Source organism: Pseudomonas sp. B21-035 (assembly GCF_024748945.1).
GTDB lineage: Bacteria > Pseudomonadota > Gammaproteobacteria > Pseudomonadales > Pseudomonadaceae > Aquipseudomonas.
Genome location: NZ_CP087179.1, coordinates 3797558 through 3911824 on the forward strand (window position 1 = coordinate 3797558; position 114267 = coordinate 3911824).

Consider the following 114267-nt stretch of genomic DNA (forward strand, 5'->3'; position numbering starts at 1 on the left):
ATGATCGCCCCCGGCGCGATCAGGTCGCCGTCGAGCGCCAGCTTCACCCCGGTAGCGCGGCTCAGAGCACTCTGGAACGCCGCATTGCGGCTGGCGTACCAACCGGCATTGAAGTCGCCGAAGCGGTACAGCTGACGGTCATAGTGGGTGGGGTAACCGAGCAGGTGGGCGATGCCGAAATACATGCCGCCACGGCGGCTGAAGACCTCCTGGCGAATGGTTCCGGCATAGGTGTAGGGATAACCCTTGGCATGCTGCTCGGCAAAGTCGATGCTGACCTGCATCGGCCCGCCGGTACGCACCGGGTTCAAACCACCGAGCAGGGTCTTGCCCATGGGCAAGGCGCCGATCAGTTCGTCAAACAGGTCACTGAGCTGTTTTTCGCTGCGCACCGCATCAAGGCGCTGGCCGTAGGTTTTGCCACTTGCCGAGCGGGTCTGCAGGGTGGCGTCGATCAGCAGTTTGGGAATGTGCAGGCTGGCGGCGCGGCGGTCGATCTCTTGCCGGGCGATGCGACCCAGGCCCGGTACTTTCGGGTCGGCCTGGAAGGTTGATTCCTGCTCGGTGACCGCCAGTACCGCGCACAGGTTGCTCTTGCTGGCGCTGAGCTGCTGCGCGGCGAAGGCGCCCTGGATATCCCGCGCCCAACCTTCACGGTCGTTGGCGCTGGCCGGCAGCAGGCGCACGATCTGCGCGCGCACCTTGGCCGGGTCCTGCTCAGGGGCTTCACCCTGGGTGACGCAACCCTGAAGCGCCAGCAGCGCGCTGATCACAACCAGCCAACCAGTTACCTGCATAAGCCCTCCCGCCGCATCGGGCAATAGCTGCACAGTAGCGGCGCGCGGACACGACTGCAATCAGCAGCCTGGTTTGCTCAGTTGCGTGCCGATGGTCACCGCCGTGATCGCCACCGGCTTGAAGCTCTGCAGGGCAGCCGGATCGAAGCTGCGCTCGCAGTTGTATTGGTTTTCCATGACGAAGTCTTCGCCCTTGTGCTTCTTCATCTCGTCTGCCCACTTGCTCGAGGCGGCGATGGCTGCGTCGTCGGTGAGCATGACCTCGGCCAGGACCTGGGTGAAGCCCACCGCATGCGGCCCTTCCCACAAGGCATACACCGACGGGTCGGCGGCGTTGCCACACATCTCCAGGCAGTCGGCGTAGAACTCCAGCGGGCCACCGGTGGATTCATGCAGGGCGGCGATGGTCAGCGGCTGGTTGGCCGCTGGCGCGAAGGTGCCGATGAACGAGCTGAGGTCGGCCTTGCAGGTCGGCGACAGCTGCAGGCGCAGGTCGTTGATGCTGCCGCCGGCGGCGTCGGCAGTAATTTCGCAGCCCTGTACCTTATAGGTGTGCTTGTCACCGAAGCTGGTGCGGGCAATGCCCGCGACCGACTCGAAGTACTTGAGGTTGGTGCCGAGCATTTCACCATTGAAGACCTGGGCAACGGTGGCCTGGGCCTGGGCAAACAACGGTAGGCAGGCCAGGGCCAGGGTCGAGCCGATAGTCAGCAATGCACGCGGTTTCATCTGAACATCCTGTAAGTAATGAAGTGGCGCGCACTGTAATGCACAGCAGCGCGCAACACCACCACCTGCGGCTCAGGACAGGATGAGGTAGTCGCTGTACTGGGCCAAGGCTGCGTGCGGCCCCGGCTGCAGCGTCACATAGCGCCCGCCGACCTGGTCGACCGCCACGCAGTCGTCGACATCCAGCAACGCGTCGGTGTGCGGTTTGCTCCAGTGCCGGGCCATCTGCTGCTTGCCCTTGGCCTTGGCTTGCTCTTTGTTGCTGGCGACCACCAGCAGGTAGTGATGCGCCTCGCCAAAGCAGCCCGGCTCGTAACCGCCAAGGTTGATGAAGTACAGGCGCGGCTCGCCCGGCGCCGGTTGCAGGTCCGACCAGCCCAGCTTGAAGCTCTCTACCCCGTCGACCTCAAGCCAGGAGTCGATATGCAGGCCCTTGGCGCTGCCGAACCACTGCTCGCGCAACTGCGGGTAACAGGCCGCCAGCGACGGCCCGACGACAAAGGCCACATCGTGCACCTCGATCCTGGCCCGCGGGTGCTTGCCGCCGAGCATCACCACATACAGCATCGAAGGTGTAGCGCTCACGGCTGTTCGCCCACCATGTAGGTCTTGCTGATGTGGCGAAACTGTTCATGGGCCGAACTGCCCATCAATTCGAACACCACCATCTCGCGGGTGACGATCTGCGCCCCGGCGGCGCGCATGCGGGCAATGCCGGCGTCACGGTTGTGGGCACCGCGACAGTCGCAGGCATCCTCGACCACGAACACCTGCTTACCCAGCTCAAGCAGGCCGAGCACGCTTTGCAAGACGCAGATATGGGTTTCCATGCCGCAGACGATCACCTGCTCGCGGGCCAGCAGCGCTGCCGGCAGGCACTCGGCAGCCACGCAGGAAAAGTGCAGTTTCTCGACCACCGCAGCGCCGGGCGAAGCCTCCTTGAGCTGCGCCACGGTCGGCCCCAGGCCCTTGGGATACTGTTCGGAAAACACCGTCGGCAGGCCCAGGGTAGCGGTCGCCGCCAACAGCCAGCGGGTGCGTGCGAGGGTGCCGGCCGGGTCGCTGACCGCGCCAATGAGTTTTTCCTGAACATCGATGACCAGCAAGCTGGCCTGATTCGGCTTGATCAACATCCTCTGCCCCTGGGTTGCGGGTAAAGCCCAAGGCTCGCCCATCAGACCGCGCTGCGTCAATGCTCAAGCCGACAGCCGATGGGGCTCCAGGGCAGCGCTGAGCACGCCGAGCACGCGCGCTTCATGCTCGTGAATGAAGAAGTGGCCACCGGGGAAAATCTCCAGCGAGAAGTCGCCGACACTCTCCTGGCGCCAGGCCAGCAGTTGCTCTTCGCTGGCCTTGTCGTCTTCCCCGCCGAGCACATGCACGGGGCAACGCAGCGGCGGGCGCTGGCGATACACGTAGCGCCCGCACAAGAGGAAATCGGCACGCAGCACCGGCAGGGTCAGGCTCATCAGCTCCTGATTGGCCAGCACCTCTTCCGGCGTGCCTTGCAAGGTGCGCAACTCGTCGATCAATACTTCATCGCTCTTGGGCTCGCGCCACTTGCCGCCGTCGTAGTCTTCACGCCGGGTGGGCGCGGCCGTGCCGCAGGCGAACAGCGCCACCGGCGGCGGACAGCCCAGCGCCTGCAGCTCGTGGGCCAGCTCGAAGGCCAGCAAGGCGCCCAGGCTGTGGCCGAGCAAGGCATACGGCTGGCTGGCCGCCAGCCGTTGCTCGCTGGCCAGCTGGCGGGCCAGCACCTGCATGTCGGTCAACAGCGGCTCGCCCAGGCGCGCGCCGCGCCCGGGCAGCTCCACCGGGCGCACCTGCAACCAGGCCGGCAGCTTGCGCCGCCAGCGGCTGTAGACCATGGCACTGGCGCCGGAATACGGCAGGCACAGCAGGGTCAATGCAGACACGGCCGCCCCTTACTGCGCCGCAGCGGTTTCGGCCATCTTCTGGCGCAGGCTCAAAGGACGCATATCGGTCCAGACTTCGTCGATGTAGGCCAGGCATTCCTTCTTCAGGCCGCTTTTGCCCACGGTCCGCCAGCCCGCCGGGATCGCCTTGTAATCGGGCCAGATCGAATACTGCTCTTCGTGGTTGACCACCACCTGGAACACGATGTCTTCGCGGTCGAATACCGATGTCATTGCCTGTCTCCTCGATTGATTGGGCCCGTCACGCCAATGGCGTACGGTGGCTTTCAAGAGAACGAACGACAGGTGCAATAAATTAATCCGCGGTCACCAGCACACTGACCAGCTCACAACGCTGGAACGGTCCCGAAGCCTGGCTTTCGCCGCTGACCACTACCTGCACGCTGTAGGAGCCCGGCACCGGGGTGTCGAGCCAGGTACCGAGTTGACCGGCGCCGCTGCCCAGGTGCACCACCCGTTCCTGATGGGCGAGGATGTCCAGTTCCGGCAGCAAGGTATGACGCAGCGCAGCCAGGCGCGCCAGCGGTTCGGCGATGCCCTGGGCGCGGTCGAACGGCAGCGCCTGCACGGTGTAGAGCTGGTCGTCGTATTTGATCAGGGCGTCGGCCAGGCTGATGGTCGGCCCCTGCACGATGGCATGGGCGCGGACATTGCTGAGCACTTCGCCACCGGCCTCCAGGTGCACCGTCAGCGGCAGCGGCTGGCCGGCCGTGTGCCGCGCGGCCATCTCCACGCTCAGACGGATGTCGGCCAGGCCGCTGCGCACCGTTGCCCCGTGCTGCAACGCCCCGGCGGTGCAACTGATCGATTGCCCGCTGCCGGCGAACTCGACCTGCAGGTACCACTGCCCCGGTGCCGGCTGGGGAATATTGAAGATGACAAAACCGGCACCGATGATGCTCGGCGCCCGCGGGCTGACGGCGCCGCTGGGGTCGACCAGGCTTACTGAGAGCTGATTGCCGCGCGGGCTGGCGCTGGTGTAGCTGACTTCGCGGCGCGACCACACCAGCGACAACTGCGCAGCACCCGGGCGCTGGCCGATCACCACCGGAATCAACTGGTAGCCATGCTGGGCGATATCGCACAACTGGTTGTTCAGTAGCGCCGCCCTGGCACTGGAGGCGCGGATCTGGTTGTAGACCTTCATCAAGTCCACCGCCCGCGGCGCATAGAAGTAGCGACCACCGGTGCGTTGGGCAATCTGCTGCAACAGGTGTTGGTCTGCCTGCGGGCCGAGGGCGCAGGCCATCACCGGGTAGATCGGCAGCACCTCCAGCGGTGGAGGCCCGTCATTATGCTGACCGTCGCTGAGCAGCACGCAGGCGCGGGACAGCCGCGAGGCGTCGAGAAAACTGCGACTGTGCTGCAGGCCCAGGCCGATGGCGCTGGACAGCCCGTCAAAGGCCAGCCCGGCGACCGCAGTGGCGGCGCTGGCGGTGATGTTGAGCAACGGGTCGACCGTGGCCAGGCCGCCGTTGCCGGTGAACACTGTGCGCGCCTTGTGGTCACAGGCGACCACCGCGAGCTTGTCGCCGGCCTTGTGCAAGCGCAGGAACGCCTGGGTGTCGATCAGCGCCTGCTCGACGTGCCCATATTGGCTCATGCTTTCCGATATATCGATGATCGGCACAACTGAAACGGTGCTCATGCCCTGTGCTCCCTGCTCATGGGCTGTTTCTGGATCATAGCCACGGTGAATACCCTGTCAAACCGCTTAACTGACATAACGCCACCATTGGTCGCCTGAGGCTACGGCCGGCAAAAGTCGCCCGGGTAGCTATATTGAAGCGCTGAGCTTGCCCTCCGTCCGCAACCTTCAGAGGTGCCTATGTACACCATCGGATATGCAGCGCAACGGCCCGACGCGCCCCTCGCCCCCTTCCCGTTCGAACGCCGCGAACTGCGCGCCAACGATGTGGCCATGGAGATCCTCTACTGCGGGGTGTGCCACTCCGACCTGCACCAGGCCCGCAACGACTGGGGCATCAGCCGCTACCCGATCGTGCCCGGGCACGAGATCGTCGGCCGGGTCACGGCAATCGGCAGCGCAGTAAAACGCTACAAGGTCGGCGACGCCGTGGCGGTGGGGTGCATGGTCGACTCCTGCCAGCAGTGCGACCAATGCCGCAAGGGCGAAGAACAACTGTGCCGCGAGACCAACACCCAGACCTACAATGGCCTGGACCGCATCACCAGGGCGCCGACCTACGGCGGTTACTCCAAGCACCTTGTGGTGCGCGAGGAATTCGTCCTGCGCGTGCCCGAAGGCCTGGACCTGGCCAAGGCAGCGCCGCTGCTGTGCGCCGGGATCACCACCTACTCGCCGCTGCGCACCTGGAATGTCGGCCCCGGCAGCCGGGTGGCGGTGCTGGGCCTGGGCGGCCTGGGCCATATGGCGGTGAAACTGGCTGCTGGCATGGGCGCCGATGTCACCGTGGTCAGCCGCAGCGCCGACAAGCTCGCTGACGCCCTGGCCCTGGGTGCCGACCAGCTGCTGGTGTCTGCCGACGCCAAGGCCATGGCCAGCGCCCGTTCAAGCTTCGACCTGATCATCGACACCATCCCGGTGCGCCACGACGTTTCGCCCTACATGGCCTTGCTCGATATCGACGCCACCCTGGTGATCGTCGGCCAGGTCGGGCCGATCGACGAGCAACAGACCGTACCCTTGATCCTCGGCCGCCGGCGCCTGGCCGGCTCGCCGATTGGCGGGATTGCCCAGACTCAGGAAATGCTCGATTTCTGCGCCAAGAAGAACATCCTGCCCGACTGCGAAATGATCCGCATGGAGCAGATCAACGAGGCCTTCGAGCGCATGGAGCGCTCCGATGTGCGCTACCGCTTCGTCATCGACATGGCCTCATTGCAGGCGCCTGCCAAGACCTGACAGCGCCTCGGGGGCTCAGGTGTTGGACTTGAGCCTGGTCCACAGCCGTGTGCCCAGGCGGGCGATGGCCGGCGGCAGGTCTTCGACGGTGAAGAGTTTTTCCATCACGCGCTTGGGTGGGTAGATCGCCGCATCGTCCTTGACCGCCGGCGCCAGGAACGCATCCGCCGCGCTGTTAGGGTTGGCGTAGTGGATGCTGTTGCTGACGTTGGCGATCACCTGCGGGTCGAGCAGGTAGTTGAGGTAGGCGTAGGCGTTTTTCTCATGGGGCGCGCTCTTGGGGATGACCAGCATGTCCATCCACAGGGTCGAGCCCTCCTCCGGGATCGAATAGGCGATCTCGATGCCATTGTTGGCTTCCCTGGCGCTGGCCGCGGCCTGGACCACGTCACCGTTGAAGCCGATCACCGCGCAGATATTGCCGTTGGCCAGGTCACTGATGTACTTGGAGGCATGAAAGTACTGCACATAGGGGCGGATCTTCAGCAGCGCCTGTTCGGCCTGCTTGTAGTGCGCAGGCGTGTGGCTGTGGTGCGGCAGGGCCAGGTAGTTGAGGGTGATCGGCAGGATCTGCGTCGGGTTGTCGATGATCGCCACGCCGCACTGGCTGAGCTTCTTAATGTTCTCAACGTCAAACAACAGCTTCCACGAACGGGTGACGTCGGTACTGCCGAAGATCGCCTTGATCCTCTCGACGTTGTAGCCAATGCCGGCGGTGCCCCACATATAGGGGAATCCATACTGGTTGCCCGGGTCGTTGACCTCGAGCTTTTTCATCAGCAGCGGGTCGAGATTCTGCCAGTTGGGCAACTGGCTGCGGTCCAGCGGCTGGATCGCCCCGGCCTTGATCAGCCGCGACATGAAGTGGTTGGAGGGGCTGACCACGTCATAGCCGGTGTTGCCGGTCATCAGCTTGGACTCGAGCACCTCGTTGCTGTCATGAATGTCGTAGGTGGCCTTGATACCGGTCGCCTTGGTGAAGCTGGGCAAGGTGTCGTCGGCGATGTAGCCGTTCCAGTTGGAGATGTTCACTTCTTCCACGGCCTGGGCGGCAGTGGCACAGGTGGCGAGCAAGGCAACCAGGGGCAGGGTTTTGCATGACATGATCAATCACCTTTTGGCGAGCTTTGTTTTTGTTGGGCTAGGTGGGGTCAGATTTCAGTCCTGGCTCGCAGCGCTTCCACGCGCATACGCAGCATGGCACCGATGTCGAGCAGCGGCTTGGGCGGTAGCCAGCCGGGTTGCGCGCGGGCCATGACCGAGGTCAGCAGCGGTGAGCTTTGGCCGCTGGCAAGCTCTGCCAGCAAGCGCCCCCACAGGGTGCCGCGGGCGACACCCGAACCATTGCAGCCGGCCACGGCAAACACGCCCTCCTCGACCCGGGCGAAATACGCCTGGCCGGAGCGCGAGGCGCTGAGGTGGCCGCTCCAGGTGAACTGGATATCTTCGGCGCCAAACCACGGAAAGCGCCGCTGCAGGCCGCGCAGGTGGTGCCGCTGACGCTGGGCCAGTTCACTCGGGTTGAGGTCGCGGGCACGGTATTCGGCAGTGTTGCGGATCATCACCCGGCGGTCCGGGGTCAGGCGTACTGTGGCGCCCAGCGGCCGGGTCGAGAGCACGCCCCAGGGCTCGACGTTGCCGATGGCGCGGAACTCGGCGTCGGTCATCGGCCGGGTGAGGCTGGCGCTGAGCTCCATGGCAAAGGTGGCGCTGTGATCGATGCCGGCACGCGGGATAAAAGCGTTCAGGCACACCAGCACCTGCTTGGCTTCGATACTGCCATCGGCAGTATTGGCGCGAATCCCGCCCTGGCCGAGGCGCTCAAGGCCGCTGATATCGGTGTCTTCGTACAGCGTGACACTGGCTGGCAATGCATCGAGCAAGCCTTTCACGTACTTGGCCGGTTGCAGCAAGGCATTGCCGTTGCCGCACCAGATCGCAGCCTGGTAATGACCGCTACCAAGCCTGTGCTTGAGCGCCGCGCCTTGCAGGAACTGCGCCTCGGCACCCACGGCACGCAGGGTTGCCAGCTTGGCTTCGACCTGGCTGAGTTTGTCTGGGTCGTTGACCGCAAAAAAGTAGCCGTCGTCACGAAACTCGCAGTCGATGTTGTGGCGCGCGATGCGCTGGCGCACTTCGTTGCTGGCGGCCTGGCCGATCGTGGTGTCGATTTCGTAGTCGGCAAAGCCCGGGCGCCCCAGTAGTTCGCTGTCTGTCGGGTGCTCATGGGCGACGACAAAACCGGAATTGCGCGCCGACGCGCCTTGCGCAGCGCTCTGGCGATCGACCACGACAACCCGCGCCTGCGGGTGCATCTCGGCCAGGGCATGGGCGGCGCTGAGCCCGGTGATGCCGGCGCCGATCACCAGCCAGTCGGCTTTTTGTGCGCCGCTCAGCCGAGCGCGTGCCGGTGAACTGCCCGCCAGGGCAATCCAGCCACATTGGTTTTTCATGCATTACCTCTCGACCTGTATGCACACAGCGCATGGACGTTTTATGCTGGTGGCGGTTGCCATGGCCAGAATTTAAAAGGTCTGTGCCGATTCAACCAACGTTATAAATTCATCGGGGCATTCGAAAAACGCATGGATAAAGTTCGCCACCTGCCTTCACTGCAAGCCCTGCAGGCGCTGGTCGCCGTTGCCGATGCAGGCAGCTTCACCCAGGCCGCGCACCGCCTGTGCCTAACCCAGAGCGCGGTGAGCCGCAAGATTCAGTTGCTGGAGAGCCACTTTGGCGTGGCCATGTTCGTGCGCAGCAGCCGCAGCCTGCAGCTCACTGCCGAGGGCGAGCAGGTACTGGCCAGCGCGCGGAGCATTCTCGAGCAACTGCAAAGCCTTGAACAACGCCTGTCGCCGCAACAGCGCCCGTTCCGCATCCGCATGCATGTGTCGCTGGCGGTGCGCTGGCTGCTGCCGCGGCTCAACGAGTTCTATCGCTTGCACCCGGACATCTCGCTGGCGATCGAGACCGTGGCCACAGAGCTTGTCGAGCCGGGCAGTGAAAGCGATGCCTACATCGTTTACCTGCCGGCGCCATCCAGCGATCCTGCCTGCACGACGCTGTTCGAGGAAACCCTGGTGCCGGTGTGCAAACCCGGCCTGGGGCTGGGCTCAGAGGCCGGCCTGAGCCGCTTCGCCTTGCTCCATGGCTCCACCGACCAGCAGACCTGGAGCCAATGGCTGGCGGTGCGGGGTAACAAGGCGCTGGCGGATTACCGGCACCTGCCCTTCAACCTCGACGAACTGGCCCTGGATGCGGCAGCGCGTGGCCTGGGGGTGGCGATGACCGACCTGACTCTGGCGCAGGAGTCGATCGATCGTGGCGTGCTGGTCGTGCCGTTCGGCCAGCCGCTGAAAACCGGCGGGGTCTATTCGTTGTGCCTGCAGGCGGCAGGGGCCGGGCATCCGGCGTGTGCGCTGGTGATGCAGTGGTTTGCCGAGCAGAGCGGTGGCTGATCCTGTTACATTCTGTGCCTACTCCACCTTCTAGAGCCTGAAAATGGATCTTCACGCACTGCTTGCCTTCACCCTGGTTGCCGCGATTGCCATCGCCAGCCCTGGCCCCGCCACGCTGATGGCGATCAACAACAGCCTGGCCTATGGGCCGCGTTTCGCGGTGTGGTCTTCACTGGGCAATGCCAGCGGGCTGTTCTGCCTGTCAGCGGCGGCCATGCTCGGCCTCGGTGCCCTGCTGGCCAGCTCCGAATGGCTGTTCAACGCGGTGAAGATCCTCGGCGCCGGCTACCTGTTCTACCTCGGTGCCAAACAGCTGATGAAAAAGAGCCCGATGCTGGCGAGCGACGTTGCCGCAGGCCAGGAACAGGTCAAGCCATCGCGCTTGAAGCTGTACAAATCGGCGTTCCTCACCGCTGCCACCAACCCCAAGGCAACGATGTTCTTCACCGCGCTGTTCCCGCAGTTCATCGACCAGAGCGCCGCGCTGCTGCCGCAGTTCCTGATCCTCACGGCGATCTTCATGGCCTTGTCGCTGACCTCGCTAAGCCTGTACGCCGCCCTCGCCTCGCGGGCCAAGGGCGTCCTGACCCGGCCGGCGTTCTCACGCTGGGTCAGCCGGGTGGTGGGTTCGACGTTTATCTGCTTTGGCGCGGCGATCCTGACCATGCGCCGTCAGGGCGCTTGATCCGCAGAGCAGCGTAAACCTTGTGGGCGCTGGCCTTGCCAGCGATCGAACGGGTAGCGGTCGCAAATCGGGCAATAATTGATGTGTTGACTGAAACGGCCGCATCACACCACGCTGGCGCGCTGCAGGCTGCTGACATGCCCCACTCCGGCCGCCTGTAGGCGGCTGACCAGATCGGCACGAGCCGCGCCGCCGCCGGCGCGGATGTATTCAAGCTCCGCCGCGGTGATCAGCACCACCGGTACCAAGGTGACGGGCGATAGCGGCATGTCTTGAAGGCGGGTCGGGAAGTCTGGCGCCGGGCCGCCCAACAGTACACCGATGCTGTCGTCGTCGGTGACGAAGTGTTTGGGCACCTGACTGGCTATGTGGTGCGATTCACTGAACCCGGGCAGTTCCAGGGACAGCGCGCCGTAGCGCTCCAACTGCTGGGTGATGCCACCGGCATCGGCCACGGTCTTGGCGATGTTCTCGATCAGCTCGAAGGCCCAGCTGCCCTTGAACGGGTCGACTTCGCCCAACGGCCCACGGGCATGTTCGGGAATGTCCGGGGTTTCGACGAACAACTCCATCTCGAAACCATTGCCCTGCCCCTGGTCATCGTCGAAGGGGTCGGACAAGCCTTCGGTTGCCAGGATGATCGAGTCGCCACGGCGCACCACGCGGTAGGCCTGGCGGGTCGAGGGCCAGTGCGGGCCACCGGCAAAGCTGGGGCTGATGAGGTAGGCCAGGACATCGCGCTCCACTGTGCCGACACTGCTCCAGTGACGATCCAGGCAGGCTTCGCTGGCAAGCCTGGCGGCCTGGTTGTCGGCTTCAGCTTGCAGGATTGGCGGGGTTTCCTGGGACGCTGGCTGTTTAAATGCGTCGAGCAGTTTTTTGAAGATGTTCATCGGCGATCCTTGCGAAGTGGACAGCAATGCTAACCACTCACTAGCATCCGTACTACCCTTGGCCAACCAGCAAACCGATCTGATGCCTCCTTCGCTGAAAACCTGCTGGCCCTCAAGCTGGCGCAACGTGCCCGGCATTGACTACAGCGCACCGACCCTCGACCTGCAGGCCCTTGTGCCGAAAGCCGGCGACAAGACCTGGGCGCAGTTCGACCGGCACGATGCTGTGCAGGCTGGCGAGACCGTGCAACTGCTATGGTGCCCGCCGCTGTCCGCCGTCAATGGCTGGAGCGAACAGCCTTCGGAAATTGCCCAGAGCTACTTGCTTAAGGCAAAGGTGCTCTGCAGCAGGGGCGACAGCCATGAACTCGACATCCTTGGTAGCGAGCAACTACTGCCCATGCTCAGGTCGCTGCCACGCGAGCAGAGCGCCTGGTCGCTGGGGCAAATCGCTACTGAACAAGGGCCGATCATTGCCCTGGAGGAAGCCTGCTGGAGTGCCAGCGCGGTGGTCGGGGGGCTGACCTACCTGAGTGCCTGCACGCCGTTTGAAGCGCATATGGAACTGCTGCTCGAGGTGACAGGCGATGAGGTTTTCGGGCTGTTCTCGGCGCATGTCGACCCGGGCGGCGCTTTCTATTCGTTTGGCCGGCGCACGCTGGAAGGTCGGGAGCTCATGGCGGTTGAGCAGGCGCTGAAGGTTGCTCGGCCACTCAAAGACCTACACGACAACTACCTGCGAAGCTAGGGTTTGTACGAAAAGTCGCCGAGCGGCGATCAGGCAAGGCGAAAACAGGCGAGGAACGGCCGGGGTCGCGCACGACTTTACGAGTTGTAAATGAGCATTCCGAGCCTGTTTTCAACGCAGCATGATCGTCGCGCAGGCACTTTTCGTACAAAGCCTAAGGGCCTACTGGCCAAGCAACTCCCGCGACATCAACCACTGCGCCTTGCCCCACGCCTCGAACTGCTCGCGCACGCTCCAGCCGCGTTTGGCGTAGTACGCGCTCTGGTCATGGGTGTGCAGGTACAGGGTGGCCACGCCGCGCTCCCGGGCCTGCTGGCAGATTCCTTCAATCAGTTTTTCCGCCAGGCTTTGCCCGCGCGCTTGCGGTTCAACCAGCACACACGCAAGCCAGGGCCCAAGCTCCGGGCGCCCGGGCAAGTCGTCGCGAGCCAGCGCGGCACCGCCAAGCAAGCGGCCGTCTTGCAGCGCCACCAGGCATTGCCAGTCGCCATTGCGCTGGCCCTCGGCAAACTCGCGCTGCCATTGCTTGAGCGGGATACCGGCGTATTCGTAGCTGAATTGTCGGTACAGCCGCTCAGCGAAGGTGTCGCAGTGCTGCATGTGCTGTTCAAGCCATTCCAGGTTCGGCATGTGATGTCCTTTTTTGTATTTTGGCTCAGGCGCCAGAGCGCTCGGGCAACAGGCTACGGTCAAACACGAACGGCGTCTCGGCTTTTGGCGTGTGTTCGAACAGTTGCTGCGGCCGGCCCATTTTCGGGAAGTTCTTTTCGCCGGTGTCGCGAATCCAGCCTTCGTCCTTCATGCGCTCCAGGCGCTTGCGCAGGGAGGTGTTGTTGACCGGGTGACCCAGGCAAGCCTGCACCGCGTTCAAGGCATCGAGCACGGTGAATCGCTCCGGCGCCAGGTACAGCGGCAGGTTGGTGTACACCGCCTTGGAGGCCAGGCGCTCGCAGGCCAGTTGCACCAGCAGGTTGTGGTCGAACGGCAGTACCCGCTTGCGGCCGATGACGCTGGCGACGTCGACAAAGCACAGCTGCTCGCTGCCGGCCTCGACCTGCGGGCCCAGCAAGGCCAGGTAGTAGGTGCTCATCGACCAGCCGCGCGGGTCGCGAAAGGCGTTGCCTTCGGTGCCCACCTGTTCCAGGTGACGCGGCAAAATCCGCGCTTTTTCGCTCATCGCCCGGTCCGCCGCGGCCGCCAGGGTGTTGTCCGGGGTGCGGCCGTTGACGATCACCCCCGGCAGCGCCCATTCACCTTCGTGGGGCGCGCGCTCGCGCCGGTACAGCAACACTTGCAGCTGTTTGCTTTCGGGATGCAGGCGCAACGCGACGATGTCGACGCTGGCCAGTACTTCTGCAGCACTCACTGTGGACTCCTATACACCTCAAACTCGTCAACGATGTCGGCCAGGCACCAGGCCGCCGGCAGCGCCTGGCCACTGCGCAGGCCGGCGCGGATCGCCGAGCTGTGCACGCCCAGTTGCTCCTCGGCTACCAGCAGGCCGAAGTCCGCCAGCAGTTCCTGGCCTCGGTAAAAGCCCGCGACATTGGCCTGGTTATCCTCGCCGATGACCAGGGCGATATCAGCGCGGGCAATACCGCTGCGCTCGCTCAAGGCACAGAGCAAATCATAGCTGTACACCGCCCCGCCCTCGCCGCCCAGCTCTCGCTCCACCGCCGAGCAACTGACCCGCGGGTTATCCAGGCGCGCGATCAGCCGTTGCAACCAGCGCCAGCGCAGGTCGAAGTCGACCATGCGCTTGCCATGGGCATGCCGGTAACTGGGCACCACGAGCACCTGCTCGGCCCACTGCAGCGCCCGGGTGATCACGCTCAAATGCCCGGGGTGCGGCGGGTCAAAGGCCCCACCGTAGACCGCCAGGCGAAACCGCACCGGAGCCGACTCATATATTTCACTATGCATACTATATCCACCATGATTGCTTGTGAAAAAGAAAAAGCGGTTGACATACATATTACACCTAGTGAATTATGTGTCCACACCCAGCGCAGGAGGCACCGCATGAAAATCGCCAGCTTCGATGTCGACGCCCAGAACGGCTTCACCGACAACGCCCCCAATGAGTTACCGGTACCCGGCGGCGCCGAGATCGCCCCGGCCCTCAACGCCATGGCCGAACGCGCCAGCCTGCGCATCGGCAGCAAGGATGCGCACACGCCAAAAGCCGCCTGGGTGGTCGGCAGCCACGCCGAGATGCTGCAGCCGCTGGGCATGGCCAACGCCGACCTGACCTGGGTCAGCCACTGCGTACCGGGCACGCCGGGCTTCGAGCTGCTGGCCGGCCTGCCCGCGCCAATCGACTACGACTTTTTCGTGTGGAAAGGCATCGAGCCCGACCTGCACCCTTACGGCGCCTGCTACCACGACCTGGCCAACCGCCGCTCCACCGGAGTCATCGAATACCTCAAGGTGCACGGCGTGCAGGCGGTGATCGTCGGCGGCCTGGCCCTGGATTTCTGCGTCAAGAACACCGCCCTGCAATTGCAGGCTGCAGGCTTGCAGGTGTTCCTCTATCAACCGGCGTGCCGGGCGATTTGTGCCCTGGGCGGCGCCGAGGCCCTGGCCGAGATGACCGGGCACGGCGTGATCGCCTGCGCCGACCTCGCCAGCCTCGACCAGCAACTGAACGCATTCAAGGGAGCATGAACATGAGCGAGAGCGTCTTCGGCCCAAGCATCATCCAGAACCTGCTGGACACCGACTTCTACAAAATCACCATGATGCAGGCGGTACTGCACAACTACCCCAACGCCGAGGTGGAATGGGAGTTCCGCTGCCGCAACAGCGAAGACCTGACCCCGTACCTGGCCGAGATCCGCTACCAGATCGAGCAACTGGCCGAGGTCTCGATCACTCAGGATCAACTGGCGTACCTGGGGCGCATCCCCTTCATCAAGCCGGACTTCATCCGCTTTCTCAGCCTGTTCCGCTTCAACCTGCGCTACGTGCACGCTGGCATCGATGACGCCGGACAACTGGCAATCCGCCTGCGCGGACCCTGGCTGCACGTGATCCTCTACGAGATCCCGTTGCTGGCAATCGTCTCGGAGGTGCGCAACCGCTACCGCTACCGCGAAGTGGTGATGGAGCAGGTCGGCGAGCGCCTGTACCAGAAACTCGACTGGCTCAAGGCCGAAGCGTCGCCTGCGGAACTGGCCGGCCTGCAACTGGCTGATTTCGGCACCCGCCGGCGCTTTTCCTACCGGGTCCAGGAGCACGTGGTACACACCCTCAAGCAGGATTTCCCGGGGCGTTTTGTCGGCACCAGCAACGTGCACCTGGCCCGCGAGCTGGACATCAAGCCGATCGGCACCATGGCCCACGAATGGTTCATGGCCCACCAGCAACTGGGCCCGCGGCTGATCGACAGCCAGGTCGCCGCGCTGGAATGCTGGGTCAAGGAATACCGCGGGTTGCTGGGCATCGCCCTGACCGATTGCATCGGCATGGACGCCTTCCTCAAGGACTGCGACCTGTACTTTGCCAAGCTGTTCGACGGCCTGCGCCACGACTCCGGCGACCCGTTGCTCTGGGCCAACAAGGCCATCGCCCACTACGAAAAACTCGGTATCGACCCCAAGAGCAAGACCCTGGTGTTTTCCGATGGCCTGAACTTCGCCAAGACCCTGCACCTGTACCGCGAGCTCAGCCCGCGGATCAACGTCAGCTTCGGCATCGGCACCAACCTGACCTGCGACATTCCAGGTGTTGAGCCGATGAACATCGTGATCAAGATGACCGCCTGCAACGGCGCGCCGGTGGCGAAGATCTCCGACAGCCCGGGCAAGACCCAATGCCGCGACGAGAACTTCGTCAGCTACCTCAAGCACGTGTTCAAGGTCGAAGGCCAGTGAAGGAGCAGCACATGAACAGTCGTCAGATCGAGATTGCCCAGGCCCTGGGCGTGGTGGCGCCCTTCGCAGACGGTGCTGCAGTGGCGAGTGAGATCCGCCAGCGCATCGACTTCATCAAGCAGACCCTGCTCGAAGCGCGCCTGAAAGTGCTGGTGCTGGGCATCAGTGGCGGCGTCGACTCGTCCACCGCCGGGCGCCTGGCGCAGTTGGCGGTCGAGCAATTGCGCAGCGAACAGGCCGACAACGGCTACCGCTTCATCGCCATGCGCCTGCCGCACAACACCCAGCATGACGAGCCCGATGCCCAGGCGGCCCTGGCCTTTGTCGGCGCCGATGAGTGCGTGACGGTGAACATTGCCGATGGCGTTCAGGGCCTGGCCGGGCAACTTCCGCAACTGGCCACACTGGCTGACAGCCAGCGGGATTTTGTCCTCGGCAACGTCAAAGCACGCCTGCGCATGCTCGCTCAGTACACCCTGGCCAATGCCCGCCATGGCCTGGTAATCGGCACCGACCATGGCGCCGAAGCGGTGATGGGGTTTTTCACCAAGTTCGGTGACGGCGCCTGCGACCTGGCGCCGCTGAGCGGGCTGGGCAAAGGCCAGGTGCGGGCCATCGCCGCCGCCCTCGGTGCGCCTGAACACCTGGTACACAAGGTGCCGACCGCCGACCTTGAAGAGCTACGCCCGGGCCTGGCCGACGAGCAGGTCTACGGCGTCAGCTACGCGCAGATCGATGCCTTTTTGCACGGCGAAGAGGTCGATAACGCCGTGGCCACAACCATCATCAGTGCCTACGACAAGACCCGGCACAAGCGCGAATTGCCCAAGGCACCCAAGACAAGTTTCGCTACAATGCCGCCACCTTGAATGGACTCACCGGAGCTTGTTGTGCAACGTCTGATCATCACCACACTGGCAGCCGCGGCCCTCACGGGCTGCGCGACGCCTTCCAAGGACAGCCTCGACCAGTACATCGGCAACATGCTCGCCCAGCCGCTGTCGGCCAACAGTTTGTATCGCGAAGGCGATGTGCTGAGTTTCCAGATCAAGGTACCGGCCAACAACGGCCTGAGTGATCGCAGTTTCCAGCTCGAAGCCTCGTGCATCGAGCCGAACGTGGCGATCATGTACCTGGACGCCGACCAGCGTGCCTACTTCAAAAGCACCAGCGGCTATGCCCCACCGCAGCCGATGCCGGCTCGCTACCATGCCACCCTGCTGAATAACCCCAGCTTCGCCCAGGCCTGCAAGGCTCAAGCAAAGCCCGACTGGCGCAAGCTTAAAGGTGAAGAGGGCGAGCCATGGGTGCTGGTCGAGCGCAACAGCATCGCCAAAATCGGCGACGAGGTCAGCCTGTGGGCCGCCTTCGACCAGCCGAGCATCCTCCTCGACCTGCCGTACAACGCCCCCTACGCGCAAAAGCGTGAGCATCACCGCTTCAACTGCAGCACCGGCACCTACACCCTGCTGGCCGGCTACGATGTCGATGCCGACAACCGGGTCACCGACGGCATGGTCCCGTCACTGCCCAAGCCCGCGCCTGTGGCTGGCAGCAACGCCGATTACCAGGCGCTGTACGATCTGGCCTGCGCAACGCCGGACAAACTCGCGCAACTGGCGCTGTTCAGCCCGCGCTTCAAGGCACCGATCGTCACCGGGGTGATGCCGCCGGTCAGCCCGTCGGTGATGGTCGCCCTCGAGCGCCTGCAACTGCCCACGCCGGTGCAGCCGCTAACCTACCTGGAAACCGTCGGCACCTCGACCATGAAAGGCAAGACGTCGCCCATGCGCGAAGAGCACTTTCTCTCCGTCGATGCCAACAGCCGCCAGCAAGTGCTGATCCTGCGTGGCAAAGGCTATGAGGCGCAAAAGGTCACCTGGCGCGGATTGATCCCGCTGGTAAGCAAAAGCGACTTTACCGGCATGAGTGAAAGCAGCGCGCTGACCAGCCTGAGCTTCAAGGGTGACTGGAAGACCATGGCGGTGGGCAGCAAACTCAGCTATTCACAGCAAGGTGTGACCAACAACAGCGTGATTGGCCAGTACGACAAGGATCTGAAGATCACCGAGTGCACCGTGCAACAGCAACTGCCGGCCAACACCCTCAACGCCAGCTTGAGTGGCAATGCCAAGGCACTCGACTGCAGCGTAAAGGGTGACGAGTACAAACGCGTGAATCACCTGTTCTACCTGGAAGACTACGGCTACTTCTTCAATGCCAGCACCGACAAGAACGCCTTTTACTACAGCGACCTGCGTCTGCAGACGGTGAAGTGAACCCCTTGGGGCCCTCTCACCTCCAAGGCACGAGTTGATCACAACCCTGGCACAATGATTTGCACCGACGGCGATCCTTGTACAGAATCGCCGCCTTTGCCTCGAAAGGATGCGTGCAATGAAGTTCGAAGGGACTTTCCAATACATGGGCCAACACGGGATCGTCTTCAACGTCTCGCAGATCACCCTCACCGACAGCGAACGCGGGCGCCTGCGTGAGCTGCATTTTGGCGAAGCGAAAAGCGCTCACTATGAAGTGAACAGCAAGGTGGTCGAGGTCTACGACAAGATGCTCGCCAAGAACCTGCCGTGCACCATGATGATCGGCATCTCCAAGCCGTTGACCCGCCAGCAGGGCGACGTGCTCAATGCCCAGCGCACCAAGGTCGCCAACCTCGCCGCCTCGGCCTTCGCCGGCGCCGCCAGTTCCGTCGCCTCGCCCTATGTCGGCGTCCCGGTGGGTGCCGGTGTGCGCATGTACGCCAACGAAATCCTGCCCACCTACCATGCCGGCGACGTGCTGGTCAGCATTGAAGCGCGGGTCAACGGCGGCATCGGCCCGCAAAGCACCATTTCGACCCTGATCATCAAGACCTGAGTGGAGCCGCACATGTCCGAGATTACCCAGCTGGTTCTGGCCCTGGTGCTGTTCTTTTTGCTTGATCGCTTTCTCAAGCCCTACCCGCTGCGCAAGTGGCTGGGCCTGGCGCTGGTGGCCGCTGGCGCGGTCGGCTGCGTAGCGGCAAGCCAGGCCCGCCTGCTGGGGGCTGACCTGGGGCTGCTGTCGATCTTCGCCGTCGCCTTGGGTGTAGGGCTGTTCCTCAAACGTCGTCGGTTTGCGCCGGTTGGCTGAGCGTTTCCTGGGGCTGATCGCTAATTTGGGATCGGTCCTACCTTGATACCGGAGTAGTACGACATACGCCCGAAATTGATTTGGGCATCTTTCCCTGCACGTCGATGAGGCGCGCCTGGCGCGTCTGTATTACACAGGGAAGGTTGTTGTGCAGATCGAAAAAACCTATGAGTACGCCGGCAACTTCGGCATCGTTTTCCACGTCTCGCAAATTGTGGTCCTGCCGGAAGATCGCGCGAGGCTGCGCGAGTTGCATATCAGCGAGGCGAAGGGGGCGCACTACCAAGTCAACACAATGCTGGTGGCGCTATACGACAGAATGCAGGCCGGTAATCGTGTTTGTGAGATGAGAGTCGCTGTTTCTCGAGCGTTGAGCCGTCAGCAGGCGGATAGATTGAACAGTCAGCGCTTTGACGTAATCGCTGTCATCGGAGGTTACTTTGGGGGCGCCGCCACTCTGCTCCTAACGCCAGTTTTCGGATCCCTCGTTGGATCCGCCGCTGCCTCCCTCACCGAACCACACCTACCGATTTATCATTCCGGCGACATAATTGTCAGCATCCAGGCATCTGTCAGTGGGGGTATCGGCCCCCAACGATCAGCGTCCTCAATGATCATCAAGAATCAAGGTTGAAGACGCCATGGCAGAATTCAGCCAGCTATTCATCGCCTTCTTCATCTTTGTTGTGGTCGAGCGCCGGCTCAAACCCAGCACACTCCGAAAATGGTTAAGCCTGACGTTATTGCTCGGCGGCCTTATCGGTAGATTCACGTTGGAAGGCAGCTACTGGCTCGACGTCGACCTGCACCTTATTGCACTTTTTGCGATTCTCGGTGGCGTGGAGTTGTTCTTCAGACGTAATCGATTCGATGAGGACGCTTGAGTGCCACTCGTGTCTGACGTTACCCAACTGTGCTACGCACTGATCCTGATTTCATTTATGGATCATTGCCTTAAACCCTATTTACTCCGCAAATGGCTGGGCCTGGCGTTGATGATAGCCGCCGTTACATTGCAGTTTGTGCCGGGCGGCCTCTATTGGCATGAGTTGAATCTGAAACTGTTCCCTTTGTTCGTACTATTCGCGGGCATGACTCTGGTCAAGGGACGTCGAAAGTTTCAACGGGGCGAATGAGAGAGCCTCTTCGACAGACCGTCATCCGCTAATTTGGGATCGGTCCTACCTTCATGCCGGAGCAATACGGCAAACGCCCGAAATTGATATGGGCATCTTTCCCTGCACGTCAATGATGAGGTGCGCCTGGCACGTCTGTATTACACAGGGAGGGTTGTTGTGCAGATAGAAAAAACCTATGAGTACGCCGGTCCTCACGGAATAGTTTTCTATGTTTCCAAGTTCGTTGTTACGGAGGGTGATCGCGGAACCTGATCATAAGCATTGAGGCTCGTGTTGACGGGGGCATCGGCCCACAATTTTCAGCTGATTCGATAATCATACCGACCGCAGGTCTGGCCCCATGAATGAGTATCTTCAGTACACAATCCTCTTGATTCTATTTTACCTGCTGTACTTCTTAGTCAAACCTTATCGCCTACGAAAGCGCTGTGGCATCGTACTGTTTTTCGGCGGCACGATTGCCAGCTACCTGCTCCCTACCCGGGCAGGTTCATTGGACATCGAATTCATCGCCATCTGCATATCTGGAGCCGGCGGTGCGCTTTTCATGACACGACGCAAGTACCTAGAGCATGGCTGAGCAGAGCACACATCATGTCTGAAGTTACCCAGCTATGTTACGCGTTGATCCTCATCGCCTTTCTGGATCACTGCCTGAAGCCCTACCTGATTCGTAAATGGCTAGGGTTGTTCCTATGGGCTGCCGGTATTACTTTACTGTTCAAACCGGGTGGTAGCTATTGGGAGGCAATGGATCTGTTCCTAGTGCCTGTGCTCGTATTCTGCGCAGGTACGACGCTGATCATCGGACGCCGCAAGTTTCAACCTGACGAATGAGTGAGTATCTTCAATACACCGACTGAATAGCTCTTTACCCGCACCGCTCTGCGCCCTAAGCTGTCCCCTCACTCATCTCCCCGAGGTATTCGTCCAATGCGCAATTAATGCCGCCGTCTTTGCGACGGCCAGTCTTCAGCCCCTTTGCGGGGACGTCGCGGGCATTTCTTGGAGTTTTGCATGACGAATACGTCGATCCTGACGCTGGACAGCGTCACCCTGGCCTTGCCGGATGGCCGGCTTTTGTTTTCCGATCTTGTCGAGACCTTCGACCAGCGCCGCACCGGCCTGGTCGGTCGCAATGGCGTGGGCAAGTCGTTGCTGGCGCAAGTTTTGGCCGGGCGCTTGCCGCCCAGCGAAGGCCGCTGCCTGCGTCGTGGCCGGGTGCACTATGTGGGTCAGCATCTGGCCGATGCCGATGCCACGGTGGCGGACCTGGCTCAGGTACGCGAGGTGATCGATGCCTTGCTGCGCATCGAGGCCGGCAGCACCCAAGACGCGGACTTCGATTGCGTCGGCGAGCGCTGGGACATTCGCGAACGCCTGCAGGCGCAGCTTGATCTGCATGGCCTGGGGCAACTGAACTGGACGCACTGTGCAGCGGCGCTGAGCGGTGGCCAGGCGATGCGCGTGGCGCTGCTCGGGGCCTTTGTCAGTGATGCCGATTACCTGATCCTCGACGAACCCAGCAACCATCTGGACGCCACCAGCCGGGAGGCGCTGATGACCCTGCTCGAGGGCTGGAACAAGGGCCTGCTGGTGATCAGTCATGACCGCGCGCTGCTTGAGCGCATGGAACGCATCGTCGAACTCTCGCCCCTGGGCCTGAGCAGCTACGGCGGCAATTACAGCGTCTACGCCCAGTGCAAAAGCGCGCAGACCGAGCAGGCCGAACGCACCCTGGAACGCCTCAAGCTCGAACGCCAGCGCCAGGCCCGCGAGCTGCAGCAACAGCGCGAGCGCCTGCAGCGCCAGCAGTCACGCGCCAGCAAGGCTGCGCGTTCGGCCAACCAGGCGAAGATCCTTCTCGACCGCCAGCAGCAACGCAGCGAAACCACTGCCGGCAAGCAGCAGCGTGATCATCAAGCGGCGCGCCAGGCGCTTAACGCACAGGTGCGCGATGCGGCGCAGCAGGTTGAATCTGCCAGCCCGATCGTGATCCATGCGCCCACGTCGCTTCAACCGAGCGGCAGTCAGGTAGTCGTACTTCAAGACCTGCAATTGCCCTTCGCCCACCAAGGCCTGGTCGATCTCAGCCTGTATAGCGGCGAACGCCTGGGCCTGGTCGGCGCCAATGGCAGCGGTAAATCCACCTTGCTCAAGGTACTGGCCGGGCAATTGGCGCCGGCCGCGGGGACGTGTGAAGTACGCAGCGAAGTCGCCTTGCTCGACCAGCACTGCAGCCTGCTGCCCGCCGGGCAATCGGTGCTCGACTACCTGCGCAGCGCCAGCGCCAACCCGGACGAGAGCCTGCTGCGTACGCGCCTGGCGCAACTGGGCCTGGGCGCCGAGCGCATCAGTTTGCCCAGCGGCGTGCTCAGCGGCGGCGAACGGCTCAAGGCAAGCCTGGCCGGGGTGCTGTACCGCGACACCCCGGTGGGCCTGCTGTTGCTTGACGAGCCGAGCAACCACCTCGACCTGCCCTCCCTCGCTGCCCTTGAAGCGATGCTGCGCCAGTATCGTGGGACCTTGCTGGTTGCGTCCCACGACCGGGTGTTCATGCAGCAACTGGCGCTGGACGGCTACCTGCAACTGGGCGAGGGCTCAGAACTGCACATCCGCGCTTGATTGCAGGCGGGCAAAGGCGCCGCCCAGGGTCAGGTTGTGGTGGGCGATGATCGCCTCGGCGGGCAAGCCTGGGGTGTCCATGCAGGTGTGGGCATCACTGACCAGTACGACGTTGAAGCCAAGCTCGCGGGCAACCCGGCAGTTGGTGTCGACGCAGTACTGGGTCTTGAGGCCGACGATGACCAGTTCATCGATAGCGGCTTCACGCAGTTGATCGGCCAGCGTGGTAGCAAAGAAGGCACTGGGCCGGGTTTTATCGAAGACCGTGTCGCGTGCGGGATCAATCGCCAGGGCCGGCAACAACTGCCACGCGGGGCTGCCGGCGGCAATCGGCGAACCTTCGGGCCCGGTGTGGCGAACCGCAAAAACCGCTGCCTGGGCGTTATGCGCAGCGCCGATCAGGCTGTTGATCCGGTTGAGCACCTGCTCACCCTGCCAGGGTTGTTCGGGGCCGTGGAACAAACCCACTTGCATATCCAGGACCAGCAGTGCGCGTTTTGCTTGCATCTTCATCTCCGTGTGATTGGCCAGCCCGGACGGAGAAAAGACAAGGCCCCGTCCATTGCTGGCGGGGCCTTGGATTACCTGCTGCCTAAGGTTATGCAGCCGTACCCGCCCCGCGTATGGCGGTGGTAGTGGTACGCGACGAGGTCAGCAGGCAAATCTTCATAGCTCGATAATGCGCCCGGGCCAGGCAGCGGTCAACGCTTGTTTTCCTCGGCCAGGCCCAGGTGATCCAGCGGCAACGGCCCGTGCGCCTTGACGGTCTGGATGGCGAAGTTGCTGCGGATATCGCTGACGCCGGGCAATTTGAGCAAGGTGTCGATGAGAAAGCGCTCGTAGCTGCGCAGGTCCGGCACCACCACTTGCAAAAGGAAGTCCGACTCGCCGGACACCAGGTGCGCGGCAATTACCTGCGGTAGCGCCAGCACCGCCTGCTGAAAGGCCTGGGCGGCTGGCTCGTGGTGGCGCTCGACCTTGACCCCGACGAACACGGTCAGGCCCAGGCCGACTTCATCGCGGTCCAGTTGCGCGGCGTAGCCCTTGATCAGCCCCGCCTCTTCCAGCAGACGCACCCGGCGCAGGCACGGCGACGGCGACAGGCCAATGGCTTCAGCCAGCTCGACATTGCTCAGGCGGGCATTGCGCTGCAAAGCTTCGAGAATCTTGCGATCAAAAGCGTCGAGGGTGAGTTTTGGCATGATCTTAATTCTGAATGGTAGATCGTGGCAGTTTATAGCAATACAGCCAGGCAAACACGCAACAATCGCAAGCACCTGCCAGGCCTTTCGCGCTTAGAATTTTCTCGTCCCGTTATTTGCGCAGGAGCCCGTCATGTCTCAATACAGCCTGTTTTGCGCCGCCTTGCTGGTGGTCTACCTGGTGCCCGGCCCGGACATGTTCCTGCTGCTTAATACCGGCGCCAGCCAGGGCAAGCGCCAGGCCCTGGTGACCGCCTTGGGCCTGGCCCTGGCCCGCGCGGCGCACGTAAGCCTGGCGGCACTGGGCCTGGCCGCCCTGCTACGCAGCCACCCCTGGGCGTTTGACCTGCTGAGCATTGCCGGCGGTATTTACCTGGCCTGGCTCGGCTGGCAATTGCTCTGCGCCCCGGTTGCGCCGCTGCCGCCGCTGCCGCCGCGTCACAGCGGGGTGCAGCAGCGCGGGCACTGGCAGGCGGCATTGCGCCAGGGCCTGTTGACCAACCTGCTCAACCCCAAGGCGCTGCTGTTCTGCTCGGTGCTGTTGCCGCAGTTCATCGACCCGCACGGCGCTGCGGTCGGCCAGCAGTTTGCCGTGCTCGGCACGGTGCTGGTGGTAGTCGGCCTGGGTTTTGACGGGCTCTATGCCCTGAGTGGCGATCGCCTGGGGCGCTGGCTGGCCGCCAGCCCCTGGAAGCAGAAACTGCAGAACCGCGTGTTCGGCACCCTGCTGATCGGCTTCGGCATGCGTCTGGCACTGCTGCGCCAGCTCGGTGGCTGAAGATTTTCACTGCGACCAAGGTCCAATCTATGACTGGGCGTTCCCGATCTGCACGGGATGTATTATCGTGGCCGAGTGCGCAATAAGAACCGCCTGCCTGAGCAGGCATCTGCAACCGAATCGAGGGTGCCATGAGTAACGAAAGCATTAACTGGGACAAGCTGGGCTTCGACTACATCAAGACCGACAAGCGCTACCTGTCCTATTTCCGTAACGGCGAGTGGGACAAGGGCACCCTGACCGAAGACAACCAGCTGCACATCAGCGAAGGCTCGACCGCGCTGCATTATGGCCAGCAATGCTTCGAGGGGATGAAGGCCTACCGCTGCAAGGACGGCTCGATCAACCTGTTCCGCCCGGACCAGAACGCCCTGCGCATGCAGCGCAGCTGCGACCGCCTGCTGATGCCGCAGGTGCCGACCGAACAGTTCATCGACGCCTGCAAGCAAGTGGTCAAGGCCAACGAGCGTTTCATTCCGCCGTATGGCAAAGGTGCGCTGTACCTGCGTCCGTTCGTCATCGGCGTGGGCGACAACATCGGCGTGCGGACCGCGCCGGAGTTCATCTTCTCGATCTTCGCCATCCCGGTCGGCTCGTACTTCAAGGGCGGCATGACCCCGCACAAGTTCCTGATTTCCGACTACGACCGCGCCGCGCCACAAGGCACCGGCGCTGCCAAGGTCGGCGGCAACTACGCGGCCAGCCTGCAACCGGGCTACAAGGCCAAGCAAGCCGGCTTTGCCGACTGCATCTACCTTGACCCGCTGACCCACACCAAGATCGAGGAAGTCGGCTCGGCCAACTTCTTCGGCATCACCGCCAACAACGAGTTCATCACGCCGAAGTCAGCCTCCGTGCTGCCGGGCATTACCCGCCTGTCGCTGATGGAACTGGCGCAATCGCGCCTGGGCCTGAAGGTCATCGAAGGCGACGTGCTGATCAACAACCTGGACCGCTTCGTCGAAGCCGGCGCTTGCGGCACCGCTGCGGTGATCACCCCGATCGGCGGCATCCAGTATGGCGACAAGCTGCACGTGTTCTACAGCGAAACCGAGGTTGGCCCGGTTACCCAGAAGCTCTACAACGAGCTGACCGGTATCCAGAGCGGCGACATCGAAGGCCCGGCGGGCTGGATCGTCAAGGTCGCCTGATGCGCTGAACCGCCATCGCGGGCCAAAGCGGATCGCGGGTCAAGCCCGCTCCCACAGGTGATCGCAAATCCTGTGGGAGCGGCGGTGCGGCGATCCGACTTGACCCGCGATGCTCTCCTCCCTAGATGAATTTTTCTTTAACCCGGGCACCGCCTATTCTTTGGCACAATCAAGTCTCTACCCGCCGCCCAGGTAAAAGCATGCCCCGCGTACTGACTATCGAAGACGACGCTGTCACCGCCCAGGAGATCGTCGCCGAACTTTCCAGCCATGGCCTGGAAGTGGATTGGGCCGACAACGGCCGTGAAGGCCTGGCCAAGGCGATTGCCGGTGGCTACGACCTGATCACCCTGGACCGGATGCTGCCGGAAGTCGACGGCCTGACCATCGTCACCACCCTGCGCACCCTGAAGATCGCCACGCCGATCCTGATGATCAGCGCCCTTTCGGATGTCGACGAACGGGTCCGTGGCCTGCGCGCCGGCGGTGATGACTACCTGACCAAGCCGTTCGCCTCCGATGAAATGGCCGCCCGCGTCGAGGTGCTGTTGCGCCGCAACAGCGTGCCGCTGGCGCAGACCCGCCTGCAGGTTGCCGACCTTGAGCTGGATTTGATCAGCCACGAGGCCAAGCGCGGCGAGCAGACCCTCAACCTGCTGCCCACCGAGTACAAGCTGCTGGAATTTCTCATGCGTCACGCTGGCCAGGTGATTACCCGGATGATGATTTTCGAGGAAGTCTGGGGCTATCACTTCGACCCGGGCACCAACCTGATCGACGTGCACATCGGACGCTTGCGCAAGAAGATCGACGCCGCCGGCCAGACGCCGCTGATTCGCACCGTGCGGGGCTCGGGCTATGCCATTGCCGAACCCGTCTAAGGGCTGGAGCTCGTCCACCAGCCGCCTGCTGGCGCTGTACAGTTTTCTGTTCGTGGCCTGGAGCAGCATCCTCATGGGGGTGCTGTACTTCGAGGTATCAGGCTACCTGAACAAGCTCACCCGCCACTCCCTGCTGCAGCGCCAGCACCTGTTCGCGCACATGAGCGGCAAGCAGCTCGATGATGCGCTGATTGCCAGCCAGGCCTTCGAAGAGCGCAGTTTTGATGCCTATGGGCTGTTCGACGCGCAGTTCAATGCGCTCGGCGGGCAGGTTCGCCAGATCCCGCCCGAGCTCGGCCTGGACGGCAAGATCCATGAACTGAGCCGCTGCCTGGACGCCGACGACCCGCACCTGCCCCGTGACAGCTGCGATGCAGTGGCGATCAAGGTCCGCGATGGCCGCTGGCTGGTGCTGGTGCGCGACAACGGCTCGCTGTTCGTGGTCACCCGGATCATCCTCCACGCCCTGCTCTGGGGCCTGTCGCTGACCATCATTCCCGGCATCGCCGGCTGGTACCTGCTGCGGCGCAGGCCGCTCAAGCGTATCCGCGCGATCCAGGCCAGCGCCGAGCAGATTGTTTCCGGCGACCTGACCCGCCGCCTGCCGTTGTCGGCGCGGCGCGACGAGCTGGACATGCTGGCGGCCATCGTCAACGCCATGCTCGACCGCATCGAGCGCCTGATGCATGAAGTCAAAGGCGTCTGTGACAACATCGCCCACGACCTGCGCACCCCGCTGACCCGCCTGCGCGCCCAGCTCTACCGCATCCGCCAGCAGGCCGGCGATGATTCGCCGCAGGCCGAAGCACTGGAACAGGCGATTGGCGAAACCGACACGCTGATGGCGCGCTTTCGCGGGTTGCTGCGCATCAGCGAGCTGGAAGACCGCCAGCGCCGCGCCGGGTTTGTCGAGCTTGACCCGCACGGGCTGCTGCAGGAGCTGCACGACTTCTACCTGCCGCTGGCCGAAGACGGCGAGATTGGACTAACGCTGGAAATGCCCGAACAATTGCCGGCGCTGCACGGTGATCGCGAGTTGCTGTTCGAGGCGCTGGCCAACCTGGTCGGCAACGCGATCAAGTTCACCCCGGCCCAGGGCCAGGTGCTGATGCGCGCGTTGAGCGATGCCAAGGGCTTGCATATCGAGGTGCACGACAGCGGCCCGGGGATTCCCGTGGACGAGCGTGGGGCGGTGTTGAAGCGCTTTTATCGCAGTGAGGAAGGCCAGCGTCACCCGGGGTTCGGGCTGGGCCTGTCGATTGTGGCGGCGATCGTTGACCTGCATGGCTTTGAACTGGAGGTCGGCGAGAGTGAGCTGGGTGGGGCGAAACTGGTGTTGCACTGCAGGACGGGTGTAGTCAGTTAGGGCCTCATCGCGGGGCAAGCCCGCTCCTACAAGGAGCGGCTTGCCCCGCGATTGCTTAGTCAGCCAGGCGCCAGGTGGTGCCGCCCTTGCCGTCTTCCAGCACCACGCCCATGGCGGTCAGCTGGTCGCGGATGCGGTCGGATTCGGCCCAGTTCTTGTCGGCACGCGCTTGCAGGCGCGCCTGGATCAAGGCTTCAACCTCGGCAGCATCGACCTTGCCTTCGGCGCCGGCACGCAGGAAGTCATCGGCGTCCAGTTGCAGCACACCGAGCAGATCACCCAGTTCGCGCAGGCGACCGGCCAGGCCGGCAGCGGCCTGTGGATCGTTCTCGCGCAGGCGGTTGATCTCGCGCACCAGGTCGAACAGCACGGCGCAGGCTTCAGGGGTGCCGAAGTCGTCGTTCATCGCCGCGGTGAAGCGCTCGACGTACTCCTCGCCACCTGCAGCCGCCACCCGTGGCAAGCCGCGCAGGGCGTGGTAGAAGCGCTCGAGGGCACCCTTGGACTCGCGCAGGCTGTCTTCGGAGTAGTTGATCGAGCTGCGGTAGTGGCTCGACACCAGCAGGTAGCGCACCACCTCCGGGTGATACTTGTCGAGCACGTCGCGAATGGTGAAGAAGTTGTTCAAGGACTTGGACATCTTCTCGCCATTGATGCGAATCATGCCGCAGTGCATCCACGAATTGGCGTATTGCTTGCCGGTGGCGGCCTCGCTCTGGGCGATTTCGTTCTCGTGGTGCGGGAACTCCAGGTCGTTGCCACCACCGTGGATGTCGAAGCTCTCGCCCAGGCAGCAGGTGGACATCACCGAGCACTCGATGTGCCAGCCCGGACGGCCCGCGCCCCAGGGCGATTCCCAGCTCGGCTCGCCGGGCTTGACGCCCTTCCAGAGGACGAAGTCGAGCGGGTCCTGCTTGGCTTCGTCGACCTCGATGCGGGCGCCGATGCGCAGGTCTTCGATCTTCTTGCGCGACAGCTTGCCGTAGCCGACGAACTTGCCGACCCGGTAGTACACGTCGCCGTTGCCCGGCGCGTAGGCATAGCCCTTGTCGATCAGGGTCTGGATCATCGCGTGCATGCCGGCGATATGGTCGGTGGCACGCGGCTCCTGGTCCGGCGGCAGGATGTTCAGGCGGCGCTCGTCTTCGTGCATCGCGTCGATCATGCGGGCGGTCAGGGCGTCGAAGCTTTCGCCGTTTTCGTTGGCCCGGTTGATGATCTTGTCATCGATGTCGGTAATGTTGCGCACATAGGTCAGGTCGTAGCCGCTGTAACGCAGCCAGCGGGTCACCAGGTCGAAGGCGACCATGCTGCGCCCGTGGCCCAGGTGGCAGAAGTCGTAGACGGTCATGCCGCAGACGTACATCCGCACCTTGTTGCCTTCAAGCGGTTTGAAGACTTCCTTGGTCTTGCTGAGCGTGTTGTAGATGGTAAGCACGAGAGTTCCTTAGCTGCCCCACGAATCGCGCAGGGTCACGGTGCGGTTGAACACCGGGCGACCCGGCTGGGAGTCTTTCAGGTCGGCGCAGAAGTAGCCTTCGCGCTCGAACTGGAAGCGGTCTTCTGGCTGGGCCTGGCCCAGGGAAGGTTCCGCACGACAACCCGTCAGCACCTGCAGCGAATCAGGATTGATGTTGTCAAGGAAGTTGCCGCCATCTTCGGTCTTCTCGGGGTTGGCCGAGCGGAACAGGCGGTCGTACAGGCGTACTTCGCATTCGACGCTGGCCGCGGCCGGCACCCAGTGGATCACGCCCTTGACCTTGCGGCCTTCAGGGTTTTTGCCCAGGGTGTCGGGGTCGTACGAGCAGCGCAGCTCGACGATGTTGCCGTCAGCGTCCTTGATCGCCTCGTCGGCGCGGATCACGTAGCTGCCGCGCAGGCGCACTTCACCGGCCGGCTCCAGGCGCTTGTAGCCCTTGGGCGGCTCTTCCATGAAGTCGTCGCGGTCGATGTAGATTTCGCGGGCGAATGGCAGTGCGCGCACGCCCATGTCTTCTTTGGGGTGGCGCGGCAGTTCGAGGTTCTCGACCTGGCCTTCCCGGTAATTGGTAATGACCACTTTCAGCGGGCGCAGCACGCACATGGCGCGTGGCGCGGTGCGGTCAAGGTCGTCACGGATGCTGAATTCGAGCATCGACATGTCGACCACGCCGTCGGAGCGGTTGGTACCGACCATTTCGCAGAAGTTGCGGATCGACGCCGGGGTGTAGCCGCGACGGCGGAAACCCGACAGGGTCGACATGCGCGGGTCGTCCCAGCCGTTGACGTGCTGCTCATCGACCAGTTGCTTGAGCTTGCGCTTGCTGGTGATGGTGTAGTTCAGGTTCAGGCGGCTGAACTCGTACTGGCGCGGCTTGGCCGGCACCGGCAGGTTGTCGAGGAACCACTCGTAGAGCGGGCGATGGCCTTCGAACTCGAGGGTGCAGATCGAGTGGGTGATGCCTTCGATGGCATCCGACTGACCGTGGGTGAAGTCGTAGTTGGGGTAGATGCACCAGGCATCACCGGTCTGGTGGTGATGGGCATGACGAATGCGGTAGAGGATCGGGTCGCGCAGGTTCATGTTCGGCGAGGCCATGTCGATCTTGGCCCGCAGCACGCGCTCGCCATCCTTGAACTCACCGGCTTTCATGCGCGCGAACAGGTCGAGGTTGTCTGCAACCGAGCGCTCGCGGAACGGGCTGTTCTGGCCAGGGGTGGTCAGGTTGCCACGGTATTCCTTGGCCTGCTCCGGGGTCAGGTCGCAGACGTAGGCCTTGCCGGCCTTGATCAGCTCGACCGCCCAGTCGTGCAACTGGTCGAAATATTGCGAAGCGTAGCGCACCGGGCCGGTCCACTCGAAGCCCAGCCACTTGATGTCGCTCTGGATCGCGTCGATGTACTCCTGGTCCTCTTTGGCCGGGTTGGTGTCATCGAAACGCAGGTGACAGGCCCCACCGAATTCCTGGGCCAGGCCGAAGTTCACGCAGATCGACTTGGCATGGCCGATGTGCAGGTAACCGTTGGGCTCTGGCGGGAAACGGGTGACGATGCTGCTGTGCTTGCCCGAGTCCAGGTCTGCCTGCACGATCGGACGCAGGAAGTTCGCAGGGATGGCGGGAGCGCCTTTGGCAGCGGCGTTGGGAGCGGTGTCGGCAGTGGGCTTGCTCATAGGATCCTTGAATACGGGGTGCACGGCCTGGGTAGGCCGACTGAATCAAAGCGCTTATCATAGCCGAAGCGGTCGAGCTGCCGACAGGTCAAATAGCAGCTTCAAGCTACAAGCAACACGTTCCAAGACGAACGCAGTGCGCTTTTTCTTGCAGCTTGCCACTTGAAGCTTGAAGCTACACCACCGCAAAACCCCCGAACAGAGCGAGTTTCAAGCATGTCCAAAGTCAAACTGACTACCAACCACGGTGACATCGTCATCGAGCTGAACGCCGAGAAAGCCCCGATCACCGTGGCCAACTTCATCGAATACGTTAACGCTGGCCACTACAGCAACACCGTATTCCACCGTGTGATCAAGGGTTTCATGATCCAGGGCGGCGGTTTTGAGCCAGGCATGAACGAGAAGCGTGACAAGCGTGCCAGCATCCAGAACGAAGCTGACAACGGCCTGAAGAACGACAAGTACACCATCGCCATGGCTCGCACCATGGAGCCGCATTCGGCCTCGGCGCAGTTCTTCATCAACGCCTCGAACAACGACTTCCTCAACCACAGCGGCAAGAACGTGCAGGGCTGGGGTTACGCGGTATTCGGCAAAGTGACCGAAGGTACCGAGGTTGTCGACGCCATCGAGAAAGTCGCCACCGGTTCCAAGTCCGGTCACCAGGACGTGCCGAAGGACGACGTGATCATCGAGAAAGCCGAGATCATTGAGTGATACTGCTGATCTCTGATCTGCACCTGCAAGAAGAACGCCCGGACATTACCCGGGCGTTTGTTGATCTGCTCGACGGTCGTGCGCGGCACGCCGAGGCGCTGTACATCCTTGGCGATTTTTTCGAGGCATGGATCGGCGACGACGCCATGACGCCCTTCCAGACCTCGATCTGCCAGGCCCTGCGCGCCTTGAGCGACAGCGGCACGCAGGTCTTTGTGATGCACGGCAACCGCGACTTCCTGCTCGGCCAGGCCTTTTGCAAGGCCGCTGGCTGCACCCTGCTGGCCGACCCGAGCGTGGTCGAGATGGGCGGCGAGCCGGTGTTGCTGATGCACGGCGACAGCCTGTGCACCCGCGACCTGGCCTACATGAAGATGCGCCGTTACCTGCGCAACCCGTTGAGCCTGTGGATTCTTCGGCATCTGCCGCTGAGCACCCGGCAGAAGCTTGCACGCAAGCTGCGTAGCGAAAGCCGGGCACAGACGCGGATGAAGGCCAACGACATTGTCGACGTGACCGCCGAGGAAGTGCCGCGGATCATGCAGCAATACGGTGTGCGCACCCTGGTGCATGGCCACACCCATCGGCCGGCGATTCACAAGCTGGTGGTCGGCGATCAACCGGCGCGGCGTATCGTGCTGGGCGATTGGGACCGCCAAGGCTGGGCGCTGGAGGTGGACGAGCAAGGGTTTCAACTGCAGCCTTTTGCTTTTCCCTGAAGACTGATTGCGGGGCAAGCCCGCTCCTACATTCCTGGTAGGAGCGGGCTTGCCCCGCGATTATCAGTGCCCCGCCGACGCCGGCCCGGCCTTGGCCGCAAACGGCGGCTTGGCCAGCCACACCAGTAATATCAAGCCTGCGAAAATCCAGCCCATCAGGGTGAAGTAATCCACCGTCGACATCATGTACGCCTGACTGCTGAGCATCCGCTCCAGCTGCGCATACGACTGCCCGCTCGCCCCGCCCAGCTGGTTCAACGCCTCGCGGGTCGCAGGCTCGTAGTTGCTGATGCTCTCGCTCAGGTAGGCATGGTGCTGGTCTGCCCGGCGAATCCAGATCCAGGTGGTCAGCGACGCGGCAAAACTGCCGCCCAGGGTCCGCAGGAAGGTCGCCAGCCCCGAGCCGTCGGCGATCTGGTGCGGCGGCAGGTCGGAGAGCAGGATGCTCAAGGTCGGCATGAAGAACAGCGCCACGCCGATCCCCATGAACAATTGCACCAGGGCGATGTGCTGGAAGTCGACTTCGTTGGTAAAGCCGGCACGCATGAAGCAACTGGCGCCAATCGCCAGGAACGCCAGCCCCGCCAGCACCCGCAGGTCAAACTTGTGCGCGTACTTGCCGACAAACGGCGACATCAGCACCGGCAACAGGCCGATCGGCGCCACCGCCAGGCCTGCCCAGGTGGCGGTGTAGCCCATCTGCGTCTGCAGCCACTGCGGTAGGATCAGGTTGATGCCGAAGAAGCCGGCATAGCCGCCGACCAGCACGATGGTGCCGATGCGAAAGTTGCGGTGCACGAACAGCCGCAGGTTGACCACCGGGTGCTTGTCGGTCAGCTCCCAGATGATGAACACCGCCAGGAACACCACCGAGATCAGGCTGCCGATGACGATGAAATTCGACTCGAACCAATCCAGGTCATTGCCCTTGTCGAGCACGATCTGCAAGGCGCCGACGCCGATGATCAGGCTCAGCAGGCCAATGTAGTCCATCGGCTGGCGGCTGGTGCTGACCGGGCGCGTGCGCATCTGCTGGCGCACCACGGCGGCGGCGAACAGGCCGATCGGCACGTTGATGAAGAAGATCCACGGCCAGCTGTAGCTGTCGGTGATCCAGCCGCCGAGAATCGGCCCGGCAATCGGCGCCACCACCGTGACCATGGCCAATAACGCCAGGGCCATGCCGCGCTTGGCCGGCGGATAGACTGCGATCAGCAGGGTCTGGGTCATCGGATACAGCGGCCCGGCAACGATGCCCTGGAGCACGCGAAAGCCGACCAGCTCGGGCATCGACTGGGCAATGCCGCAAAGGAACGAAGCCAGCACGAACAGCAGCGTGGCCCAGATGAACAGCTTGACCTCACCGAAGCGCCGGCTCAGCCAGCCGGTCAGCGGCAAGGCAATGGCGTTGCTCACCGCAAACGAGGTAATGACCCAGGTGCCCTGCTCCGAACTGACGCCGAGGTTGCCGGAAATAGTCGGCAATGCCACGTTGGCGATGGTGGTGTCGAGCACCTGCATGAAGGTCGCCAGTGACAGGCCGATGGTGGTCAGCAACAGGCTTGGCGGGGTAAAGGAAGCCTGATTGGCGCTCATCGCTGCGCCGTCTTGCTGGAACCGGCACTGTTGTCATGGATCAGCCTGGTGATCAGGCGATCAGCCTCGACCAGTTGACGGTCGTACACCTGGGTGGCGAACGAGGCCTTCTGCGGCGGCTGCTGGGCCAGCACCGGGCCGCTCTGGTCATGCAGATCGACCTCGACCTGGGTCGACAGGCCGATCCGCAGCGGATGCTTGGCCAGTTGCTCGGCATTGATATGAATACGCACCGGCACCCGCTGGACGATCTTGATCCAGTTGCCGGTGGCGTTCTGCGCCGGCAACAGGGCAAAGGCGCTGCCAGTGCCGGCGCCGAGGCTGTCGATGGTGCCGCTGTACTTGACGTCGCTGCCGTACAGGTCGGCAACGATGTCGACCGGCTGGCCGATGCGCATGTTGCGCAGTTGGGTTTCCTTGAAGTTGGCGTCGATCCACAGCTGGTCGAGGGGGATCACCGCCATGGTCGCAGTGCCCGGTTGCAGGCGCTGGCCAAGCTGCACGGTGCGCTTGGCAACGTAGCCGGTGACCGGCGCCACCAGGGTGGTGCGGGCGTTGTTGAGGTAGGCCTGGCGCAGCTCGGCGGCCGCGGCCATCACCTCGGGGTGCGACGACACTACGGTGTCATCGACCAGCGCCGCTGTGGTGTTGAGCTGCTGTTTTGCATCATTCAAGGCGCTTTGCGCCGAAGACAGGTCGTCGCGGGCATGGGACAGCTCTTCTTTGGAGATCGCCCCACCGGCGGCCAGGGTTTGTCGCCGGTTGAAGTTCTCCTGCGCTTTTTTCAGCTCGGCCTGGCGCGAAGCCACCTGGGCCTTCTTGCCATCGACGTTGCTGTACAGGCCACGCACCTGGCGCACCGCACGCGCCAGATTGGCCTCGGCAGCCTGCAGGCCGACCTCGGCGTCGCTGGGGTCGAATTCGAGCAGCATCTGGCCTTCGTGGACCAGGTCGCCATCGTCCGCGCCGATGCTGACCACAGTGCCGGTGACCAGCGGGGTGATCTCCACTACGTTGCCGTTGACATAGGCATCGTCGGTCTCTTCGCTCCAGCGCCCGTAAAGCTCGTGCCAGGCCCAGACGCCAGCGCCGGCGACGACGATCAGCAACGCCAGGGCCAACAGCCAGGTCTTGCGCTTGCGCTGGTTGTTGAGGTCCTGCGTGGTGTCGTGCGCAGAAGAAGTAGTGGCCATTGCTAATACCTTGGCTGAGTGAATGGGTGAAATGGGCGCTTACTTGGCGCCCAGGCGCATGGCCGTCAGGGTGTCGCCGGCGGCCAGCAGCACCTTGCTCAGGATCGCTTCGAGGGTGGCCAGCTCACTGGGCTCGAGCACACCGACCAGCTCGTTCATCGCCGCAGCGCCGATCTGTGGCAGCAGGTCGGCGAGCTTCTGGCCTTCTTCGCTCAGACCCAGGCGAATCTGCCGACGGTCGTCCGGGCAACGGCGGCGGATGATCAGGTCTTTCTGTTCGAGGCGGTCGAGCATGCGCGTCATCGAACCGCTGTCAACCGACAGGTAGCGGCACAGCTCGGCCGGGGTGTCGACGCCGTATTGGGCGACGATGATCAGCACCTTGAACTGCGCGGCAGTCACGCCGTAAGGCTGCATGTGGCTGTCGATGATGCGGTCCTTGACCAGCGCGGTGCGGCCCAGAAGCATGCCGAGGGTGCAGTTCTGGAAGTTTTCCGGGGTGTAGTGCTGCATGGACACAGATACCTGCTTAGGCAGTAAGTTACATAATGTTACTGCTTAGGCAGCTAACGTCAAGGCATTAATTAGCTAGCTTATTATTTTGTCGATAGAAGGCAATCGCGGGGCAAGTCGGGTCGCCGCACCGCGATCAGGCATTCAAAAGAAGTGATTAATCAGACCGGCACGCCGCTATGAAAACGGAACTCTTCATCCGGGCTGCTGATCAGGTCGGCCTCGACCGCCCTGACCTTCTCCACCACCCGCTCGATATCTGCGCCATCGCCGTACTGATGGGCAAGCTTGAGGTAACCCTGATAATGCCGCGCTTCGCTGTTGAGCAGGCCGTGATAGAACTTGCCCAGCTCTTCATCCAGGTGCGGCACCAGGGCGGCAAAGCGCTCGCAACTGCGCGCCTCGATAAAGGCGCCGACCACCAGGGTGTCGACCAGCTTCACCGGCTCGTGGGTGCGCACCACCCGGCGCAGGCCCGAGGCATAGCGCCCGGCCGACAACGGCCGCAGGGCGATCTTGCGCCGCTTCATCAGGCGCAGTACCTGCTCATGGTGCACCAGCTCTTCGCGGGCCAGGCGCGACATCATGTTGATCAGGTCCAGGTGCGTGTTGTACTTGGCCATCAGGCTCAGGGCGGTGCTGGCGGCCTTGAACTCGCAGTTCTTGTGATCGATCAGCAGGGTTTCCTGGTCGGCGAGCGCCGCCTGGACCCAGGCATCAGGGGTACGGCAACCAAGGAAGGCTTCGATTTCAGGGATAAGGGACATAGGCTCACAAACAGGCAGGGCAAACGGCAAGACCGGCGATTATACCGGCAGCAGCGCCGATCACCAGTGAACTATGCTTGATACATATCAACGCCCGGTGCAGTTGGCGCCGACTATAGTCAGGCATTGGCCGCCATTTATGAAGGGAGTTCACGCTCATGCAAGAAGTACGCAGCATCCTGGTGGTACTGGATCCCGATCACGCTCACAGCCGGGCGCTGACCCGGGCCAAACTGATCGCCGGGGTCACCGGCGCGCGCCTGCACTTGCTGATGTGCGACAAGAAACACGACCACAGCGCCCTGCTCAGCCTGCTGGCCAGCCAGCTGCATGATGACGGCTACAACAACGTAACCCATGAGCAGGCCTGGCACGACACCTTGCACGAGTCGATCGTCAGTGTGCAGCAGGCCGAAGGCTGCGAGCTGGTGATCAAGGAGCATCGCCCGGACAACCCGCTCAAGCGCGCCCTGCTCACCCCCAGCGACTGGAAGCTGCTGCGCCAGTGCCCGTGCGCGGTGCTGATGGTCAAGAGCGAGCGGCCCTGGACCGGCGGGGTGATCCTCGCCGCGGTGGATGTCGGCAACCACGACGAGGCCCATCGCCTGCTGCACACCAGCATCATCGATCACGGCTACGCGATCGCAAGCCTGGCCAAGGGCGAGCTGCATGTAATCAGTGCCCACCCGTCGCCGATGCTGTCAGCGGCAGACCCGGTGTATCAGCTCAAAGACACCATCGAGCGCAAGTACCGCGAGGAATGCGCAGCGTTCCAGGCCGAGTTCGATATCAGCAATGAGCGCCTGCATGTTGCCGAAGGGCCGGCGGATGTGCTGATTCCCTATACGGCGAAAAAGTACGAAGCGGCGGTGACGGTGATTGGCACCGTGGCCCGTACCGGGATTTCCGGGGCGCTGATCGGCAACACCGCGGAAGTGGTGCTCGATGCGCTGGAGTGTGATGTGCTGGTGCTCAAGACCGAGGATGTGAAGGTGCAGCTGACGGAACTGGCCAGGGGCTGAGGGCCTCATCGCGGGTCAAGCCCGCTCCTACAGGAGCAGGCTTGACCACCTACCCCAAGGCATCCTTGAGAAAGCCTGGCGCGATATAGCGCTGGTAATGGGCCTCCGACAGCAGGAAGAATTCCCGATCAATGGCATCGCGCAGCTCGGGCAATTCCCAGTCGCGAAACTCCGGCAGCAGCACCATGCCGTAAGCCTCCAGCTCACGGATCACCCGTGCGCCGCGGGCAATCAGTTGATAAGCCCAGCAATATTCAGACTGATGCGCTACGAAGCGGACCTTGCGCAGCTCCAGTTGCTGGCGCAGGCGCGTGGCATCAAAGACTTCAAGTTTGGCCACCATGACCTGCACCAGCAATTGCTCCAGGCGCAGCCACACCGCACGCTTCTCATCTTCGTTGTAGCCGTTCCAGTTGATCACTTCATGGTGAAAACGCTTGCAGCCACGGCACACCAAGTCCCCGTAAACCGTGGAACAGAGGCCGACGCAAGGCGTTTTAATTGACTGATTGGACATGAAAAAACCGACAGCTTGGCGGTGGAACAGGCTGCCATGTTAGCCCTTTGTCTAACGAGGGTCACCCGCTAAAGTCATCCAGCGCGCCTTACCTTCATCGACTTTTTACCGTAGAATCATCCGGCCTTTTTAAGGCAGCAATGTCCGTTAGAAGCTGTTTTCAAAGCGTCACGAGCACAGTTCATCCGGTAGAACGGCGTTGGCCCGGGATATTCGCTTCGCGCATGTCCCGCGCCAGCCCTCATCAGCCTCCGTTCTACAGGCGTAAAACTTTGAAAGCAGCTTCTGTAAGGATTTCCTGCAACCCTGGCTACGCGGCCCAAGAAGCCGTATTGCGCATGGCTGCCGGAATTTCTGGATGAGCGTCCCGGACACCCATTTGGGACCACTGATGAGGGTAATAACTGTGCTTGAAGCCTACCGCAAACACATCGAAGAGCGTGCCGCCCAGGGTATCGTGCCCCAGCCGCTTAACGCCGAACAAACCGCAGGCCTGGTCGAGCTGCTGAAGAATCCCCCTGCTGGCGAAGAAGCAGTCCTCGTCGACCTGATCACCAATCGCGTTCCACCAGGAGTGGACGAAGCCGCCTACGTCAAGGCCGGTTTCCTTTCCGCCATCGCCAAAGGCGAAGCCACCTCGCCGCTGATCGACAAGAAGCGCGCCGTTGAGCTGCTGGGCACCATGCAGGGCGGCTACAACATCGCCACCATGGTCGAGCTGCTGGACAACGCCGAACTGGCCCCTGTGGCCGCCGAACAGCTCAAGCACACCCTGCTGATGTTCGATGCCTTCCACGACGTCGCCGAAAAAGCCAAGGCGGGCAATGCCCACGCCAAGGCCGTGCTGGAATCCTGGGCCGCCGGTGAGTGGTTCACCAGCAAGCCAGCCATCGCTGACAAGTACAGCCTGACCGTGTTCAAGGTCCCTGGCGAAACCAACACCGACGACCTGTCCCCTGCCCCGGACGCCTGGTCGCGCCCTGACATCCCGCTGCACGCCCTGGCCATGCTGAAAATGGCCCGTGACGGCATCGTGCCTGAGCAACAAGGCGCCATCGGCCCGCTCAAGCAGATCGAAGAAGTCAAAGCCAAAGGCTTCCCGGTTGCCTACGTCGGTGACGTGGTCGGTACCGGTTCCTCGCGTAAATCCGCCACCAACTCGGTGCTGTGGTTCTTCGGCGACGACATCCCGTACGTACCGAACAAACGCGCTGGCGGCTTCTGCTTCGGTTCGAAAATCGCCCCGATCTTCTACAACACCATGGAAGACGCCGGCGCCCTGCCGATCGAGTTCGACGTGTCGAACCTGAACATGGGCGACGTCATCGACGTCTACCCGCACGCTGGCAAAGTCTGCAAGCACGGCACCGAAGACGTCATCACCACCTTCGAACTGAAGACCCCGGTGCTGCTCGACGAAGTCCGCGCTGGCGGCCGTATCCCGCTGATCGTCGGCCGTGGCCTGACCGAGAAAGCCCGCGCCGAGCTGGGCCTGGGCCCAACCGACCTGTTCAAGCTGCCTGAAGCACCTGTCGACACCGGCAAGGGCTACACCCTGGCACAGAAGATGGTCGGTAAAGCCTGCGGCCTGCCGGAAGGCAAAGGCGTGCGTCCAGGCACCTACTGCGAACCGAAGATGACCACCGTCGGCTCCCAGGACACCACTGGCCCGATGACCCGTGACGAACTGAAAGACCTGGCGTGCCTGGGCTTCTCCGCCGACCTGGTCATGCAGTCGTTCTGCCACACCGCGGCCTATCCAAAGCCGATCGACGTCACCACCCACCACACCCTGCCGGATTTCATCCGCACCCGTGGTGGCGTGTCCCTGCGTCCAGGCGACGGCATCATCCACAGCTGGCTGAACCGCATGCTGCTGCCGGACACCGTCGGTACCGGTGGTGACTCGCACACCCGCTTCCCGATCGGCATCTCGTTCCCTGCAGGTTCCGGCCTGGTCGCCTTCGCCGCGGCCACCGGCGTCATGCCGCTGGACATGCCGGAGTCGGTACTGGTGCGCTTCAAGGGCAAGCTGCAGCCAGGCATCACCCTGCGTGACCTGGTCCATGCCATCCCTTACTACGGCATCCAGAAAGGCCTGCTGACCGTCGAGAAGAAAGGCAAGATCAACGCCTTCTCCGGCCGCATCCTGGAAATCGAAGGCCTGGACGAGCTGACCGTCGAGCAAGCGTTCGAACTGTCCGACGCCTCGGCCGAACGTTCGGCTGCCGGTTGCACCATCAAGCTGCCAGAAAAAGCCGTTGCCGAGTACCTGAAGTCGAACATCACCCTGCTGCGCTGGATGATCAGCGAAGGCTACGGCGATGCCCGCACCATGGAACGCCGCGCGCAAGCGATGGAAGCCTGGCTGGCCAACCCGCAACTGCTGGCTGCCGACAAGGACGCCGAATACGCCGAGATCATCGAGATCGACCTGGCCGACGTCAAAGAGCCTGTGCTCTGCGCCCCGAACGACCCGGACGACGCCCGTCTGCTGTCCTCGGTACAGGGCGAGAAGATCGACGAAGTGTTCATCGGTTCGTGCATGACCAACATCGGTCACTTCCGCGCTGCCGGCAAGCTGCTGGACAAGGTCAAAGGCTCGATCCCGACCCGTCTGTGGCTGTCGCCGCCCACCAAGATGGACGCTCACCAGCTGACCGAAGAAGGCTACTACGGCATCTACGGCAAGGCTGGCGCGCGCATGGAAATGCCGGGCTGCTCGCTGTGCATGGGTAACCAGGCACGCGTTGCGGCGAACTCGACCGTAGTGTCGACTTCGACCCGTAACTTCCCGAACCGTCTGGGTGATGGCGCCAACGTCTACCTGGCCTCTGCCGAGCTGGCCGCTGTTGCCTCGATCCTGGGCAAGCTGCCAACCGTCGAAGAGTACATGGAGTACGCGAAGAACATCGACAGCATGGCTGCCGACGTTTACCGCTACCTGAGCTTCGACCAGATCGCCGAGTTCCGTGAAGCCGCTGCGAACGCCAAGATCCCGGTTGTTCAAGCCTAAGCTGACTTAGCGTTAAAAAAACCCCGCCAATTGGCGGGGTTTTTTATGGGGCCCTGTAGGAGCGGGCTTGCCCCGCGATGAGGCCCTCAGATCACAAACAAATCCACAAACCGCTGCACTGCCGTCGCTTCAAGCGCCTGCTGGTCCTTGCACAGGGCAAATATCTGCGCCGAACGCTGCCCGGTAAACCGCGTCGCCAGGTTGGCCTTGAACTTCTCTTCCAGTAGCGGAATGCCCTCGGCCCGGCGCCGGCGATGGCCGATCGGGTACTCCACCACCACCTGCTCGGTACTCGAACCATCGTTGAAGAACACCTGCACGGCATTGGCGATCGAACGCTTGTCGGCCTCCAGGTACTCGCGGGTGAATCGCGGCTCTTCGACGATCTCCATCTTCTCGCGCAGACGGTCAATGATCGGGTGCGCAGCATGGAAATCATCTTCGTACTGCTCGGCCACCAGGTTACCGAAAATCAGCGGCACGGCGGTCATGTACTGGATGCAGTGATCACGGTCAGCGGCATTGGCCAGGGTGCCAACCTTGGAGATGATGCGGATCGCCGACTCATGGGTGGTAATGACGATACGCTCGATTTCATGCAGGCGGTTGCGCACCTGCGGGTGCAAGGTCACTGCCGCTTCGCAGGCAGTCTGGGCATGGAATTCGGCCGGGAAGCTGATCTTGAACAGCACGTTTTCCATCACGTAGCTTGCGTACTTCTGACTCAGGCTGAAAGCACGTTTGCCTTCGGGTTTGAGCGCCAGGTCCTTGTTGGTGTGGCTGAACAGCACGTCATAAAAGCCCCACTGCGGCGCCGTCAGTACCCCGGGGATGCCCATCTCGCCACGCAGGGCGATATCGGCCAGGCGCACGCCACGGCTGGAGGCATCGCCCGCCGCCCAGGACTTGCGCGAGCCGGCGTTCGGCGCATGGCGATAAGTACGCAACGCCTGCCCATCGACAAAGGCGTGGGACAACGCCGCCAGCAGCTGTTCGCGATTGGCGCCCATAAGCTTGGCGCACACCGCGGTCGAGGCGACCTTGACCAGCAGCACATGATCGAGGCCAACGCGGTTGAAGGAGTTTTCCAGGGCAATCACACCCTGGATCTCATGAGCCATGACCATCGCCTCAAGCACTACGCGCATGCTCAGCGGCGCTTCGCCATTGGCCACGCGTTTTTGCGAGAGGTGATCGGCGACGGCCAGGATACCGCCGAGGTTGTCCGAGGGGTGGCCCCATTCGGCAGCCAGCCAGGTGTCGTTGTAATCGAGCCAACGGACGATGCAACCGATGTCCCAGGCGGCCTTGACCGGGTCCAGGCGGTAGCGGGTACCTGGCACCCGCGCGCCGAACGGCACCACCGTGCCCTCCACCAGCGGCCCCAGGTGCTTGGTGCATTCCGGGAAGCGCAGGGCCAGCAGGCCGCAGCCCAGGGTGTCCATCAGGCAGTTGCGCGCGGTGTCCAGCGCCTCCTGCGACTCGACCTTGTAGCCGAGGACGTAATCGGCGATGTCCTGCAGCACCCGGTCGTAGTCGGGACGGTTATTCAGATCAACGTTGGCACTCATTTCACATCTCTCTGTTGACGTAGGTAACAGGGAGCCAAGCGCCGCTACTGGTTAGAAGGCATCACCGGGTACCCGTACCCAGCCCTCCATCAGTACGCGAGCGCTACGGCTCATGATTGCTTTGGTGACAGTCCACTCACCGTTCACCTGGCGGGCTTCAGCACCCACGCGCAGGGTGCCCGAGGGGTGACCGAAACGTACGGCCGTGCGCTCGCCACCACCGGCGGCGAGGTTGACCAGGGTGCCAGGCACTGCCGCGGCAGTACCAATGGCAACCGCAGCGGTGCCCATCATGGCGTGGTGCAGCTTGCCCATGGACAGCGCCCGTACCAATAGATCAACGTCGCCGGCGGCCACGGCTTTACCACTGGATGACTGATAAGCCGCCGCTGGCGCGACAAAGGCGACTTTCGGTGTGTGCTGGCGCTTGGCGGCCTCGTCGATATGCTCGATCAGGCCCATGCGCACCGCGCCATAGGCACGGATGGTTTCGAAACGGGCCAGGGCCTGCGAGTCGCTGTTGATCGCATCCTGCAGCTCGGTACCGGTGTAGCCGAGGGCCTCGGCCTGGATGAAGATGGTCGGGATGCCGGCATTGATCAGCGTGGCTTTCAGGGTGCCGACACCGGGCACCACCAGGTCATCGACCAGGTTGCCGGTGGGGAACATCGAGCCGCCCTCGCCGTCTTCGTCGGCGGCCGGGTCCATGAATTCGAGCTGCACTTCGGCGGCCGGGAAGGTCACGCCGTCCAGTTCGAAGTCGCCGGTTTCCTGCACTTCACCGTCAGTGATCGGCACGTGGGCAACGATGGTCTTGCCGATATTGGCCTGCCAGATGCGCACCACGACCACGCCGTTGTGCGGGATGCGGCTGCTGTCGACCAGGCCGGCGCTGATGGCGAACGAACCAACGGCTGCCGAGAGGTTGCCGCAGTTGCCGCTCCAGTCGACGAACGCGGTGTCGATCGAGACCTGGCCGAACAGGTAGTCGACATCATGCCCGGGCTTGATGCTGCGCGAGAGGATCACGGTCTTGCTGGTGCTCGACGTCGCGCCGCCCATGCCGTCGATCTGCTTGCCGTAGGGGTCGGGGCTGCCGATTATCCGCAGCAGCAGCGCGTCGCGGGCCGGGCCCGGGATCTGCGCGCTTTGCGGCAGGTCATCGAGGCGAAAGAATACGCCCTTGCTGGTGCCGCCACGAATGTAGGTGGCGGGGATTTTGATCTGGGGTACGTGAGCCATGGCTGAGTTGTCCTGTGAGTGCTTTGGGGGAGCTATCGCGGGTCAAGCCCGCTCCCACAGTTCAGTGGGAGCGGGCTTGACCCGCGATGAGGCCCTACCTCAAACCGCGACCGCCGATTCGAGGAAGTCCTGGGCAAAGCGCTGCAGCACCCCGCCCGCTTCGTAGATCGAGACTTCTTCGGCGGTATCCAGGCGGCAGGTCACCGGCACTTCGACACGCTCACCGTTGGCCCGGGTGATCACCAGGGTCAGGGTCGCCCGCGGGGTGCGCTCACCGAGCACGTCGAAGGTTTCAGTGCCGTCGATGCCCAGGGTCTTGCGGTTGACGCCCGCCTTGAACTCCAGCGGCAACACGCCCATGCCCACCAGGTTGGTACGGTGGATACGCTCGAAGCCTTCGGCGACGATGGCTTCGACACCGGCCAGGCGCACGCCCTTGGCCGCCCAGTCACGGGACGAGCCCTGGCCGTAGTCGGCACCGGCAACGATGATCAGCGGCTGTTTGCGCTGCATGTAGGTTTCGATCGCCTCCCACATGCGCGTGACCTTGCCTTCCGGCTCGAGGCGCGCCAGCGAACCCTGCTTGACCTTGCCGTTTTCCTGGACCATTTCGTTGAACAGTTTCGGGTTGGCAAAGGTTGCGCGCTGAGCGGTCAGGTGGTCACCACGGTGGGTGGCGTAGGAGTTGAAGTCTTCCTCCGGCAGGCCCATTTTCGCCAGGTATTCACCGGCGGCGCTGTCGAGCATGATGGCGTTGGACGGCGACAGGTGGTCGGTGGTGATGTTGTCCGGCAGCACCGCCAGCGGGCGCATGCCCTTGAGCGTGCGCTCGCCGGCCAGGGCGCCTTCCCAGTACGGCGGGCGGCGGATATAGGTGCTCATCGGGCGCCAGTCGTACAGCGGGGTGACCTTGGGCCCGGTGTCTTCCTGTACGGCGAACATCGGGATGTACACCTGGCGGAACTGCTCGGGCTTGACCGCGGCCTTGACCACCGCGTCGATCTCTTCGTCGCTTGGCCAGATGTCTTTCAGGCGGATTTCCTTGCCGTCGACCACGCCCAGCACGTCCTTCTCGATGTCGAAACGGATGGTGCCGGCAATCGCGTAGGCCACCACCAGCGGCGGCGACGCCAGGAACGCCTGCTTGGCGTATGGGTGAATCCGCCCGTCGAAGTTGCGGTTGCCCGAGAGCACGGCGGTGGCGTACAGGTCGCGGTCGATGATTTCCTGCTGTATCAGCGGATCCAGCGCGCCAGACATACCGTTACAGGTGGTGCAGGCAAAGGCGACGATGCCAAAACCGAGCTGCTCCAGCTCGTCATCCAGGCCCGCCTCTTTCAGGTACAGGGCAACCGTCTTGGAACCCGGTGCCAGCGAAGACTTGACCCACGGCTTGCGCACCAGGCCCAGCTTGTTGGCGTTGCGCGCAAGCAAACCGGCGGCAATCACGTTACGCGGGTTGCTGGTGTTGGTGCAACTGGTGATGGCAGCGATGATCACCGCGCCATCGGGCATTTGCCCCGGTACCTCCTCCCACTGGCCGGCGATGCCCTTGCTCGCCAGGTCGCTGGTGGCGACCCGGGCGTGCGGGTTGGACGGCCCGGCCATGTTGCGCACCACGCTGGACAGGTCAAAACGCAGCACTCGCTCGTACTCGGCGTTGGCCAGGCTGTCGGACCACAGGCCTGCGACCTTGGCGTAGGTTTCTACCAACTTGACCTGCTGGTCTTCACGACCGGTGAGCTTGAGGTAGTCGATGGTCTGCTGGTCGATGGAGAACATCGCCGCGGTGGCGCCGTATTCCGGGGCCATGTTGGAGATGGTCGCGCGGTCGCCCAGGGTCAGGGCGCGAGCGCCTTCGCCGTAGAATTCAAGGTAGGCGCCAACGACCTTTTCCTTGCGCAGGAATTCGGTCAGGGCCAGTACCACGTCGGTGGCGGTGATGCCCGCTTGCGGCTTGCCCGAAAGCTCGACGCCGACGATCTCCGGCAGGCGCATCCACGAGGCACGGCCGAGCATGACGTTTTCGGCCTCAAGGCCGCCGACGCCGATGGCGATCACGCCCAGGGCATCGACGTGCGGGGTGTGGCTGTCGGTGCCGACGCAGGTGTCCGGGTAGGCCACGCCGCGCTCGGCATGGATCACCGGCGACATTTTCTCCAGGTTGATCTGGTGCATGATGCCGTTGCCTGGCTGAATCACGTCGACGTTCTTGAACGCCTTTTTGGTCCAGTTGATGAAGTGGAAACGGTCTTCGTTGCGGCGGTCTTCAATGGCGCGGTTCTTCTCGAACGCCTGCGGGTCGAAACCACCGCATTCCACCGCCAGGGAGTGGTCGACGATCAGTTGCACCGGCACCACCGGGTTGACCTGGGCCGGGTCACCGCCGCCTTCGGCGATGGCGTCGCGCAGGCCGGCGAGGTCGACCAGCGCGGTCTGGCCAAGAATGTCGTGGCACACCACACGGGCCGGGAACCAGGGGAAGTCGAGGTCGCGCTTGCGCTCGATCAGCTGGCCCAGCGAAGCATTGAGGCTGGCCGGGTCGCAGCGGCGCACGAGGTTTTCCGCCAGCACCCGCGAGGTATAGGGAAGACGGTCATAGGCGCCGGGCTTGATCGCATCGACAGCCGCGCGGGCGTCGAAATAATCCAGGCCAGTGCCCGGCAGGTTCTTGCGAAATTCACTATTCATGGCACAGGGACTCAATCACGGTAAGGTCGAAAGCCAGCTACAAGCCCCAAGCCACTAGCGGCAAGCAAAGCAGATGAGTGGTGCGTCAGCATTTACTGCCGGGGCACATCCCTGCTGTTACTTGCAGCTTGGCGCTTCAAGCTTGCAGCTCGGCCTGGTCTCAGCGTTGTTCGATTGGCACGAACTTGCGCTGTTCGACGCCGGTGTACTCGGCGCTCGGGCGGATGATGCGGTTGTTGGCACGCTGTTCGAACACATGCGCCGCCCAGCCGGTCAGGCGCGAGCAGACGAAGATCGGGGTGAACAGCTTGGTCGGGATGCCCATGAAGTGGTACGCCGAGGCATGGTAGAAGTCGGCGTTGGGGAACAGTTTCTTCTGCTCCCACATGGTCTTGTCGATGGCTTCGGACACCGGGTACAGCACGGTATCGCCCATCTCGTCCGCCAGCTTCTTCGACCAGGCCTTGATCACTTCGTTACGCGGGTCGGACTCTTTGTAGATGGCATGGCCAAAGCCCATGATCTTGTCCTTGCGCGCGAGCATCTGCAGCAGCTCGGTGACCGCTTCCTGCGGGCTCTGGAAGCGCTCGATCAGCTCCATCGCCGCTTCGTTGGCGCCGCCATGCAACGGGCCGCGCAGCGAGCCGATGGCGGCGGTGACGCAGGAGTACAGGTCGGACAGGGTCGAGGCACAAACCCGCGCGGTGAAGGTCGAGGCGTTGAATTCGTGCTCGGCGTAAAGAATCAGCGAGACATTCATCACCTTGACGTGCAGCTCGCTCGGCTTCTTGCCGTGCAGCAGGTGCAGGAAGTGGCCGCCGAGGGTGTCTTCGTCGCTGGTGCAGTCGATGCGCACGCCATGGTGGCTGAAGCGGTACCAATAGCACATCACCGCCGGGAACAGCGCCAGCAAGCGGTCGGTCTTGTCGTGCTGCTGCGCAAAGGTCAGCTCCTGCTCCAGGGTGCCGAGCACCGAGCAACCGGTACGCATGACATCCATCGGGTGGGCGTTGGCCGGAATGCGCTCAAGCACTTCCTTGAGGGCCTGCGGCAGGTCGCGCAGGGTTTTCAGCTTTTGCTGGTACTCGGCCAGCTGCGCCTTGCTTGGCAGCTCGCCGTACAGCAGCAGGTAGGCGACTTCTTCAAACAGCGCGTGCTCGGCCAGGTCGCGCACGTCGTAACCACGGTAGGTCAGGCCGGCACCGGCCTGGCCCACGGTCGACAGTGCGGTTTGCCCGGCCACTTGACCACGCAGGCCGGCACCGCTGAGTACTTTTGCTTCGGCCATTGTCTTTCTCCACTTTTGAAATTGTTATGGAATCTTGGCTAATCGCGGGGCAAGCCCGCGCCTACAGGTTCGAGCATTCAGCCCTTTTTCTGGGCGAACAGGGCGTCGAGCTTCTGCTCGAACACGTGGTAGTTGATGGCGTCGTACAGTTCCATGCGAGTCTGCATGGTGTCGATGACGTTTTTCTGCGTGCCGTCGCGGCGCAGCGCGGTGTAGACGTTTTCCGCGGCCTTGTTCATGGCACGGAAGGCCGACAGCGGGTACAGCACCAGCGAGACATCGACCGAGGCCAGCTCTTCGGTGGTGTACAAAGGCGTCGCGCCGAACTCGGTGATGTTGGCGAGGATCGGGGCTTTGACCCGGTCAGCAAAGGTCTTGTACATCGAAAGCTCGGTGATGGCTTCCGGGAAGACCATGTCGGCGCCGGCTTCGATGCAGGCGGCAGCGCGGTCCAGGGCCGCTTCCAGGCCTTCGACGGCCAGGGCGTCGGTACGCGCCATGATCACGAAGCTGTCGTCGGTACGGGCATCAACAGCGGCCTTGATGCGGTCGACCATCTCCTGCTGGGTGACGATCTCCTTGTTCGGGCGGTGGCCGCAGCGCTTGGCGCCGACCTGGTCTTCGATATGAATGGCGGCAGCGCCGAACTTGATCATCGACTTGACCGTACGGGCGACGTTGAACGCCGAGGAGCCAAAACCGGTATCGACGTCGACCAGCAGCGGCAGGTCGCAGACGTCGGTGATGCGCCGTACGTCGGTCAGCACGTCGTCCAGGCCACTGATGCCCAGGTCAGGCAGGCCCAGGGAGCCTGCGGCAACACCGCCACCAGACAGGTAGATGGCCTTGAAACCGGCACGCTGGGCCAGCAGCGCGTGGTTGGCGTTGATCGCACCGACCACCTGCAACGGGTGTTCGGCGGCAACTGCATCGCGAAAGCGCTGGCCGGGACTGCTTTTCTGACTCATGACTCACCTCGTGGGCTGGTAGCGTCCAGATAGTGACGCTCGATGTTGCGTTTGGAGGCGCCGATGTGCCGGCGCATCAAGAGCTCGGCCAGTTCACCGTCACGGTCGGCGATGGCATCGAGAATCCGGTGGTGTTCGGCGAACGCCTGGCGTGGCCGGTTGGGCGTGGCGGAAAACTGGATGCGGTACATGCGCACCAGTTGATACAGCTCGCCGCAGAGCATCTGCACCAGGGTGCGGTTGCCGCTGCCCTGGATGATCCGGTAGTGGAAGTCGAAATCGCCTTCCTGCTGGTAATAGCCCAGGCCGGCCTGGAAGGTGGCGTCGCGCTCGTGGGTGTCGAGCACCCGGCGCAGCTCGTCGATCTCGGCTACGCTCATACGCTCGGCGGCCAGGCGGCAGGCCATGCCTTCGAGGGACTCGCGGATCTCGTACAGCTCGATCAGCTCGGCATGGCTGAGCGACACCACCCGCGCCCCGACATGCGGTACGCGCACCAGCAGGCGCTGGCCTTCCAGGCGGTGGATGGCCTCGCGCAGCGGCCCGCGGCTGATGCCGTAGGTGCGTGCCAGCTCAGGCTCGGAGATCTTGCTGCCGGGGGCGATCTCGCCTTTGACGATGGCCGCCTGGATACGCCGGAAGACGTTTTCCGAGAGGGTTTCGCTGTCGTCTGCCACTGTGCCGGGGGCTTGGGCTGTGTCCAGCATATTGTCGACACCTCATAAATCAATGAGGGCAAAACTAGCTAAATCGGCATGCGGAGTCAAAGACAAAATGAACATTGTCGACAATCGTCTAAGAACGAACTTCAAGGTGTCCGCTGTTGTCTGAGTCCAGCCGCTGGCGCCAGCACACCAGCGTGATAGAATGCCGCGCCTCCCGACGGGGCACGAATAGTGTGTCTGTCATCTGTTTATGCAGGTGCCAGGTAAACGAGGAAGCTTGCGCAGTACTGCCAGTGGCCTTGACCCGAACATCGCACAGCACCGCGCCAGGATTTATGAGACTTACGCCCCTCCCCCTGTTGTTCAGCCTCTGTCTGTTGCCGGCCCTGGGCCAGGCTGCGGAAAAGACCGTGTACGGCCTTAATGAATACGCCCGCCTGGCCGATATCGACCTGGAAGTGGCGGCCAAACTCGACACCGGGGCCAAGACCGCCTCGCTCAGTGCCCGCGACATCAAGCGCTTCAAGCGCAATGGTGAGTCATGGGTGCGCTTCTACCTGGCAATTGACGCTGCCCACTCGCATCCGATAGAACGACCACTGGCCCGCGTCAGCAAGATCAAGCGACGCGCCGGAGATTACGACCCGGACGAAGGCAAGGCCTATACCGCCCGCCCGGTGATTGCCATGAACATCTGCATGGGTACGGCCCTGCGCAGCATCGAAGTGAACCTGACCGACCGCAGCGCGTTCCAGTATCCGCTGCTGATCGGCTCCGAGGCCCTCAAGCACTTCGACGCGCTGGTCGATCCAAGCCTTAAATACGCTGCCGGCAAACCCGCCTGCGCCACTGACGCTCACACCGCAGAGTAATCCTGATGCGCTCTCTTACCCTCCATCTGAAAGTCCTGATTACCGTCCTGGTGCTACTGGGCATCCTGGTCACGGCCTATCAGATCTTCTTTCTCGGCATTCCGGTGACCGAGGACGAAACCGATGACCTGTGGAACATCGACGCCAAGGTCGAGTTCGTCGCCAGCCCCAAGGACCCGGTCAAGGTCCAGATGTTCGTGCCGCCGCTGAGCCGCGACTATGTGAGCCTCAACGAGAGTTTCATCTCCAACAACTACGGCGTCAGCGTCAACCGCGTCGACGGCAACCGCAAGGTGACCTGGTCGGCCCGTCGCGCCAGCGGCAACCAGACCCTCTACTACCGTCTGGTGCTGACCAAGCGCTACAGCACCGAAAAAGCCAAGATCAAAGGCCCGACCTTCCGCGACAGCCTGGCGGTAGAAGGCCCCGAGAAGATCGCCGCCGAAGCCCTGATGGCGCCTATTCGCCAGCACTCGGCCGACGTCGAAACCTTCGTTGGCGAGACCATCAAGCGGGTCAACAACCTCAACGACGACAACGTCAAGCTGCTGCTGGCCGGCGATACCTCGTCGCTGAACAAGGCCAAGGTCATCGACCTGCTGCTGTCGATTGCCCACGTGCCGGTGGAGAAGGTCCACACCATCCGCCTGGTCGCCGACCAACCGCAAACCCCTGAACTGTGGCTGCGCAGCTTCAACGGCAGCGACTGGCTGTACTTCAACCCGGACACCGGCGAGCAAGGCCTGCCGGCCGACCGCCTGCTGTGGTGGACCGGTGACGACAACCTGATCACCGTCGATGGCGGCAAGAAAGCCAACGTCAGCTTCAGCCTCAACAACAGCGAAATGAACGCCATTCGCCTGGCCAAGCTGACCGACGAGAACACCGACGCCGACTTCCTCGAATACTCGCTGTACGGCCTGCCGCTGCAGACCCAGCAGACCTTCATGATCATGGTGATGATCCCGATCGGCGTGCTGGTGATCCTGGTGCTGCGCAACCTGATCGGCATCCAGACCCTGGGTACCTTCACCCCGGTGCTGATCGCCCTGGCCTTCCGCGAAACCCAGCTGGGCTTCGGCATCATCCTGTTCACGGTGATTACCGCGCTCGGGCTGTCGCTACGCTCCTACCTTGAACACCTCAAGTTGCAGATGCTGCCGCGCCTGTCGGTGGTGCTGACCTTCGTCGTGGTATTGATCGCCGCCATCAGCCTGTTCAGCCACAAGCTGGGCCTGGAACGCGGCCTGTCGGTCGCGCTGTTCCCGATGGTGATCCTGACCATGACCATCGAACGCCTGTCGATCACCTGGGAAGAACGCGGCGGCGGCCATGCCATGAAAGTGGCGATCGGCACCCTGTTCGCTGCCTCCCTGGCGCATCTGCTGATGAGCGTGCCGGAGCTGGTGTACTTCGTCTTCACCTTCCCGGCGGTACTGCTGATTCTGGTGGGCTTCATGCTGGCGATGGGTCGCTACCGCGGCTACCGCCTGACGGAGCTGGTGCGTTTCAAGGCTTTCGTGAAGGCTGACGCCTGATGTTCGGTCTCTGGAAAACCTGGAAAGCCCTGGAGGCCCGGGGCATCATGGGTATCAACCGGCGCAATGCGGACTACGTCCTCAAGTACAACAAGCGCCATTTGTACCCGATCGTCGACGACAAGATCATCACCAAGGAGCGTGCGATCCAGGCCGGCATCCATGTGCCGGAAATGTACGGGATCATCTCCACCGAGAAAGAGATCGACAAGCTCGGCGAGATCATCGGCGGGCGCAGCGACTTCGTCGTCAAGCCTGCCCAGGGTGCCGGCGGCGACGGCATCCTGGTGGTTGCCGATCGCTTCGAAGACCGTTACCGCACGGTCTCGGGCAAGATCATCAGCCACGAGGAAATCGAGCACCAGATCTCCAGCATCCTCACCGGCCTGTACTCACTGGGCGGTCACCGCGACCGCGCCTTGATCGAGTACCGCGTTACCCCCGACCAGATCTTCAAGAGCATCAGCTACGAAGGCGTGCCGGACATCCGCATCATCGTGCTGATGGGCTACCCGGTGATGGCCATGCTGCGTTTGCCCACCCGCCAGTCCGGCGGCAAGGCCAACCTGCACCAGGGCGCCATCGGCGTCGGCGTCGACCTGGCCACCGGCGTGACCCTGCGCGGTACCTGGCTGAACAACATCATCAGCAAGCACCCGGACACCACCAACGCGGTGGACGGCGTGCAACTGCCGAACTGGGACGGCTTCATGAAGCTTGCCGCCGGCTGTTACGAGCTGTGCGGCCTGGGCTACATCGGTGTCGACATGGTGCTGGACCAGGACAAGGGCCCGTTGATCCTCGAACTCAACGCCCGCCCCGGCCTGAACATCCAGATCGCCAACGACTGCGGCCTGACCCTGCGTACCCACGCGGTGGAAGCGCACCTGGAGCAACTGGCCAAAGACGGCCGCCAGGAAAGCCCCGAAGAACGCGTACGCTTCGCCCAGGAGCTGTTCGGCCACGTGCCGAGCTGAGTCCACATCCTGTGCGCGCCAGCCTGCCCGGCTGGCGCGCCCTGGAGCCTCTATGTCGTAGTCAGCGCTAGGAGCATTTCCTACAGAGGACTACAATCGCCTCCCCGCATTCATAGCTGTTACTTGCATGCCGACCTGTACGCTCCACCCCCTGCCCTACCAGGCCGACCCTGCGGCCTACTTCGCGCGTATTCGCCAGGCGCCCGGCGCCGTGTTGCTCGACAGCGCCCGGCCTAGCGCCGAACGCGGCCGCTTTGACCTGCTCAGCGCCTGGCCGCTGCAAACCCTCGCGCCCGCGATGGATGAACGTGGTAGCGCCTACCTGCAACGGCTGCGTGAAAGCCTGGCGCAACTGGGCCAGGCGCAGGTACCGGATGGCATCGAGTTGCCGTTTGCCGGCGGCCTGATCGGTTACCTGAGCTACGACTTTGGCCGGCGCCTGGAGCAACTGCCAAGCATCGCTGTCGATGACCTGGGCCTGGCCGATGCCAGCCTTGGCCTGTATGCCTGGGCACTGATCAGCGATCACCAGCAAAAGTGCAGCCAGCTGCTGTTTCACCCAAGCCTGGCAGCAGCCGAACGTCAGCGCCTGATTGAACTGTTCGAGGCGCCACCCGCTATCGATACCGCCAGCTTCGCCCTGCAAGCACCGATGCGCGGCGATATCAGCGCACACAGCTACCGCCAGGCCTTCGACCGCGTGCAGCAGTACATCCATGCCGGCGACTGCTACCAGATCAACCTCACCCAACGCTTTCGCGCGCCCTGCCAGGGCGACCCCTGGCACGCCTACCAGGCCCTGCGCCAGGCCTGCCCGACGCCGTACTCGGGGTTCCAGTTGCTGGCCGACGGCAGCGCGCTGCTGAGCTTCTCGCCGGAGCGTTTCATCCAGGTCAGCAATGGCCAGGTCGAAACCCGGCCGATCAAGGGCACCCGCCCGCGCAGCAGCGATGCCGACGAAGATGCGCGCAACGCCGCCGAACTGCTGGGCAGCAGCAAGGATCGCGCAGAAAACCTGATGATCGTCGACCTGCTGCGCAACGACCTGGGGCGCACCTGCGAGATCGGTTCGGTGAAGGTCCCGGAGCTGTTCAGCCTGGAGAGCTACCCCAACGTCCATCACCTGGTCAGCAGCGTCACCGGGCGCCTGGCGGCCGGCAAGGATGCCCTGGACCTGATCGCTGACAGCTTCCCCGGTGGCTCGATCACCGGCGCACCGAAAATCCGCGCCATGCAGATCATCGACGAGCTGGAACCCAGCCGTCGGGCGCTGTACTGCGGGTCGTTGCTGTATGTGGATGTGCGCGGCGAGATGGACAGCTCGATCGCCATCCGCAGCCTGCTGGTCAAGGACGGTCAGGTGTGCTGCTGGGGGGGTGGCGCAGTGGTGGCGGATTCGGACTGGCAGGCGGAGTACGAAGAGTCGATCACCAAGGTCAAGGTGTTGCTCGAGACCTTGCAAGGCCTCTGAAAAGCATCGCGGGGCAAGTCGAGGCGGCGGTGCGACGCCTCGACTTGCCCCGCGATGAGGCCCTACAGGCTCAACGAGCGGTTCGAAGCCTTGATGAACTCTTTCTTCAGCGCCGCAAAATCATGCACCGCCGGGAACTGCGGAAACTCGCGGATCACGTTCTCCGGCGCATGGAACAGAATCCCTGCATCTGCCTCGCCGAGCATGGTGGTGTCATTGTACGAATCCCCCGCGGCAACCACCCGGTAGTACAGGCTCTTGAAGGCCAGCACCGACTGGCGCTTGGGGTCTTTCTGGCGCAGCTGGTAGCCGGTCACCCGGTCGTTTTCGTCGGTGATCAATCGATGGCAGAGCAGCGTCGGGAAGCCCAGCTGGCGCATCAGAGGCTGGGAGAACTCGTAGAAAGTGTCGGAAAGAATCACCACCTGGAAACGCTCACGCAGCCAGTCGACGAACTCGATGGCGCCGTCCAGTGGCTTGAGCGTGGCGATCACCGCCTGGATATCGGAAAGCTTCAGGCCGTGCTCATCGAGGATGCGCAGGCGCTGTTTCATCAGCACGTCGTAATCGGGAATGTCACGGGTGGTGGCCCGCAGCGATTCGATTCCGGTTTTTTCCGCGAAGGCGATCCAGATTTCCGGGACCAATACGCCTTCCAGGTCGAGACAGGCAATTTCCACAGCACACTCCTCGAACAACGCCAAAAATGGGAAGCCGCACTCTACATGCGCGGCGTCTACCCGGGCAATTTTTGTTAAGATCAGGGCATTACGAGCGCCAAGCGCCATTCAATGACCGGAAGCCGCCTGATGAGCCAACCCTTCGACGTCGCCGCCCTGGCCGCGACCTACGCCAACAAGTCGCCGCAAGACATCCTCAAGCTGGCCTTCGAGCACTTCGGCGATGACCTGTGGATTTCCTTCAGCGGCGCCGAGGACGTGGTGCTGGTGGACATGGCCTGGAAGCTCAACAAGAACCTCAAGGTGTTCAGCCTGGATACCGGCCGCCTGCACCCGGAAACCTACCGTTTCATCGACCAGGTGCGCGAACAGTACCAGCTGCCGATCGAGATCCTCTCCCCCGATCACAGCAAGCTCGAGCCCTTCGTCAAGGAAAAAGGCCTGTTCAGCTTCTACAAGGACGGCCATGGCGAGTGCTGCGGCATCCGCAAGATCGAGCCGCTGCGGCGCAAGCTGAGCACTGTCAGCGCCTGGGCCACCGGCCAGCGCCGCGACCAGAGCCCGGGCACCCGCAGCCAGGTGGCGGCGCTGGAAATCGACAGCGCCTTCTCGAGCCCCGAGCACACCCTGTACAAGTTCAACCCGCTGGCACAGATGAGCAGCGAGGAAGTCTGGGGTTACATCCGCATGCTCGAGCTGCCGTACAACAGCCTGCACGAGCGCGGCTTCATCAGTATCGGCTGCGAGCCCTGCACCCGCCCGGTGCTGCCGAACCAGCACGAGCGCGAAGGCCGCTGGTGGTGGGAAGAGTCGACCCAGAAGGAATGCGGGCTGCACGCCGGCAACCTGATCACCAAGGGTTGACTTCCTCGCGCTGGCAATAGCGCTCCAGGTGCTGCTCAAGGTCGATAATCGCCTGGCGCAGCATCTGCACCAGCTGGCTGATGCGGTGGGCCGGCGCCTGTGTACTGCAGGCCTGTTCCAGCTGTACACAAACTGCCAACACCTCATGAGCACGGATCATCCGCGCCCCGCCCTTGAGCCGATGCACCAGGTCGGCCAACGCCACCCGATCCTTACCATCGTGCAACCGGTCCAGACCGCGCAGGTCCTGGCGATTGCTGCTGACCAGATCGCCGAGCAGGGCCCGGACCTTGTCCTGATCACCGGCGGCCAGCACCAGCAGGCTGGAGATGTCCATGCCCGGTAGCACCGGCGCTGCCTGGGCCACCACCGGCACCGCGATACGGCCCGTCAGGCCCTCCAGCGCCTGCTGCAGATCGTCGATGCTCAAGGGCTTGAACAGGCAGGCATTCATTCCCGCCGCCAGGCAGCGGGCACGTTCCGACGCCTGGGCATTGGCGGTCACCGCCAGCACCCGGCAAGCCTCGCGGCCGGCGCGCCGCTCATGCTCGCGGATCGCCCTGGCCAGCCGATAGCCATCGAAGATCGGCATGTTGCAGTCGGCGATGACCACATCGAACGACTCGCGCAGCCAGCAGCGCAAGCCCTCGCCGCCGTGTTCGCAGACCCGCACGCGATGGCCCAGGTAACCGAGCTGGTGCATGAGCAGGATGCGATTGGCCGGGTAGTCATCCACCACCAGCACCTTCAGCGGCTTGCTCAGGCCTGCGCTCTCCCGGCGCCGGCCCGGAGCGTCGCTGGACGCCGCCGGTGGCAGGCAGGCCAGGTTCAACTGCACCTCGACACGGGTACCGACACCGATACTGCTGTCCAGCTGCATACGCCCGCCCATCAGCTCGCACAGCATCCGGCAGATGCTCAGCCCCAGCCCGGCACCATTGCGCCCGGCCTGGCGGTTGTTGCTGGCCTGGCAATAGGGCGTACCCAGGCGTGACAAATCGGCCATGGGAATGCCGACGCCGGTATCTTCCACCACCAGGCTCACCTCCACGCGGCGCAGCCGGCGCTGGGTGTGCAGGCGCACACGCACCGAGCCTTCACGGGTGAACTTGATGGCATTGCTGATCAGGTTGGAGAGAACCTGCTTGAAGCGCAGGGCGTCGAGCAGCACGTCGCTGTCCAGGGCGCCGGTAACCTCCAGGTGCAGGCGCAGGCCCTTGCCCAGGGCCTGCTGTTCAAACATGCGCACCACCCCTTCGACCTGCTGGCGCAGCTGGGTGCGGCGCGGTTCAAGGAGCAAATGGCCGGATTCGATGCGGGTGACATCCAGCACATCGCCGAGCAGTTCAAGCAGGCCACGCGCCGAGCTTGAGGCCACCTCGATAGCCAGCCGGTCGAGCACACCCTGATCGGCCTTTTCCTGGGCCAGTTCGAGCATGCCCAACAGGGCGTTCATCGGCGTGCGGATCTCGTGGCTCATGGTCGCCAGAAACGTCGTCTTGGCCTGGTTAGCCGCCTCTGCCTGTTCCTTGGCCGCTTGCAGTTCAGCATACATCTCGGTCAGGGCACGCTCGGCCCGTTCGCACTTGCGGATTGACTGGCGCAGGTAGTGAATCCACACCAGCGCCAGCGCCAGCAAGCTGCCGACCACGGCACAAGCCTGGGCAATCAGGCGCCCGTTTTCGTGCCAGAAACTGTCGACAATCGCCAGCGTGGGGTGTTGCGCCACCACCGCATGCGCTTGCGCCTCAAAGGCGTGCAGGCCGCGGATGGCATCCGGCCAGATGCCTGGCGCTACCTCTTCGGCCCCGGCCACTGTGGCCAGGCACTGCAGTACCAGCAACACCAGCGCCTGCAGCAAGCGAGCATGCACACAATTGGGCAACCTAAATGAGCAGGTTGCGCTTGGCGACATCCGCCAGGTCCACCAATGATTTGACCCTCAATTTCTCGATCAGACGGGTTTTGTACGTGCTGATGGTCTTGTTGCTCAACAGCATCGCATCGCCGATGGCCTTGTTGCTCAGGCCGCGGGCCAGTTGCTGCAGCACCAGCAGTTCACGGTTGGTCAGGCTGGCGATGCACTCGGCTTCCGAGGCGCGCACATCGACCCTGCTCACCGAGCTCAAGGCGACTTCAGGGAAGTAGGTGTAGCCGGACATGACCGCATGCACGGCCTTGCTCAGCTCGCATAAATCGTCGGTTTTCGATACATAGCCGACCGCGCCGGCCTTCATGCAGCGCAGGGAAAAATAATCAGCCTGCTGAGAGGTCAGGATCAGAATTTTCAGCGCAAGCTTCATTGCTTTGACCCGGGCAATCACCTCCAGGCCGTCCAGGCCCGGAATGCTGATATCGAGGATCATCAGGTCCGGGCTCAGCTCACGAGCCAGGCGCACGGCATCGATGCCGTTGTCGGTCTGGCCGACCACTTCGAAGCGCTCGCTGACCAGCAGCAGGTTGACGCTTGAGCGAATAAACGGGTGATCGTCCACGATCAGAACACTACTCATACCTTCCCTCATACCACGACGGTGACTCGGTCCGATTCACCCCTTGAAGGCAATTTCGCGACGTTGCTCGCCCTCGACCAGCTCAAAGCGATAGTGGCGCCCGGCCTGTTTCTCGAATGCACGGACCTTGCCCGGCAGCACATGGTGCTTGGTCGCCGGGGCGCAGTCCTTGTTGCCGGCGGCGCAATCATTGAAATGATCGAGGACGATGGTGGTGTTGCCCCGGTTGGGGACCAGGAAGCGCCCGGCCTCATGCTCGACCTCGACCTGGTAGCGGCTGGCCTGGGGCCGCACGAACAGGATCGAGCCGTAGCCGGCCAAAATGTTGACCCCGACCTTGAGGGCGTTTTCATAGCGCTCGGCTTCATCTTCGGTCACGGCAAAACCGTCGTTGACCTCAGGCAGCACCGGGATGAAACGCAGCCTGAAGTAACGCTCGTGTTCACGCTCGCCGCGATACAGCAGGCGCACCGCCTGCATGCCATTGGCGGGGATGATCAACCGCGCAGGACTGACCACCAGGCCACGCTGCAACGCCTCGCGGCCGTCCATCTCGACTTCGCGGGCCTGGCCCTGCTCATCGTAGACCAGCTCGGCGACGCTGACCTTGACGAAGGCGGTAGTGTCGCCGCCATTGCGCACGCGCTTGAGCAACGTGCTCTTTTCACCGTCGAGGTAATCGTAGAAGGTCCCGATGTTGAGCTCGGGCCCGGCGAGCGCAGCGCTCGCCACCAGTATCCATAGCAGCGGTACCGCCAGTATTCCTTTCATGTCGTTTAGCTCCCAGCTCAACTGGCCAATTAATATCATTCTCATCCACCCTGCCTGTCCGGGCAACCGGCAGGAGCTGTAGGAAATTTCCTTAACTGACAGCGAAACTTCCAATTGCCCCGTTCGGGGGTTGTTTAAAGCGCAGCATCCAGTACCAGCGTCACATCGCCCTGGAAGGTTTCGCCCGGGTACCCGAGCATCGAGGCGGTATCGGCCTGGGACACTTCGAACAGCAAGCGCGCCTGACGGTCGAGCGTGGCCTCGACGGTATCGATGGTCAGCGCGGCCGGCGCTCCGACCGGCAATACCAGGTTATCCACCGGCGCCCCTTGGTGCTTCATGCTGGACGGCAGGGTCAGGGCGACTTTCAACGGAACCTGGTGGCCGTCGCGGCCGCGAATGCCGCAGCGCCCACCCAGGTCGTATTCGCAGCGGGTGTGCACGCTGATCGCACCGGTGGTCCAGATCTGGAATGGCAGCACCCGGTACAGGCGCTGAGGTGGCGTGCCGCGATTGATCCAGCTTGCCCAGCCACCGGGCGGTTCGAGTACTGCGCGTTCGGAGCCAGGCGGAAACTCGAGCTTCAAGGGGTGTTTGACGGTGAACTCGAAATTGAAGGTGAGCATGTTGGTGCTGACACTGGTGAATCGATTACCCAGGTCAAAGTCCGCCCCACTGCCACCGACGCTCAATTGCAACTGGGCCCGGTAGACGCCATTTTTCAGTGAGAGCGGCGAAGGCAACTGCAGGTCAAAAGCAAGCCCCTCGATAGTGCTATCTATATTGATAACGGTCCCGGCACTGCCGCTGCGTCCGACCATGTAACAACCGGTTGAAATAGCTGTATCGATTCGCCCCAGATACACCGTAGCGTTTCTGTCCTCGGTCGCTGCAACCCGTTCACACGCGCCATGGGTAGGCCCCGCGACCAAGACCGTCAGGCCCGGCACCATCCTCAGGCCGATATGCGTCGCTCGGAACTGGGTACTGAACGAATCCCCTTGCTCATTAACCAGATTCAACGTCTTGCTTGGGGGAAGCCTGATGAAGTAATTGTCCCGCGGATGCGGTGCACGATGGATGAACGCCGTAGAAAAGCTCAACGGCAAATTGGCCGTAAACCGGTACTCGCTGCCGACGCAGGAGACCAATCCCGAACAAAAAGCCGCCCGCGGCGTGGTGTTGGTAAAGCCAGTAGGCGGCCTGCCGCTGTAACCCGGAATGTACTCGCCGGTAATGTCCACCACGCCGGCCTGGGCAACACCCGTGAAAGGTTCCGGACAGAACGCTGCGAACACCGAAAAGAGTGCCCCAAGGGTTGCGCACCGTGGTTGTTTCAGCCATCGCATCAAGCGTCCTCCTTCGATTGTTTCAGCTCAGCCCTGGCCACATTGGCCCCGGCGCAGGTCAGGTCGCCGACCAGCAGAATGTCGTTCTCGCGGGTGTACGTGCCCTGATCGAAGCTGAACAGGCACAAGGCATCAGCGCCCCGGCGAATTTCCAGGGTCGGCGTCGATTCGCTCATCTCGATGGCGAAGAAACCATCCGCCTCGCTCACGCTGCGGCTGGCGTGGTTGATTACCAGCGCGCCCCGCAGCGGCTGGCCTTTGCCATCGACCAGACGGCCGATCACGGTGACGGTCTGCATCACGCGTATCTGGTGATAATCGACCCCGCCGCGGTTGAGGTGGTACTCCACCGTAGCGGGCTGGATGACCGCGGCATGGGCGTCCCTGCCTTCGAAATCGAAATGCACCTGGCCGGCCTTGTAGGCGCTGACCGGAATGACATTGCGCCCCGGGCGCAGCACGGCGCTGTGGCCGTGATGGTCGTCGGCGCGCATGCGCAGCCCCTGCAGGTCCGACTCGACATCGATAATCAGGCCGGCCTCGTGGGGCAGGTACTGCCCGGACATCGCCACCTGGCCGGCGCCGATCGCCAGCACGCTGTCGAGGTTCAAACCGGCGGTCAGTTCGCCGTTGTACGACGAGCTCTGGGCATAGGCATCGCCATGCAGCAGCGGGCTCTCGAACAGGGCGCTGCCGCCAAAGCCGGTGCCGTAGCGGTCCAGCGAAACCGTGCCGGCCAGGCTCTGCAGTGCGCCGTAGTCGACATCTTGCTGATAGGTCAGCGAAGCGTTCTGATCGCGCCCGCCGTCGCGGGACGTGCGGCTGCCCAGGGTTGCCGAAATCCTGCGGCCCGGCCCGCCGAGGCTCATGCTCATGCTCAAGGTGACGCCGCGGTTGCGCGCATCACCCGAGCTGCTGGTGCCAGGGCGATCGAACACTGACAGCCGCCAGTGGGTATCGGAGTCCAGCAGCTTGCCAAAATAGCCCCAGCCGACATCGAAGCCGGTGCCGTTTGCACCGGTACCACTGCTATGGGAAACCCGTACGGTAGCGGTACTGTGGCGATCGACCCGGTGGTTCAGCGACAGAGCGCTCTGGCGCACCTCGCGCACGCTGAAGTCGCGCGGCGCGCCAGGCTGATCGTCTTCGAACCTGCGGCTGTCCAGCCAGGAGCGGCTCTGGCTGAACACCAGCGAGCCCGATGCATAGTTGTAGATGCCTTGCAGGTCGTAGCCGTTACCCTGATCTTCGGTGTGAAAAACGCTGCCATAGAGCTTGAACGGATCGAACACATCCCAGTCCAGCGAGCTGCCGTACTGCATGAGTTCATCGATGCGCTGGGCCGAGAGCCCGAGCACTGCCCGCGGGTGCAACAGGTAATTGGTAAAGACCCCGGCGGTCAGGCTGTTGTCATAGTCCTTATCCCAATTGCTCCACAAGGTGCTCTGCTGCCCGACATAAACGTTGTAGCGCCAGGGCGACTCGGCGTTGTTCCAGTTCGAGGGTTTGTAGATGAAGGCCTCGCTGCGCGAGGTTTCCTGGTTGTCTTCAATCAGGCGAACTTCTACTTCATAAATGCCTCCCGGCAGCACCCGGGTATCCAGCGCCTGCAAACCGGCCTGCACCGACTGGCTGTTGATCAGCACACCATCACGGTAGATTTCGGCGATAGCCGACCGGTTCGGGGTGACATAGATGGGCGTGGCGCTGGCCTGGCCATTATTGACCGCCAGGCTGTCGCTGCTGCCGAACATCAGGCCGCGGGTGGTATCGGGCAGGTTGCCGAGCAGGCGCGGCTGACGGGTCAGTCCCTGGGCGCCCGGGGTAAAGTAGCCCAGGCGAAAGAAATGCTGGTCGTGCACACGCTCGGCATAGAGCTGGTCGACACGGTGCCGGGTTTGCTCGGCGTAGTCGCTGTTGCGGTCGAACTGCGCCTCGCCAACGGCAGTCCAGTTGCCGACGCTGCCCTGCCCCTGCACGGCATAACGCCCGGTGGTTTCCAGGTCGCCACCGACCAGGTTCAACTGGTTGCGCAACAGCAAGCCGTGGCTGCCGCGTTCCGGCAAGGCGTGGTAAAGCGCCGGCTGGTCGCTGCGCTCCGCCGCCGTGGTGAGGATCGACAACTGTGAATTGACCAGGCTGTAGTGCAAGGCCACCAGCCCCAGCGGGCAACTGGAGAGGCAGTTGCCCAGCAACCTCGGCTCCTGCAACTGTTCGCGCCAGCGTGAACGCTCGCTGTCGGCGGCCTGACTCTCGAAGGTGTCGGTAAAGTCGAGCAGTTGCACCTGCTCATCGCGCGACAGCACCACCAGCGCATCGCCCAGGTAGCGACCATCGAGGTCGACGCGAACCGCCAGGGGCACATCAAAGAAGTGCTCGCCGAATTCTTGCGGCAAGCCTTGCGCCTGGCTCAACACCCCCAAGGGCCCGGCCGCTCCCCGGGCATCGGCCCAGGCACAGGCAGAACTGCAGAGCACAACCCAACCCAGGGCCAGTCGAACGGATGCAGCGAGAGACAAGTAATTGGCCATGTCCATTTTTTCACAGGCAATATTCACCCCGTACTCATCCAAACGAAGGAGCAACGGGGTGAATAGAAGGGGACAAAAAAACGCCGGCTGGCGACTTACGGCGAAACGGTCTCGAACAGCATGTTGACGATGCCCTGGTAGTTGCCTGGCACGTAGCCGCCAGCACCGGCCGACTGCGCGGCCACATCGAAGGCCACCAGGGTGCCGGCCGCCGCTGCGGCTGCCGGCACTACCGGCACCGAGGTGGTGGTCAGGTCGGTGCCGTTGACCGCGACGTCCAGACCGATGCTGTTGACGCCGCTGTTGATCACTGCCGGGCTGAGCAGACGGGCGGAAATCGCCCCGGTGGTGCTCTTGACCTGCAATTGCTTGCGGATCGGCTCAAGCGATTCGCGCAGGGCGTTCCAGGCCATGTTCTGCGGTTCGTTCATCCAGTTGCCGCCCACCGGCTCGACATAAAAGTTCTCGGTCGGAACGGTGGCGGTTACGGTGACTTGTTTCTCCAGTGGGTCGGCGGCAAATACATTACCAACGGCCAGCAAGGCGAGCGGCAGGGCCAGAAAAGTGCGCTTCATGAATTGATCTCCTCGAATTGACCTGTGCAATCGTCACAGGCGACGTGCCAACGGCGAATGCCGCACCGCACAGGGCGGTTGGCGAGGAGGATTATTCGGCAGATATCCGACGCAAAAAGTCGGACCACTCCCAGCAGAGTTGGGAAATTTCCCAAAGAGCATTAGCGTTCAATCGCACAAAAAAAAGGTTCTTCACGGAATCCCGGGGGCTATGATTCTTGGGTTGGGTTGCGGACTTATCCATTCGGTGTGGCGCCGCTGTTGGCCCCTTCCGCCCTTACGGCGGGTCCCTTTTGTTCTTGGCAAAAGGAACCAAAACCGCTCGCTCCAGCATTCGGCCCTACGCTGCGCTCCGGGTTCCTTCGCTACGGTGCCCTCCAGGGGCATCGCGGCCTACGACTTGCTTCGCCAAGTCTACGTCTTGCGACTTCGGCCTCGGCCGAAGGGTGCTACGCACCAGCCTCCTCCAGACACCTACGCTCAGCCTCCTGAAGTCGCGAAGTTACGGGCGGCGCCTGCACTGACGTATCTGCGAAAGCAGATGTTGGCGAAGCCATGCTGACGCAGGAGCGGGACAGCCCGCTGATAAAACGAGCACCAACTTGATCTTGATATTCATGCACGCACTTCCAGACGCCGCGAAAAGCGACTTCAGGAGGCCGAGCGTAGGTGCCTGTAGGGGCGGTGCGCAGCACCTTCGGCGGCAGCCGAAGACGCGAGATGTAGACTTGCGAAGCAAGTCGTAGGCCGCGATGCCCCGGAAGGTGCCGTAGCGAGGGGACCCGAAGCGCAGCGTAGGGCCGTATGCAGGAGCAAGCGGTTTTGCCTACTTCTTCCCAAGAGAAAAGTAGGCCGCCGTAAAGGCGGAAGGGGCCAGCAGCAGCCCCACACTGAATGGATAAACTCGCAGCCTCAACATCCCAACCCGGGATTCCGTGAAGAGCCAAAAAAAAGCGCCCCTTGAAGGGCGCTTTCTGCACATCAGCTATTGAAGACGCAAATCAGTGCACTGGCAACTCGACGCCTTCAAACAGCTCTTCAAGCTCCTGCTTGTTGTGGCAGGCGATCGCCTTGGCCATCACTTCGCGGGTCAGGTGCGGGGCGAACTTCTCGATGAAGTCGCACATGAAACCGCGCAGGAAAGTGCCACGACGGAAACCGATCTTGGTCACGCTGGACTCGAACAGCTCGCTGGCATCGAGCACCACCAGGTCATTGTCGAGCTTGGTGTCGACCGCCATCTTGGCGACGATACCGACGCCCAGGCCCAGGCGCACGTAAGTCTTGATCACGTCGGCGTCAGCGGCGGTGAACACCACTTTCGGGGTCAGGCCGCGGTGGCTGAAGGCTTCGTCGAGCTTGGAGCGGCCGGTGAAACCAAACACGTAGGTAACGATCGGGTATTCGGCCAGGGCTTCGAGGGTGAGCTTTGGCAGTTTGGTCAGCGGGTGGCCCTGAGGCACCACCACGCAGCGATTCCAGCGATAGCACGGCATCATCACCAGGTCGCCGAACAGCTCCAGGGCTTCAGTGGCGATGGCGAAATCGACGGTGCCGTCGGCGGCCATTTCGGCAATCTGCATCGGCGAGCCCTGGTGCATGTGCAGGGCCACTTCCGGGTACTGCTTGATGAAGCTGCTGATCACCGGCGGCAGGGCATAACGCGCCTGGGTGTGGGTGGTGGCGATCGACAGGGTGCCCTTCTTCTCGTTGGAGAATTCCTGGGCAATCTGCTTGATGCTCTCGACCTTGCGCAGGATCTCGCCGGCGGTGGTGATGATGCGCTCACCGGCCGGGGTCACGCGGGTCAGGTGCTTGCCGCTGCGGGCGAACACTTCGACGCCCAGCTCGTCCTCGAGCAGGCGGATCTGCTTACTGATGCCCGGCTGGGAGGTGTACAGGCTCTGCGCTGTCGCGGAGACGTTGAGGTCGTGGTGCGCCACTTCCCAGATGTAGCGCAATTGTTGAAGCTTCATAGGTATCCCTCAAATCAGCTGGGCGTCACCGGCAGCAGCGACGATTTATAACTATATTAGTGGTTTGAAGAATAAATCTAGAACTATTTTAGCAGTCTTCAAGGAACCCACCTACGTCACCCAGTTAAGACTTCCTACGACCGAGATGTTGCGCGAGCGGCACCATGTACACCGGCACCGGCGACAGCTGCAGCAAGCGCACAGCGGTGCGGCCAATCGGAATGTCAACGCCGGCGCCCTGGCTGTGGCTGCCGAAGATCAGCAGGTCGACACTCAGGCGCTGGGCCTGTTCGAGAATCACCTGCGCCGGGTCGCCCTGGCGCACGCGCACGGCCTTGATCAGGGCCAGGTCAGCCTCCTCGCCTAATTCGTCACGAAAGTTTTCCAGGACCCGCTGCTCGATGTTGGCCATCACCGTGGTGACGCCTTCGCTGTGCAGTTCATCGAGGGTCTGCTCGTCCAGGTAACTTTGCAGCAGTGATTCGGCGAACTGGCCCATGGGCTCGACTGCATGAATGACGTAGAGCTCTGCGTTGAAGGTCCGCGCCAGCGCCAGCGCGTGTTGCATGACAAAAGGCGCGTACACACCGAGGTCAGTGGCATACAGCATGGAACGGATCATTCGACCTCCTCGACTGCCACGACGGCAGAGCAAGCTTCAGCTTAGCAGCGCCAAGATCGGCCGCAGGGCCGTCCGGCGCCGAGGTTTGCCAGTCATCCCAGGGTCGGTTCGTTGCTGATCCCATGGGGCACATGGCCAGTGGCGACGACGCTGCGGGCCCGTTCGCAATGGCCGGCCTGATCGTCGAAGAACACATCGGCGGCGAAGGCTTCGAGGAACGCCGATTTGTCCAGGCCGCCAAGAAACAGCGATTCGTCCAGGCGAATATCCCATTCGCGCAAGGTGCGGATCACCCGCTCATGGGCCGGTGCCGAACGGGCGGTGACCAGCGCCGTGCGGATCGGGCAGGCGCCTTCCGGGAACTCCTTTTGCAAAAGGTTCAGCGCCGCCAGGAACGGCTTGAACGGCCCGCCACGCAACGGCTCACGCGCCGATTGACGCTCGCTGGCCTGAAACGCTTCGAGGCCGCCGAGCTGGTAGACCCGCTCGGACTCATCGGAGAACAGCACCGCGTCGCCGTCAAAAGCGATGCGCAGCTCGTCACTGGCCGCACGCTGGGCGCCACCGGAGAGAATAGTGGCGGCGGCAAAGCCAGCCTCCAGGGCGCTGCGTACGTCATCGGCATCGGTGGACAGAAACAGGTGACAACCAAACGCCGCCAGATACGGATAAGGACTACGACCGCCGACGAAGGCGGCGCGGTAAATACCCAGGCCGTGATGCTCGATCGAATTGAACACCCGCAAGCCGGTATCGGCGCTGTTGCGCGACACCAGCACCACCTCGACCCGCGCCTGGCCAAGATGGGCGTTCAGGCCCAGAAGCTTTTGCACCAGCGGGAAAGCGTCACCAGGTTCAAGCACTTCGTCTTCGTGTTCGATCTGGTACTGGCGATACGCCTCAACGCCCTCGGCCAGGTACAGCCGGTGGCTCTCGCTGAGGTCGAACAGCGCCCGGGAGGAGATGGCGACGACCAGTTTGTCACCGAGGTTCTTGCTCATATGCTGCTCCTATTGCGCTATTCTAGCGGGCCTCATCGCGGGTCAAGCCCGCTCCTGCAGGGGCGGTGCTGTTTGCCGGTCAATAAAAGCCAAGGCCTGATACAACACCTGCATCTTCGGCAACTCACAGCCCGCCGCCCGTGCCTGGGCCAACGGCTCGGCGTAGATCGCCGCCAGTTCCAGTGGCCGCTGCTGGGCGAAATCGTGGTACATGCTCGGCCAGTAGTCGGGCATCTTCTCGGTCACCGCAAACAGGTGCTCGGCATAGCCTTGCGGCAGTTCATGGCCACAGGCACGGGCACCCTGCACTACTTCGGCCATCAGCGCCTGGATCAATGCGCGGCTGTCGGCATCGGCCATCAGCGGCGTGGTACTGGCCTTGAGCAGCACAGACAACCCGTTGTAGGGCACATTCCACACCAACTTCTGCCAGCGCGCCTGGGCCAGGTTGCTCATGGCCTGGGAATCGATGCCGGCGCCATGGAACAGCGCCGCCCCGGCCTCGACAATCTGCTGGCGGCTGTCGTCATCGACCGCCGGGCCGCTGTGGTAGCCCAGGTTCACCGCGCCCAGCGACTGGTGGCGGATCACCCCCGGCGCTTCGCGGTTGACACAGATAAAGCACAAGCCGCCGAGCAGGTGCAGGTTGGCCGGCAGCAACGGTCGCAGCTGCTCTTCGACACCCAGGCCGTTCTGCAGCAGCACCACCTTGGCATCCGGCGCCGCCGCTTTGCCAATCAACGGCGCCAGTTCAGCGTTGCTGGTGGTCTTGGCGCCCACCAGCAGCCAGTCGCAGGGCGGCATGTCGGCGGCGTCGGCGTAGGCCGAAACCTTCATCTGCACGATGCCATGCACGGCGCTGTCGAGGCGCAAACCGTTGAGCTGAACGGCGTCGAACTCGCTGCGCAAGAGAAAGTGCACCTCGAACCCGGCACGCGCCAGCATCAGGCCATAGAAGCCACCAATGGCACCGGTGCCGATTACGCCGATACGCGGGCTGCTCGTGTTCATCCTGCTCTCCTCAAGCGTTCATTTTCTGTTCACATTTTTTACACGCAAATCATACGTTTTACGAACCTTCACTATACTGAGGCGAACAAGGTCAAAAAATCGACACGGAGTCGAGCATGCGTGGTTTCTTGCTGCACCCGGACGATGTTCCGGTGGAGCTGACCCTGCGTCAGTCGCCCAAACTGTTCCGCCAACGGCTGCACACTATCAGCCTGGGCGGAATCGCCTGCAATCACCCTCGGGCCTACCGACGCGGCATGGCGGTGGAAATGCTCATCCCCTCCCTCGGCGCCGAGGCGCGCTACCCAGGTTACGTGGCCTGGTGCCAGAAGCACCAGGACGGCTACCGGGTGGGTATTGCCTTTATCGACGAACAGGCGCTGTTTGGCGCACGCATGGGCGAACAGGTGTGCCAGATCCAGCACTTCTGTCAGGCCCGGGAACACGCCGCCAACCCCGATACCGATGTCGAAGCCCTCGCCCAGCAGTGGGTCAGCCTGCACGCCGGCGAGTTCTCCGAGGCCAGCCTTGAGGCAAGCCATACCCGGGAAATCCTCCTTCCGGGGTAAAAACCCCGTGGCTGTGGGCTTTTCCTTGCAGGAAAGCCGCCCTTGCCCATTGTCGAGCCACGGTGTAACGCGCTAAGGTTCGGCTCCCCGCTGCGTACAATTTTCGCTGCTCCGCCGCACGGGGATCGCTGGCGGCCGGCACCCGTGACCTGACGAGTAACACGATGGCTGATTTACCGATCGATGACCTAAACGTTGCCTCCAACGAGACCTTGATCACCCCCGATCAGCTCAAGAAGGAAATCCCCCTCAGCGCTACCGCCCTGCAGACCGTGACTGCCGGCCGCGAAGTGGTGCGCAATATCCTCGACGGCAAGGACCACCGCCTGTTCGTGGTGATCGGCCCCTGCTCGATCCACGACATCAAGGCTGCCCACGAGTATGCCGAGCGCCTCAAGGTGCTGGCGGCAGAGGTGTCCGACACCCTGTACCTGGTCATGCGCGTGTATTTCGAAAAGCCGCGTACCACCGTCGGCTGGAAGGGCCTGATCAACGACCCGTACCTGGACGACTCGTTCAAGATCCAGGACGGCCTGCATATTGGCCGCCAGCTGCTGCTGGACCTGGCGGAAATGGGCCTGCCGACCGCCACCGAAGCCCTCGACCCGATCTCGCCGCAGTACCTGCAGGACCTGATCAGCTGGTCGGCCATCGGCGCGCGCACCACCGAATCCCAGACCCACCGCGAAATGGCCTCGGGCCTGTCCTCCGCGGTCGGCTTCAAGAACGGCACCGACGGCGGCCTGACCGTTGCCATCAACGCCCTGCAGTCAGTGTCGAGCCCGCACCGCTTCCTTGGTATCAACCAGGAAGGCGGCGTGTCCATCGTCACCACCAAGGGCAACGCCTACGGCCACGTGGTGCTGCGTGGCGGCAACGGCAAGCCCAACTATGACTCGGTCAGCGTCGCCCTGTGCGAACAGGCCCTGGCCAAGGCCAGGATCAAGCCGAACATCATGGTCGACTGCAGCCACGCCAACTCCAACAAGGACCCGGCCCTGCAGCCGCTGGTGATGGAGAACGTCGCCAACCAGATCCTCGAAGGCAACCAGTCAATCATCGGCCTGATGGTCGAGAGCCACCTGAACTGGGGCTGCCAGGCAATCCCGAAAGACCTCAACGACCTGCAGTACGGTGTCTCGATCACCGACGCCTGCATCGACTGGGCGTCCACCGAGAAAACCCTGCGCAGCATGCACGCCAAGCTCAAGGACGTGTTGCCCAAACGCCAGCGCGGCTGACAGGCAGGTACAAAAACGCCGGGCAATTGCCCGGCGTTTTTGTTGGTGCGTTGAACAGCAGCGCAAAGGGCTGCCCTTCGTGATCTTCAGGCCTTGTTGGTGGCGTGCTTTTGCTGACGTTCCATGTAGCGCTCAACATAGGAGCACGACGGAATCACGGTATAGCCCATGTCTTCGGCGTACTTGAGCGCCTGCTCGGTGAGCGCCGCAGCAATACCCCGGCCACGCAACGCGTTGGGCACGAACGTGCGGTAGATATCCAGGGTCTGCTTACCCAGGTCCATGTAGGTCAGGTAAGCACGATGACCGTCCACATTGGTCTCGAACTGATGACCAGCCTGGTCATGGTGGATGGACAACGCCTCGCTCATCACTACTCCTCGCGGGTCTTGTGCTATGACCCTACCTTACCGATGTTTGTCCGGCGAAGGAACCTCTACGCCACCCCGTGCCCCATTGGACAACGAGAAGAGCATGGCTGTTCTCTGGCAAATGAGCACGTACAAATAGTAGGCGCCCGATGCCCGGATGCTCAAGGTGGCTGGTCGCAAATTTCACCCACTTGTGGCAAGCGGACACGGCGGCGAGCATCGGCCTGAACAGTTGCCGGATGTTGTAGTGCTATGACGAAGGATGACACTTTAAGTCACTTTTAGTTCAACAAATTACACACTTGCTACACTTGTTAGCACCCGCGCATGCGGCGCCTTCACAGTTTTTCTACATAAGGCTGTGGCGGACCCGGGACAGGCGCATTTTTTTGCAGTTCTTGCGCTCTGTCAGTTTACTTACTACAAGTAATGGGTACTATGTACGCCGGCCAGTTTCTCTTTCTTGAGAGATGGCTATTTAATAGAAAGTCCTTGAAGGGGAACACGATGAACAACGTTCTGAAATTTTCTGCTCTGGCTCTGGCCGCAGTCCTGGCTACCGGTTGCAGCAGCGTATCCAAAGAAACCGAAGCTCGTCTGACCGCTACCGAAGACGCAGCTGCTCGTGCACAAGCTCGTGCCGATGAAGCCTATCGCAAAGCTGACGACGCTCTGGCTGCTGCTCAAAAAGCACAACAGACCGCTGACGAAGCTAACGAGCGCGCTCTGCGTATGCTGGACAAAGCCAGCCGCAAGTAATAGTCCTTCGGGATTGTTATTGGAAGCCGACCCACTTGTGGGTCGGCTTTTTTATTGCCGCCGTGAAAGTGTAACAGCAGAAACGACGAGGCCTGCACGATGGCAGGCCTCAGGTACAGCAGGAATGGCTTACTGCATGTCGTAAGGCACGCTGGACACCATCGGCGCCGGGTTGCCAGCGCCATTGGGCACGGCGATCTCCACCGGCATGCCGTCTTCGGCGGCGACCACGTCACGAACCATGTCCCAGTTCATGCGCAGGTTGTTGGCCAGGTCTTCGCGCTTGAGCAGGGCGTTGATGACCGCGGTGTGCTTGTCGACCACCGACGGGTCGCCCTTGTCGTCCAGCGGCGTGTGCGCCTCGAGATAGACCTTGCCGGCACTGATACCGAACTTGTACGGCTCGTTGATGATGCGCACCGGCACACCGACCGGGGCCATCTTGGCCAGTTCCAGCACGTTGTTGTTGAACATGCGGAAGCAGCCGTGGCTGGTGCGCATGCCGATGCCGAATTTCTTGTTCGAACCGTGGATCAGATAGCCCGGCACGCCGAGGGTGAACTTGAACGGCCCCAGCGGGTTGTCCGGACCTGCCGGTACTACGGACGGGAGGATGTCGCCGTCTTCGGCGTGCTCCTTGCGGATCGAGGCTGGCGGCGTCCAGGTCGGGTTCGGGGTCTTGGCGGTGACCCTGGTGTTGGCGATCGGCGAACCCCAGCCTTCACGGCCGATGCCCAGCGGGTAGGTATGCACCACGTTCTGCCCTTTCGGGTAGTAGTACATGCGGTACTCGGCAAGGTTGATGACGATGCCTTCGCGCGGGCCCGGCGGCAGGATGAAACGGGTCGGCAGGATGATCTCGGTGCCGGCGCCCGGCAGCCACGGGTCGACGCCGGGGTTGGCGGCGATCATTTCCAGGTAGCCAAGGTCGTTGGCGGTGCCGATGTCGGCAAAGGTGTCTTCGTACTTGGCCTTGATCACCTGGACCTGGCCGATGACGTCTTCACCGGGAGGCGGCAGGGGGAACTCCAGCGCAGCAGCGGGACCTGCCGCCAGCAGGGCGGCCAGGGACAGGCAACGGGTGACGGCGGGAAAGCGCGGCAACATCCGGGAAATCCTTCGCTAATTCAATTGAGTCAAGCAATCGATTGTACACCGCCCCCGCGGAACAGGGAGATGTCCCGGGCGCAGTTGGCGGTGCAGGGGATGAAAGGTTATATCAGCGCGTTACAGCTCGGGCCACACTGGCCGCGTGCCACGGCGCTGGGCATCGAGGATTGCCCGGCACAGCGAGCACAGGCGGCGGTCACGGTAGATGCTGCGCTCGGCCTGCGACCAGCGCGGTTGCGCCGGCAACAGGGTGCCGCAGAGGGTGCGGTCGGCCGAGCCACCGAGCTCGAGCTGGCGGGCTACCAGGTGGACGCGGATCTCCTGGCAGGCGAACAGGTCAAGCTGTTCGTCAGGCTCGATCAATTGATAGGCATACAGGGACCAGGCGGGACGCGGCATCGGGGGCTCCAAATCGGGGGCGCAACATTAGCCGAAAGCCGGTCACTATAAAAGCGTCAAAGCAGCGGTTTTAGTTGCGGCCAGGCATTTTCCAGCAACCTGGCCTGGGCGCCCTGCGCCGGATGGATGCCATCGCCCTGCATCAGCTCGGGTACACCGCCCACCCCTTCGAGGAAAAACGGCACCAGCGGCACCTGTTTTTCCGTCGCCAGGTTTTCATACACCTGGGCAAAAGCCTCGTTGTAACGCTTGCCATAGTTGGGCGGCAGGCGCATGCCCAGCAACAACACCTTGGCGCCGGCAGCCCGCGAGCGGTCGATCATCGAGGCAAGATTTTGTTGCAATTGCGTTGGCAGCTGCCCGCGCAGGCCATCGTTGCCGCCCAATTCGAGCACCACCAGCTCCGGCTTGTGCTCTGCAAGCAGCGCCGGCAGCCGCGCCTGGCCGCCGGCACTGGTGTCGCCGCTGATCGAGGCATTGATCACTTTGGCGTCGAAACCCTCGCTCTTCAGGCGTTTTTCCAGCAAGGCAACCCACCCCTCGCGGGTATCCAGGCCGAAAGCGGCACTGATACTATCGCCGACAATCAGCACGGTCCCCGCGGCTGCGCCCTGGGCCAGGCACATCAAGGCCAGGCCAGCACTCAATAACCACACTCGCATCGGATTCTCCATGGGCCCCAGCATTCTCAGTGCGCGCAACCTTAGCAAAGTGGTCCCCAGCGCGGAAGGCGACCTGACCATCCTGCACGAACTCTCGCTGGAATTGAAACAAGGCGACAGCCTGGCCATCGTCGGCGCCTCGGGCTCGGGCAAATCGACCCTGCTCGGCCTGCTGGCCGGCCTCGACCTGCCTAGCGCAGGCTCCGTGACCCTGGCCGGCCACGACCTCGGCCCGCTGGATGAAGACCAGCGCGCACGGGTGCGGGCCGAGCATGTCGGCTTCGTGTTCCAGTCGTTCCAGTTGCTCGACAGCCTCAACGCCCTGGAAAACGTCATGCTGCCGCTGGAGCTGGACGGTCGCCGCGATGCCCGCGAGCACGCCCGCAGCCTGCTCGAACGGGTGGGCCTGGGCCAGCGCCTGAGCCACTCGCCGCGCCAGTTGTCCGGTGGCGAGCAACAACGGGTGGCCATCGCCCGCGCCTTTGCCGCCGAGCCTGCGGTGCTGTTTGCCGACGAGCCGACCGGCAACCTCGACAGCCACACCGGCGAGCGCATCAGCGACCTGTTGTTCGAACTGAACAAGGAGCGCGGCACCACCCTGGTACTGGTCACCCATGACGAACGCCTGGCCCAGCGCTGCCGTCGCCTGATCCGCCTGGACGCCGGCCACCTGGTCGCGCCGCTGGAGCCCTGATGAAACGCCTGCCGTTGTTCCCCCTGGCCCTGCGCCAGTTGCTGCGCGACGCCCGCGCCGGCGAGTTGCGCGTGCTGTTCTTCGCCCTGCTGGTGGCGGTGGCGGCCAGTACCGCGATCGGCTACTTCGGCGCCCGCCTCAATGGCGCCATGCTGCTGCGCGCCACCGAATTCCTCGGCGCCGACCTGGTGCTGCAGGGCAGCTCGCCGGCCGCCCCCGAGCAGATCAGCCGCGGCACCGCCCTGGGCCTGCAGCATGCCCAGGTGGTCGAGTTCTCCAGCGTGATCGCCACCGACAACGGCATCCAGCTGTCGAGCATCAAGGCGGCCAACGACCGTTATCCGCTGCGCGGTGAGCTGCGCAGCGCCGCCGAACCCTATGCCAGCGAAACCGCCGGTGGCGGCCCGGCACCGGGCGAGGCCTGGGTCGAGCCACGGCTGCTGGCAGCGCTGGAGCTGAAGATCGGCGACAGCATCGATGTCGGCATGAAAACCCTGCGCATGAGCCGGGTACTGACCTACGAGCCCGACCGCGCCGGCAACTTCTATAGCCTGACCCCACGGGTACTGATCAACCTTGCCGACCTTGAGGCCACCGGGGTGGTGCAACCGGGTAGCCGGGTCAGCTACCGCGAACTCTGGCGCGGCGAGCCCGAAGCCCTGGCCAGCTACCGTGACGCGGTGAGTAAAAACCTTGCCGCCAACCAGCGCCTGCAGGATTCGCGCGATGGCAACCAGCAAATCGGCGGCGCCCTGGGCAAGGCCGAACGCTACCTGAACATGGCCAGCCTGGTGGCAGTGCTGCTCGCTGGTGTCGCCGTGGCCCTGTCGGCCAGCCGCTTCGCTACCCGCCGTTTCGATGCCAGCGCCCTGCTGCGCTGCCTGGGCCTGTCGCGGCGCCAGGCGCTGAGCCTGTTCTGCCTGCAACTGGCGATTCTTGGCAGCATCGCTGCGCTGTGTGGCGCGGCGCTCGGCTGGCTGGCCCAACTGGGCCTGTTCCAGTTGCTGCAGGGGTTGATGCCGGCGCAGATCCCACCTGGCGGCATCGGCCCGGCCCTGGCCGGGATTGCCACCGGCCTGGTGGCCCTGGCCGGTTTCGCCCTGCCGCCGCTGGCCGCCCTGGGCCGGGTGCCGCCGCTGCGGGTATTGCGCCGCGACCTGCTGCCGGTACCGGCCAGCAGCTGGCTGGTGTATGGCGCCGCACTGTTCGCCCTCGGGCTGATCATGTGGCGGCTGAGCCTCGACCTGCTGCTGACCTTCGCCCTGCTCGGCGGTGGCCTGGTGGCCGCCTTGCTGCTGGGCGGCCTGCTGTTGCTCGGCCTGCGCAGCCTGCGCCGCCTGCTCGCCGGCAGCCCGCTGGCCTGGCGCCTGGGCCTTGGCCAGTTGCTGCGCCATCCGCTGGCGGCGGCCGGGCAATCGCTGGCCTTCGGCCTGATCCTGCTGGCCATGGCGCTGATTGCCCTGCTGCGCGCCGAGCTGCTCGACACCTGGCAGAACCAGCTGCCCAAGGACGCCCCCAACTACTTCGCCCTGAACATCCTGCCCGACGACAAGAACAGCTTCGCCCAGCGCCTGAGCGAGTTCTGCGCCGAAGCCGCGCCGCTGTACCCGGTCATCCCCGGACGCCTGACCGCAATCAACGGCGAGCCGGTGCAACAGATCGTCAGCAAGGAATCCACCGGCGACCGCGCGGTGCAGCGCGACCTGAGCCTGACCTGGGCTGCCGACCTGCCCCAGGGCAACACCCTGAGCGAAGGCCAGTGGTGGCAGGCCCAACCGCCGGCCGATGCCCTGCCCGGCGTCTCGGTGGAAGCCGAACTGGCCCTGAGCCTCAAGCTCAAACTCGGTGACCAGCTGACCTTCAGCATCGGCGGCCTGCAACGTCAGGTGCAGGTGAGCAGCCTGCGCACGGTCAACTGGGACAGTTTCCAGCCCAACTTCTACATGATCTTCCAGCCCCAGACCCTGCAGGACCTGCCGACCACCTACCTGACCAGCTTCTACCTGGCCCCCGGGCATGACCAGCAGGTGGTAGCGCTGTCGCGGGCGTTCCCGGCGGTGACCATCCTTCAGGTCGATGCGTTGCTGGAACAACTGCGCAGCATCCTCGCCCAGGTCACACTGGCGGTGGAGTACGTGCTGTTGTTCGTGCTGGCGGCGGGCCTGGCGGTGCTGTTCGCCGGTTTGCAGGCGACCCTCGACGAGCGTATTCGCCAGGGCGCCCTGCTGCGCGCCCTGGGCGCCGGGCGCGGTTTGCTGGTCAAGGCCCGACGCATCGAGTTCGGCTTGCTCGGGGCGGCCAGCGGCCTGCTGGCGGCGATTGGCTGCGAGCTGATCACCCTGGTGCTGTACCGCTACGCCTTCGACCTGCACTGGAGCCCGCACCCATGGCTGCTGTTGCTGCCGGTCCTCGGCGCCCTGCTGGTCGGCGGCGCCGGGGTCTACGGCACGCGCCGGGCGCTCAATGCCAGCCCGCTGGCGGTACTGCGCGAGGGCTGATCAGGGTTTGACGTAGTCGATGGCGTTGACCCACCAGCACATCTCGCCGGAAGGGGTCTGGACGATGACTTCATCGCCGACCTCTTTTTTCAGCAAGGCGCGGGCCATGGGCGAGTCGATCGAGATGTAGTCCATGCGCCCGTAGATCTCGTCGTAGCCAACGATGCGAAAGCGCTTGCTCTCGCCCTCCTCGTTCTCGATTTCGACCCAGGCGCCGAAAAACACCCGGCCTTCCTGCTCTGGCGAATAGTCGACCACGCGCATGTCTTCCAGGCGTTTGCGCAGGTAGCGCACGCGGCGGTCGATCTCGCGCAAGAGCTTCTTGTTGTACTGGTAATCGGCGTTCTCGCTGCGATCGCCCAGCGACGCTGCCCAGGTGACTTTCTGGGTGACATCGGGGCGGGTGACCCGCCACAACTGATCCAGCTCCTGCTTCAAGGCGTCGTAGCCGCCACGTGTGATGATCTTCGTGCTCAACAGTGTTCTCGCTCGGTGACCGCCAGCCAGCAGCCGGCATGTGCTCAGGCTGCAACTGTGCCTCAGAGCAGGCGAACTGCGCCAGCCAGACGGTGTAAATAGCGAAAACTTGACGTGAAGCACGCCACTGCCACTAGCGCGTTGAAACATCTGGCGATATAAATAGAAATCACCTACAGCAAAAAATCACAAGGAATGTGAAGTGCCAGGGTTCTGCCAGGCCTGATACAGGTCAGCACACAGTAGAACCGTCGTTGCAAACATAGGGACCTTTTCAGTGTCTGCCGGGCAGGTCACTGAAGGTGTTTGTTCTGCGTTGGCCTGCCCAAGCGAAGCAGGCCTGAGGTGATGAAATGGACAGGATGACCGGACCTGGCGTACAACCGCCTTTTTTCAAACCACAGCGCCGGGCCATGGCGCTGGAGCAGCGGATCCTGTTCGACGGCGCCGCTGCCGCAGCGGCCGACCAGCAGCACGCTGGCGACGACAACAGCGCGGGCAACAAGGACAGCGCCCTGGCCACCCCCGCCACTCACACCGAAGCTCGCAGCGATGCCCCGGCCCAACCCTCGGCCGCGCGCCACCTGCTGGTGCTCGACAGCCGCATTGAAGGCCGCGAACAACTGCTCGCCCAGTTGCCGGCAGATGTCCAGGTACTGGTGGTCGACAGTCAGCAAGATGGCCTGGCGGCGATTTCCGCAAGCCTGGCGCAACTGGGCCAGGTCGATTCGATCCAGATCCTCTCCCACGGCGCCGCCGGCCAGTTCACCCTCGGCAGCAGCACCCTCAGCGCCGACAATATCGAGCAGTTCGCCACGCCGCTGGGCCAGTGGCGCCAGGCGCTCAGCGAGGGTGCCGATATCCAGCTGTACGGCTGCAAGGTGGGCGAAGGCAGCGCCGGGCGTACCCTGGTCGATGAGCTGGCACGCTGGACCGGTGCCGACGTCGGCGCCTCGAGCAACGACAGCGGCAGCGCGCGGCTGGGCGGCGACTGGAACCTGGAGGTGCGCAACGGCAACATCGACCAGGCCATCGCCCTGTCTGCGACAGCCCTGAGCAGCTTCGACAGCCTGCTGGCCAATGCTAGCCCGACCCTGGGCATTTCGTCTGGCGGCTCGGACGTGCTGCTCGGCGGCGCATTCAGCTTTGACCTGACCTTCAGCAACCCCTCAAGCCAGGTCGGCTTCGCGCCCTATATCGACCTGTTCATGCCGGCCACCGGCAAGGATGGCGACGACGGCGTCAGCTTTGTCTCGGCCAGTTATCTTGGCCAGAACGTGCAATCGTATGTGCTTACCTTCGACGCCAATGGCAAGGCCAGCCACCCGCTGGCCAAGGACAGCAGCGGCAACGCACTGATTCTCGATGCCGCAAGCCTCGGATTGCGCGCCGGCGACCAGCTGGTGGTGCTGCAACTGCCGTACGCCAGTGTCTCCCAGGGGCAACCGGGCATCAGCGTGCAGATCAACGCACGCTTGAGCGAACTGGCCGATACCGACTTCTCCAACGGCTCGCCAGACCTGACCATTCGCGCGCGCAGCGGCTTCCAGTTCGGCAACGATGCCCTGGACAACCCGGCCAGTGACCCCAGCCTGGTGGAGGCCAGCCTGCAAAGCTTCGTGGTCCACCCCACGGTGCTGACCCAGACCCAGACCGTCACCACCCCGGAAGGCGAAACCGCGACCGGCCCCAACTACGAACGCACCCTGACCAGCACCGTCACCCCGGCGCCGGGCCAGACCCTGAGCAATGTCGTGGTGACCCAGCCGTTGCCGCCCAATGTCCAGGTCAACGCCATCACCCCCGGCCCCGGCGGCAGCCTGACCTCGATCACCCTGCACGATGGCCGGGTGATTACCGACCCCGCGCAGATCGCCACCCTGATCGCCGCCAGGGACGTGTTCATCGACGCCTACACCGTCACTTATGCCACCCTCAGCGCCGCTACCAGCACCGTGGTGGATTTCTATGTACCGGATGTCGATGCCAACGGCCAGCAGGTCATCGACCCCCTGACCGGCGACGAGCGCACCATCACCGTCGCCGGCGCCACCGTCAGTGGCAACTGGGTGCCGCTCGACCCGCGTGACGTCTCGCCCCCGGGTAACGACATCGACTTTACCGCCACCGGCCAGGACACCAACTTTGTTGCCAAGTCGATCACCCTGCTCAAGCAGGTCAGCCTGATCACCGACCTCGGCCAGGCCGGCATCACCCCCGGCGACACCCTGCACTACAGCCTGAACCTGGCGATTTCCGACTATTTTGCCTTCGGCCAGACCCTGTTCCAGCAAGGCCGCTTCGTGGTCGTCGACCAGGTCGGCGATGGCCTGAGCGTCTCCGGCCCGGCCACCCTGACCCTCGGCCGGTCGTACCCAGACCGTGGCGCTGGTGACCGGCACCACGCTCAATGTCGATGGCAGCACCACCTTGACTTTCGACATTGCCCAGTCGCTGCGCAATGCCAACGGCAGCCTCGGCGCCCTGCTGGGCGACCTGGCGTTCCAGGACCTGATCCGCGGCGCCACCACGGCGGTAATCGGCTACAACGCCGTGGTTGCCCAGAGCTACACCACGCCCTACCCGCCGCACAGCGAGATCAACGAAGGCGACAGCCTGGGCAACAATGCCCAGGTCAGTGCAACCCTGATCCAGGATGCCCTCAACCTGACCGGCTACGACCAGAGCGACCGCTCCACTACCACCAGTACCATCCCCACGCGCACCGTGGATATCGAACTGGTGACGGTCAACAACGGCGTGCCGCCGGCCAACGGCGAGCTGCGTCCCGGCGACCTGGTGACGTTCCGCCTGAGTTACGACCTGGTGACCGGCGACTACGAGCAGTTCAAGCTCACCGCCTACCTGCCCTTGCCACTGTTCGACCTGGGCGCCATCAACTGGAGCCAGGGCAACGGTGTCGGCCAGTGGTCGTTCGGTGCTGGCAACAGCAACCCGGACGGCGTCGACAGCGTCACCAGCGGCCCCGGCAACGCGGTAATCTTCGACTTTGGCGACTACACCACGGCGTTGACCAATGGCAGCCGGATCGAGGTGCAGTTCACCCTGCGGGTCGGCGACCAACCCTTCGCCGACCAACGTTCGCTCGACGTCCTGGCGCAATCCAGCCAGCTCACCACCATCGACAACCGGCCGCTGATTTCTTCCGATGTCGCACTGATTGCCTCGATCGCCGAGCCAGTGCTGGCCCTCACCCACGGCGTGGTGTCCAGCAGCCAGGGCAGCGTCACCGGCACCAGCGGCAGCTGGAAAGCACCGGGCACCAGCGGCGTGCCGTTCAGCGGCCAGATCACCAGCCTGAGCCAGATCGACGGCAACGTCAGCGGCATCGATGGCGGCGACACCCTGCGCCTGGCCACCGCCATCGAGAACACCGGCGGCGGCGGCGCCTTCGACGTGGTCACCGGCATCAGCCTGCCCAATGGCCTGGGCTTTGTCGGCGGCAGCCTGGGCGCCGCCAACCTGCAGGTCTATCGCGGCGATGGCAGCCTGCTGGTGCGTGGCGTTGACTACGAGGTCAACGGCAATCAGATCAGCTTCCTCGACGCCGGCGCCGTGGCCAGCCTGTTGCCCGGGCGCAGCGGGACCGCCGCCGACACCACTGGCGCCAACATCGTGGTCATCACCTACGACGTCCAGGTCGTCGCCAGCATCGAGGCCGGGCGTACCCTGCAGAGCACCGCGACTCTGAGCAACTATGCCAGCGTCAACGGCGGCAGCGACTTCACCCCCACCGACCTGCAAGACCTGGCCAACCAGCAAGTGGCCACCCCCGAGGTACGCAAGACCTTCGCCGGCGGCAGCCTCGACAACGGCGACTCCAGCGCCAGCCATACCAGCGGCAGCGACCTGGTGGTCGGCGAAAGCATGCTCTACGACATCAAGGTCACCCTGCCCGAAGGCGACACCCGCAACCTGCGCATCGACGACCTGATCCCGCCGGGCCTGCGCCTGGACACCAGCTTCAATGGCGGCCAGGGCTACCAGTTGATCACCACAGTGGCCGGCAGCGCGGCGCTGACCGCCGACTTCAATGGCAGCCTCGGCAGCCAGGCTATCTCAGCCATCGGCGGCAGCCTTGGCGGCGACGGCGTCAGCTTGCGCCTGGCCTTCAGCAATGCCGGCGCAACCGCCGACAACCGCGGCGACAACAACAGCTTTGTCATTCGCGTGCGCCTGACGGTCAGCAACGTCGACGGCAACCAGAGCAACCGTTCCCTGCAAAACAGTGCGCAAATCCACTTCAGCGACCCCGATGGCGATACCGCCAACGGCAGCAACGCCCTTGACCGTACCGTCGCCCTCAGCGGCGGACGGCCGACCGTCACCGTGCGCGAGCCGACCCTGGTGGTGGACATCGCGGCCGACTTCGGCCCGGGCCTGGGCGTCGATGAAGGCCAGCGGGTGCGCTACTTGATCGTCATCAGCAACGGTAGCAGTGCCAGCGACTTCGATGCCTTCGACATTCGCTTTCTCGACAACCTGCCCACGCAACTGAGCAACCTGCAACTGTTGTCGGTGAACTACAGCGGCGCCAGCAACAACGGCGGCGGCGATTTCGAACTGGTCGGCAACCAGTTGCGCAGCGTCAACGGTGCCAACATCGACATCGCCAAGGGCGGGCGAATCTTCATTACCGTGGTCGGCGACGTGAACGCCAGCGCCGCCAGCGTGGCCAGCTTCGACAACCTCGCCAGCGTGCAATGGAGCAGCCTCAATGGCACCGGCAACATCGGTTTCGACCCGGCCGGCGAGCGCACCGGGGCCGATGGCATGCTCAACAGCGGCGTGCTCAACGACTACCAGACCGCGTTCAGTGTTCGTGTGCCGGTCAACCAGGGCGTGGAGATATCCCGGGTCGGCGGCTTGAGCGATAGCGCCGCGCCGAACCCGACCAACAGCGAGCGCGAACAGGTCGCCATCGGCGAAATCATCCGTTACCGGGTGGTGGCGGTACTGGCCCAGGGCAGCACCAGCGACTACAGCCTGCAGGTCACCCTGCAAAACGGCCTGGGGTTTCTCAACGACGGCAACACCCGCATTGCGTTCATTTCCGACCAGGGCATCAGCAGCAGCATCGCCTCGTTGATCAACGGCGGGCAACTGAACATCAATGGCGCACAGAATGCCCAGGAAGCGCAGCCGATCAGCGCCGACCTGCTCGGCGCCGCACCCGGCGGCCTTCTCAATGGCGCACAAATCAGCGTCAGCACCGATGCCAACGGCAACACGGTCATCACCTTTCACCTGGGTGATGTGGTCAACCACGACAATGACCTGGACAAAGAGCTGGTGTCGCTGGAGTTCAACGTACGGGTGCTCAACCAGGCGTCCAACGTCGCCGGCCTGTCGCTGTCGGCGGTTGCCATCGACCAGTCGCGCGGGGTGCAGTTATCGCGCAGCCAGGCGGTTTACGAGGACCTGGTCGAACCGCGCTTCAACAGCCTGGACAAACGCGTGGTCGACTTCGACCCCAACCCCTCGGGCAGCAGTGGCACGGCCACCCTGGCCTTGTCCTTCACCCACACCGGCGGCATTGCCGCCTACGACGCGCAGCTACGCGACAGCTTCCCGACCGGCAGCAGCTACAGCCTGCTCGGCATCGAGCTCAACGGCACGCTGTACACGGCCAGCAACCTGCCGGCGGGGGTGACGTTCGGCACCAGCGGCGGGCTCGGTGTCGACTTTGCCAAGCTCAATGTCGGCGACCAGGTCAAGGTCACCTACCAGGTCACCTTGCCCAACCTGGCCGCAATCGCCAGCAGCAATGCCACTCTGACCTGGACCAGCCTGCCGGAGAGTTTCAACAGCTGGGGCGGCTCCAGCGTCGGCAGCGACGGCAGCGCCGAGGGCGAACGCACCGGCGCTGGCGCCAGCCCCAACACCTATATCCTCAGCGACGCTGCGGGCCTGGGACTTATCCAGGGCACACTCTGGGACGACACCGCCTCGGCCACGACCAGCGCCATCCCCGATGGCCCGGGCCTGGCCGGCCAGACCGTGACCCTGACCTGGGCCGGCCTGGACGGCAACCTCGACAGCAGCGCCGACAACAAGGTGTTTACCACCACCACCGACGCCAATGGCCGTTACCATTTTGGTGTGCTGCCCAGCGGCGTGTTCCGTATCGACGTGCCCAGCGGCACCGTCGCCTATCCGCAGCCGCTGGGCGAGCTGCGCGTACGCATCGACTCGGATGCCGGCAGCGCGCTGGGGCGCATCGACATCAACCTGGGCGAAGGCAGCAGCGCCAACGCCGACGCCGGCTTCGTGCAGCTCAACGATGCCCCGGTCAACCAATTGCCCGGCACCCAGAACGGCTTTGAAGACACGCCACTGGCCATCGGCGGCATTCGCGTCAGCGATGTCGATATCGGCAACGGCATCATGGACATCACCCTCAGTGTGCTGCACGGCACCTTGAGCCTGTCTGCCCTGCCCGCCGGGGTTTCGGTGGTGGGCAACGGCAGCGGTACCCTGAGCCTCTCCGGCAACCTCACAGCGCTCAACCAGGCCCTGGCCAATCTGGTCTACCTGGGCAATGCCAACTTCAACGGCATCGATACCCTCACGGTGCTCAGCAACGACCGCGGCGGCTTCGGCGATGGCGACGGCGACGGCCTGCCCGGGCAAAACCCGCAGGACGCGCGCACTGATCAGGACAGCCTGCAGATCATCCTCGCACCGGTCAACGATGCGCCACTGGCAGTTGACGATGCCATCGATGCGGTAGAAGCCGGGGGCACCAATAACCGCCTGCCGGGGGTCAACCCCAGCGGCAACCTGCTGCGCAACGACCAGGATGTCGATATCGCCACCAACGCCGACGTGCTGCGGGTCAGCGCCATCGGCCTCGAAGGCCAGCTGGCGCAGAACCTCGCCTCAGGCAGCGCGGTCGTGATCAGCGGTCGCTACGGCAGCCTGATCGTGTCCTCCAGCGGCGGATTTTTGTACCTGGTCGACAACAACAACGCCGAGGTCCAGGCCCTGCGCCTGGCCGGGCAGACCCTGGTCGAACGCTTCATCTATACCGCCACCGACCTGGCCGGCGCCAGCAGCAGCGCAGCGCTGACGGTTACCGTGCATGGCGCCAACGACACCCCGGTGGCAGTCAATGACGAAGGCATCGCGGTCGAGGCCGGTGGCGTTGCCAACGGCACTGCCGGCAGCGACGCCACCGGCAACGTGCTGAGCAACGACACCGACGTCGATAGCCAGGCCAATGGCGAAGTGCTGAGCGTCACCGGTATCCGTTCACTGCGCGAGAGTGCGGCCGGCACGATCACCCCGGTAGCCGCCGGTACCACCAGCAGCAACGGTACGCTGCTGGTCGGCAGCTACGGCACCCTGACCATCGGCGCCGATGGCAGTTACCGCTATGTCGTCGACAACAGCAACACGGCGGTGCAGCGCATGGTGCCCGGTGACAGCCTGTTCGAGTATTTCAGCTACCAGGTTACCGACGCCGGCGGCCTGAACGACATCGCCGAGCTGCGCATCACCATCCAGGGCGCCCAGGACAATCCGCTGGCCAGTGACGACCAGGCCGTGGCCCAGGCCGGCTCCGGCCCGAATGCCATCGGCGAGAGCAACCCTCGTGGCAACGTCATACTCTTCCCCAGCCGCCCGGGCCCGGCCGACCAGCCGGGAGGCAACGGCATCGACCTTGACGTCGACCGCACCGACCGGCCCAACAGCCTGCTGCAGGTCAATGGCATCCGCACCGGCAGCGAACTGGCTGGCGGTGCGCTGCTTGCGGTGGCCGGCGGCACCAGTTCGAACGACGGCACCGTGCTGCTCGGCAGCTACGGTGAACTGCGCATCGGCGCCGACGGTTCGTACTTCTACGACGTCGACAGCAGCAACGCGGCGGTGCAGGCCCTGCTTGCCGGCCAGACCCTGAGCGAAGTCTTCACCTATCAGGTGGTCGACAGCAGCGGCCTGACCGACCGGGCGCAACTGGTGATCACCATTCGCGGGGTCAACGACCCGCCCGTGGCCCAGAACCACTACACCGTCGCCATTGAAAGTGGCGGCGTGGCCAACACCAGCGCCGGCTTCAACCCTTCGGGCAATGCTCTGGCGCAGGACACCGACCCCGATGGCGACCCGATCCGGGTGGTTTCGCTGCGCCACGACCAGTTGGGTACCAGTGCCATTCTCGGCCAGGCCTTCCGTGGCCAGTACGGCACCCTGACGCTCAATGCCGACGGCAGCTACACCTACCTGCTGGACAACGACAACGCCCAGGTCCAGGGCCTGCGCGATGCCTCCGACAACCTCCTGGAACGCTTTACCTTCGCCGTCAGCGATGGCACCGCCACCCCGCAGGAAGCCCAGCTGGTGGTACTGATTTTCGGCCGCAACGACAACCCGGTGGCCACCGATGACCAGGCCGAAGCGATCGAGGCCGGAGGCAGCAACAACAGCCTGCCGGGGCGGGACCCAGTGGGCAACGTGCTGACCAACGACAACGATGTCGACAGCCGGCTCAACGGTGAAACCAAAGCCGTGTCCTCGGTGCGCACCGGCAGCAAAACCGTCACCGGCACCGATGGCGTGCTGGGCACCGAGCTGCGCGGCACCTACGGCTGGCTCACGCTCAACGCCGACGGCAGCTACAGCTACCGCCTGGACAACAGCATGGCGGCGGTGCAAGCCCTGCGCAGCAGCAGCGACACCCTCGAGGACAGCTTCAGCTACACGGTAATCGACACCGCCGGCGCCGAAGACCGCGCCACCTTGAGTATCACCATCCGTGGCGCCAACGACGCGCCGCTGGCGCGCAATGATCTGGCCATCGCCGTCGAGGCCGGCGGCCTGAACAACAGCAGCGCCGGGGTCAACCCGAGCGGCAATGTGCTGGACAACGACAGCGATGTCGACGCCTATGGCGAAACCTTGCAGGTCACCCAGCTCAGCCAGGACGGCCGCATCGCCAGCCTGGGCAGCGCCTTCAAAGGCCTGTACGGCACCCTGGTGCTCAACGCCGACGGCAGCTACCACTACGAGCTGGACAACAGCAACCCGCAGGTACAGGCCTTGCGCACCCCCGCCGACCGCCTGCTGGACACCTTCACCTACAGCATCCGCGACCTGGCCGGGGCCACCAGCAGCGCCGTACTGAGCATTCGCATTCATGGCAGCAACGACAACCCGCAGGCCAATGACGACAGCGCCATTGCCATCGAAGCCGGCGGTACGGCCAACGCCACCGCGGGCCTCAACCCGCAAGGCAATGTGCTGGCCAACGACAGCGATGTCGACGCCAATGACCTCAAGCGCGTCGATGGCCTGCGCCTGGGCAGCGAAGCCGCAGGCGGCAGCTTCAGCACCATCAATGGCAGCCTGAGCCTCGCCGGCCTGTACGGCACCCTGACGCTCAATGCCGATGGCAGCTATCAGTATGTGGTCAACAACAACCTGGCCGCCGTGCAAGCGCTCAAACCCGGCGAAAGCCTGGTGGAGGTGTTCACCTACCGCATGCATGACCGCGCCGGCGCCAGCGACACCGCACAGTTGCAAGTGCAGGTACGCGGTGCCTGGGACGCGCCGGTGGCCCGCGATGATGGCGCCCTGGCCGTCGCCGAAAGCGCCAGCAGCGCCGGCATCGACCCCAGCGGCAACCTGCTGCCCAACGACAGCGATGTCGATGGCGGCGACCGCCTGGTCGTTACCGGCATCCGCGCCGGCAGCGAAGCCGCCGGTGGCAGCCTGGATGCAGTCAGCGACGGCACCGACCTGAGCAACGGCACCTTGATCAACGGCCTCTACGGCCAGTTGATCGTCGGCGCCGACGGCAGCTACATCTATCGCCTGGATTCAAGCAACCCGGTGATCCGTGCGCTGGGGCCGAACCAGTTCATCACCGAGGTGTTCACCTACCAGGTCAGCGACCTGGGCGGGCTGAGCGACCAGGCCCAACTGACCATCCTCATTCGCGGTCGCAACGACGCACCCCAGGCCCGCGACGACAGCGCCGTGGCCATCGAGGCCGGCGGCTTGAACAACAACCAGCCGGGGCTGAACCCCAGCGGTAATCTGCTGAGCAACGATACCGACGTCGACCACGACATTCTCAGCGTTGCCGCCGTACGCACCGGCGGGCGCCTGGAAGGCGGCACCGCCGGTACCCTCGGCAGTGCCTTGCGCGGCCTTTACGGCGACCTGACGGTGAATGCCGACGGCAGCTGGAGCTATGTGGTGGACAACAGCCTCGCCGCCGTGCAGGCCTTGCGCACCGGCAGCCAGACCCTCAGGGAAGTCTTCACCTACACCGTGGTCGACCGCTTCGGCGGGCAAAGCCAGGCGCAGTTGATCGTTACCCTGCAAGGTCGCAACGACACACCGATTGCCCAGGATGACCACGGCGTGGCCATCGAGGCCGGCGGTGTCGACAACGCCACCCCGGGCCAACCGGCCAGCGGCAACGTGCTCGACAACGACAGCGATGTCGACGGCGTCGAGTACGGCGAAACCCGCCAGGTACTTGAGGTGCGCAACGAAGACGGTAGCGTGGCCCTGGCCGGGCAAGTGCTGCAAGGTCGCTACGGGCAACTGCTGCTGGCCAGCGACGGCAGCTATCGCTACCAGCTCGACGACAACAACCCACAGGTCCAGGCCCTGCGCACGGCCGGCGAGACCCTGCGCGAAGTGTTCACCTACCGCATGCGCGATACTGCCGGCGCGCAGTCCGAAGCGCGCCTGCACATCCTCATCCAGGGGGCCAACGACAACCCGGTCGCCCGTGACGACCATGCCGTCGCCAGCGACCAGACCGCCGCCCCGCAAGCCACCGGCAACGTATTGCCCAACGACTCCGACGTGGACGCCGCCGACCAGTTGCAGGTAGTCGGCATTCGCACCGGCAGCGAGGCCGCCACGGGCACCGGCGGCAGTGTTGGCCAGCCGCTGGCAGGGCGCTACGGCACCCTGGTGATCAATGCCGACGGCAGCTACCGCTACCAGATCGACCTGAGCAACCCCGAGGTGCTGGCCGCCGCGGGCCTGGGCCGGGTGTTGCAGGATGTCTTTACCTACACCGTCGGCGACCGGGCCGGGGCTACCGACCTGGCCCAGTTGGTCATCGACCTGGACATCGCCGCGCCGTTCATTCCGGCACCGGCTGGCCCGCACCTGGACAGCGCCGGCCGCGACCGCTTCGGGCGCCTGCCGCTGCCGACGCTGGAACCGGCGATCTTCGTCACGCCGGTGGTCGAGCAGGACGAACGGGACCTGGAGCTGTCCGGTTGGGCAGCCGATGGCAGCGACCTGAGCCTGGGGCGCACCCCCGAAATCCGCAGTGCCACGCTCAAGGCCAGGCTCGGCCTGGTGCCCGGCCAGTTCGTTGCCAGCAGCGTGGCGCAAAGCCGCAACGACAGCGAACAGGACCTGGCCTGGATGCTCGGCCGCCATGGCCGCCTGAACCTGAGTGCCGACGGCCTGCTGGCCGATCCCTCGGTGTTTGCCAGCAGCCGCGACAACCTAACCCGTGGCGACAGCCAGCTCGCCGCAGCGGCCGAAAACCGCACCGCCCCGGGCCTGCGCGCGCAATTGCGCGAGGCCGCGCAGCGCTTGCGCGCCAGCGCCGACCTACCGACCGAACACGCAAGGACCAAGGACTGACCATGCCAAAAGCCCCCCTGAACCTGTTGAGCACCGCCATTGGCTGTGCGTTGCTGCTGGGAGCCTGTTCGGCCATGAAGCCGCATGAGTACAGCAAGGACGAACAGCGTCAGCGAATCGTTGCCGACCAGGCGCAGATGTATGCCGAGCAGGAGCCGGTGACCACCCCCATCACCCTCTATGAAGCCGCCGCGCGCGCCCTCAAGTACAACCTGGATTACCGCCTGAAACTGATGGAAGGCGCGCTGGCCGCTGACCTGCGCGATGTTTCCAGCCACGAGATGTTGCCACGCCTGGTGGCCTCGGCAGGCTACGCCGGGCGCAACAACGACTCCGGCGGCACCTCGATCGGTATCGAAGACCGCGAAGAAAGCCTGCGCGCGTCGACCTCCGAAGAGCGCTACCGCGAACTCTATGGCCTGGGCCTGAGCTGGAGCCTGCTGGACTTCGGCGTCGCCTATTACCGCACCCAGCAGAAAAGCGACCAGATCCTGATGGCCGAGGAGCGTCGGCGCAAGGTGGCGCAAAACGTCCTTCAGGACGTGCGCAACGCCTACTGGCGCGCAGTCGGCGCCCAGCGCCTGATGCCCCAGGTCGACCGACTGCTGGTGCGCACGCACCAGGCCCTGCTCTCGGCACGCCAGGCCGAAGGCAAGGGCTTGCTGCCGCGCCAGGAGGTACTGGCCTATCAACGCGCCCTGCTCGACTCCATCTACCTGCTGACGGTGCGCCGCCAGGACCTGGAGTTCGCCCAGTCGGAACTGGCCGCGCTGATGTCGCTGCCACCGGGCTCGCGCCTGATTCTCGCCGACAGCAGCGAGCCGGCGCTGCCAGTGCTCGATACCGACATTGGCCGGCTGGAGCAGCTGTCGCTGGAAAACCGTCCGGAGATCATGGAAGAGTGGTACCGCAAGCGGGTCAACGAGAACGACCTGAAGATCGCCAAGGCGCAGCTGTGGCCCAACGTCGCCGTCGATGTCGGCTACCGCTACGACTCCAACAAGTACCTGTACAACAGCAACTGGACCGAGACCGGCCTGCAGGTGTCGCTGAACCTGTTGCGCCTGCTGCAGCTGCCGTCCATCAACCGCGCCGCCGAGTCCCAGGGCAAGACCGACGACATGCGCCGGGTGGCGCTGTCGATGGCGATCCTGACCCAGGTACGGGTCGGCACCCTTCGCTATCAGCTGGCGCGCCAGGAAGTGGAATTCGCCGACCAGAGCCTGCGGGTCGACCAGAGCCTGCTCGACTACGCCCAGGCCGCGCGCAACACCACCTACGGCTCGGAACTGGAGCTGATCCGCGCCGAAGGCCGCTACCTGCTTTCGCGTTACCAGCGCGAAGCCGCCTACTCCAGTGCCCAGGCGGCCTGGGGGCGGCTGTACAACTCGGTCGGCCTCAACGTGCTGCCTGAAGAGATCGACAAACACGACATCAAGAGCCTGTCGCAGGCGCTGCAAAAAACCCTGGACACCCAGGAACACCAAAGCCTGCTGCTTAGCCAACAAGGAACCGCCAATGTCGTACGTCGTTGAGCGCCCGCTGCTCGCCCTGCTGATGGCCTGCCTGATGGCGCCGGCCACGGCGCAAGTCAATGCCGGTGACGATGCCAGCGCCATTCGCGTGCTGCTCGCCGCTGACCTGGAAACCACCCTGTCGAGCCAGATGAACGGCACCCTGGGTGAGCTCAAGGCAAGCTTCGGCCAACCGGTTGGCAAGAGCAGCGTGCTGGCCCGCTTCGACTGCGCCGAACCCCAGGCCCGGGCCAAGGTTGCCGGCGCCGAACTGACCATGGCCCGGCAGAACCTCGACGCCAAGCGCAACCTGCGCAAACTCGAGGCGGTGGGCGATCTGGAAGTGGCCATGGCCAGCACCGAGGTTAAAAAAACCGAAGGCGCCCTGGCCCTGGCACAGGCGCAGAACGCCTACTGCCAGGTGCAGGCACCCTTTGCCGGACGGGTCGCCAAGGTGCATGTCAAACCGTTCCAGACCGTGGTGGCGGGTACACCGCTGTTTGACCTGGTCAGCGATGGCGCCCTCAAGGTGCGCCTCAACGTCCCGTCCAACCTGCTGCCCGGGCTCAAGACCGGCAACCCCTTGCAAGTCAGCATCCACGAAACCGGCAAGGCTTACCCGGCGCACCTGAGTGCCATCAATGCGCGGGTCGATGCGGTCGCGCAGACCGTGGAACTGGAAGCGCGCCTGGACGCCGAATACCCGGAACTGATTGCCGGCATGAGTGGCACTGCCACCTTAAGCCCGGCCCATGACTGAACGCCTGCCACCGGCACCGCTGTTGCTGAGCCTGAGCGCCCTGCGTGACCGGGCGCTGGCGGCCGACTCGCTCAACGCCCTGGCGTTCTCCATCGCCAACGACCCCTTCCCCCTCCTGCAGCACCGCCAGGCCCTGGTGTTTGCCCAGCGCGAGCAGACGCTGGAGCTGCTTTGCGTCTCGGGCCTGGCCAAGCCCGCCGAAGATTCGCCCTACCTGGTGTGGCTGCGCCGCGCCAGCCGCTGGCTGGCCGCCCAGGTCACCGATGGCCAGCCGCGCTGGCTGGCCCGTGAAGCCGTCGCGCCGGATGCCGACATTGCCCAGGGTTGGGCCGAGTGGTGGCCGGCCGGTGCCTGGTGCATCCCGCTGAACGACCGCCACGGCACGCGCCTGGGCCTGGTGGTGTACCTGCTGGACAGCCCGCCGACCGGCCTGGCGCCGTTGATGGAAGGTGTCTGGCAGACGTGGGCCCATTGCTGGGCAGGCTTCAGCCGCCAGCCACGGCTGCTGGGCTGGCGACCGAACAAGCGCCAGGTCGGCCTGGCCTTGCTGCTCGGCGCCGGCCTGCTGCTGGTGCCGGTGCGCCAGAGCGCCCTGGCACCGGCTGAGATCGTCTCGCGCCAGGCGCAGAACATCAGCTCGCCGATCGACGGCGTGATCCAGGCCATGCAGGTGCGCCCCAACCAGCCGGTGGAGCAGGATGCGCCCTTGTTCAGCCTGGATGAAACCACTCTGCGCAGCCGTGCCGAAGTACTGGGCAAAGAGCTGGCGGTGGCCGATGCCGAGCTCATGGCCGCCAGCCAGCGTGCCTTCGACAACCCGCAAAGCAAAGGCGAGTTGACCCTGCTCAACGGCCGCGTCCAGCAGCGCCGCGCCGAGCTGGCCGCGGTACAGGCGCAGCTGCAACGTACCCAGGTGCGCTCGCCGCGCGCTGGCGTTGCCGTGTTCAGCGACCCCAACGACTGGCTGGGCAAGCCAGTGGTCACCGGTGAGCGCATCCTGCAGGTCGCCGACCCCAGCCAGCCGGCGATGCGCATCCAGCTGCCGGTGGCCAATGCCATCGCCCTGGAGCCCGGCGCTGAAGTCACCCTGTTCCTCACCGCCTACCCCTTGTCGCCACTCAAGGGCCAGGTACTGGAGACCAGCTACCAGGCCCAGGCCAGTGACGATGGCGTGGTTGCCTATCGCCTGCTGGCGAGCATCGAGGAGGCGCCCGAGCATGCCCGCCTCGGCCTGCACGGCACGGCCAAGCTGTATGGCGAGCGGGTGGTCCTTGGCTATTACCTGCTGCGCCGGCCGATTGCCGCACTGCGGGCCTGGAGCGGCTTGTGATCGCGGCGGCGGCGAGCCTGCCGACCCCCGCCCTGCGCGACGACCTGCGCCTGCATGAAGTGGCACCGGGCAAGGACGGCGAACCGGCCTGGACCCTGCAGGACACGGTGACCAACCGCTTCTACCGGATCGGCTGGCTGGAGTTCGAATGCCTGCTGCGCTGGCAACAGAGCCCGGCACAGATCTGCCAGGACATCCATGCGCGGACCGCACTGCGCCCGGACGTCGAGCAGGTGCTGGAGTTCTGCCAGTTCCTCGACCAGCACCAACTGTTGCGCCCCGGCCCGGAAGCGGTCGGGCGCCTGGCCAGCCGTAGCCAGGGCAATGCCTGGCTGACCTGGCGCTGGTGGCTGCACCACTACCTGTTTTTTCGCGTGCCGCTGCTACATCCAGAGCGTTGGCTGCAACGCCTAGCCGGGCGCCTGGACTGGCTGTTCCAACCCCTGACCGCGGTACTGGTGGTGCTGCTCAGCCTGCTGGGGGTGCTGCTGGTAATCCAGCAGTGGGATACTTTCACCCACGCCCTGGTGGAGTCGTTCTCTACCGCCGGGCTGCTCAGCTTTGCCCTGGCGCTGATTCTGGCCAAGACCCTGCACGAGCTTGGCCATGCCCTGGTGGCAACCCGCCTGGGCCTGCGCGTCGGGCACATGGGCATCGCCTTCGTGGTGCTCTGGCCGATGCTCTACACCGACACCGGCGAGAGCTGGAAACTGCGCCATGCCCGGCAGCGCCTGGCCATCGCCGCCGCCGGCATCGTGACCGAACTGGGCCTGGCCGGCCTCGCCACCCTGGGCTGGGCGCTGTGCGACCCCGGCCCGCTGCGCAACGGCCTGCTGTACCTGGCCACCACCAGCTGGGTGCTGTCGCTGGCCCTCAACGCCAGCCCGTTCATGCGCTTTGACGGCTATTTCATCCTCTGCGACCTGCTCGACTTCCCCAACCTTCACGAACGCTCCTCGGCCCTGGCACGGGTAGCCTTGCGCCGCAGCGTGCTGGGCTTGCCGGAAGCCTGGCCGGAGCCCTTCGCCTCCGGCCCGCGGCGGGCCCTGATCGCCTTTGCCATCGCCACCTGGCTGTACCGCCTGGTGCTGTTTCTGGGGATCGCCGTGGCGGTCTACCTGCTGTTCTTCAAACTGCTCGGGATCATTTTGTTCATCGTGGAAATTTCCTGGTTCATCCTCATGCCGGTCGGGCGCGAAATGAAAGCCTGGTGGCAGCGTCGCAAGCTGGTCAGCAACGCCCGACGCTACAGCCTGTGGCTGCTGGCGGGGTTACTGCTGTTGCTGCTGGCGCTCCCCTGGCGCAGCCATGTCCAGGCGATCGGCGTCGCCCGCGCCGAACAGCAACTGCGCGTCTATGCCCCCTACCCGGCGCGCTTGCAAGCCGTGCACCCCAGTGGCGTGGTCGAAGCCGGCAGCACCCTGGTCAGCCTTGAGGAACCGGACATCAGCTCACGGATGAACAGCAGCGAAGCCAGCCTCAAAGGCTATCAGGCACGCCTGAACGGCCTGCTTGCCGACCCGGCCGGCCTCAGTGAAGACCTGGCCACCCGCCAGCGCCTCAACGTACAACTGGAAACCCGCCGCGCCGCCCGCCTGGAAATCGACCGCCTGCAACTGCAGGCGCCGTTTCGCGGGCGCTGGCTGGACCTTGACCCGGACTGGCGACCCGGCCAGTGGCTCAACAGCCGCCAGGCTATCGGCGTGCTGGTCGACCCCAGTCGCTGGCAGGTCGATGCCTATGTCGAGCAGGACGAGGTGCAGCGCCTGAGCCCAGGTGCTGCGGTGCGCTTCTACCCCGAAGGCGAGGCCAGCGCGATAGTCGGCAAGCTGGTGGCGATCGGCACTACCCGCGCCAGCCAGTTAGCCCATCCAATGCTCGCGGCGCGCTTTGGTGGCCCGCTGAACACCTCGGCAAAAAGCCAGGAGCTGATCCCGACCCCGGCGCTGTTCCATGTTCTGGTGCAACTTGAACAGGCGCCGCCACACCTGGCGCAAACCCGCGGGCGCCTGCAGATCGAAGCTGCCCGGCGCAGCCTTCTAGGCGAGGGGCTGATCCACCTGGCGGCGATTGCCCTGCGCGAAAGCGGCTTCTGAATCGGCGCCAACGTGACTCGTGCATGCCTGTTCCAGTCCCATGAGAGTGCCCTCATGGCACTGCAACAGCAGACAACCACAACAATACGGTCTGACCCGCATGCACGCCCAACGCACCGCCTTGCACAACGAGTTGCACGCCCGCCCGTCGCTGTATTTCGATGAGCCCGCGCATGTTTTCCACCTGGCGTTTCTCGGCGCCGATGCCGACTGCAATGCCCTGTTGCAGCGTTGCTGCCCGGGCGCCTTCGAGCCCGATGCCGCCCAGGGCATCACCACGCTGGACGGCCATCCGTTCAAATGGGAGCGCCATTCCGAGTTCTTCACCCTGACCCTGGTAGTGCCCGCCGCCAGCGCCGAGCTGCACTGGAGCACTTTGCCCGCCGCCCTGGCTGCAGGTGTGGAGCCCTACCGTGAGCAGATGATCAACTCGGTGCAGGTGCTGGTGCGCGATGAACACAACCTCGACCTCAGCCGTTACGGTTTCAAGGACCCCAGCGGCTCATGCGTGGGCGGTGGCGATGCCGTGGTGTGGAGTGATTTTCGCCTGACTGCCGATGGCACCAACCGCTTCCTGTTCATCAACCGCCGGCTCAATGCCTACCGCCAGGGGCGCATGATCCGCCGCCTGCTGGAGATCGAGACCTACCGGATGATGGCGTCTTTGTCGCTGACCGCCGCCAAGGCCCTGGGCCCGCAACTGGACGCCTATGACCGCAAACTGGTGAGCCTGTCGGAGCGTAACGTCAGCAGCGACGGCGGCAACGCCAAGGCGCTGCTGGCCGATATCGCCCAGTTGTCGCGCCAGGTGGTCGGCAGCACGGTCAAACACCGCCACCGCTTCAGCGCCACCCAGGCCTATGCGCAACTGGTGTTCGAGCGCCTGGGCGAGTTGCGCGAGAGCCATGTCGGCGATTGCCAGCGCCTGGGGGTGTTCATCGAGCGGCGCTTCAAGCCCACCGTGCGTTACTGCGCGGCCAGCGAGCAGCGTCTGGAGCACCTGGCCGAAAGCGTCGCCAACCTCGGCGACCTGTTGCAGGCGCGGGTGCAGGTGGAGATGGAAGAACAGAACGCCGAGATCCTGCGCAGCCTCAACGCCCGCGCCGACACCCAGATCAGAATCCAGCGGGCAGTCGAAGGCCTGTCGATCATCGCCATCAGCTACTACCTGCTGAGCCTGTTCAAGCTCTTTTATGCCGGCCTGCACACCCTCGGCGCACAGATCACTGCCCGCGAAGCGCTGCTGGGCATGGCGCCGGTGGTGATATTGACCCTGCTGGTGATTTTGCTACGGATCAGGAAAGCCAAGGCGCATTGACGCCCGGGCCCGGGCTGCTCAGGCCCGGGTGATCAAACCCTGGCGGGCGACGCGGGTCAGGTGGCCGATAACTTCGGCAGCGTCGTCGGCGCTGGGCGACTGGATCACGGCGAGATCGAAACGGTCGTTGGCAAACTGGCCAAGGGAATCGCGGCTGTCGGCGAACTGGATAAGGAAGGCAGTGTTGCGGCTGTTGCGACGCGGCCAGCCGTCAAGGTAGCGCAGGAGGGTTGGCTGATGGCTGCCGCCCAGAAGAATACGCGGCGTGCGCGTGCCCTGGCTGGCGGGCAACGGGGTCAGGCAAACACTGGAACGTGGACAACTCATGGGGTTAGATCTCCGCCTCGCAAAACCCGCTGGGCTGCGGTGGGAGGCGTCACCGAACCAGCGTTTTAGCGGTATTTGGTGAAACCCCCGAAGAGGTAACCCTGCGCCCCGCAAGTAGCTGTTTAAATCGGCGCAAGTCAGCATCCTAGAGGCGCTGCGGGTGGAATGTCAATATGTGCCCTGCGCAGTCGTCGTACCCACAAAGCAAGAGCGAAGCGAATTGTGCTCTTGATCTTGATCTGCTTTTGATCTTGATCCACCGGCCCCGTTAACCAGAAGGGCCGAGCGCAGGTGTTGCGAAGGGGCGAGTGCGCAGCACCTTCGGCGATAGCCGAAGTTGCGAAACGTAGAGTTGCTTGCAACTCGTAGTTCGCAATGCCCCGTAGCGACACCGGAGCGAGGGGACCCGAAGCGCAGCGCAGGGCCCCTGGTGGGGCAAGAATTTTTGCTTACTTTTTTTTCGACTGAAAAAAGTAAGGCGCCGTAAGGGCGCAAAGGTGACTCAGCATCCCCGCCCCATCCGGACCCTTAATGAGCCATTCCAAACACCCCATTACTAACGCCCATTACCCTTCCCCCCTTTGGGCTCCAGCGAAGCCCGCTCCCGATCAAACGCCAGGAAGTACTTGTTGACACTGTTCACATAGCTCACCGGCCCCATGCCCACCTGCTCCATGGCAATGCGCTCGGTCTGGAAAAACCACTGATTACCATTGAGCCCCCGCCGCCGGGCCTCGGCGCGCATCGCCTGGACCCGCTCCGGCCCCAGGTTGTAGGCCGCCAGAGTGAAGGCCATGCGCTCACGCTCGTTGAGCTGGTTACTGGCAAAGAACTTGCGCCGGATCAGCGCCATATAGCGGGCGCTGGCCTGAACATTGCCATCGACATTGGAAATATTGCTCACCCCGACCCGCTGGGCAGCGCTGGGGGTGATCTGCATCAGCCCATGAGCGCCACCGGCGCCGCGCGCGCTCGGGTCAAGGGAAGACTCCTTGAAGGCCACCGCTGCAAGGTTCAGCCAATCGATATTCTGTGCGCTGGCATGGCGCTGCAACACCGGCCGCAGGGCTTCCAGGCGCTTGCGGTCGCTACGCGCCAACGGGTTGTGCACCCGGTACAGGCGCCGGTAGATCCGCTCGAACGCTGCGTCCTGGTTGGCCGGCGCCTTGTAGCCCTGCAAAAAACGATCGACGCTGGCGTGCAGCATCACCGCATCCCGGCGCACGTACCAGCGCATGGCCTCGGGGCTGGCCAGGTGCAGTTTGCGCTCGACCCGCAGCTTGGGCATGACCTTGGCCCAGCGTTCGGCAATCGGCTGCTCGACCACGGTCAGGTGAAAGATCCCGGCCTGGACCATCTCCAGCACGTCTTCCACGGCCAGCGTCGGGTCGACCCACTCAACCTTGATCGGCGCAAGCTTACGCAGGGCCAGTTTCTGGTTAATCTCGTGCAGGGTGTCGCCGGCCGCGCTGGAGCTGGTCAGCGCCAGGGTACGCCCGGACAACTGCTCGACGCGCTGGACGCTGCGCTCGCCCTTGCGCCCGACCAGCACCAGCGGCACCTTGTCGACTACCGGGTCGCTGGCGCTGAGACCGCGGGTAGAGGTCGGGTCGACCAGCTCGCCAGGCGCCACCAGGTCGGCTTCGCCGCGCTGCAAGGCGGCCAGCAACTGGTCTTTGGCGCGAGGGATGATCTTCAGGCGGATTTCCTCGCCATCGCGGGCGCGGGCATTGAGGTAATGCTCGAACGCGCGCAGGCGGTGATACTCGACCCCCACCGGCTCGCCCTTGACTTCACCGGAGCTGTTGCGGCTCTGGTTGACCAGCACCTTCAGTACCCGGCTGCTGCGGATTTGCGCAAGGTCGCGCGCCGGGGTCTTGGGCACCGCCTGTTGCGGCCCGGCCAGACGCGCGCTGGCCGGCCCGGCAGGCAGCAGCGAGAAGCTCAGCACGATCAACAAAAACAGCGCTCGGGTCATCCGTTGCGAGGTCCGCGCGTGTGGGGTTGGCGCCATAGTTTGCAGTCGTTCCATGACAATTGACCGCAAAAGACCACGACAACTCGTTGAAGTTCTTGGCTTTATCGATTTCGGTCGAGCTTTGTTATGCTGGCCGGCTTCCGGCCTGAGGTAGCACCATGCAACTCATCGACATCGGCGTCAATCTGACCAACCCAAGTTTTGCCGACAAACACCAGGCAATTCTCGAACGCGCCCTGGCCGCCGGGGTGGTGCAGATGATGGTCACCGGCACCAGCCTTGAGGGCAGCGAACAGGCCCTGGAGCTGTGCCAGCAACTCGATGAAAGCGCCCAGCACCTGTTCAGCACCGCAGGCGTGCACCCCCATGACGCCAGCAGCTGGAGCAGTGCCAGCAGCCGTCAGCTGCGGGCCTTGCTTGAACAGCCGCGGGTGCAGGCGGTGGGTGAATGCGGGCTGGATTTCAACCGCGATTTTTCGCCGCGCCCGCAGCAGGAAAAGGCCCTGGAAGAACAGCTGGCCCTGGCGGTCGAGTTGCAGATGCCGGTGTTCCTCCACGAGCGCGACGCCAGCGAACGCCTGCTGGCGATCCTCAAGGACTTTCGCGACCGCCTGCCGGCAGCGGTAGTGCACTGCTTTACCGGCGAGCGCGCAGCGTTGTTCGGCTACCTGGACCTGGACCTGCACATCGGCATCACCGGCTGGATCTGCGACGAGCGCCGCGGCACCCACCTGCACCCGCTGGTCAGCAGCATCCCCCAAGGCCGCCTGATGCTCGAAAGCGATGCGCCCTACCTGCTGCCGCGCAGCCTGCGGCCCAAACCGAAAAGCGGGCGCAACGAACCGGCGTTCCTCACCGAAGTGCTGCGTGAAGTGGCCCTGCACCGTGGCGAAAGCGTCGAGCAACTGGCCGCCCACAGCACCGCCACGGCACGGGCCTTCTTTAACCTGCCCGCGATTATTTGACGCATATCAAAACGTCTTGATGATCGAGTCGGCACAATGATGGCACCTTGCCAACAATGTTTCCGCTCAATCAGAGAAGACCTACCATGGGTGCCTGGCTTAGCAATATCTCCCTGAAATACAAGTTCTGGGCCGTGAACGCGGTCGCCTTTGTCACTACGTTGTTCCTGGTGCTGTATGCCGTGCACCTGGAACAACAGGCGCGGGCCCAGACCGCCCAAAGCAAAGCTGAAGCCGAGGCGCAGTTGCTGGCCGCCTGGCCTGCCGGGCAAACTTTGCCGAGCAACGCCCTGTGGCTGACCTACAGCCCCGGCCAGGTACCGCAATTTGAAGGGCAAAGCCTCGATGCACTGGCCACTGCCCAAGGCTGGGTCGAACTCGAAGGCTTGCCGTTGCTGGGCGAGAACCCTTTGACCGGCGCCCAGGTGATCAGCCGCGGTGACCAGCAGATTGCCGTACTCGCCCCCTCCCCCAGCCTGATCCAGGTGTTCACCGACCGCTTCACCAACTACGCCGTGTGCGTACTGATCCTGATGCTGGCGATGCTCTGTGCCTCGCAATTGTTGATCCGCTTTCTGCTCAGCCAGCTCAACACCCTCAAGGATGTGATGCTGCACGTGGAAAAAACCGGCGACCTGTCGGCCCGCGTGCCGCTGGCCTGTGGCGATGAGGTCGGGCAGATGGCCAGCGCCTTCAATGCCATGCAGACCACCTACCACCGGGTGGTCAACACCGTCGCGCGCACTGCCGCGCAGCTGGATTCCGGCGCCGCGCGCCTGGCCGCGAGCATGAACGATGTGCGCCACGGCATGCTCGGCCAACAGAGCGAAACCGACCAGGCCGCCACCGCCATCAACGAAATGACCGCCACGGTCTACCACATTGCCCAGCACGCCGGCGCCACCCGCGACCTGTCGCAGAGCGCCGACTCCCTGGCCGGCAGTGGCCAGGAGGTGGTCAGCCGGGTGCAGACCTCGATTGCCGGGCTGTCCAGCGGCGTGCAGCAGACCGCCGAGATGATTCGCCAACTGGCCGACGACAGCCAGAAGATCAACGGCGTGGTCGGGGTGATCCACAGCATTGCCGAACAGACCAACCTTTTGGCCCTCAACGCTGCCATCGAGGCCGCCCGTGCCGGTGACCTGGGCCGCGGCTTTGCCGTGGTCGCCGACGAGGTGCGCAACCTGGCCAAGCGCGTACAGGCCTCCACCGACGAAATCACCACCATGGTCTCGGCACTGCAGGCCGGTACCCGCGACGCCGTGGACTTCATGCAGGAAAGCTCGTTCAAGGCTGACGACTGCGTGCAGCAGGCCCAGGAAGCCGGCGCTGCCCTGGCGGAAATCACCAGCGCGGTGGCACAGATGCGCGAAAGCAACACGCAAATTGCCGTGGCCGCCGAGCAGCAAAGCCAGGTGGCCGAAGAAATGAACCGGGCAGTGGTAAGCATCCGCGATGTGACCGAAGAGACCGTACAGCAGACTGTCGACTCGGCCACCACCAGCAGCGAGCTGGCGACCCTGGCCGGTGAGCTGAACAAGGCCATCGGTCAGCTCAAGCTATAGGCGTCATAGCCGCCATCGATTGGCCCCTTCACCGGGGCCGCACTATTCTTCAGGCAAGACCCTGAGGAACATTTCCATGAGCAAACGCCTGCCCAACCTGCCCGCCTGGCAATGGCGTGGCTACCACCACAACCACCGCAACCCGACCAACCTGGTGCTGCACCTGATTGCCGTGCCGCTGTTCATCCTCGGCGTGCTGCTGGTGCTGTCCGGTTTGTTCTCGCTGGACCTGGGGCAACTGGCGGTGGGTATCATCGCCCTGATCGCCGGGCTCGGCCTGCAACGCCAGGGGCATCGCCTGGAGGCCCAGCAACCCGAGCCGTTCGCCAACCGCCAGGACGCCATCGGCCGCCTGCTGGTGGAGCAGTTCATCACCTTCCCGCGCTTTGTGCTCAGCGGTGCCTGGTGGCGCGCCTGGCGCGACCGCCACCGGCATTGAGTGGCGTCAGCCGAACACTGTTACGGTCTGGCGGCTGAGCGCCAGCAACTCGCCCTTGTCGCTCCACAGCGCAGCCGCCGCATGCCCGTAACCATCGCGGGCATGTTCGGTTTCGACGTGATAGCGGCACCAGTCCAGGGTGGTCAGGCTCGCCACCGGCTGGATGAACTCGATGGTCCAGGTCAGGGTGCTGCCAGCCGCCGGCTTGTTCAGGTGTGACAGCAAGGTCGGCGGCCAGGCATCGACCAGCGCCAGCAAGTGCGCCTCGCTGATCGGCTCTTCCCGTTCGCTGTCGCGAAAACGCACCCAGCCGCCCATGTCGCGGGACTTGTTGTTGCTGAACGGAATGCCGCCGATGGCCCAGCGCAGTGACACATGGCGCATGAACTCGGGGGTCACGCCCTTGATGTACGGCAGCTCCGTGCTCGACTGCTCGAGCGGCTTCATGTCTACCGCCGGCAAGGCCGGAACATCGATAAGCGAATCGCGGCCGCTGCCAAAGCTGCCCTGCATCAGGGTAACCACCTGGCCGTTCTGCACGGCGCGGCCCAGCAGGGAACTGACCGCCTTGCCTTCGCGCAGCAGTTCCACTTCAAAACTGATCGGCATTTGCGGCTCGGCCGGGCCGACAAAGGTGATGGCCAGGGAACGCACCGGGCGCCCCGGCGAGGTCTTGGCCAGCATGGCCTCATACAGCAAGGCCGCCATCAGCCCGCCGAAACAGGCGCGGCCCTGGGCCCAGCTGGAATCAATAACTACCGACTGGGGATGCTGGCGGACCGCCGTGAGCAATTGTGAGAAGTTCATGCCGACCTCAGCGATCAGGAAAAAACTGATCTTAACCAGCCAGCAAGCGGTCTACAGCACGCATTTCGGCCATTTCAGCGGGCTATCGCTGCGCAAGCTGCGCCTGCAGGCGTTCGAGGGTGGCGTCGGCGCCTTGTTCGGCTTTGGCCAACTGCGCTTGCCAATGGCTGACGCACGGCGCCAGATCGCGTTGCTGCTCGGCCTGCAGCAGCCACTGCAACAGGTCGTGCCAACTGCCCAGGTCACTCTGGGCACGCTTGAGAGCCTTTTGCAGGCGCGGGTTGGAGTGCTGCAGTTGCGGGTAGGCTTCAGCCGCGTAGCGCACCCGTTTGATCAGCAGGCGCAGACGATGGCGGTCGTGGGCCGGGTCGTCGAGGGCCTGACGCAGTTGCTTCCACTGTTTTACCAGGCGTTTGTCGATGCGCTGTTGCAGCCGGCGGATCAAGCCCTGGCGCTGGGCGGCGCGCAGGAACACCGGGAAGGCGTCGATGATCGCCAGCAGGCGCGCCAGTTCGGCACTGGCGGCAACGCTGGCGAAGGTTTGCCGGCGCTGGGCCAGGCGTGCCTGCGCCGCGGCCACTTGCTGGCGCTCAAGCAGCTGCGCGGCCAGTACCTCACGGTCACGCAACGGCGTCGTCAAGCTGCCCAGGGCCTTGGCCGCAGCTTCCAGCTGATCGACACCGGGCAGTGCCCGTAACGGTCGCAACACACTGCGCAAGCGCCGCACGCCGATGCGCAGGTCGTGCAGCGCCTCGCTGTCGGTATCGGCAACCAGGCGCGCCTGGCAGGCCAAAAGGCGCACCTGCAGGCTCAGCACCTGGGCAATGACGTGGTCGAGCATGGCCGACGACATGGTCTACTCCTGTATCAGCGCCCGGCGCGAGATTCACGAATGTAGAAGCGAGCCTTCTCGGCCTTCTTGCTGCAGCCCTCGAACGCTTCGAACTGCTGCTGGGTCTTGGCCCCGGTCAACAACGACAGGGCTTTTGAATAACTGACAGTACCGGCGAAACCTTCGGCCTTGGCCAGGTCGAGCTCCTTCCAGGCCGAGTCCAGCTGATTGGCGCAGCTGTCGCGGTAGGCTGTCTTGCCAGCGCAACCGGTCAGAACCAGGGCAATCAGGGGCAGGCAAATCCAGGCTTTCATCGGCAATACCTCAAAAGAAAAAGTTCAGGGTGGCGACTTCGACGGTAAACAGCGAGAAAAGTGCCCTGTTCAGCGTAGCCCAGTGCCAGTGACGATTGAAGCACAGACACAATTGGGCGCATTGTTAGACCATGGAAGCAGAACACCGGGGAAGCATCATGAAAAAACGCGTCGCACTGGTTCTGGGTTCGGGCGGGGCCCGGGGCTATGCACACATCGGCGTGATCGAGGAAATCGAACGCCGTGGCTATGACATCGCCTGTATCGCCGGCTGCTCCATGGGTGCGGTGATTGGCGGAATTTATGCCGCCGGCAAGCTCGATGAATACCGCAACTGGATTGAAAGCCTGGACTACCTCGACGTCCTGCGCCTGGTGGACGTGAGCTTTCGCCTGGGGGCGATCCGTGGTGAGAAAGTCTTCGGCCAGATCCGCAAGATCGTCGGCGAGATCAACATCGAAGACCTGCGCATCCCCTACACGGCGGTGGCCACCGACCTTACCAACCAGCAGGAAATCTGGTTTCAGGAAGGCTGCCTGCACCAGGCCATGCGTGCCTCGGCGGCGATCCCCAGCCTGTTCACGCCCGTGGTGCAAGGCAACCGCATGCTGGTCGACGGCGGCATCCTCAACCCCTTGCCGATCATCCCGGTGGTGTCCAGCCACTGCGACCTGATCATCGCCGTGAACCTCAACTCGACCAACCAGAAGCAGTACCAGTTGCCAGTGATCGAACGCCCGGCGGCGTTCAAGCTGCGCTTTGACAACCTGATCAACTCGCTGGGTTCGCACTTGCCGTTCCGGCGCAAACCGGCCGAACAACTGATGCGTATCGAGCAGGGCCTGCAACCGGAGGCGGCGCAAATCCCCAACCCCTGGCTCAGCGATGCTGCCGACCCCGAAGCCCAGCAACCGGCGGCAGCGCCAGAAATTGAAGGCGCGCCGAAATCGGCGACCGGTTCGTTCATCATCGACAACGTCGGGCCGGCGTCATTGCTGGACTTGATCAACCAGAGTTTCGAGGTGATGCAAACGTCGCTTGCGCAGTACAAGATTGCCGGCTACCCGCCGGATGTACTGATCAACGTGCCCAAGCGGGTGTGCCGGTTTTTCGAGTTCTACAAGGCGCCGGAACTGATCGCCCTGGGGCGGGAGATTGCCCGGGACACGCTGGATAACTATGAAGCGGAGCGGCGTTGATGACTAACAGCATCGCGGGGCAAGCCCGCTCCTACACTTGCTGTGGGAGCGGGCTTGCCCCTACTCCGGTCCGATCAGCCTGTACCCCACCCCGGGCTCAGTCACGATGAACCGCGGCGCCGTCGGGTCATCGCCAAGCTTCTGGCGCACATGGGCGACGACGATGCGCAGGTAATGGCTGTCGTCGACATGAGTCGGCCCCCAGATGTCCTTGAGCAGTTGCTGCTGGGTAATCACCCGCCCGGGATGGCTGGCGAGCTGCGCCAGCAGTGCATATTCCTTGCGCGTCAGCGCCACCTCGACGCCGTCCAGGGTCACCTTGCGAAACGCCAGGTCGACGGTCAACGGCCCGAAGCTCAGCGCCGAGGCGCTGGCTGATGCCTGCGGCGCCTGGCGCAGCAAGGCGCGTACGCGAGCGAGGAATTCCTGAATGCCAAAGGGCTTGGTGACGTAGTCGTTGGCGCCGTTGTCCAGGGCTTCGACCTTCTGGACTTCACTGGCACGCACCGACAGCACCAGCACCGGCACCGCGCTCCACTCGCGCAATTCACGCAGCACCTGCTGGCCGTCCATGTCCGGCAGGCCCAGGTCAAGCACCACCAGGTCCGGGCGCGCCAGTGCCGCCTGGGTCAGGCCCTCGGCGCCGCTGCCGGCTTCCACTACCTTGTAGCCCTGGGAGCTCAGGCTGATACGCAGGAATTTACGGATTTGCGGTTCGTCATCGATGACCAGCAGGGTCGCGCTCTGGCTCATGGGGCTTCGCTTTCAGGCTCGGGTTGGGTCGGCAGCGGCAAGCATAGAGTGATGCAGGTGCCCTTGCCATCGATACCGTCAGCGACGCGGATGTGCCCACCGTGGGCGCCGATCATGCCCTGGCAGATCGCCAGGCCCAGCCCCGTGCCCTGCCCGCCTCGATCACCACGCGCGGCGGTATAGAACATGTCGAAAATCCGCTCGCGGTCGGCTTCGGGAATGCCCGGGCCTTCATCACTGACGGCACAGCACAGCAACTCGCCGTCGACGCTGACCTGCAGGTCCAGGCGGCCAGCCGCCGGCGAAAAGCGCGCGGCATTCTCCAGCACATTGATCAGCGCCTGCTCGATCAACGCCGCGTGCACGAACAACAGCGGCAGGTCGGCCGGCACTTCGGTGCGCAGCTGCAACGGCGCCAGCACCACCCGCAGGCGGTTCAGGGCGCTGCCGACGATGTCGCCGGGCGCCACCCAGTCGCGCGCAAGCTTGAGGCCGCCATGGCCCAGGCGGGTCATGTCGAGCAAGTTCTGGATATAGCGATCCAGGCGCTCGGCTTCATTGCGGGTGCCTTCAAGCAGTTCCTGGCGGTCGGCCTTGGGGATCGCCTCGCCGAGGGCCAGCAGGCTGTCGATGCTGCCGCGCATGGCGGTCAGCGGCGTGCGCAGGTCGTGGGACACCGAGGCCAGCAAGGCGCTGCGCAGTTGCTCGGTTTCGCCGTGCAAACGCGCCGATTCCAGCTGCTCGGCCAAGCGCGCCCGCGCCAGGGCCTGGGCCAGCGGCTGGCTCAGGGCCTTGAGCAGGCGCCGATGCTGAGCGGTGAGTTGCTCGCCCTTGTGCGGGCGCACGCCGAGCAGCGCCAGACGCGCATCGTCCACCGACAGCGGCCACCACCACCAACGACCGTTAGGCAGGGTATCGCTGCCCAGACCCGCGGCCTGGTCGTGCTGCCAGGCCCAGTCGGCGGCGGCACGCTCGTTGTCGCTGAACTGCAGGTTGCCGCCGCTGGCCACCTGCAGACGGCCTTCGGCGTCGCGCTCGAGCAGGCACACCTGCAGGTCCTGCCAGCCATCGAGGTGCTGGCCGGCGGCGGTGAATACCGCCTGGCGATCGGTGGCAGCGGTGAGCTTGCGCGACAGGTCGAGCAACTGGCTGGTCTGCTCCTGGGTTTCGCGCAAAGCCTGCAATTGCCGGCGCTGGCGCGCCGCCAGGTTGCCGGTAAGCGCCGCCATCAACAGGAAGAACAGCGAGGTCAGTACGTCTTCTTCACGCTGGATGCTGAAGGAGAAATTCGGCGGGATGAACAAAAAATCGTAGGCCAGGAACGACATCACTGCACAGGCCAATGCCGGGCCCAGGCTGCTGCGCACCGCCACCAGCAACACCGCCGCGAGGAACACCAGCGAAATGTTCGGCAGCGCCAGCACGCTGGCCACCGCCCAGGCCAGGCCGGTGGCCAGGACCGTGGCGGCGAAGGCCAACAGGTAATGACGCCAGACCCAGACCTTTTTCGCCGCTGCACTGGGCGGCTCGGGCTGAGTGTCGCGGTCGAGCACGTTGATTTCCAGGCCGTGGGCATCGCGCAGCAAGCGCGTCGCCACGCCAGCGCCGAACAACCGCCGGCGCAGGCGATCGCGCGACTGGCCGACCAGCACCAGGCTGGCGCGGCGTTCCAGGGCATGCTGGATCAGGGTCTTGGCCACCTCGCCGGCGCGCAGCAGCACCACTTCGCCGCCCAGCCGTTCGGCCAGTTGCTGGGCCGCCTGCAAGCGCTGGCGCGCGGTTTCGTCACGTAGCCGGCCGTTGTCGACGTGCACCAGGGTCCACGGCAGATGACGCCGCTGCGCCACCCGGCTGGCGTGACGCACCAGGCGTTCGGCCTGGGCATCGCCATCGACGCCAACCAGCAAACGCCCGCGCAAGGCCGGCGCATCCTGGCCAAGCTGGCGGTAACCGTGGGCCAGGTCGGCATCGACCTGGGCCGCAGCGGTTTGCATGGCCAGCTCGCGCAAGGCGGTAAGGTTGGTCTGGGTGAAGAATGCATCGATCGCCGCCCGTGCCTGCTCCGGCACGTAGACCTTGCCCTCGCGCAGGCGCTCGAGCAGTTCGCGCGGCGGCAGGTCGATCAGCACCAGCTCGAAGGCTTCCTGCAGCACCCAGTCGGGCAGGGTTTCGCGCACCTGCACACCGGTAATGCCACGCACCTGGTCGTTGAGGCTTTCCAGGTGCTGGACGTTGACCGTGGTGTAGACGTCGATGCCGGCGGCCAGCAGTTCCTGGACATCCTGCCAGCGCTTGGCATGGCGGCTGCCGGGGGCGTTGCTGTGGGCCAGCTCGTCGACCAGCACCAGTTGCGGACGGGCCTTGAGCAGGCCGTCGAGGTCCATTTCTTCCAGCAGCATGCCGCGGTATTCGCTGCGTAGCAGCGGCTGCTGGGGCAAGCCGCCGAGCAGCGCCTCGGTCTCGGCGCGGCCATGGGTTTCGACCACCGCCGCCAGCAGCGCCACGCCCTGGCGCAGCTGGGCATGGGCGGCCTGGAGCATGGCGTAGGTCTTGCCTACCCCCGGTGCCGCACCCAGAAATACCTTGAGCCGGCCGCGCCCTTCGCGCGGCAGCCCGGCCAACAACGCATCAGCGCGTTCGGAATTGCTCATGCTCACTGCCTGTCCTTATTTCGACGCCGGCGACAGCTGCTCAAGGGCGCTGTTCAGGGCCAGTACATTGACCACCGGCGGGCCGATCAAGGGGTGCAGGGTGGACTGCTCGACCAGTACTTGCAAGGCCTCGGGGGCAACCTTGCGCGCCGCCGCCACCCGCGGCAGCTGGTAAGCCACCGCCGCCGGCGACAGGTGCGGGTCCAGGCCGCTGCCGGAGGTGGTCAGCAAGGCCAGCGGCACCGGCCCCTGCGCTTCGATATACAACTGCGCGGCGCTGCTCTTGACCCGCTCGGCCAGCGCCGGGTTGCTCGGCGCCAGGTTGCTGGCGCTGCTCGATACCGTGGCGTAGTCACCGGCCGACGGCCGCGACTGGAACCAGGCGTCACCCTCGAAGCGTTGCGCGATCAACTGCGAGCCACGCACCTGGCCCTGGCCGTCGCGCAGCAGGCTGCCATTGGCCTGCTCGGGAAAGGCCAGCTGCGCCACCCCGGTGACCACCAGCGGGTACACCGCGCCGGTAATCAGGGTCATCAACAGGATCAGGCTCAGGGCCGGACGAATAGGGTTAGTCATGGTCATCTCCTTGGTTCAGACCAGCTTCAGGGCGGTGAGCAACAGGTCGATCAGCTTGATCCCGGCGAACGGCACGATCAGCCCGCCCAGGCCATAGATCAGCAGGTTGCGGCGCAGCAGGTGGGCGGCGCTGGCCGCCTGTACCCGCACCCCGCGCAGGGCCAGGGGGATCAGCACGACGATGATCAGGGCGTTGAAGACGATCGCCGAGAGGATCGCGCTTTGCGGGCTGCTCAGGTGCATCAGGTTGAGCACGCCCAGTTGCGGGTAGATCGCCGCGAACAGCGCCGGGAGGATGGCGAAGTACTTGACCACATCGTTGGCAATCGAGAAGGTGGTCAGCGCGCCGCGGGTCACCAGCAGCTCCTTGCCGACCTGGACCACATCCAGCAGCTTGGTCGGGTCGCTGTCGAGGTCGACCATGTTGGCCGCCTCGCGCGCGGCCTGGGTGCCGTCGTTCATGGCCATGCCGACATCGGCCTGGGCCAGCGCCGGGGCGTCGTTGGCGCCGTCGCCGCACATCGCCACCAGGCGGCCGTCGTTTTGCTCCTGGCGAATGCGCGCCAGTTTCTTCTCCGGGGTGGCTTCGGCGAGCACGTCATCGACCCCGGCTTCGGCGGCAATCGCGGCGGCGGTCAGCGGGTTGTCACCGGTGACCATCACCGTGCGAATACCCAGCTTGCGCAATTGGGCAAAGCGCTCGCGGATGCCCGGCTTGACCACGTCCTTGAGGTGAATCACCCCCAGCAGGCGCTTGTCGGCGCAGACCAGCAAGGGCGTGCCGCCGCTCTGGGCGATCTTGTCCACTTCGCGGGCCAAGGGCGCGGGCATTTCCAGGCGCTGCATGGCGACGAAGGCCAGCACCGAGTCCACCGCGCCCTTGCGGTAGCGACGCTGCTGGTAGTCGATGCCGGACAGCCGGGTTTCGGCGCTGAAGGCTACAGGCGTGAACTGTTCGGCGTTGGGTTCGTTGAAGTCATGCAACTGGCGCAGGTATTCGACAATCGATTTACCTTCGGCGGTGTCGTCGGCCAGCGACGCCAGCAAGGCGCCCTCGCCAAGCTCGCGGGCGGTGACGCCGGGCGCAGCATGCAGGGCGCTGCAGCGGCGGTTGCCGAAGGTGATGGTGCCGGTCTTGTCGAGCATCAGCACATGCACGTCGCCTGCCGCTTCTACCGCACGGCCGGAACGGGCGATGACGTTAAGGCGTACCAGGCGATCCATGCCGGCGATGCCGATGGCCGACAGCAGGCCGCCGATGGTGGTCGGGATCAGCGTGACCAGCAGCGCCACAAGGAACACCAGGGGGATGCTGCCCCCGGCGAAATGGGCGAACGGCTGCAGGGTCACCACAACCACCAGGAAGATCAGGGTCAGGCCGATCAGCAGAATATCCAGGGCGATTTCGTTGGGGGTCTTCTGCCGCTTGGCGCCTTCGACCAGGGCGATCATGCGGTCCAGGGTCGACTCGCCGGGGTTGCTGGTGATGCTGATCAGCAGCCAGTCGGAGACCAACCGGGTGTTGCCGGTCACCGCCGAACGATCACCGCCGGACTCGCGGATCACCGGCGCAGACTCACCGGTAATCGCCGCTTCGTTGACCGCGGCGATACCTTCGAGCACCTCGCCGTCGCCAGGGATCATCTCCCCGGCCGAGACCTTGACCACATCGCCCTTGCGCAGGCTGGTGGCCGGGACAATCTCGAAGCTGCCCGAGGCCGTCCGGCGGCGGGCACTGAGGCCCTGGCTGCCGGCCTTGAGGCTGTCGGCGCGGGCCTTGCCGCGGCCCTCGGCGAGGGCTTCGGCGAAGTTGGCAAACAGCACCGTGAACCACAGCCACAGGGCGATCTGCACCGCCACGGCGGTCGGCACGCGGCTGTCGGGCACGAAGCACAGCAAGGTGGTGAAGATTGCGGTCAGTTCCACCACCAGCATCACCGGCGAGCGCTTGAGCTGGCGCGGGTCGAGCTTGACGAAGGCCTGCACCAGCGCCGGGCGCCACAGGGCGGCAAAGGTAGTGTGCGCAGCCTCGGGGGCCTGCGCCTTTACTTCAGGAATCGGCATGTTCATCAGTTGTTCCTCACAAGCCCAGGCTCAGGTATTCGGTCACCGGCCCCAGGGCCAGGGCCGGCAGGAAGGTCAGGCCACCGACCAACAGGATGGTCACCACCAGCAAGGTGACGAACAGCGGGCCGTGGGTCGGGAAGCTGTTCTGCCCCACCGGTGCGGATTTTTTCAGTGCCAGGCTGCCAGCCAGGGCCAGCACCGGCAGGATGTAGCCGAAGCGGCCAATCAGCATGCCCAGGCCGATCATCAGGTTGTGGAAGGTGGTGTTGGCACCCAGGCCGGCAAAGGCCGAACCGTTGTTGGCGCTGGCCGAGGTGTAGGCGTACAGCAACTGGCTGAAGCCGTGGGCACCGGGGTTGCTGATCGCCGCCGCAGGGCCGGGCAAACTGGCCGCCAGGGCGCCGAGCACGAGCACGCCGACCGGCATTACCAGCAGGGTCGCCACCAGCAACTGCACTTCCCGCGCCTGCAGTTTCTTGCCCAGGTATTCCGGGGTGCGGCCGATCATCAGGCCGGCGAGGAACACTGCGATCAGCACGTTGAGCAGCATGCCGTAGAGCCCGGCGCCGACGCCGCCGAAGATCACCTCGCCGACCATCATGTTGACCAGCGCGACCATGCCGCTGAGCGGGTTGAGGCTGTCGTGCATGTTGTTCACCGAGCCGTTGGAAGCGGCGGTGGTGGTCACCGTCCAGAGCACGCTGGCGGTGGTGCCGAAACGGCTTTCCTTGCCTTCGAGCGGCGCGGTCTGTTCAACCAGCGGGCTGCTCAGGTTCGGGTTGGCCTGGTACTCGCTCCACAGCGCGGTGCCGCCGCCGATCAGGAACAGCGCGAGCATGCCGGCGATGATCGCCCGGCTCTGGCGCATGTCCTTGACGTAATGGCCGAAGGTAAACACCAGGGCCACCGGAATGAGAATGATCGAGGCCACCTCGAACAGGTTGCTCCAGGCCGTCGGGTTCTCGAACGGGTGCGCCGAGTTGACGCCGAAAAAGCCACCGCCGTTGGTGCCCAGTTGCTTGATCGCGATCTGGCTGGCAGCCGGGCCCAGCGGGATGGTCTGGTCGGCGCCTTGCAGGGTCAGGGCATGAACATAATCGGCGAAGGTCTGCGGCACGCCCTGCCACACCAGCAGCAAGGCCAGCACCAGGCACAGCGGCAGCAGGCCGTAGAGCGTGGCGCGGGTCATGTCGACCCAGAAGTTGCCCAGGGTCTGTGCCGAACGGCGGGCGATACCACGGCACAAGGCAACCAGCACGGCGAGGCCGGTGGCGGCGCTGACGAAGTTCTGCACGGTCAGGCCGAGCATCTGGCTCAGGTAACTGACCGAGGCTTCGCCGCTATAGGACTGCCAGTTGGTGTTGGTGACGAAGCTCACGGCGGTATTGAACGCCAGCGACCACTCCTGCCCCGCCAGGTGCTGCGGGTTGAGCGGCAGGTAGCCCTGCAACAGCAGTACGGCGAACACCAGCAAAAAGCCTGCGAGGTTGAAGGCCAGCAAGGCCAGGGTGTACTGCTGCCAGCTCTGCTCCTTGCTGGCATCGACCCCGGCGAGCCGGTAGCAGCCACGCTCGACCGGCCCCAGCAGCGGCGACAGCCAGGTGCGCTGCCCCTCCATCACCTTGAAATAGAAACGCCCGAGCAAGGGTGCCGGGAGCAGTACCAGCGCAAAGAACGCCAGCAGCAACGCGTAATCGTAACTGTGCATGGTCGCTCCTAACCCCGATCGGCGCGCAGCAGCGCGACCAGCAGGTAGATCATCAAGGCCACTGCCAGCAGCAGTGACACCCCGTCCAGAATGCTCATGAAAACTCTCCGTCCTTACGGCACGTGCCGCTGACGGTCATTGTCGGTAGAGAGGCTGTAAAGGGGCGAGATCGAGAGCCAGGGCCGGGCATAAAGAATGCGTAAATAACGCGATGCGGCGGGGCCTGGATAGCGAGCGCCACGCGCTCGATCGCGGGGCAAGGCCCGCTCCCACAGAAGGCCCGCCCCTACAGGACTTTCCACTGCGCTGGCTGCTGGTAACCGGCAACCCAGCCGATCACCTGCTCGGCCGGCATCGGCCTTGCGATGCAGTAGCCCTGGGCGATGTCGCAACCCAGGCCCATCAGCAGTTGGCCATGCTCTACCGTCTCCAGGCCTTCGGCGATTACCTGGCGGCCAAAGGCCCGGGCCAGGCCGATGACAGCGCGGGTCAGGGCCAGGTCGTCGTGGTCGTGGAGGATGTCGCGCACGAACGATTTGTCGATCTTGATGGTCCGCGTCGGCAGGCGCTTGAGGTAGCTGAGCGACGAATAGCCGGTGCCGAAATCATCCAGGGAGAACTGCACGCCCAAACGCTGGCAGGCCTCCAGGCACTGGCTGACGCGCTGGATGTTTTCGATCGCCACCGACTCGACGATCTCCAGGTCGAGCATCGCCGGCGCCACGTCCGGATGACGCCCGAGCAGCAACTGCAGGCGCTCGACAAAGTCGTCACGCTGCACATGGCGGGCAGCGATGTTGACGCTGACCGGCCACTGATGGTCCAGCGCCTGCCAGCTTTGCATCTGGCTCATGGCCTGGTCGATCACCCACTCGCCAATCTCGACGATCAAGTCGGTCTGTTCGACTTGCGGCAGAAAATCGCCGGGCAGCACCAGGCCCTTGCCCGGGTGCTGCCAGCGCAGCAGCGCCTCGAAGCCGATCACCACGCCACTGTGCATGTTGACCTTGGGTTGGTAATGCAGGCACAGCTCACCCTGGTGCAAGGCCTGGCGCAGGCGCGCCACGGTCTGGTGGGTGGCCTTGACCTCCTGGTCCAGCGACACGTCGAACAGGTGAAAGCGGTTGCGCCCGCTCTGCTTGGCCACGTACAGGGCCTGGTCGGCGTGGCGCACCAGGGTGTCGGTGTCTTCGTTGTCCTGGGGGAACAGGGTCACGCCGATGCTGGCGCTGACGCGAATCTCCTGCTCGCGAATCCGGTATGGCGCGGCGATCGCGGTCAGCACCCGGTCGAGCGCCGCCTGCAAGTGGGTGGGGTCTTGCACGTGGCGCAGAATCAGCACGAACTCGTCGCCCGACAAGCGCGCCACGGCATCGCCGCCACGCAGGATGCCCTTGAGCCGGGTGGCCACTTCGACCAGCAGCAGATCGCCGCTGGCATGCCCGTAGCCATCGTTGACCGCCTTGAAGCCGTCCAGGTCGAGCATGCACACCGCCAGCGGAATGTCCTCGTTGCGCGAGAACTCCAGGGCCTGGTTGAGCAGGTCGGACAGGTAGGCCCGATTGGGCAGGCCGGTGAGCACGTCGTGGCCGACCCGCCATTGCAGGGTATGCAGCAGCTGGCGTTTTTCGGTGACGTCAAAGCGGATCGAAACGTACTTGCGCACCTTGCCCGTGGCCGGGTCGATCAACGGCACCATGGTGCTGTCGACCCAGTACAGCGAACCGTCCTTGGCGCGGTTGCAGATCTCGCCCTTCCACACCCGCCCGGCAACCAGTGCGCGCCACATGCCGATGAAGAACTCCGGCCCGTGCAGGCCGGAGTTGAGGATCCGGTGGTTGGCGCCCAGCAGTTCCTCGCGGCTGTAGCCGGAGATGCTGCAGAACTGCTCGTTGACGTAGGTGATCCGGCCGCTCAGGTCGGTTTCGGAAAAGATCGCAGCGGCATCGACTGCCGCGCGGTAGTTATC

Annotated in this window: 101 protein-coding genes and 1 pseudogene (2 of these 102 only partly in view); 46 read left to right on the forward strand and 56 right to left on the reverse strand. The window is 63.9% G+C overall.

Annotated elements, in window-relative coordinates:
• The 7 genes from LOY22_RS17200 to LOY22_RS17230 form a co-directional block, all read right to left on the reverse strand.
• Positions 1–797, reverse strand: the 5' portion of a protein-coding gene (locus tag LOY22_RS17200) for a DUF1615 domain-containing protein (RefSeq protein ID WP_045194627.1). The gene continues 283 nt to the left of window position 1, outside the view; only the first 797 of its 1080 coding nucleotides appear in the window; the start codon lies at positions 795–797; its stop codon lies off the left edge, out of view.
• Positions 798–857: 60 nt separating this feature from the next.
• Positions 858–1526: a hypothetical protein gene (locus LOY22_RS17205; protein WP_258594161.1), complete on the reverse strand. Its 669-nt coding sequence runs from the start codon at positions 1524–1526 to the stop codon at positions 858–860.
• Positions 1527–1598: 72 nt separating this feature from the next.
• Complete coding sequence (locus tag LOY22_RS17210) at positions 1599–2093, reverse strand: DUF1543 domain-containing protein (protein ID WP_258597820.1); 495 nt, start codon at positions 2091–2093, stop codon at positions 1599–1601.
• A 14-nt stretch (positions 2094–2107) separates the two neighbouring features.
• The gene (locus LOY22_RS17215) at positions 2108–2659 is read right to left on the reverse strand and encodes a hydrolase (protein WP_045194633.1); all 552 of its coding nucleotides are present in this window, start codon (positions 2657–2659) and stop codon (positions 2108–2110) included.
• A 63-nt stretch (positions 2660–2722) separates the two neighbouring features.
• Positions 2723–3442 carry a thioesterase II family protein gene (locus LOY22_RS17220; RefSeq protein ID WP_045194635.1) on the reverse strand — a complete coding sequence of 240 codons (720 nt, stop codon included), beginning with the start codon at positions 3440–3442 and terminating at the stop codon, positions 2723–2725.
• A 9-nt stretch (positions 3443–3451) separates the two neighbouring features.
• Complete coding sequence (locus LOY22_RS17225; RefSeq protein ID WP_038994517.1) at positions 3452–3676, reverse strand: MbtH family protein; 225 nt, start codon at positions 3674–3676, stop codon at positions 3452–3454.
• 82 nt (positions 3677–3758) lie between these two features.
• On the reverse strand, positions 3759–5111 hold the full coding sequence (locus tag LOY22_RS17230) for a VWA domain-containing protein (RefSeq protein WP_258594164.1): 1353 nt from the start codon (positions 5109–5111) through the stop codon (positions 3759–3761).
• A gap of 180 nt (positions 5112–5291) precedes the next feature.
• On the opposite strand from LOY22_RS17230, the gene LOY22_RS17235 reads away from it, so the two are divergent.
• The gene (locus LOY22_RS17235; protein ID WP_258594166.1) at positions 5292–6350 is read left to right on the forward strand and encodes an NAD(P)-dependent alcohol dehydrogenase; all 1059 of its coding nucleotides are present in this window, start codon (positions 5292–5294) and stop codon (positions 6348–6350) included.
• Positions 6351–6365: 15 nt separating this feature from the next.
• Here the strand turns inward: LOY22_RS17235 and LOY22_RS17240 are convergent, their stop codons facing one another.
• The gene (locus tag LOY22_RS17240) at positions 6366–7454 is read right to left on the reverse strand and encodes a polyamine ABC transporter substrate-binding protein (RefSeq protein WP_093381055.1); all 1089 of its coding nucleotides are present in this window, start codon (positions 7452–7454) and stop codon (positions 6366–6368) included.
• A 47-nt stretch (positions 7455–7501) separates the two neighbouring features.
• The gene (locus LOY22_RS17245; protein ID WP_258594168.1) at positions 7502–8803 is read right to left on the reverse strand and encodes an FAD-binding oxidoreductase; all 1302 of its coding nucleotides are present in this window, start codon (positions 8801–8803) and stop codon (positions 7502–7504) included.
• 132 nt (positions 8804–8935) lie between these two features.
• On the opposite strand from LOY22_RS17245, the gene LOY22_RS17250 reads away from it, so the two are divergent.
• Together LOY22_RS17250 and LOY22_RS17255 are read left to right on the forward strand one after the other, a co-directional pair.
• Positions 8936–9808 carry a LysR family transcriptional regulator gene (locus LOY22_RS17250; protein ID WP_093381050.1) on the forward strand — a complete coding sequence of 291 codons (873 nt, stop codon included), beginning with the start codon at positions 8936–8938 and terminating at the stop codon, positions 9806–9808.
• A 43-nt stretch (positions 9809–9851) separates the two neighbouring features.
• Positions 9852–10493 (forward strand): LysE family translocator, encoded by a 642-nt coding sequence (locus tag LOY22_RS17255; RefSeq protein WP_045194649.1) that lies wholly within the window; start codon positions 9852–9854, stop codon positions 10491–10493.
• 104 nt (positions 10494–10597) lie between these two features.
• On the opposite strand, the gene LOY22_RS17260 is transcribed toward LOY22_RS17255, so the two are convergent.
• Positions 10598–11386, reverse strand: a complete 789-nt coding sequence (locus LOY22_RS17260; RefSeq protein ID WP_093381047.1) for a suppressor of fused domain protein — start codon at positions 11384–11386, stop codon at positions 10598–10600.
• Between LOY22_RS17260 and LOY22_RS17265 the strand changes: the two genes are divergently transcribed.
• Complete coding sequence (locus tag LOY22_RS17265) at positions 11379–12134, forward strand: hypothetical protein (RefSeq protein WP_258594171.1); 756 nt, start codon at positions 11379–11381, stop codon at positions 12132–12134. The genes LOY22_RS17260 and LOY22_RS17265 overlap by 8 nt on opposite strands.
• A 162-nt stretch (positions 12135–12296) precedes the next feature.
• Here LOY22_RS17265 and LOY22_RS17270 read toward each other — a convergent pair whose 3' ends face one another.
• From LOY22_RS17270 to LOY22_RS17280, 3 genes are read right to left on the reverse strand one after another with little or no spacing between them, the layout of a single operon-like run.
• Entirely contained in the window at positions 12297–12764 is a 468-nt protein-coding gene (locus LOY22_RS17270) for a GNAT family N-acetyltransferase (protein ID WP_258594173.1), read from the reverse strand.
• Between the two features lie 25 nt (positions 12765–12789).
• Complete coding sequence (locus LOY22_RS17275) at positions 12790–13500, reverse strand: NrtR DNA-binding winged helix domain-containing protein (protein ID WP_093381042.1); 711 nt, start codon at positions 13498–13500, stop codon at positions 12790–12792.
• Positions 13497–14057 carry an adenylyltransferase/cytidyltransferase family protein gene (locus tag LOY22_RS17280; protein ID WP_093381040.1) on the reverse strand — a complete coding sequence of 187 codons (561 nt, stop codon included), beginning with the start codon at positions 14055–14057 and terminating at the stop codon, positions 13497–13499. The genes LOY22_RS17275 and LOY22_RS17280 overlap by 4 nt, the downstream gene beginning before the upstream one ends.
• 99 nt (positions 14058–14156) lie before the next feature.
• On the opposite strand from LOY22_RS17280, the gene LOY22_RS17285 reads away from it, so the two are divergent.
• From LOY22_RS17285 to LOY22_RS17340, 12 genes are all read left to right on the forward strand, one after another.
• Positions 14157–14801, forward strand: a complete 645-nt coding sequence (locus tag LOY22_RS17285; RefSeq protein WP_258594176.1) for an isochorismatase family protein — start codon at positions 14157–14159, stop codon at positions 14799–14801.
• 2 nt (positions 14802–14803) lie between these two features.
• Complete coding sequence (pncB, locus tag LOY22_RS17290) at positions 14804–16009, forward strand: nicotinate phosphoribosyltransferase (RefSeq protein WP_258594178.1); 1206 nt, start codon at positions 14804–14806, stop codon at positions 16007–16009.
• 11 nt (positions 16010–16020) lie between these two features.
• Entirely contained in the window at positions 16021–16878 is an 858-nt protein-coding gene (nadE, locus tag LOY22_RS17295; RefSeq protein ID WP_258594180.1) for an ammonia-dependent NAD(+) synthetase, read from the forward strand.
• Positions 16879–16899: 21 nt separating this feature from the next.
• Positions 16900–18288 carry a hypothetical protein gene (locus LOY22_RS17300; RefSeq protein WP_258594182.1) on the forward strand — a complete coding sequence of 463 codons (1389 nt, stop codon included), beginning with the start codon at positions 16900–16902 and terminating at the stop codon, positions 18286–18288.
• Between the two features lie 118 nt (positions 18289–18406).
• Positions 18407–18886 (forward strand): hypothetical protein, encoded by a 480-nt coding sequence (locus LOY22_RS17305; protein ID WP_045194668.1) that lies wholly within the window; start codon positions 18407–18409, stop codon positions 18884–18886.
• 12 nt (positions 18887–18898) lie between these two features.
• Positions 18899–19141: a hypothetical protein gene (locus LOY22_RS17310; RefSeq protein ID WP_093381029.1), complete on the forward strand. Its 243-nt coding sequence runs from the start codon at positions 18899–18901 to the stop codon at positions 19139–19141.
• Positions 19142–19289: 148 nt separating this feature from the next.
• The gene (locus LOY22_RS17315) at positions 19290–19775 is read left to right on the forward strand and encodes a hypothetical protein (RefSeq protein ID WP_045194671.1); all 486 of its coding nucleotides are present in this window, start codon (positions 19290–19292) and stop codon (positions 19773–19775) included.
• Positions 19776–19782: 7 nt separating this feature from the next.
• Positions 19783–20025 carry a hypothetical protein gene (locus LOY22_RS17320; RefSeq protein WP_213603793.1) on the forward strand — a complete coding sequence of 81 codons (243 nt, stop codon included), beginning with the start codon at positions 19783–19785 and terminating at the stop codon, positions 20023–20025.
• A gap of 9 nt (positions 20026–20034) precedes the next feature.
• Entirely contained in the window at positions 20035–20277 is a 243-nt protein-coding gene (locus LOY22_RS17325) for a hypothetical protein (protein WP_213603791.1), read from the forward strand.
• Between the two features lie 343 nt (positions 20278–20620).
• Positions 20621–20860, forward strand: a complete 240-nt coding sequence (locus tag LOY22_RS17330) for a hypothetical protein (protein ID WP_045194676.1) — start codon at positions 20621–20623, stop codon at positions 20858–20860.
• A 14-nt stretch (positions 20861–20874) separates the two neighbouring features.
• Positions 20875–21117 (forward strand): hypothetical protein, encoded by a 243-nt coding sequence (locus LOY22_RS17335; protein WP_045194678.1) that lies wholly within the window; start codon positions 20875–20877, stop codon positions 21115–21117.
• A gap of 180 nt (positions 21118–21297) precedes the next feature.
• Positions 21298–22905 carry an ABC-F family ATP-binding cassette domain-containing protein gene (locus tag LOY22_RS17340; protein ID WP_258594186.1) on the forward strand — a complete coding sequence of 536 codons (1608 nt, stop codon included), beginning with the start codon at positions 21298–21300 and terminating at the stop codon, positions 22903–22905.
• Here LOY22_RS17340 and LOY22_RS17345 read toward each other — a convergent pair.
• Positions 22882–23412: a cysteine hydrolase family protein gene (locus tag LOY22_RS17345; protein ID WP_093387444.1), complete on the reverse strand. Its 531-nt coding sequence runs from the start codon at positions 23410–23412 to the stop codon at positions 22882–22884. The genes LOY22_RS17340 and LOY22_RS17345 overlap by 24 nt on opposite strands.
• A gap of 194 nt (positions 23413–23606) precedes the next feature.
• Positions 23607–24107: an Lrp/AsnC family transcriptional regulator gene (locus tag LOY22_RS17350; RefSeq protein ID WP_045194685.1), complete on the reverse strand. Its 501-nt coding sequence runs from the start codon at positions 24105–24107 to the stop codon at positions 23607–23609.
• A gap of 133 nt (positions 24108–24240) precedes the next feature.
• Between LOY22_RS17350 and LOY22_RS17355 the strand changes: the two genes are divergently transcribed.
• The 4 genes from LOY22_RS17355 (at position 24241) to LOY22_RS17370 (ending at position 28283) form a co-directional block, all read left to right on the forward strand.
• A complete protein-coding gene (locus tag LOY22_RS17355; RefSeq protein ID WP_258594189.1) occupies positions 24241–24885 on the forward strand; it encodes a LysE family translocator in 645 nt (214 codons plus the stop codon).
• Between the two features lie 131 nt (positions 24886–25016).
• On the forward strand, positions 25017–26036 hold the full coding sequence (locus LOY22_RS17360) for a branched-chain amino acid aminotransferase (protein ID WP_093381010.1): 1020 nt from the start codon (positions 25017–25019) through the stop codon (positions 26034–26036).
• A gap of 200 nt (positions 26037–26236) precedes the next feature.
• Entirely contained in the window at positions 26237–26917 is a 681-nt protein-coding gene (locus LOY22_RS17365) for a response regulator transcription factor (RefSeq protein WP_045194691.1), read from the forward strand.
• A complete protein-coding gene (locus tag LOY22_RS17370; protein ID WP_045194693.1) occupies positions 26895–28283 on the forward strand; it encodes a HAMP domain-containing sensor histidine kinase in 1389 nt (462 codons plus the stop codon). The genes LOY22_RS17365 and LOY22_RS17370 overlap by 23 nt, the downstream gene beginning before the upstream one ends.
• Before the next feature lie 55 nt (positions 28284–28338).
• Here LOY22_RS17370 and cysS read toward each other — a convergent pair whose 3' ends face one another.
• Positions 28339–29721 carry a cysteine--tRNA ligase gene (cysS, locus tag LOY22_RS17375; protein WP_045194695.1) on the reverse strand — a complete coding sequence of 461 codons (1383 nt, stop codon included), beginning with the start codon at positions 29719–29721 and terminating at the stop codon, positions 28339–28341.
• 9 nt (positions 29722–29730) lie between these two features.
• Positions 29731–31434 (reverse strand): glutamine--tRNA ligase/YqeY domain fusion protein, encoded by a 1704-nt coding sequence (locus LOY22_RS17380; RefSeq protein ID WP_258594192.1) that lies wholly within the window; start codon positions 31432–31434, stop codon positions 29731–29733.
• Between the two features lie 216 nt (positions 31435–31650).
• On the opposite strand from LOY22_RS17380, the gene LOY22_RS17385 reads away from it, so the two are divergent.
• On the forward strand, positions 31651–32154 hold the full coding sequence (locus tag LOY22_RS17385; RefSeq protein WP_045194699.1) for a peptidylprolyl isomerase: 504 nt from the start codon (positions 31651–31653) through the stop codon (positions 32152–32154).
• Positions 32151–32873 (forward strand): UDP-2,3-diacylglucosamine diphosphatase, encoded by a 723-nt coding sequence (gene lpxH / locus LOY22_RS17390; RefSeq protein WP_045194702.1) that lies wholly within the window; start codon positions 32151–32153, stop codon positions 32871–32873. The genes LOY22_RS17385 and lpxH overlap by 4 nt, the downstream gene beginning before the upstream one ends.
• A 63-nt stretch (positions 32874–32936) precedes the next feature.
• On the opposite strand, the gene LOY22_RS17395 is transcribed toward lpxH, so the two are convergent.
• The 4 genes from LOY22_RS17395 to LOY22_RS17410 all read right to left on the reverse strand — a co-directional run bounded on the left by LOY22_RS17395 (position 32937) and on the right by LOY22_RS17410 (position 36942).
• On the reverse strand, positions 32937–34469 hold the full coding sequence (locus LOY22_RS17395) for a DHA2 family efflux MFS transporter permease subunit (protein WP_045194704.1): 1533 nt from the start codon (positions 34467–34469) through the stop codon (positions 32937–32939).
• A complete protein-coding gene (locus LOY22_RS17400) occupies positions 34466–35662 on the reverse strand; it encodes an HlyD family efflux transporter periplasmic adaptor subunit (protein WP_258594194.1) in 1197 nt (398 codons plus the stop codon). The genes LOY22_RS17395 and LOY22_RS17400 overlap by 4 nt, the downstream gene beginning before the upstream one ends.
• 39 nt (positions 35663–35701) lie before the next feature.
• A complete protein-coding gene (locus LOY22_RS17405) occupies positions 35702–36175 on the reverse strand; it encodes a MarR family winged helix-turn-helix transcriptional regulator (RefSeq protein ID WP_093381004.1) in 474 nt (157 codons plus the stop codon).
• Between the two features lie 161 nt (positions 36176–36336).
• Complete coding sequence (locus tag LOY22_RS17410) at positions 36337–36942, reverse strand: tRNA-(ms[2]io[6]A)-hydroxylase (protein WP_213603782.1); 606 nt, start codon at positions 36940–36942, stop codon at positions 36337–36339.
• Between the two features lie 158 nt (positions 36943–37100).
• Between LOY22_RS17410 and LOY22_RS17415 the strand changes: the two genes are divergently transcribed.
• On the forward strand, positions 37101–37964 hold the full coding sequence (locus LOY22_RS17415; protein ID WP_258594196.1) for a universal stress protein: 864 nt from the start codon (positions 37101–37103) through the stop codon (positions 37962–37964).
• Positions 37965–38013: 49 nt separating this feature from the next.
• Here the strand turns inward: LOY22_RS17415 and LOY22_RS17420 are convergent, their stop codons facing one another.
• Complete coding sequence (locus LOY22_RS17420) at positions 38014–38481, reverse strand: DUF1289 domain-containing protein (protein ID WP_093381002.1); 468 nt, start codon at positions 38479–38481, stop codon at positions 38014–38016.
• 406 nt (positions 38482–38887) lie between these two features.
• Between LOY22_RS17420 and acnB the strand changes: the two genes are divergently transcribed.
• Positions 38888–41497, forward strand: a complete 2610-nt coding sequence (gene acnB, locus LOY22_RS17425; protein WP_045194717.1) for a bifunctional aconitate hydratase 2/2-methylisocitrate dehydratase — start codon at positions 38888–38890, stop codon at positions 41495–41497.
• Between the two features lie 86 nt (positions 41498–41583).
• On the opposite strand, the gene prpD is transcribed toward acnB, so the two are convergent.
• The 6 genes from prpD to LOY22_RS17455 all read right to left on the reverse strand — a co-directional run bounded on the left by prpD (position 41584) and on the right by LOY22_RS17455 (position 49964).
• Positions 41584–43068 (reverse strand): 2-methylcitrate dehydratase, encoded by a 1485-nt coding sequence (gene prpD, locus LOY22_RS17430; protein WP_045194719.1) that lies wholly within the window; start codon positions 43066–43068, stop codon positions 41584–41586.
• A gap of 51 nt (positions 43069–43119) precedes the next feature.
• Complete coding sequence (gene prpF, locus LOY22_RS17435) at positions 43120–44310, reverse strand: 2-methylaconitate cis-trans isomerase PrpF (protein ID WP_258594198.1); 1191 nt, start codon at positions 44308–44310, stop codon at positions 43120–43122.
• A gap of 99 nt (positions 44311–44409) precedes the next feature.
• Positions 44410–47001, reverse strand: a complete 2592-nt coding sequence (acnD, locus tag LOY22_RS17440; protein WP_258594199.1) for a Fe/S-dependent 2-methylisocitrate dehydratase AcnD — start codon at positions 46999–47001, stop codon at positions 44410–44412.
• A gap of 160 nt (positions 47002–47161) precedes the next feature.
• A complete protein-coding gene (gene prpC, locus LOY22_RS17445; protein ID WP_258594201.1) occupies positions 47162–48289 on the reverse strand; it encodes a 2-methylcitrate synthase in 1128 nt (375 codons plus the stop codon).
• Between the two features lie 77 nt (positions 48290–48366).
• Complete coding sequence (prpB, locus tag LOY22_RS17450; protein ID WP_045194726.1) at positions 48367–49257, reverse strand: methylisocitrate lyase; 891 nt, start codon at positions 49255–49257, stop codon at positions 48367–48369.
• A complete protein-coding gene (locus LOY22_RS17455; RefSeq protein WP_045194728.1) occupies positions 49254–49964 on the reverse strand; it encodes a GntR family transcriptional regulator in 711 nt (236 codons plus the stop codon). The genes prpB and LOY22_RS17455 overlap by 4 nt, the downstream gene beginning before the upstream one ends.
• A 293-nt stretch (positions 49965–50257) precedes the next feature.
• Here LOY22_RS17455 and LOY22_RS17460 point away from each other — a divergent pair, with 293 nt between their 5' ends.
• The 4 genes from LOY22_RS17460 (at position 50258) to pabB (ending at position 54780) form a co-directional block, all read left to right on the forward strand.
• Positions 50258–50794 carry an ATP-dependent zinc protease gene (locus LOY22_RS17460; protein WP_026001282.1) on the forward strand — a complete coding sequence of 179 codons (537 nt, stop codon included), beginning with the start codon at positions 50258–50260 and terminating at the stop codon, positions 50792–50794.
• Positions 50795–50799: 5 nt separating this feature from the next.
• Positions 50800–52332, forward strand: coding sequence for an inactive transglutaminase family protein (locus LOY22_RS17465; protein WP_045194736.1), 1533 nt, complete (start codon positions 50800–50802; stop codon positions 52330–52332).
• A complete protein-coding gene (locus LOY22_RS17470; protein WP_045194737.1) occupies positions 52332–53309 on the forward strand; it encodes an alpha-L-glutamate ligase-like protein in 978 nt (325 codons plus the stop codon). The genes LOY22_RS17465 and LOY22_RS17470 overlap by 1 nt, the downstream gene beginning before the upstream one ends.
• 127 nt (positions 53310–53436) lie before the next feature.
• Positions 53437–54780 (forward strand): aminodeoxychorismate synthase component I, encoded by a 1344-nt coding sequence (pabB, locus tag LOY22_RS17475; protein ID WP_258594205.1) that lies wholly within the window; start codon positions 53437–53439, stop codon positions 54778–54780.
• 62 nt (positions 54781–54842) lie between these two features.
• Here pabB and thrH read toward each other — a convergent pair whose 3' ends face one another.
• Complete coding sequence (gene thrH, locus LOY22_RS17480; RefSeq protein ID WP_213603770.1) at positions 54843–55460, reverse strand: bifunctional phosphoserine phosphatase/homoserine phosphotransferase ThrH; 618 nt, start codon at positions 55458–55460, stop codon at positions 54843–54845.
• A 129-nt stretch (positions 55461–55589) separates the two neighbouring features.
• Here thrH and LOY22_RS17485 point away from each other — a divergent pair, with 129 nt between their 5' ends.
• Positions 55590–56324, forward strand: a complete 735-nt coding sequence (locus LOY22_RS17485) for a phosphoadenylyl-sulfate reductase (protein ID WP_093387442.1) — start codon at positions 55590–55592, stop codon at positions 56322–56324.
• Here LOY22_RS17485 and LOY22_RS17490 read toward each other — a convergent pair.
• The 4 genes from LOY22_RS17490 to LOY22_RS17505 form a co-directional block, all read right to left on the reverse strand.
• Complete coding sequence (locus tag LOY22_RS17490) at positions 56311–58197, reverse strand: ATP-binding protein (RefSeq protein ID WP_176794242.1); 1887 nt, start codon at positions 58195–58197, stop codon at positions 56311–56313. The two genes, LOY22_RS17485 and LOY22_RS17490, sit on opposite strands and share 14 nt — an antisense overlap.
• Before the next feature lie 13 nt (positions 58198–58210).
• Positions 58211–58837, reverse strand: coding sequence for a response regulator transcription factor (locus LOY22_RS17495; RefSeq protein WP_195884647.1), 627 nt, complete (start codon positions 58835–58837; stop codon positions 58211–58213).
• 36 nt (positions 58838–58873) lie between these two features.
• Entirely contained in the window at positions 58874–59608 is a 735-nt protein-coding gene (locus LOY22_RS17500) for a molecular chaperone (RefSeq protein WP_213603766.1), read from the reverse strand.
• Between the two features lie 134 nt (positions 59609–59742).
• Positions 59743–60429, reverse strand: a complete 687-nt coding sequence (locus tag LOY22_RS17505) for a hypothetical protein (RefSeq protein WP_258594209.1) — start codon at positions 60427–60429, stop codon at positions 59743–59745.
• A 259-nt stretch (positions 60430–60688) separates the two neighbouring features.
• Between LOY22_RS17505 and LOY22_RS17510 the strand changes: the two genes are divergently transcribed.
• Positions 60689–60823: a hypothetical protein gene (locus LOY22_RS17510; protein ID WP_258594211.1), complete on the forward strand. Its 135-nt coding sequence runs from the start codon at positions 60689–60691 to the stop codon at positions 60821–60823.
• A gap of 133 nt (positions 60824–60956) precedes the next feature.
• Here LOY22_RS17510 and LOY22_RS17515 read toward each other — a convergent pair whose 3' ends face one another.
• The 6 genes from LOY22_RS17515 to LOY22_RS17540 all read right to left on the reverse strand — a co-directional run bounded on the left by LOY22_RS17515 (position 60957) and on the right by LOY22_RS17540 (position 68673).
• A complete protein-coding gene (locus LOY22_RS17515; RefSeq protein WP_408980926.1) occupies positions 60957–63434 on the reverse strand; it encodes a CS1-pili formation C-terminal domain-containing protein in 2478 nt (825 codons plus the stop codon).
• 149 nt (positions 63435–63583) lie between these two features.
• Positions 63584–64063 carry a fimbrial protein gene (locus LOY22_RS17520; RefSeq protein WP_258594213.1) on the reverse strand — a complete coding sequence of 160 codons (480 nt, stop codon included), beginning with the start codon at positions 64061–64063 and terminating at the stop codon, positions 63584–63586.
• A 1001-nt stretch (positions 64064–65064) separates the two neighbouring features.
• The gene (cysB, locus tag LOY22_RS17525; protein ID WP_010222540.1) at positions 65065–66039 is read right to left on the reverse strand and encodes an HTH-type transcriptional regulator CysB; all 975 of its coding nucleotides are present in this window, start codon (positions 66037–66039) and stop codon (positions 65065–65067) included.
• Positions 66040–66163: 124 nt separating this feature from the next.
• Positions 66164–66661 (reverse strand): universal stress protein, encoded by a 498-nt coding sequence (locus LOY22_RS17530; protein ID WP_045194744.1) that lies wholly within the window; start codon positions 66659–66661, stop codon positions 66164–66166.
• Between the two features lie 92 nt (positions 66662–66753).
• Positions 66754–67662 carry a 5'-nucleotidase gene (locus tag LOY22_RS17535; RefSeq protein WP_093380979.1) on the reverse strand — a complete coding sequence of 303 codons (909 nt, stop codon included), beginning with the start codon at positions 67660–67662 and terminating at the stop codon, positions 66754–66756.
• A gap of 42 nt (positions 67663–67704) precedes the next feature.
• Positions 67705–68673, reverse strand: a complete 969-nt coding sequence (locus LOY22_RS17540) for a putative 2-dehydropantoate 2-reductase (protein ID WP_093380975.1) — start codon at positions 68671–68673, stop codon at positions 67705–67707.
• Positions 68674–68789: 116 nt separating this feature from the next.
• Between LOY22_RS17540 and LOY22_RS17545 the strand changes: the two genes are divergently transcribed.
• Entirely contained in the window at positions 68790–69242 is a 453-nt protein-coding gene (locus LOY22_RS17545; RefSeq protein WP_045194748.1) for a PilZ domain-containing protein, read from the forward strand.
• Between the two features lie 164 nt (positions 69243–69406).
• A complete protein-coding gene (locus LOY22_RS17550) occupies positions 69407–70483 on the forward strand; it encodes a 3-deoxy-7-phosphoheptulonate synthase (protein ID WP_045194753.1) in 1077 nt (358 codons plus the stop codon).
• An 86-nt stretch (positions 70484–70569) separates the two neighbouring features.
• Here the strand turns inward: LOY22_RS17550 and LOY22_RS17555 are convergent, their stop codons facing one another.
• Positions 70570–70854 carry a GNAT family N-acetyltransferase gene (locus LOY22_RS17555; protein WP_010222546.1) on the reverse strand — a complete coding sequence of 95 codons (285 nt, stop codon included), beginning with the start codon at positions 70852–70854 and terminating at the stop codon, positions 70570–70572.
• 507 nt (positions 70855–71361) lie between these two features.
• Between LOY22_RS17555 and oprI the strand changes: the two genes are divergently transcribed.
• Entirely contained in the window at positions 71362–71613 is a 252-nt protein-coding gene (oprI, locus tag LOY22_RS17560; protein ID WP_003259780.1) for an outer membrane lipoprotei OprI, read from the forward strand.
• A 129-nt stretch (positions 71614–71742) separates the two neighbouring features.
• On the opposite strand, the gene LOY22_RS17565 is transcribed toward oprI, so the two are convergent.
• From LOY22_RS17565 to LOY22_RS17575, 3 genes are all read right to left on the reverse strand, one after another.
• Positions 71743–72720, reverse strand: coding sequence for a L,D-transpeptidase family protein (locus LOY22_RS17565; RefSeq protein WP_093380972.1), 978 nt, complete (start codon positions 72718–72720; stop codon positions 71743–71745).
• Positions 72721–72840: 120 nt separating this feature from the next.
• Positions 72841–73122 (reverse strand): hypothetical protein, encoded by a 282-nt coding sequence (locus tag LOY22_RS17570; RefSeq protein WP_010222548.1) that lies wholly within the window; start codon positions 73120–73122, stop codon positions 72841–72843.
• Positions 73123–73178: 56 nt separating this feature from the next.
• Positions 73179–73784 carry an arylesterase gene (locus tag LOY22_RS17575; RefSeq protein ID WP_176794241.1) on the reverse strand — a complete coding sequence of 202 codons (606 nt, stop codon included), beginning with the start codon at positions 73782–73784 and terminating at the stop codon, positions 73179–73181.
• Positions 73785–73794: 10 nt separating this feature from the next.
• Between LOY22_RS17575 and LOY22_RS17580 the strand changes: the two genes are divergently transcribed.
• Together LOY22_RS17580 and LOY22_RS17585 are read left to right on the forward strand one after the other, a co-directional pair.
• Complete coding sequence (locus LOY22_RS17580; RefSeq protein WP_045194762.1) at positions 73795–74478, forward strand: ABC transporter ATP-binding protein; 684 nt, start codon at positions 73795–73797, stop codon at positions 74476–74478.
• Positions 74478–76976, forward strand: a complete 2499-nt coding sequence (locus LOY22_RS17585) for an ABC transporter permease (RefSeq protein WP_258594219.1) — start codon at positions 74478–74480, stop codon at positions 76974–76976. The genes LOY22_RS17580 and LOY22_RS17585 overlap by 1 nt, the downstream gene beginning before the upstream one ends.
• On the opposite strand, the gene greB is transcribed toward LOY22_RS17585, so the two are convergent.
• The gene (gene greB / locus LOY22_RS17590) at positions 76977–77453 is read right to left on the reverse strand and encodes a transcription elongation factor GreB (protein ID WP_045194766.1); all 477 of its coding nucleotides are present in this window, start codon (positions 77451–77453) and stop codon (positions 76977–76979) included.
• A gap of 413 nt (positions 77454–77866) precedes the next feature.
• On the opposite strand from greB, the pseudogene LOY22_RS27085 reads away from it, so the two are divergent.
• From LOY22_RS27085 to LOY22_RS17625, 7 genes and pseudogenes are all read left to right on the forward strand, one after another.
• Positions 77867–78469 (forward strand): annotated as a pseudogene (locus LOY22_RS27085) (DUF4347 domain-containing protein); the annotation flags it as partial.
• Between the two features lie 1375 nt (positions 78470–79844).
• Positions 79845–89099, forward strand: coding sequence for a VCBS domain-containing protein (locus LOY22_RS27090; RefSeq protein WP_408980927.1), 9255 nt, complete (start codon positions 79845–79847; stop codon positions 89097–89099).
• A 2-nt stretch (positions 89100–89101) separates the two neighbouring features.
• Entirely contained in the window at positions 89102–90634 is a 1533-nt protein-coding gene (locus tag LOY22_RS17605) for a TolC family protein (RefSeq protein ID WP_045194770.1), read from the forward strand.
• Positions 90618–91373, forward strand: a complete 756-nt coding sequence (locus LOY22_RS17610; protein ID WP_045194772.1) for an efflux RND transporter periplasmic adaptor subunit — start codon at positions 90618–90620, stop codon at positions 91371–91373. Before LOY22_RS17605 ends, LOY22_RS17610 begins: the two co-directional genes overlap by 17 nt.
• Positions 91366–92703, forward strand: coding sequence for an efflux RND transporter periplasmic adaptor subunit (locus LOY22_RS17615; RefSeq protein WP_258594222.1), 1338 nt, complete (start codon positions 91366–91368; stop codon positions 92701–92703). Before LOY22_RS17610 ends, LOY22_RS17615 begins: the two co-directional genes overlap by 8 nt.
• Positions 92703–94799, forward strand: coding sequence for an HlyD family efflux transporter periplasmic adaptor subunit (locus LOY22_RS17620; protein ID WP_258597823.1), 2097 nt, complete (start codon positions 92703–92705; stop codon positions 94797–94799). Before LOY22_RS17615 ends, LOY22_RS17620 begins: the two co-directional genes overlap by 1 nt.
• Positions 94800–94899: 100 nt before the next feature.
• Positions 94900–96117 carry a DUF3422 domain-containing protein gene (locus tag LOY22_RS17625; protein ID WP_093380968.1) on the forward strand — a complete coding sequence of 406 codons (1218 nt, stop codon included), beginning with the start codon at positions 94900–94902 and terminating at the stop codon, positions 96115–96117.
• An 18-nt stretch (positions 96118–96135) separates the two neighbouring features.
• Here LOY22_RS17625 and LOY22_RS17630 read toward each other — a convergent pair whose 3' ends face one another.
• Together LOY22_RS17630 and LOY22_RS17635 are read right to left on the reverse strand one after the other, a co-directional pair.
• Complete coding sequence (locus tag LOY22_RS17630; protein ID WP_045194777.1) at positions 96136–96444, reverse strand: hypothetical protein; 309 nt, start codon at positions 96442–96444, stop codon at positions 96136–96138.
• Positions 96445–97000: 556 nt separating this feature from the next.
• Entirely contained in the window at positions 97001–98422 is a 1422-nt protein-coding gene (locus LOY22_RS17635) for a transglycosylase SLT domain-containing protein (RefSeq protein WP_213604378.1), read from the reverse strand.
• Between the two features lie 158 nt (positions 98423–98580).
• On the opposite strand from LOY22_RS17635, the gene LOY22_RS17640 reads away from it, so the two are divergent.
• The 3 genes from LOY22_RS17640 (at position 98581) to LOY22_RS17650 (ending at position 101391) form a co-directional block, all read left to right on the forward strand.
• Positions 98581–99387: a TatD family hydrolase gene (locus LOY22_RS17640; protein WP_045194781.1), complete on the forward strand. Its 807-nt coding sequence runs from the start codon at positions 98581–98583 to the stop codon at positions 99385–99387.
• Positions 99388–99473: 86 nt separating this feature from the next.
• Positions 99474–100952, forward strand: a complete 1479-nt coding sequence (locus tag LOY22_RS17645; protein ID WP_045194783.1) for a methyl-accepting chemotaxis protein — start codon at positions 99474–99476, stop codon at positions 100950–100952.
• Between the two features lie 76 nt (positions 100953–101028).
• Positions 101029–101391 carry an Mpo1-like protein gene (locus LOY22_RS17650; RefSeq protein ID WP_045194785.1) on the forward strand — a complete coding sequence of 121 codons (363 nt, stop codon included), beginning with the start codon at positions 101029–101031 and terminating at the stop codon, positions 101389–101391.
• 6 nt (positions 101392–101397) lie between these two features.
• Here the strand turns inward: LOY22_RS17650 and LOY22_RS17655 are convergent, their stop codons facing one another.
• The 3 genes from LOY22_RS17655 to LOY22_RS17665 form a co-directional block, all read right to left on the reverse strand.
• Positions 101398–102198 (reverse strand): acyl-CoA thioesterase II, encoded by an 801-nt coding sequence (locus LOY22_RS17655; protein ID WP_045194787.1) that lies wholly within the window; start codon positions 102196–102198, stop codon positions 101398–101400.
• An 82-nt stretch (positions 102199–102280) separates the two neighbouring features.
• A complete protein-coding gene (locus tag LOY22_RS17660) occupies positions 102281–103051 on the reverse strand; it encodes a CHAD domain-containing protein (RefSeq protein WP_258594225.1) in 771 nt (256 codons plus the stop codon).
• 14 nt (positions 103052–103065) lie between these two features.
• A complete protein-coding gene (locus LOY22_RS17665; RefSeq protein ID WP_028941416.1) occupies positions 103066–103344 on the reverse strand; it encodes a hypothetical protein in 279 nt (92 codons plus the stop codon).
• A gap of 158 nt (positions 103345–103502) precedes the next feature.
• Between LOY22_RS17665 and LOY22_RS17670 the strand changes: the two genes are divergently transcribed.
• Positions 103503–104543, forward strand: a complete 1041-nt coding sequence (locus tag LOY22_RS17670; protein ID WP_045194791.1) for a patatin-like phospholipase family protein — start codon at positions 103503–103505, stop codon at positions 104541–104543.
• Between the two features lie 60 nt (positions 104544–104603).
• Here the strand turns inward: LOY22_RS17670 and LOY22_RS17675 are convergent, their stop codons facing one another.
• From LOY22_RS17675 to LOY22_RS17705, 7 genes are all read right to left on the reverse strand, one after another.
• Positions 104604–105296 carry a response regulator gene (locus LOY22_RS17675; protein ID WP_213603759.1) on the reverse strand — a complete coding sequence of 231 codons (693 nt, stop codon included), beginning with the start codon at positions 105294–105296 and terminating at the stop codon, positions 104604–104606.
• Positions 105293–107947: a sensor histidine kinase KdpD gene (locus LOY22_RS17680; protein WP_093380958.1), complete on the reverse strand. Its 2655-nt coding sequence runs from the start codon at positions 107945–107947 to the stop codon at positions 105293–105295. Before LOY22_RS17680 ends, LOY22_RS17675 begins: the two co-directional genes overlap by 4 nt.
• A 15-nt stretch (positions 107948–107962) precedes the next feature.
• On the reverse strand, positions 107963–108523 hold the full coding sequence (gene kdpC, locus LOY22_RS17685; RefSeq protein WP_093380956.1) for a potassium-transporting ATPase subunit KdpC: 561 nt from the start codon (positions 108521–108523) through the stop codon (positions 107963–107965).
• 15 nt (positions 108524–108538) lie between these two features.
• A complete protein-coding gene (gene kdpB, locus LOY22_RS17690) occupies positions 108539–110593 on the reverse strand; it encodes a potassium-transporting ATPase subunit KdpB (protein WP_258594229.1) in 2055 nt (684 codons plus the stop codon).
• A 10-nt stretch (positions 110594–110603) separates the two neighbouring features.
• Positions 110604–112298: a potassium-transporting ATPase subunit KdpA gene (gene kdpA, locus LOY22_RS17695; RefSeq protein ID WP_093380952.1), complete on the reverse strand. Its 1695-nt coding sequence runs from the start codon at positions 112296–112298 to the stop codon at positions 110604–110606.
• An 8-nt stretch (positions 112299–112306) separates the two neighbouring features.
• On the reverse strand, positions 112307–112396 hold the full coding sequence (kdpF, locus tag LOY22_RS17700) for a K(+)-transporting ATPase subunit F (RefSeq protein WP_036996387.1): 90 nt from the start codon (positions 112394–112396) through the stop codon (positions 112307–112309).
• A 188-nt stretch (positions 112397–112584) separates the two neighbouring features.
• On the reverse strand, positions 112585–114267 hold the 3' portion of the coding sequence (locus LOY22_RS17705) for a bifunctional diguanylate cyclase/phosphodiesterase (RefSeq protein ID WP_045194801.1). Its footprint extends 6 nt past the window's final position; only the last 1683 of its 1689 coding nucleotides appear in the window; the start codon falls outside the window, past its right edge; its stop codon occupies positions 112585–112587.

Bases quoted from the DNA above. Each gene is read 5' to 3' on its own strand.
- LOY22_RS17210 (WP_258597820.1), bottom strand. From the start codon at position 2,093: ATGCTGTATGTGGTGATGCTCGGCGGCAAGCACCCGCGGGCCAGGATC.
- prpB (WP_045194726.1), bottom strand. From the start codon at position 49,257: ATGAGTCAGAAAAGCAGTCCCGGCCAGCGCTTTCGCGATGCAGTTGCC.
- LOY22_RS17395 (WP_045194704.1), bottom strand. From the start codon at position 34,469: ATGAGCGCCAATCAGGCTTCCTTTACCCCGCCAAGCCTGTTGCTGACC.
- oprI (WP_003259780.1), top strand. From the start codon at position 71,362: ATGAACAACGTTCTGAAATTTTCTGCTCTGGCTCTGGCCGCAGTCCTG.
- LOY22_RS17545 (WP_045194748.1), top strand. From the start codon at position 68,790: ATGCGTGGTTTCTTGCTGCACCCGGACGATGTTCCGGTGGAGCTGACC.
- LOY22_RS17465 (WP_045194736.1), top strand. From the start codon at position 50,800: ATGCGCTCTCTTACCCTCCATCTGAAAGTCCTGATTACCGTCCTGGTG.
- LOY22_RS17610 (WP_045194772.1), top strand. From the start codon at position 90,618: ATGTCGTACGTCGTTGAGCGCCCGCTGCTCGCCCTGCTGATGGCCTGC.
- LOY22_RS17615 (WP_258594222.1), top strand. From the start codon at position 91,366: ATGACTGAACGCCTGCCACCGGCACCGCTGTTGCTGAGCCTGAGCGCC.
- LOY22_RS17320 (WP_213603793.1), top strand. From the start codon at position 19,783: ATGGCAGAATTCAGCCAGCTATTCATCGCCTTCTTCATCTTTGTTGTG.
- LOY22_RS17360 (WP_093381010.1), top strand. From the start codon at position 25,017: ATGAGTAACGAAAGCATTAACTGGGACAAGCTGGGCTTCGACTACATC.
- LOY22_RS17280 (WP_093381040.1), bottom strand. From the start codon at position 14,057: ATGCATAGTGAAATATATGAGTCGGCTCCGGTGCGGTTTCGCCTGGCG.
- LOY22_RS17255 (WP_045194649.1), top strand. From the start codon at position 9,852: ATGGATCTTCACGCACTGCTTGCCTTCACCCTGGTTGCCGCGATTGCC.
- LOY22_RS17580 (WP_045194762.1), top strand. From the start codon at position 73,795: ATGGGCCCCAGCATTCTCAGTGCGCGCAACCTTAGCAAAGTGGTCCCC.
- LOY22_RS17495 (WP_195884647.1), bottom strand. From the start codon at position 58,837: ATGAGTAGTGTTCTGATCGTGGACGATCACCCGTTTATTCGCTCAAGC.
- LOY22_RS17570 (WP_010222548.1), bottom strand. From the start codon at position 73,122: ATGCCGCGTCCCGCCTGGTCCCTGTATGCCTATCAATTGATCGAGCCT.
- LOY22_RS17485 (WP_093387442.1), top strand. From the start codon at position 55,590: ATGAGCCAACCCTTCGACGTCGCCGCCCTGGCCGCGACCTACGCCAAC.
- LOY22_RS17605 (WP_045194770.1), top strand. From the start codon at position 89,102: ATGCCAAAAGCCCCCCTGAACCTGTTGAGCACCGCCATTGGCTGTGCG.
- nadE (WP_258594180.1), top strand. From the start codon at position 16,021: ATGAACAGTCGTCAGATCGAGATTGCCCAGGCCCTGGGCGTGGTGGCG.
- LOY22_RS17670 (WP_045194791.1), top strand. From the start codon at position 103,503: ATGAAAAAACGCGTCGCACTGGTTCTGGGTTCGGGCGGGGCCCGGGGC.
- prpD (WP_045194719.1), bottom strand. From the start codon at position 43,068: ATGAGTGCCAACGTTGATCTGAATAACCGTCCCGACTACGACCGGGTG.
- acnD (WP_258594199.1), bottom strand. From the start codon at position 47,001: ATGAATAGTGAATTTCGCAAGAACCTGCCGGGCACTGGCCTGGATTAT.
- LOY22_RS17470 (WP_045194737.1), top strand. From the start codon at position 52,332: ATGTTCGGTCTCTGGAAAACCTGGAAAGCCCTGGAGGCCCGGGGCATC.
- LOY22_RS17645 (WP_045194783.1), top strand. From the start codon at position 99,474: ATGGGTGCCTGGCTTAGCAATATCTCCCTGAAATACAAGTTCTGGGCC.
- LOY22_RS17420 (WP_093381002.1), bottom strand. From the start codon at position 38,481: ATGTCCAATCAGTCAATTAAAACGCCTTGCGTCGGCCTCTGTTCCACG.
- LOY22_RS17345 (WP_093387444.1), bottom strand. From the start codon at position 23,412: ATGCAAGCAAAACGCGCACTGCTGGTCCTGGATATGCAAGTGGGTTTG.
- LOY22_RS17575 (WP_176794241.1), bottom strand. From the start codon at position 73,784: ATGCGAGTGTGGTTATTGAGTGCTGGCCTGGCCTTGATGTGCCTGGCC.
- kdpA (WP_093380952.1), bottom strand. From the start codon at position 112,298: ATGCACAGTTACGATTACGCGTTGCTGCTGGCGTTCTTTGCGCTGGTA.
- LOY22_RS17520 (WP_258594213.1), bottom strand. From the start codon at position 64,063: ATGAAGCGCACTTTTCTGGCCCTGCCGCTCGCCTTGCTGGCCGTTGGT.
- cysB (WP_010222540.1), bottom strand. From the start codon at position 66,039: ATGAAGCTTCAACAATTGCGCTACATCTGGGAAGTGGCGCACCACGAC.
- LOY22_RS17405 (WP_093381004.1), bottom strand. From the start codon at position 36,175: ATGCAGCACTACACCCCGGAAAACTTCCAGAACTGCACCCTCGGCATG.
- LOY22_RS17410 (WP_213603782.1), bottom strand. From the start codon at position 36,942: ATGTCCCTTATCCCTGAAATCGAAGCCTTCCTTGGTTGCCGTACCCCT.
- LOY22_RS17225 (WP_038994517.1), bottom strand. From the start codon at position 3,676: ATGACATCGGTATTCGACCGCGAAGACATCGTGTTCCAGGTGGTGGTC.
- LOY22_RS17285 (WP_258594176.1), top strand. From the start codon at position 14,157: ATGAAAATCGCCAGCTTCGATGTCGACGCCCAGAACGGCTTCACCGAC.
- LOY22_RS17680 (WP_093380958.1), bottom strand. From the start codon at position 107,947: ATGAGCAATTCCGAACGCGCTGATGCGTTGTTGGCCGGGCTGCCGCGC.
- LOY22_RS17505 (WP_258594209.1), bottom strand. From the start codon at position 60,429: ATGGTCGGACGCAGCGGCAGTGCCGGGACCGTTATCAATATAGATAGC.
- LOY22_RS17245 (WP_258594168.1), bottom strand. From the start codon at position 8,803: ATGAAAAACCAATGTGGCTGGATTGCCCTGGCGGGCAGTTCACCGGCA.
- LOY22_RS17215 (WP_045194633.1), bottom strand. From the start codon at position 2,659: ATGTTGATCAAGCCGAATCAGGCCAGCTTGCTGGTCATCGATGTTCAG.
- kdpB (WP_258594229.1), bottom strand. From the start codon at position 110,593: ATGAACATGCCGATTCCTGAAGTAAAGGCGCAGGCCCCCGAGGCTGCG.
- LOY22_RS17630 (WP_045194777.1), bottom strand. From the start codon at position 96,444: ATGAGTTGTCCACGTTCCAGTGTTTGCCTGACCCCGTTGCCCGCCAGC.
- LOY22_RS17355 (WP_258594189.1), top strand. From the start codon at position 24,241: ATGTCTCAATACAGCCTGTTTTGCGCCGCCTTGCTGGTGGTCTACCTG.
- LOY22_RS17250 (WP_093381050.1), top strand. From the start codon at position 8,936: ATGGATAAAGTTCGCCACCTGCCTTCACTGCAAGCCCTGCAGGCGCTG.
- LOY22_RS17400 (WP_258594194.1), bottom strand. From the start codon at position 35,662: ATGGCCACTACTTCTTCTGCGCACGACACCACGCAGGACCTCAACAAC.
- LOY22_RS17585 (WP_258594219.1), top strand. From the start codon at position 74,478: ATGAAACGCCTGCCGTTGTTCCCCCTGGCCCTGCGCCAGTTGCTGCGC.
- LOY22_RS17260 (WP_093381047.1), bottom strand. From the start codon at position 11,386: ATGAACATCTTCAAAAAACTGCTCGACGCATTTAAACAGCCAGCGTCC.
- LOY22_RS17230 (WP_258594164.1), bottom strand. From the start codon at position 5,111: ATGAGCACCGTTTCAGTTGTGCCGATCATCGATATATCGGAAAGCATG.
- pabB (WP_258594205.1), top strand. From the start codon at position 53,437: ATGCCGACCTGTACGCTCCACCCCCTGCCCTACCAGGCCGACCCTGCG.
- LOY22_RS17370 (WP_045194693.1), top strand. From the start codon at position 26,895: ATGCCATTGCCGAACCCGTCTAAGGGCTGGAGCTCGTCCACCAGCCGC.
- LOY22_RS17540 (WP_093380975.1), bottom strand. From the start codon at position 68,673: ATGAACACGAGCAGCCCGCGTATCGGCGTAATCGGCACCGGTGCCATT.
- pncB (WP_258594178.1), top strand. From the start codon at position 14,804: ATGAGCGAGAGCGTCTTCGGCCCAAGCATCATCCAGAACCTGCTGGAC.
- LOY22_RS17305 (WP_045194668.1), top strand. From the start codon at position 18,407: ATGAAGTTCGAAGGGACTTTCCAATACATGGGCCAACACGGGATCGTC.
- LOY22_RS17550 (WP_045194753.1), top strand. From the start codon at position 69,407: ATGGCTGATTTACCGATCGATGACCTAAACGTTGCCTCCAACGAGACC.
- LOY22_RS17335 (WP_045194678.1), top strand. From the start codon at position 20,875: ATGTCTGAAGTTACCCAGCTATGTTACGCGTTGATCCTCATCGCCTTT.
- LOY22_RS17635 (WP_213604378.1), bottom strand. From the start codon at position 98,422: ATGACCCGAGCGCTGTTTTTGTTGATCGTGCTGAGCTTCTCGCTGCTG.
- LOY22_RS17240 (WP_093381055.1), bottom strand. From the start codon at position 7,454: ATGTCATGCAAAACCCTGCCCCTGGTTGCCTTGCTCGCCACCTGTGCC.
- prpF (WP_258594198.1), bottom strand. From the start codon at position 44,310: ATGGCTCACGTACCCCAGATCAAAATCCCCGCCACCTACATTCGTGGC.
- LOY22_RS17640 (WP_045194781.1), top strand. From the start codon at position 98,581: ATGCAACTCATCGACATCGGCGTCAATCTGACCAACCCAAGTTTTGCC.
- LOY22_RS17655 (WP_045194787.1), bottom strand. From the start codon at position 102,198: ATGAACTTCTCACAATTGCTCACGGCGGTCCGCCAGCATCCCCAGTCG.
- LOY22_RS17265 (WP_258594171.1), top strand. From the start codon at position 11,379: ATGTTCATCGGCGATCCTTGCGAAGTGGACAGCAATGCTAACCACTCA.
- LOY22_RS17625 (WP_093380968.1), top strand. From the start codon at position 94,900: ATGCACGCCCAACGCACCGCCTTGCACAACGAGTTGCACGCCCGCCCG.
- LOY22_RS17270 (WP_258594173.1), bottom strand. From the start codon at position 12,764: ATGCCGAACCTGGAATGGCTTGAACAGCACATGCAGCACTGCGACACC.
- LOY22_RS17510 (WP_258594211.1), top strand. From the start codon at position 60,689: ATGAACGCCGTAGAAAAGCTCAACGGCAAATTGGCCGTAAACCGGTAC.
- LOY22_RS17310 (WP_093381029.1), top strand. From the start codon at position 18,899: ATGTCCGAGATTACCCAGCTGGTTCTGGCCCTGGTGCTGTTCTTTTTG.
- LOY22_RS17380 (WP_258594192.1), bottom strand. From the start codon at position 31,434: ATGAGCAAGCCCACTGCCGACACCGCTCCCAACGCCGCTGCCAAAGGC.
- LOY22_RS17460 (WP_026001282.1), top strand. From the start codon at position 50,258: ATGAGACTTACGCCCCTCCCCCTGTTGTTCAGCCTCTGTCTGTTGCCG.
- LOY22_RS17675 (WP_213603759.1), bottom strand. From the start codon at position 105,296: ATGAGCCAGAGCGCGACCCTGCTGGTCATCGATGACGAACCGCAAATC.
- LOY22_RS17330 (WP_045194676.1), top strand. From the start codon at position 20,621: ATGAATGAGTATCTTCAGTACACAATCCTCTTGATTCTATTTTACCTG.
- LOY22_RS17340 (WP_258594186.1), top strand. From the start codon at position 21,298: ATGACGAATACGTCGATCCTGACGCTGGACAGCGTCACCCTGGCCTTG.
- LOY22_RS17565 (WP_093380972.1), bottom strand. From the start codon at position 72,720: ATGTTGCCGCGCTTTCCCGCCGTCACCCGTTGCCTGTCCCTGGCCGCC.
- LOY22_RS17365 (WP_045194691.1), top strand. From the start codon at position 26,237: ATGCCCCGCGTACTGACTATCGAAGACGACGCTGTCACCGCCCAGGAG.
- kdpC (WP_093380956.1), bottom strand. From the start codon at position 108,523: ATGACTAACCCTATTCGTCCGGCCCTGAGCCTGATCCTGTTGATGACC.
- LOY22_RS17205 (WP_258594161.1), bottom strand. From the start codon at position 1,526: ATGAAACCGCGTGCATTGCTGACTATCGGCTCGACCCTGGCCCTGGCC.
- LOY22_RS17500 (WP_213603766.1), bottom strand. From the start codon at position 59,608: ATGAAAGGAATACTGGCGGTACCGCTGCTATGGATACTGGTGGCGAGC.
- LOY22_RS17530 (WP_045194744.1), bottom strand. From the start codon at position 66,661: ATGATCCGTTCCATGCTGTATGCCACTGACCTCGGTGTGTACGCGCCT.
- LOY22_RS17555 (WP_010222546.1), bottom strand. From the start codon at position 70,854: ATGAGCGAGGCGTTGTCCATCCACCATGACCAGGCTGGTCATCAGTTC.
- LOY22_RS17415 (WP_258594196.1), top strand. From the start codon at position 37,101: ATGCAAGAAGTACGCAGCATCCTGGTGGTACTGGATCCCGATCACGCT.
- LOY22_RS17660 (WP_258594225.1), bottom strand. From the start codon at position 103,051: ATGTCGTCGGCCATGCTCGACCACGTCATTGCCCAGGTGCTGAGCCTG.
- LOY22_RS17650 (WP_045194785.1), top strand. From the start codon at position 101,029: ATGAGCAAACGCCTGCCCAACCTGCCCGCCTGGCAATGGCGTGGCTAC.
- LOY22_RS17385 (WP_045194699.1), top strand. From the start codon at position 31,651: ATGTCCAAAGTCAAACTGACTACCAACCACGGTGACATCGTCATCGAG.
- LOY22_RS17535 (WP_093380979.1), bottom strand. From the start codon at position 67,662: ATGAGCAAGAACCTCGGTGACAAACTGGTCGTCGCCATCTCCTCCCGG.
- prpC (WP_258594201.1), bottom strand. From the start codon at position 48,289: ATGGCCGAAGCAAAAGTACTCAGCGGTGCCGGCCTGCGTGGTCAAGTG.
- LOY22_RS17350 (WP_045194685.1), bottom strand. From the start codon at position 24,107: ATGCCAAAACTCACCCTCGACGCTTTTGATCGCAAGATTCTCGAAGCT.
- kdpF (WP_036996387.1), bottom strand. From the start codon at position 112,396: ATGAGCATTCTGGACGGGGTGTCACTGCTGCTGGCAGTGGCCTTGATG.
- LOY22_RS17665 (WP_028941416.1), bottom strand. From the start codon at position 103,344: ATGAAAGCCTGGATTTGCCTGCCCCTGATTGCCCTGGTTCTGACCGGT.
- LOY22_RS17235 (WP_258594166.1), top strand. From the start codon at position 5,292: ATGTACACCATCGGATATGCAGCGCAACGGCCCGACGCGCCCCTCGCC.
- LOY22_RS17455 (WP_045194728.1), bottom strand. From the start codon at position 49,964: ATGCTGGACACAGCCCAAGCCCCCGGCACAGTGGCAGACGACAGCGAA.